This is a genomic window from Prevotella sp. P4-98 (assembly GCF_002251405.1).
Classification (GTDB): domain Bacteria; phylum Bacteroidota; class Bacteroidia; order Bacteroidales; family Bacteroidaceae; genus Prevotella.
Genome location: NZ_NPJC01000058.1, coordinates 1 through 115,343 on the forward strand (window position 1 = coordinate 1; position 115,343 = coordinate 115,343).

Genomic DNA, 115,343 nt, shown 5'->3' on the forward strand with positions numbered 1-115,343 from the left:
CATGTACGAAGGGTAGGATGATACGAGAGATGGCGCATCAGTTGTGACGTTACATCTTCCACGCATGAGCCGCCACAGAAATAAACGCTCATCAGCGAACGGACTATCTCGCTGAACTGATATCCGAAGATACTGCTGCATCTCTGACCCAGTGTTGAGTCGATAACGGGTGAAAGCATGGAGTCAAATTTCTCCATGATTGAAAAAATTCCTCCAAAAGGTGTGAGTTTCTCAGATTTAATTTGTATTTTTGCCATGTCATATTAGAGTTTTGCTTGTTTTCTTTTTGCAACACTAAGATAAGTGAAAATTCTGACATGGCAAAATCCTGGGCAACTTTTTGTTGCTCAGGAACTTATAAATAAAGTTAAATTATAGTGTTGCGGAATTAAGGGGGAAATGGAATATTCTGCGATTTTTTAGTGTTAGGATGAATACTATCAAGGCTACGCCCCATGAAACCAATACGGCAGTAAGTGTCTTGTCCAATTCATTATCCCAGAACTGGCTACCCACAACATAGACCACAGGAATCATGGCTATCCACAAGAGTTTACGCGATTCCTTGAAAAGGCGCACCACAACAATAGCTGCAGCCAAAAACACCATGACAGGAAGCAATGCCTGAACAGTAGCACCTACTACTGGATAATAATAGAACTGCATCAGCCAGGCTCCAACAACCTTCAACACGTCTCCTGGCATTACCGCACCAAGGAATATCATGTCAGACGAAGAACTATAGAAAGTATAATTCTCCATCCATTTCAGGACATAATAAAAATTATTATACCATACGAGCCAAAGGCTTACAAAGAGAGCAAGGGCAGACAAAGCCATTGCCACAGATGTTGATATCTTGGGAATTTTCATCATTGTATCAGTTTATCGGGACAACGAAATAGTTCTACTACCTCTTGGGGCATTTCCACCCTGCCATCCACAAAGTCAGGAATATTATATGATTTCAATCGCAGCGTATTGCTGCGCGGATCTTTCTGTGGCAACAAGAAAGGCTTGTGTGCCTTGCCATTAGCATCGAGGTAACCGAAATATACACGAGTATAACGACCATCAAGACGCCGGCTGGCAATCATTGCCCATCTGCCATTGGCAGACCACGCATGATAGCTATCTGTCTGATCCTTTGCATTCCACGCATCCACATCCACAGGTTTACCCGTCGTTAAATCTATCATTTTCAGGTCAGCCTCGTTGTGCCAAATAGGAAATGTGCCATAGTCCGCCAAAGTAAACAACAGGTATCGACCATCGGGAGAGATTCGTGGGAACGAAGCACTTCCTCCTTCCATACGTGCATTATATAAGGTATCGACCTGTTCTCCCAACAGTCCTGTTTGACTGTCGAAAGCCACGCGCAGGATAGAATAATGCATCTCCTTACGCTCATCAGGAAGTTTCTTGGCAGGTGCCGAACAGAAATAGAGCCACTTACCATCGGGTGACCAAGCAGGGAAGGTCTCCATTCTTTCTTCATTGAGAAAACGATTGTCTGCAGTCACCTGATACTCTTTAGTATCATACAATATCAAGTCTGAGGCACGGTCATAGACTTCCAGTGGCTGACGCCCCTGACCGAAGAAGGTTTGGTTGGTGGTGTTCGATGAAAAAGCGATGTATCTGCCTTCGGGATGCCATGCAGGATAGACAGCACCTTTCTGTGGTCCCATTTTCTTTGGATCCACCTTTTTCAGTTGCCCCTGATCAAGAATTATTGTGCCACCATTCTCTCCACGGGCATGAAACATCATGCGCTTCGCTGAGCGTCGGTCGAAATGATGACAGTTGATGCAAGCACTTGTTGTAGTTTTATTAGATACGATCTCGCGCTCACAAAAACTACCAAGCTCACGTTGGTAGATGCCCATGAATTGCCATGCTTCATACCCCGGTTCTATCAGTCGATAGGCAATCCAAGGATCAATACTATCCTTTGCCACAGAAATATTAAATGGACGATAACCGACACCATCTGGATGCTTTTCATCCCAGACAGCCACCTCTACCTGCATTTTCTTTCCAACAGTCTGTTGTAACAGGTGTTGCCAGTCGTCTTCGGGAATATCAATAACTTCGTCGCCATACACAGCCAATAATTCCTTTTCCGCCACAAGGAAACGCGCCTGAATATGTTCAGCTCCTTCTATCATGAAGTTGAGTGGTGCGATATTTGATGGAATAGTCACATCAGTATAATCGGGAAAAATGCTGGGCAGCGCTTGGCTTTGTTTTGCAGGTTTACGCATACCGCCACACCCCATTAGGAATAGCAGGAAGCAACAAGCCCCCACCCCAATAATCATTTGTTTTAAATCATTCATCTATCCATAGTTTTAGACATGCAAAGATACTCATTTTTTGTCAGATAAGAGCATCTTTACACCATAAAAATAGATAAACAAACGAGGACCGTGCCAGAGACACAGTCCTCGTGCCGGATAAACACGTTATCCTTGAAGTATTAATAAAAACTAGTTTCTTATTCTACGGTGCCTTTGCCAGCCAGACCGTCAGCATAACCAGCATAGCAATGTTTGCGGTTGTAGTTGCTGTCCCAAAGTCCAACAGGCTCGCCTGGACGCCATCCACTGTTGGCAGGAGCATCGGTAATACACCAGTTGGTGATACCGTATTGCTGTGCTTCAGGCACATACTTGAAGTATGCTGCAATAACATTCTTGTAGTATTCAGACATCTCTCTGTGTTGCTCATCAGTAAGATCCTGTGTCTTCAGCGTGTTACCGTCTGCATCCACATAACCCAGATCAAGTTCAGAGATCTTCACGAGTTTACCTGAAGCTGCAAGGATTTCGAACATCTTCACAATGTGCTGGAACTTCGAGTTGCGTGTAGCCTCGTTAGCATAGTAAGAGATGTGCATCTGCGTACCGATACCATCAATCTTAGTACCGTCCTTCTCCCATTCCTCAATCCACTTCACGAGCGACTTAGCCTTCATATTATCATCCCAATCAGACTCGAGATTGTAGTCGTTGATGAAGAGTTTCAGTTCACCTTCACCACCATTCTCAGCGAAGCGCTGACGAGCCAGTTTCACAGCGGTGCGCACATAGTCAACATCACCGAGGTAATCCTGCCAATAGAAGTTGTTGGCAGCATCTTTCTCGCTCACTGTACCACGAGTAGCCGACTGCAAGTCATACTTGCCATCACCATCAAGGTCATCACCAGCAAGAGGCTCATTGACAACGTCCCATGATGTAACATAGCCGTTGGTTGCCTTCATCATACCAGTAATCCACTGATCCATAGCCCAAGTCAAGGTATCCTTCTTCTCTTCATCGGTGAGTTCAATCTTGTTGGTTTTCTCCATTACGCCCCAATGTACGTCAGCGAAATAGTAGTCAACAGCGTGATCAACCTTACCTATGTTGAGATTGAAGGCAATGGAGTGCATGGGGTTAGCATCTGTAACCTGTGAGGGGATGGTTCCTGTCATCTCATACTTCTGCCACTTGGTAGTAAAGTTGGGATTGGCAGGGAGACAAGCCCAGTGGATATAACCGCCAGGAGCACCGTGACACTGAGTAGCAGAACCGATGTTCTCGGAAGCCTTGTAGTAGAACGAAATCTTATATTCTTCACCTGCAGTCCATGCCTTATTAGGAGTTGTGATAAAGAACTGGGTATCCCATTCATTTACAGCATTAGCATTACCATGGATTACGATGCAGTTCTTACCTTCTGGACCTCCGGCAACAGCTGTTGGAGTGAATTGCCCTTTACCAGCCTCAGCAACAGTAAAGTTCGCCATTGATTTGCCACTTTCCATCTCTCCATTTGTAATGAAGTCTTTAAACACTTCCATTACAGGAGATTCAGAGTGAGTAATCTGAACGTTCTTGATATAGATGGAACCTACAAACTGACCAGTCTGACAGAGAACAAATCCACCATCGGCAATGGCCACAAACTCTTTCTCAAACTCTTTCCATTCTGTATCGAAACCGAAAGAGCCTTGTGCTTGACCACTCCAGCCGCCAACGCCCCAACTCATGGTACCTTGACCAGTAGCCTTGATAGTCATCTTCAACTTATAGGTATTACCAGCAACAGTGGGCAGACCATTAGCCACATGATACTGAACCTTCCAGTTGTCAATAGCTTTAGCGTTGTCAATCTGAAGAGCACCTTCTACGGTGTTAACCTTGATATTGGCCTTTACCTCATCTGGAGCCCAGAAATAATAGCCAGGGGCAGTACTCCAATCTTGCTCATAGTCAATCTTATCAACCTTAGCATCTGGATCCACCTCAATTTCCTTGGCAGCTATAATACCTTTGAGATAGTTATTGTTCTGCTGTGCATGCCAAGCCAGCGTATGACCATAGATGGTAATACCATTTTCTTTAGCGTTGTTGACAAAGGCTTCAACGGTACCGAAGTCCATCTTGCCATCATCTTTCACACATGAAGCGTACTTCATAGCGTTGCCCGCAGTCATCTCGTCATAGTTAGAGTTGGCCAAACGGGTCACCAGACCGTCAGCATTATAGTCAGAGGCAGCCAAAGCCACACCCAACTTGAAGTTGGGGTGCTCTGAACGGTTGACGTATGTTTTTAATGCGTCGTAGTCTGCAAGATATTCCATGCCTGCAATAGAGGCTGGTTTTTCGAAAGCATAGCCCAGCTTGTCGTCATCGACACACGAAGTGGCGAGAGCGGCAGTAGCCAGCAGCATTGCTCCTAAAATCTTGTTTGAATGTTTCATACTTTTGTTATTGTTTAAATCAGAAACCTAATTACTTTTCGAAGGCGAACCAATCGGATTTCACACCACGGTCGCGAACAACTAATGTATCCTTGGTAGCACACTTGATGCCGCTATACTCAACGGTGTAGTCAAGATAGAGCACATCGCGGTCTTTACCACCCCAACTGTTCTTATCACCTTTATCAGCATACTGACCTGTACCAGTAGCAGTTACACCTTCTACATTCGACGATACGGTACAAGTACCGTTGCCATCGAAGTCGAGTTTCAACAAGCAATCAATATTGTTGCCGGCATTATCCTTTGCAGGACGATCCCACTGTACGCTATTGATACCAAGAGTCTTAAACTGGTTGAGCACTACTTCGTCCTTCTCTACGAATCCAGCATGACGTACAACTGTTCTACCGTCAGCGTAGTTATCAACACCACGACGCAGATAGTTTGACTGGTACTTGCTGATATATTTCACAGCATAGAGCACGTAGTTCTTTGGAGCCACATCCCAGTCACCAAGGTTGGTTATTGAAGGATTCTCAATACCTTCTTTGGGTTTACCAGAGAGGATACTGTCAACACCCACAGCGCTAACCATCTTCACTGGAATCACGTAGTTGAGTTCAGTAGCTTTAGGATCGTTGAAGAAATCATCGGTCAACTGTACAGTCACACCACCGATCACCTTACCTTTAGGGATAACGATCTGATTGGCAGCAAGTTTATAATAGTTGGAAGGCATAGCCACTACAGACTGATCTGTGCCTTTAAACTTCATACCGTCGCAAAGCGAGTTGTCAACAGCAATCTGGATAATCACATCGTTTTTGTTGTCATACACACCACCCATTGTGGCAATGATCTGACACTGGTGGTTATTGTCCAGTTTGGTATCATACTCAGGATCTTCACCCAGAGTAATGGTACGGATAGGGTTCTGTTCCCCCTGATAAGCGAAATAAGTTGTCGAATATTCGAAATCGGGGAAATCCCAATCGCCATTCTCACAAGAAGTAGAGGCAAGAGCCAGAACCCCAAGGGCAACCATCGCTTTGATATTATTCATTTTCATTGTTTTTCAGTTTTTATTAATAATGTCATTGATTACCAGCCCTTATTCTGTTGGAGCTGATCATATTTCAGGGTCTCACTGTATGGGATAGGACCCCAGTACATATAGTCTTTGTATGAACGTGTTTCTACGTCAACCACCTCATAGTGTGCGGGGTCGCCAGTAATCTTCATACCTTTGACAGTCTCATTCAAGTCTGCCTTCCAACGACGGAGATCCCAGAAACGGAATCCTTCGAAGCAGAGTTCTATACGACGCTCGTTGTGAATCAGTTCACGCATCTTATCTTTATCGGCAGCACATTCGTTCAGATAGGGGTCGTCAACGTTGGCACAGATGCCAGCACGTTCACGGATAGCCTTCATCACATCGTATGCTGAGAAGCCCATACGACTGTCTCTTGGTCCCCATGCCTCATTAGCAGCCTCAGCAAATCCGAGGAAGAATTCTGTGAAGCGCATGAGTGGTTTGATGTGGTGTTTACCCTGCTTTGAAGTAGGATTACAGTTTACATCACCATTGAGAAGTTTACGCATGTAGTATCCAGTACGTGTTGACTCACCATCCTTCTTGTCCATAGCATTGTTGTCAGTACCATCGAAAGCAGTAACGATTTCCTTGCCACCAAACTTAGACTTGTTCAGCACAATGAACTTAGCCAAACGTGGGTCGCGGTCTGCGTATGGATTCTGAGCATCATAGTTTGCTGCAGCAGCGCTGATGGGATAACCGTTTGCCATGGGGAAAGCATCGACGAGGTTCTGTGAAGGATTGATACGACCTTTACCAAACATAGTTGGTGGGAAGTTATTCTCCTCCATGCCAGAGCTTTCGCCAGCATTAGTACGCCAGAGCCATTCATTAGTATTCTGACCATTAGCGAGGTTCTTCAGAGCGTCGGCATTGGTAAACCAGTCATCACCCTTAGGATCGAGTTGTGAGACAGGATTAGAACCTAAATATTTGCAAACGTCAGCCATAGCCTTGGCAGCTTGTTCCCAGGTCACACCAGAACCTTCTGCAAAAGCAGGACTGGCTGCCAAGAGGTAAGCCTGTGCACGTACAGCTTTAGCAATGCGTGCGCTCATACGGTTCTTTGCAGTCACACCAAACACACGGTTGTACTGCGAAGCAGCAGCACCGAGTTGCTGGTATTTGGCAGGCACATCACCATCAGCATTGACGTCACCATATTCTTCAGGCAGCAATTCCACAGCTTTATTCACGTCGGCATCAATCTGAGCGATACACTCTTGGAATGTGTTACGTGGATAGTTGAACTGTGAATTCACATTCTCAGGCTCAGTCAGAATGGGCACACCCAGCAGTTTGCCATCTTCTGTCCATCCAGCGTGAGCACGGAGCAGGTGATAGATATAGAGGGCGCGCATACCATAGGCATCACCTTGGAAACGCATCTTATAGAGTTTTGACGAAACTTCGTCAGCAGCCCAAGTCACGTCCTCAGAAGTTTTGAGGAACAGGTTGATATACTGCATAGAGGCACGCAGATGCTGCCACTGGTCGAGAGGATTATTGTCCTTGCGCCATGCACCGCCTGCAATTTTACGGAATCCGTTGTTCACATCGTTTGAAACAGCATCGTCCGTAGCGGTTTCCGACCAAGGATAGCTCTCACCACCGTTACCCAAAGGATTGCTGATATAGGCATGTGCCAACAGTCCGGCAGCCCATGAAGGCATTTCCTTCAGGTCTTCCTCGCCTTTAAAGTTCTCTGGAGCTGGATTGAACAAGTCATCACAGCTGGTCAACGAGAGCATCAAAGGAGCTATCATTGTTGAAAGTATTGCTACTTTTTTGAATGTTTTCATTTTTCTTTGATTTATGAGTTACTAATTAGAACGAAGCTCTGAAACCAATGTTGTAAGAGCGCATCTGAGGTGCACCACCGATTTTGGTCTCCAGAATCTTACGCTCCTTGGCAATGGTCAGCAGGTTGCTTCCACCCACATAAACGTCGATACCACGTACGAACGAACCTTCGAAGAGGTTGCTTGGAAGTGCGTATGTAATCTGTACGCGCGAGAGGTTGAAGCGATCAGTGCTGTACATCCAGAAGTCTGAATAGCGGAAGTTGTTGTCACCATTGGTAGTGGTCAGACGTGGATAAGTGGCAGTAGCAGCAGTCTCGGGAGTCCAAGCGTTGCGAACTACCTCAGAGTACTTACCTGTACCACGAACCCACCAGTAAGAGTCGCTCTTCATGGCATGGCCACCCAACCAGAGGTTACCCATTGCAAAGAAGGTGAAGTTCTTCCACTTAGCAGTAAGGTTCAGACCCATGCGGAATGGAGTGTCCCAACGTCCGAGGAATACGCGGTCGTTATCATCAATCTTACCGTCGTTGTTCATATCAACATACTTGATATCACCAGGTTTTACCTCACCGAAGGTCTGCTCAGGAGCTGCATCGATTTCTTCCTGTGAGTTGAAGAAACCATCGCTCTTCAAGCCCCAAAGTCCGTTGAGCGGACGACCGATAGCTGAGAGATAATCAAACTCTATGTTCTCGTCGCGCTTGTCGGCAGTACTCTTATACCATGTACCGCTTACACCGAGGCTCAAATCCACTTCACCGATCTTCTTGTTTCCATATACACTGAAGTCAACACCAATACGTTTGTCAATGTTGTAGTTCACATAAGGAATAATAGAAGAGGTAGGATAACCAGTCTGTGTGAAGTAGTTCGGGAAGAGCGAAGTGGCACGTGTCAACATACCATCCATCTTGCTGGTGAAGAAGTTCACGTCAAAAGTGATAAGTTTGTCGAGCAACGAACCGCGGAGACCTACAGAGAACTCCTTACGCTTTACGAAGCCCATGTCATAGTTGTCACCACGCTGGAACTCAGTAGCAGCACCGCCTTCGAGGTCACCCCATGAATACCATCCACCAGTCTGTAAGATGGTCTTATACATGAAGTATCCGTCTTCGTTATCGCTGGCAGTGATGTCGATATCCTGGTTGATGATACCACCAGATACGTTCACCATCAAATCATCTACGAAAGTATCTTTCAGCACATCCTTAGTAGGACGCCATCCCAAAGTCACTGTGGGAGAGATTGCAGCACGGTTGCCTGCAGGCAACTTGGTTGAATATGGCATAGCAGCGCTGAAGTCAAAATAGTAAGTATGGTCGTAGTTATACGACAACTGCAAGCCGAGGTTGGCATTGGTAGTGCGATGGTAGTGACCATTGCGCTGAGTCTGCCAAGCATTGGCGAGTGCCATAGCGAACACGTTGTGTACGCCATCAAATGTACGAGCCCAATCAAACTGTCCGCTTACATTATAAGTATAGCGGTAAGAAGAATCGCTGATATACTGCTGACCGGTCTTCTTGTCTTCACCATACTGGGTGATGCTACCAATCATGTCAGGACCGTTATAGTTAGTCCAAGTTGGTGAGAAGGTAGCATAGCTGTTGCTATAACCCTGGTTGTAGGTTGAAGCATAGTCGATACCGTATTTAGCACGGAACATCAGACCCTGTGTCAGTGCAGCGAGATTTATGTCAAACTCAGTATTGAACTGGAACTGACGACTTACAAACTTGTTGTCACCTGCTGCGAAAGCATCAGCATAAGGGTTGGTGGGGTTCGACTGTGTACCACCGAAGAAGAATCCATTTTGCAGGTAGTTACTGTTCATCACCGAACCGAGCGATATTTTGTCGGTTGACTCGATGAAACTGATAGGAATCAATGGAGAAACGAGATGTGGACGCAATGTAGCGGCCTGTCCCCACCAATCAGTCTTTGCAGCGAATGCATCGTAGAAAGTCACATTAGCATCGGCCTTAGCAGACAACCAGTCGTTGAATTTCACGTCCATGTTACCACGCACGAAGAAACGGCTGGTAAAGTTGTCCTTGGTATTACCCACCTTCAACAGTTCGTTGTTGCGATAGTAACCTAAAGTAGTGTAGTACTTCACACGCTCTGTACCACCGGTAACTTCGACGATTCCCTCATAGCGAGTGGTGAAGTCACGACGATACTGGCTGTCGTACATATCAAAGTTAGGATAACGGTATGGATTCTTTCCAGACGCGAAGTTATAGATTTCCTCGTCTGAATAGTTCTTATCATAACCGTCATTGATACGAGCTTGGTTATAGTAACTCATATATTCAGCAGATCCCAGATACTTGGGGAACGAGATGGGAGTACCAATACTCATGTCAGCATGTGCGTTGATACGGAGGTCGCCCATCTGTCCGCGCTTGGTAGTAATCTGCAACACACCCTTAGCAGCACGTGGACCGTAGAGCACTACGGCAGCCGAACCTTTAAGCAGGGTAACTTGGTCTATTTCCTGTGGAAGCACGTTGTTGGCATCGCGAACCATTCCATCTACCACAACGAGATAGTCGCCATATCCCCAGAGACCGCCATTGACACCGCCGACCACGTTTTCGATATACTCGATACTGCTGGTGGCATAGTTCTTTTTGGCCATCTCCTTCATGTCTATTACCGACACACCGCCCATAAGGTCTTGTTTATCGACAGCGCGGAATGCCACTTGCACCTTGTCGAGCGTATCGGTCTCGGCTTCTTGGGCATAAACACCTGTTGAGCCTGCAACCAAAGATGCACACAACGCAAGTCCTTTATATATATGTCTCATTTGTTATTCTGTTTAATCATTAATATTACCATTACCAACCAGGATTCTGGCCGAATTCAGGATACATCGTAACATCATCGATACGGAATGGCAACCAATAGTGCTTAGCCGAAAGCTTACGTGTCACGAGAACTTCCTGTTCAAAGTTGACCACAGCATTGTCCTTTGGTGCATTACCATCGAAGGGCACACTTGGATCACGGTCAAATGTCTGCTTGGTCTTGATAGTGTAAGGATAAACGGTGAGGAGTTTCCAACGACGGAGGTCATTGAAGCGATGGCCTTCGAAAGCCAACTCTACAGCACGCTCACGGCGTACTTCACTCATGAACTTATCTACACTTGCGGTAAAGTTTGGTGCTACATGATCAACACCTGCACGGTCACGGATCACATTGATAGCATCCTCGGCAGAGAGATTGCATCCACTGGCTTTCGCTGTGGCACTTCCATAACCCTCTGCAGTAGCCTCTGCATAGAGCAGATAAACCTCTGCCAAACGCAGCCATGAGAGGTGCATGTGGAATCCCCAACCATAATCGTTATCAGCCAAGTTAGCACCGATGGGTATAAACTTATAGTTCAGATAACCAGTACGTGAGGTTGACTTCGGGTCGTTCACGCCATTACCACCATTATAGAAGTTGGCAAACTCGTAAGGACCATACTTGGCAACATCGGCAGCCACGTTTTTGATCATCTTCACACCATCATAGACAATGTCGTGATAGAAACGTGGGTCGCGGCCTTTCCAAGGATGATGCTCATCGAAACCAGAAGCAGCGTTGACAGTTCCGTCTTCGTTATAGAGAGGTTGTCCGTTAGCCATACCATAGTAGTTTACATAGTTAGCAGTAGGACAGAGAATGATACCGTCACCGTTACAGATAGCAGAGATCTGGTATGAGTTCATCTGGCGCCAGTATGAGTCAGCACCGAATGAAGGGCTACGCATGATAGCTTCGGTAGAACCAGGCATCAAGAAGTCCTTACGCTCATAGAACAGTTTGCTGTAGTCAGCAAAGTCAACAAGTTTATACTGGCACTGGCCTTTATCCACCATAGAGATCACTTCACCGAGCGCATCGGCAGCAATCTTACAGTAGTTGGCATCATAAGTGCGCAAATCGTTGTCTGTTCCATTGACCATCAGTGGGCTACCGGCATAGAGGGCAGCTTTACCAAGATATGAGAGTGCCCAGATCTTGTTAGGACGGAAGATGTTGTTACCCTTGGTAGGACGACCAGTATCGGTATCATCCCAATTGACAGGCAACAGTTTAGCGGCTTCACGGAAGTCTGCAATCATGTGGTCTGCACACTCCTGATAGCTCATACGTGGAAGTCTGAACTGCTCCTGTGGATTGAGAGGTTCAGTCATGTAAGGCAGACCTCCCCAATAGGTAGTCAGTTCGAAATAGAACCATGCACGGAAGAAGAGCAACTGACCTTTGATAAAATTGCGTTGTTCCTGAGTAGCATCAGTGAGCATACCATCTTCAAGGGCCTTCAGACCGATGTTTGCCTGACGGATGGCATACCATCCACCACCCCAGAGTGACTTCTTGAAACGGTCGTCTTGGTTGGAACCCTGATCAATAGACCAGTCACGGTCCAAGAAAGTACTACCGTTTTTACCCGAACCGTAAAGGAAGTCGCGGTATGAACCTTTATCAACTGAGTAGCCAGCCAGATATTCGCCGGCACCGGTAGTGATGATTTCATCTTCTCCCCAGTTGAATGAGCTTACCCAGTAGTGCTTGGCAACATCGGGGATGACGTTATACATCACCTCGACATATCCCTGGAAATTCTTGAAGTTCTTGAAGGCGTCTTCTTTCGACAACACGGTCTGCTCATCACGATCCAGATAATCGGTACATGAGCTGAGTCCGAGTGTCATGCAGAAAAGTGCACCAAGAACATATATAAATGTTTTCTTCATTTTTTTTGCGTTTAAAGTGTGATTTTGAAACCTAAGTTGAAACGCTTCTGAGTAGGATAAGCACTCCATCCACCGGTATTTGACTCACGGTCGTCTGGCATATCAGTCCAGAGGGCGAGGTTGTTACCGTTGACGAAAAGCTTCAGACTCTGAAGTCCAAGTGAGTGGAGCCATTTCTCCTTAGAGAAGGTGTAGGCGATTTCTGCATATTTCAGACGGAGATATGAACCGTCGAACATGAAGCGTGTACCATCTGTATATGGGCTCTTCTTAGTCAGCCATCGTGGCAGGGGCACATCACCGGTCTGGTTTTCCTTAGTCCAATAGCTACCTTCGTGGTAAGCGGTGTTACGTGTACCGCCGAGACTGCTCAAGCCCACCGAACGTGATACGTTGTTGGTGCCATAGAACTGTACGAAAGCAGAGAATCCCTTGAAGTCAACACCAATCTGGAAGTTGCAGGTATTCTGAGGGATACTGGTGAATCCGTAAGGAATATAGTCGTTAGAGGTAATCTTACCGTCACCATCATAGTCAAGGATGATATAGTTACCGGGCATACGCTCGTCGTCGTTTTGGTCGTGAGCGGTACTACCATAGAGTTCGTCCCAGTTGTTATAGTAGCCCTTGTCAACATAGCAGTAGGTCTGACCGATACCCTTGCCAGCGTTCTTCTGGTAGATAGGTTTCAGTTCTGGGTCATCGCGGTCGATGATTTCACTCTTAGCGTGGGTGAACGATACGTTACCCCAGAGACGCCAGTCCTTATTGAGTTGTTTATTGAAGCGGATGTCAACTTCATAACCTTCACTGTTCACTTTACCCTTATTGACTGCAGGAGCACCACCGCCGAAGTATGAAGGAACGGCACGGTTGTTACCTGTAATCAAAATATCGGAACGCTTCTCCTTGAAGTAGTCGAACGATCCAGTGATCAGGCCACCGAAGAATCCGAAGTCGGCAGCAATGTCGAGCTTCTTAGCTTTCTCCCAGTGGAGGTCGGGGTTACCAAACTGTGTCTGTTGCCACCAAGTATAGGGGCTCTTTGCAGGATCCACACCTGTACTGTTCTGACGGAAGGCACCTGAGTTAGCCCAGAGATCCATATAGAGCCAGCGCTGGTTTGACACCTGGTCGTCACCGATTTCACCGTAAGAAGCACGGAACTTCAACATATCAATAATGTGCTTATCGCGAAGCACCTTCATGAACTTCTCTTCACTGATAGTCCATCCGATAGCACCTGAGTTGAAGAATGCGAAACGGTTGTCGGGTGAGAAGAGTTCAGATCCGTTGTACGCACCGTTATACTCAATCATATATTTATGAGCATAGTCGTATGTTGCACGGAATACCCAGTTCTCACGATAGTAAGGCTGCTGGCTACCGGTAGCATACTGTTCACGGTTGAAGTTACCCATGGCACCTACGTTGTGCTGACCGAACTGACGCTGCCAGTTAACCTGTGCAGAATAGTTCAAGCGACGATATGACATCCAGTCGTTCACCTTACCAGCACCTGTTTTCCAAGCCTTGTTGTTCTTAAAGTCAAACTTGTAGTTCTTGTCGGTAGTAACATTGGTTACAATCTTACCGGTCTCAGGGTCAATCCACTGTGTGAAGTCATCCTCCCAGTCGGTGGTATCATCAATACCGCGGCCTGTTTCATTGAAGGCGTTGTCGAATGCCAAACGTACCTGTGCACGCAATCCCTTGGTGATGAAGCCGAGGTCTTGTTCCAAGGTGAAGTCGGTGTTCAAACGGTCGTTAGTAGTATAACCGATACCGTTCACGATCAAGTCCATCATAGAGTTGGTAGCAGCCTGGTCGGGGTTCGGAGCATAGTAACCGAAAGCACCATTGCTGTAGATAGGACGGAAGGCATCAGGTGAGATACCATAGAAAGCAGACCAAACGAGATTTTCATACTGACCCTGTGTAGCTTTCTTCACTGCGTGTGAACCAGAGAGGTTTACGTGCAATTTAGTTGTCTTGGTAAGATTGAAGTCCAAGTTGCTGCGCACGTTGACACGGTCGTAAGAAAATCCTGGGTCATAACCACGAAGTGAAGGCATCTTCTTATAGATGTCACCTTCATGAGCGTAATCGACACTTGCGAAATACTTGGCAAATTTAGTACCGCCAGAGATATTCACGTTAGCCTGATACGAAACTGCGACGTCCTTCAGCAACTCATCGACCCAGTTTACGTTAGGATAACGTTCAAACTCCTCCTGGTTGGCAGGATGGCGATACTTATTAATACGGTCACGAGTCAGATAGTAAGCCCAAGCCTCAGGACGGTAGGGCAACTCAGCCTCGATGACATCATTACGCAGACTGAGCGCATCGTAAGCATCCATCATATCAGGAAGCTTCGAATAACTCTTCAGCGTAGTGCTTGCACTAACATTGACCGTAGCCTTGCCCTCTTCACCACGTTTGGTGGTAATCAAGATTACACCGTTGGCACCACGTACACCGAATACTGCTGTGGCTGATGCGTCCTTCAGCACGGAGATGGTAGCAACGGAGTTGATATCAACGCTCGACATGGGGCGCTCGATACCATCGACAAGGATAAGAGGTGCACTGTTGTTCCACGACGTCACACCACGAATGGTGATGGTTGGATCTTCATCACCAGGCTGACCAGTAGTCTGCATGGTAACAACACCAGGCAGGTTACCCGCCAAGGCCTGTCCCAAACTGGTCACACCACCGGTGCGCTCCAACACTTTCGCCGTGGTTTGCGTAATGGCACCGACCACAGACTCTTTCTTCTGTTGACCGAAACCAACAACAATTACCTCTTGCAGAGCGTTATCGTCAGAAAGTTCAATACGCAGATTGCGCTGCTTACCAACCTTCACGCTCTTGGTAACCATGCCGACGTATGAGAATTCCAGAACGGAAGCCTCAGAAGGCACGTTGATAGAGAAATTACCGTCGAAGTCGGAAACCGTACCCGAACTGGCATCTCCCTTAATTCTCACTGTAGCTCCGATGAGACTTTCACCAGAACCATCCACGATCGTACCCTTGACCGTGATTCCCTTCTGGGCAAATGCGCCCAAAGTGAAGAGCATCAGCATCGCGATCAAAGAGAGCGAACGCTTCATTGTTAACACTTGTTTAACCATGTTTTTTCATTTTTGATTTGATATTTTGTTTTAGGTTGCTGAATTCACAAGCTTATTTCTGCGTACAAAGTTACGTATTTACTATAGTTTTCACTTTTCACAGAGTAACAAATACTTTATTTAGACGATAACACCTTGCGATTGCGCACAGTTCCGTCCTTTAACACTTGTTTAATGATATAAACACCCTTTTGCGGTTTTTCCACCTGTTCACCTCTTATATTATAATAATAGGTGTGAGCCACTTCTTGCGAAGAAGCCACCGAACCGATGCCCGAAGCGTTTTGTTGCTTCTCCCACCACTCTTTATACCATTGGAAACAGGCATAGGCACAGCACTCCTCAAAGAGATTATACTTTTTCGCGTTTTGGAACGCTGGTCGCACAGTGCCATTGGCGAGATATTCGTCAATATCGAGATAGTCATGGGTATGGGTGAGTGTCATACCGATATTACCGAAGTGGTCATGCACGGCTTTCCAAGCTGCGCCCCATTTCGACGTCGAACCAGTTGCCCAACTGCCAAAGTTGGGAACGACCCATTGGTTCCACTCATTATAGTGTCCCTCCGATGTACGTCCGGGATCTTCTGGCGACCAATCAATCTCGGTCACCATGACGGGTTTGAAATCCACTACAGGCACATCATTATGAAAATTGGTAATGAAAGTCTGTGGATTGCAGTTATTATCGGTAATGTTGCCATACCATCCAGAATAGACATGAACGGCATAACCAAAGTTATTATCACTGATAGGATACTCCTTATAGCCCACATAGTTCGACTGATAACCTGCACCCGGCACCCAGATTATTCCGGTGAATCCTGCTTGACGAATAACATCTACTACGGGTTGGAAGAAATCGTGCAAGGCATTGGGAGCGAGGAATTGTCCTTTACCATAGTCATAACCATACTTTACGCCATTAGCCGAATATACATTGACGGGTTCGTTGGCGAGTTCGATAGACACTTTACCTGCCAACGCTTTAATCTCTTCATGTTGTGCAAATTCCCGCCAAACGGTCTTCAGATAATTCTGATAACCATCACCCACCTTGATATTCTGCGGACAAACTCCTGGAGGACGCACAATGACATAAAGTCCGTGGGCAAGCGCTTTCTTTATAAGAGGTATATAAAGCTGATTGAGGAAAGTCTTATAGCGAGCGAGCGAGAATTTAGAAATATCCGCCTCGTTGGTTGCATTTCCGCTATTGGTCCAACAAGGATCCATGTGCAGACGGAACACATTGCAATAAGACCCTTGCGACTTGTCGGTAATAGCCGTGAAGATTTTCTCAAAGAAATTCAGACATGGTGGAATGTCGGCTGTGTCGTAACCGGGCTTCCACGATTGCCATCGCCATCCGTTGAAATAGCGGTTGGGCGTGTCCATCACACCGTGCAGCTGAATAGCCTTACCAGTGGGATCAACCAACTGTTTGCCGCTAACCTTCAGAGCAGGCAATTCGGTTGTGGTCTGTGCCCCTGCTCTTGCAACATTTGCAAAAAGCAGGAGTATCAGCCACAGCCGAATTGATTTTGAATAGTTGAATAGTTGCATTGCTTCTTTTTTAGTTTTAGGAAACCATGTACCATGGTTTTTCCTGTTTTACATAACCCAGACTGCATTGGAGTCTAAATGGTTTGTTTAGTTTGATTGCAAAGTTACGAAGTATTTCGCACGAGTAGTTTACAGTGTGTAACATACACTTTATATAACCTATATCATGTATCAAAACCTTTTCATCATGTACCAAACAACACATTTTCCCCATATAAAGGATGGTTTTGGGCCATTTTGTGTCGTTTTATAGAGGTTTTAACACTTTCATATAAAAATACATGTAACATAGAAAAAAACACCGCCAATGATGGTTTATTGCGGAAAAAGCAGTAATTTTGGACCAGAAACAAATATCTAACCCAAACATCTCCTAATGGTCTAACGACCCTTGGGGGCTAAAACAAGAAAAAGACAATGAAACAAATCCATTCAGAACAGGCTCCAGCTGCCATCGGCCCTTACAGTCAGGCCATCGAAGTAAACGGTTTCGTATTCGCATCTGGACAGATTCCTGTAGATCCTGCCACCGGCAACTTTGTAGAAGGCGGTGTTAAGGAACAGACTCGCCAGTGCCTCACCAATGCCAAACATGTACTCGAAGCCGCAGGCACCGATTTGAGTCATGTGGTAAAAACCACTGTCTATCTCGACTCTATGGACGATTTTGCTGCTATGAACGAGGTTTATGCCGAGTTTTTTGCTCAGCCCTACCCTGCCCGTTCGGCTGTTGCCGTTGACCGTCTGCCCAAAGGGGCTTTGGTCGAAGTAGAGGTTCTGGCTGCCAAATAAGCATTGCCATGGTATATAGCGACCGCCGGGTCATTATCTCGTTGCTCATCGTGGGTATCGCCATGATGGGAATCCTTTTTGTGCTGACCGACGACAACCATACAGAATCGGTACGCGCACGTAAAGAAGCTCCAGAAAAGTCCAAGCATCGCTATTATCACACCCAAGGACAGCGGGTGGAGTCGTTTGTGTTTGATCCGAACACAGCCGACTCTACCCAACTGCTCCGTTTGGGACTGCGCCCATGGCAGGTGCGCAACATTTATAAATACAGGTCGAAAGGTGGCATCTATCGCACTAAAGCCGATTTTGCTCGCCTTTACGGACTGACCGTCAAGGATTACCGCCGACTGGAACCCTATATCCGCATCTCGGCAGACTATCAGTCGGCAGCATCACTGGTTGCCGACGACCGTCACCCACGCGACACCTCTCGTATGCGACGTGACTCGCTCTACCAGCATCGCGACACTACAAAATGGATTAAGAAGATTACCAACACCCAACGCATCGTGCTCAACACTGCCAACGAGGAAACGCTGCGTCAAGTGCCAGGCATCGGCACGTTCTATGCCAAGGAGATTATTCGCCATGGTAAATGGATTGGTGGCTATGTGGATGTCAACCAACTCGACGAGATTGAGAATTTTCCCAAACAGGCCAAACAGTATTTCGTCATCAGCAAGCCCAATCCTGCCAAACTGAAAATCAACGAGTTGTCGTTCTCTGCTTTGCGGCGTCACCCCTACATCAATTTTTATCAGGCTAAAGACATCATAGACTATCGCCGGCTCTATGGTCGTATCCACTCGCTGGCAGACTTAGAGTTTTCTGCCGCATTCAGCGAACATGATTTGAAACGCTTGGAACCCTACGTGGAGTTTTGATTTCACACCGCACGGATATGTTTTTCCTACATTCTATTGTGCGATTCATTTTTTTATAGTACCTTTGCCAGTGCGGAACATCCGCCTAACCTATACATAAAAGAAATGAAAAAACTAACATTACTATTGTTTATGGCTATACAGACCATGACTCTACTCGCTCAGGAAAAACTGGTGGCCCTCAGTTTTGACGATGGTCCCAACACCACCACTACAGTCCACATGCTCGATGTATTGAAGAAACATGGTGTCAAGGCATCTTTCTTCGTCATTGGCAACAATATCACCGAAGAGAGTGCCGTAGTGATGAAACGTGCCCACGACGAGGGCCACGAGATTGAGAACCATAGTCTTACCCACAGTCCAATGTCGCAACTCACGCCCGACTCTATCCGCAAAGAAATCAAGACAACTTCGGCTTTGGTTGAGAAATATGTGGGTGAGGCGCCTGTGTTCTTCCGTCCACCATATATCAATGTCAACCAGACACTGTATGATAATGTCGATTTGGGATTCATCTGTGGTGAAGGTTGTGAAGACTGGCTCGACCATGTCACTGCCGAACAGCGTGTAGAGCGCCTGACAGCTTGTGCACGTGACGGTATCATCTTCTTGCTCCACGATTTCAAGGGCAACGAACAGACTGTTGCTGCTGTTGATCAGCTCATTCCCATACTGCAAGCCAAAGGTTTCCGCTTTGTCACAGTCAGAGAACTCTTCAAGGCAAAAGGTGTTAAAGCACAGAAGAATCTGATTTACAGCGATGTTATGCATCCAGAGCATCGCATCCAGTAGCAGCACATTATTCTTCTAACCGCACCATCTATGTAGTTTCTACACTTCGTGGAAAGCCGCCATAGACGAAAAGAGTTGAAAAGATTTGCATAATTGAGGATAAATCTTTAATTTTGCCCACATAACGTGCAAAATCGATGACATTCGAACAAGAAATAGCCGAATACGAGAAGTTGCGACAACAATATCAAAACATTGTCGTCAACAAGATGGACAGAGCAGAATACCTCAATTACAATGAGATACTCTACTCTACCCATTCATGTGCCATAGAAGGCAACACTTTCTCTGTAGATGACACACGCGAACTGAAAGAAAAAGGACTGGGCATGATTCCAGCAGGCAAGAGTTTGCTTGAAGCATTCGAAATGCTTGACCATTTCGATGCATTCGAATACATCGTCCAGCATATCCAAACACCACTCAACGAGGAACTTCTGAAAGAAACCAATAGGCGAGTGACTTGCCACACCCTATCCTATAAGTCACCAGATGCTACACCTGGTGAATATACCACAACAGATATGGCAGCAGGCGACACTGTCTTTGGCAGTCACGAAAAACTTGTGGCAAAGGTTCCCGAACTTCTCGCTTCTACCGAAAAAGCTATTCTTGCTGCGCAGACTTCACAGTCTGCTGCAACATCGTCGATAGCAATACCACACCCTATGGTCATTGCTGCACGCTTTCATGGTTTCTACGAATACCTCCACCCCTTCCGCGATGGCAACGGACGAACAGGTCGCCTCATCAGCAACTACATCTTGCTACGTTTAGGCCATCCACTACTGATCATCCCAGCAGAACAGCGACAAGAGTATATCTCTGCACTACGTATGATTCGCACCGAAGCCACTGATGAGCACCTTATACTTTTCTTCTTCAAGATGGCAACGGAAAGAATGCGCAACGAACTGAAACAGAAAGAGATCAACACCAATCTATTCAGCACATTTCTCTTCTAACCGTTGCTATCAGCAAAGATGTTTCGCGTGGTCAAAGCCCTGACCGGCGTACATAAATTTAGTTTTCAAGAAATATTTGAACACCGAACACCACATTTTGCTAATACATTGACATACAACAAACTACATGGTGTTCGATGGTGTTTATAACGCATTTATCGAACACCCATCGAACACCATAGATTGATTAGTTCCTCACAGGCGTTTCACAAGATAGTCTGTACCATATCTGGTGACACGTCTTTCCAAACCAGCAATCTGTTTCAAGTGACGACCAAGTGTTTGTATATTCGCCACACTCAAGCCACTGCCGAACCGAGTTTTCAGTTCGGCATAGATTTTTGCTACTGACAGATACTCACCCTCTATCTCATTGGCTGCCGGTGAGAAACATGCTGCGAAACACTGTTCAACAGGGATGATGGTGGTAAACCGCTCGTTGTTTTCCATGACAAGTCTCGTTTGTTCCTCGTCAAACCATGTTTTCTCACCATTTTCTATTGCCTCAACTGCCTGTGCATAAAGTTGTTCGTGGTTGGGACGACAATCCACACGTATAGGAGCAGTCAACTCGATAGCCATAAAACGGCGATTGCCTGACGGATCTGCCAAGATATCGTCCATATTGCTGGTGGCAATAAACGAGGCGAGACGCGGAAATTCCTCAACATGAGTGCCATAAGCGCGTTTGATCTTGATATTAGACAACTGGATGAGGTTTTTCAGAAAACCCTGTTGCACCTTGGGCGATATCTGGTTGAACTCGTCGAGATTGATCAGCAGAAACTGCGACATAGCCTGCAATACCTGACGTTTCTCGTTGAGTAAAAGATTGTCATTATAGCCCCATTGCAGTTCGGGCGGTAGCAAACTGCGACAAAACGTACTCTTATGGTAACCCTGTGGCGAAATGAGCAGAGGCACCATACTGTTGCCATACCATCGGTTATACTGTCCTCGCCATTGGTTGACCATGGCGAGAAACCAGATGCGAAACCATGTTTCCCAGTGTGGATTGGCGGTTGGCACGGTTCGTGCCAATGCTCCGATATGGTCTTGTCCGTCCCATTTTCCATGCAGTCGGTAGAGATAATGGTCCATAGGATTGTATTTGCGTATGATATCCGACTCAAGATAATTTCTCACATCTTTATAGGAGACATTGATTCCTGCCAGAAGGAGTTCGACCGCCATGCGTTTTTTCACGCGTTCATCGAGTGGTTGAAAGTCATAATACGCTTTCTGCCGATTCAGATACTCGGTATATTTCATCAGATCATTATAGCGAAAGTCGTAGTGACTGTCAAAATAGGCAATCATACGCTTAATCTCCGAATGCGGATTTTCCGTTGCATCATCGACTTTCACAGGCGATGGCATATCCAACATATCAGATTGACAATCTACCCCATAGCGATTCACACGAAGCGGTATCGCCTGAGGATTGTAATATGGATGAGCATCGAGAGTGTTGAGGAAATTATCATACAAAGTAGATACTTCCTTCGCCCCTTTTCCTTCAATCTGTGAGAGATAGAGCGGTCGGATGCGTGCTGCTGCCTGACGGTAGAGGTGTTTTGCCACTTCTTCATCAGTAGGCAACATGCCATTTTCATCGGCATAGCGCACCAACACCACGATGCCCTTAGCATCTGCAGCGGTCACCACAAGGTAGGTAGAGGGCAGAAAAGCGGCATTTGTCTTGGCTTTTTCGAGTGATTCTTTCCCTATAATGTCATCAAAATACAACATAAGAATACCATTGTTACGGGTCATCATAAGGTTGCCGTTGCTGTCTTTTGTAAATTCAGCAGCAGGGAACACATGGCGCCAAGTGGGGATGGCATGATGAAAGTCGTAGCCCAAAATACTGTCGGCAACCTCTTCTCGAAATTTTCCCACAGTCTGTTGCGCATCATCATGTGCAATTTGCTCCATCCATTTCACGATGTCAACGGTTCTCAAGGTCTGTCTGTTTTTTGTGTTTCGTCTTGTAATTGTGAATTTCATAGTATTTATATTTATTTGTTGTTCAATAACTTATGTTTATTTCTCCATACAGGCGTCCGTATCTTTCATGGCTATCCAACATTTTCAGTCCTTTGCCACATACCTGACAAAAGTATTATCAAACGTTGGATAAAGGTATTATCAAACGTTAGATAAAAGTATTGTCAAACGTTGGATAAAGGTATTGTCAAACGTTGGATAAAAGTATTGTCAAACGTTAGAAAGATGTTCTTTCAACGTTGGAAAGATGTTTTTTCAACGTTGGAAACGACTCATATCAAACGTTGGGCAAAGACTTATACGCCTGCATGGTTGACACTTATTCAATAGGCTGATCTGTCAGCATGTATTCATCTTCATAATGGTCGAATGTCACATAAGTACACCCATTGTCATTAAGCATACCAGCAATCGCTTGCTGTTGTTCGGAAGACAGATGTTTTTCTCCTCGGTTATAACGGTAGAAGGTGGAAATACTGCCCAAATAATTGATCAACTGTTGGCGCACTTCGCCAATTTTACCATACTCCACTTGCTTCAACATATTGTTCATTCCCCATGCTGTTTTCACCATTTTCAAGCGCACGAAATAATGACAATCTCCATTGTTGACAGCATCGGGATAGATGGCAAGTCCTTGGTGGAGATCAGCATCTTTGTACTGCATAGAGATTTGTCGAAAACATTGTGAGGCAAGCGGGCATTGGGTATTGAAACAAAAAGCCCATTGGTCAGTAATCAATCGTTTGACAGTCTGTGTTTCGATAGGTTGTGTTTTCATAAGCTGTTAATTATTAAGTTATTAAATTTAAAAATGTATTTCTCGTTATCTGGTTCATGCCCGTTAGGCTGATAGGGCGTGGTGTGTTTTTCCGCCTACAAAGATAATAAATTTGATAAGCGAATGCAAGAGTTTTCCAATATTTTTTTTCGGCTTTGTTTTTTCGCCATCGTCCAAATCCATCATTTTTTTCAAACAAAACAGGACGTTGAGGATCTCTCCCTAAATCTGATTTTGGTGGTCGATGTGTGGTCGAAAATCACAGTTTCCGCCATTCGACCACACAGGGCATTTCATTCTCCTTCAATGTTTTAGCCCAGTCTGGTGGTCGAGTGGTAACAAAAGTGCAATATCGCGTGTGCGCATGCACGCGACGTCTCCTATTTCATAGAAAACGCATCCTTTGCTTTTTTCTCCAAATATATAGCTTTTGCAGCATACTAAGAAAACAAGCAGCTATTACGCATCAGGCTGTATGGCAGAAACATGCTTAGGAATTTTGTGATTTTATAGTCTAAAAACTACGGAATTTTGTGATTTTACAGCCTAAAAACCACGGAATTTTGTGATTTTATAGCCTAAAAACCATGGAATTTTGTGATTTTATAGCCAAAACGCTTGGGAATTTTGTGAAAAACAAGTATCTTTGCAAACAAAATAGAACCAAAAAGTATTGATTATGAAGCTTTTGCAAAGAAAGATTGACAGCATTCTAAAAGAATGGAAGAAAAACGAGAACAGACTTCCTCTTATCGTCAAAGGTGCACGACAAGTGGGAAAGACAGCTTCTATCTTGCAATTTGCCCATAGCAACTACAAAAATGTGGTAGCCATCAACTTCGTATTGCAACCCAAATACAAAGCAATATTCGAAGAAGGTTACGAGGTGGATGACATCATCAGAAATCTAACACTTATCGATCCTGCTCTGAAGATTGAACCTACAAACACTCTTATCTTCTTCGATGAAATGCAAGACTGCCCAGCCTGCGCCACCAGTCTGAAAGCCTTTAAGATAGACGGCAGATATGATGTTATCTGCTCTGGCTCGCTGATGGGCATCAACTATCAGGAAATAGAATCAAATAGTGTAGGATATAAAGAAGATTACACCATGCATTCCATGGATTTCGAAGAGTTTTTGTGGGCAAAAGGTTATGACTCCTCTTTCATAAATAGTCTATACGACAAAATGACTACCGTCACTCCACTTACTCGTATAGAGATGGATATTCTGGAGAAGATATTCCGTGAATACATGACCATTGGCGGCATGCCTGCTGTGGTCAACCAGTTTGTCTCTAACAAAAACTTCAGTGGTACACTCAAAATGCAGCAACAACTTCTGCTCGACTACGAAGAAGACATTACCAAATATGCACACGGACTCGACAAAGGCAGAATCAAGAATGTCTATGACCACATCACCGTATTCCTTGGACAAGACAATAAGAAATTCCAAATAAGTAAAATTGCCCGTGGAGCGAGAAACAGAGAATATGTGGGAACCATTGAATGGTTGCGCAATGCCGGTATCATCAACGTATGCTATTGTTTGTCACAACTTACCCTTCCATTGAAAGGCAATTATGATCCCAAAACCTATAAACTCTATTATAAAGACACAGGATTGTTGGTTGCATCACTCGACGAAGAATCACAAGAAGACCTAAGGACAAACAAAAACTATGGCACATACAAAGGTGCTATTTATGAAAACATCGTGAGCGATATGCTTGTCAAACAAGGATACAACCTGTATTTCTATCGCAATGAGAAATCCACTATTGAGATGGACTTCTTTATCCGCGATGCCAAATCACTCATCCCCGTAGAGGTTAAAGCCACTGACAATGCCACTAAATCACTGTCAAAACTGACAGCGCAAGATGGAAAATATCCCGACATCCGTTACGGCATCAAACTCTGCAACAAGAACATAGGATTCAATGGGAAATACTATACGTTTCCCTACTTTCTCACCTTCTTGCTCAAAAGATTGCTGAGCACAAACTCCCTCACACGCTGAGTATATTCCTGATGATGGTCACGATAGGCATGCGCATGGTCTGACCCTGTTGCCACATAGATGGCTTTGCGACCGTGTGTCTTTGCCTCGTAAAGGGGTTTCAGCATGCGATAAGGCACGAAGTCATCGCAGTCGCCATGGATAAAGAGCATCGGTTTCACACTCTTGCGCACCTGGTCGATCTGTCGGGCTTCGTCAAACGACCAGCCATAACGTGCCTTGCAGAGCCACGACGTGGTAGTCATCAACGGAAAGGCGGGCAGTCCAAACTGGTCTTTCAACTGTGCAGCAAACTCATCCTTCACCGAGCTGTAGCCACAGTCTTCCACGAAACACTCCACTCTATCGGGTGTTTGCTCTCCAGATAGCGCCATCACCGTGGCGGCCCCCATCGAAATGCCATGAATCACCTGACGCGTTGACTGCCCGTCAGCAAAGATGCCATCAGCCACTTCCGACCAACGCAACACATCCCAACGGTCGTTCCACCCCATCTGTATATGGTCGCCCTCACTTTCGCCGTGGGCATAGAGGTCGGGCAATAGTACATTGAATCCCATATCATGATTGTAGAGATAGGCAATATGGAGCATACCCTCTGCCCTCACCTTATAGCCATGCACCACCACTGCCGTGCGGTTGGTGTGTTTCGGCGCATAGAGGTAGATGGCATGGGCACGATAGCCCGATGGCATCGTGACAAAGGTATCTTTCACACAGTGGTTCTGATAGACAGAGTCCATCCAGTGTGTCGTCCACGGACATTCGTCTTTGATGCGGTCTTGCCAATGTTCGGCACTGTTACGCTCTTGTTGTGGATAGCCCAACGAATAGTCGATCATATAACTGCTGGCTCCTGCCAGTATCAATGCCACCAGTATCAAAACAATGGCAACCGAGACTTGGAAGCGTCTTTTCTTTCTCTTTATCATTGCGTTACAATCTTTATTATCTTTGCTATTTCATTGGCGAAGATACAACATTTCATGCAAACCTGTATCATCCTCACTCATATTTTATAATATCTTCACAACCGCAAGAGTCTTTCCACCATCTCTTGTCATCGGAATTATTCGTTTCTATCATCAATAACCAAAAACACCTAAACGATAAAGAAACAAACACGAATGCTTGGTATTCACAGACAAATAGTGTAACTTTGCATAAGACTATTACTATTCCCAACAATAACATACCACACTAACATGAAAAAAGTATTATTCCTCTTGTTTCTGATTGGAACAACTTTCACTGTATCTATATCAGCTTCTGTCAATATACCATTAAACGATGGATGGCTTTTCAACCGTGGCTTTCAAGCTTCTTCTGGAATGACAAAAGTAAACCTGCCACATACATGGAATGCAGAGGACGGAATGTTTGGCAACACCGATTACTATCGCGGACTGTGTAACTACACCCGTAAACTGCAACTCCCTATCCAATACCAAGGGAAACGCATATTTCTGAAAGTCGGTGCTGCACAAACAGTGGCTGATGTCTTTGTGGATCATCATTTTGTAACACAACACAAAGGCGGATATACGGCATTTGTGGCTGAGTTGACCGACTTTATCAAACCAGGAAAGGAGAGTACATTGGAGATTCGTGTCAATAATGCGCCAACTATGGATATTGCACCTATATGTGGTGACTTCAATATCTTTGGCGGTCTATACCGTGGTGTAGAACTGATAGTGACCGATGATGTTTGTATTGCACCTGACTATTATGCAAGTTCTGGCGTGTTTTTCACTCAAACAGAGGTAACAGAAAAGAAAGCCGCATTGAAGATAGAAACGCTACTTTCTTCAAAAGAAACATCACTGGATGGTTGCGAAGTGGAATTTCAGTTATACGACAGGGGGAAACAACTTCGTCGCTTGGTCTGCAACGAAATATCAGAAGGGAACAAGGTGGTAATGACCACTACAATAGACAATCCTCACTTGTGGAATGGAGTGAAAGATCCGTTTCTGTATCAGGCTGTTGCCATATTGCGAAAGAATGGACGAGAAATAGACAGGAGGCAGGAGGCAATAGGATTCCGCTATTATCACGCAGATGCAGATAAAGGATTCTTTCTGAATGGAAAGCCATATCGACTCAATGGGGTTAATATGCATCAAGACAGGGCAGAAATTGCCACAGCACTCCATCAGTACAACCATGACGAGGACTTGGATATCGTTCAGGAGATGGGATGCAATGCTATCAGACTCAGTCATTACCCCCAATCCAAATACCTACACCAACAAATGGATCGTCGCGGATTGGTAGCATGGGCTGAAATTCCTTTCGTCAATGTATATGTCACAAACCCCAACTATGACGAGAACCTACGTCAGCAGTTAAAAGAACTGATACTACAAAACTACAATCACCCATGTATCTTGTTTTGGGGACTCTTCAACGAAATCAACTCTGGATGGTTAGACCGCCCTTCTAAAATGGCAAAAGACCTCCATGACTTGGCACATCAATTAGACCCTTCACGCCCAACAATGGGGGCAAGCAATCAAGATGATGATTTCAACGGCACACCCGATTTGATTGCATTCAACAAATATTTCGGATGGTATGACGACAAAATGGGAGAAATTGGCAACTGGGCTGACAACGAGCACCGCAAACACCCAGAAAGGAAAATGGGTATCAGCGAATATGGAGCAGGCGCATGCGTATTCCAACAAACAGATTCATTAATTCACCCAGACCCATTAGGACAATGGCATCCTGAAAACTGGCAAACCTATTACCACATCAGGAATTGGACTGAACTACAGAAACGCCCATACCTCTGGTGCAACTTTATTTGGTGTATGTTCGACTTTGCTTCTGCTGGTCGTAGAGAAGGCACCATTCCTGGTCGCAACGACAAGGGACTGGTAACTTACGACAGGCGCACAAAGAAGGACGCTTATTATTTCTACAAAGCCAACTGGAACAAAGACGATCAATTTGTGTACATCGCAGGAAAGAGAAATACACTAAGAAGCTGTAAAACCACTACTATACAGGCATTTAGCAATAGCGGCCCTGCCAGTTTGTATATCAATGGAAAGTCTTACGGACAGGCATTTCCTGACAACGTTAATGTGTTACAATGGAAGGATGTTACACTGGACACTGGTGTAAACACTATCGAAGTAAAAAACAAACACAGTAAAGACACATGTACATGGGTATTGTCTGACACCATTGACTAATATCACTTCACAACGAAAACGATGAAACACCTACTGATTACTACAGTGGCACTGATGACATTGGGAACTAACGCAATGGCACAAACTGAAAACGAATGCCTTGACTTCCTCTATCAGCACATGCCCACACCCGACAGCGTGGATTACCCCAAATCTTATTGGCGCAACCAAGTGCGACTCGCACTGAAAGCCAGAAAGACCATGCCCTGGGGACAAACCGTACCCCTATGGGAATTTCAAAACTTCGTACTGCCCGTGCGTGTCAACAACGAAGCACTCGATGAAGCACGTGCCATCATTTATAAAGAACTGATGCCACGACTGAAAGGAATGACTATGGAGGAGGCGGCACTCGAAGTCAACCACTGGTGTCACGAGAAAGTAAGCTACCGACCAAGCGACGGCAGAACCGCTGCACCACTGGCTACCATGCGCAACAGCATAGGGCGCTGTGGCGAAGAGAGCACCTTCACTGTGTCTGCCATGCGTAGCGTGGGCATCCCTGCACGACAAGTATATTGCCCACGATGGGCACACACCGACGACAACCATGCATGGGTTGAGGTGTGGATTGACGGTAAATGGCGATTCTTGGGAGCATGCGAACCTGAAGCCACGCTCGACAAAGGATGGTTCAACTGGGCGGCAAGTCGTGCCATGCTGGTAAGGGCATTCGACTATGAAGGCAACAGCATCTCTACCACCACGACATACGCTCCAGTCAAGACACTCAACGTGAAAGTGGTGGACGAGAACGGAACGCCCATCAAGAATGCCACCGTAGATTTCAGGCTCTACAACTATTCGGAGTTTTATCCCTTGCATACTGCAAAAACAGATGCAGAAGGATGCGCTGCGTTTCAAACCGGATACGGCGATCTGCAGGTATGGGTGAGCACTGGCGATAGATACGGAGCTATGAAGGCTGATGCCTACACCACAACCATGACCATCACCCCCAATCGCAAAACAGGATGCGAATGGACTGAGCAATACGACTGGCATGTGCCGACAACTGTACTTCAAGAACCTGACCGCAGCATTGTAGATACAGTCAGCGCAAATGGAAGACGACTGATGCGCGAAGACAGCATACGCGCTGCCTATCAGCAACATACTTTCTACAAAGGACAAGACGAGACGCTTCGCAAAGCGCGTAGCAACTGGAAGGTAATAGAACGATTCATCAAGGAGAACCACCCCCATACGGCTCTCGTGCTGAAAGGCCTCAACGAGAAAGATCTAAGCGACGTGACGATTGATGTGTTACACGATGCCTGCCTCATGAACGAAGAGGCTTTAAAATGTGGCGGTGTGCGCATCTCTACCGAACACCTCCGTCCCTTTGTGGCTTTCCTGCAAAAACAACTGCCGAAGATGACCGCTAAGGAATGGATCAACTGGGTGGAACAAAACATTGCTGTAGATAACAGCAAAAATCCAAAACAGCTCTATACCTCAGTGGTGGGTATCTATAACAGCAGACGATGCAACGACCGAAGCCGCGAACTCTTTACCGTTGCGGGCGCACGGGCATTGGGCATGAAAGCGGAACTCGACCCACTGGGCAAAGCAATGGTGGCTGACAACAACGCTACAGCAACAAGCGGATGGCTCAGACTTGCTAACAAAGAAGAGAAAGTAGAACAGGTTGCAATGGGCACACTACAACTGGATGTGCCGAAAGACATCATGTACTACCATGGCTACACCATTTCGAAAATGGTCAACGGACGACCCACACCACTCGACTATGCAGACGATGACCCTACCGTAACAGGCAAATTCCGCGAAGGATTGATGTTGCCTGAAGGCGACTATCTACTCACCACGGGCACTCGACTGAAAGGCGGCGATGTGCTTACCCATAGCACCATGTTCTCGTTGAAGGCAGGAGAGACCAAGAAGGTGAACGTACTCTTCCGCACCAGTCAACACAGTGTGAAGGGCGACTTACAACTCGACGACAGCGAAATCAACTCAAATGCCACTTCCCATCAGAGTGCACAATAACGCTGGGGTCTATTCATGAGCATTCACTATTCATTCAATAAAAATATGATATTAGAACTTTGCTGTGAAAACATCGAGAGCGTAGAGGCTGCTGTCCTTGGCGGTGGCAATCGTATAGAACTGTGTCGCAATTTGGAAGTAGGCGGACTGACTCCCGATCGCGAACTGACCCGTCAGGCGGTGAAACGCTGTCATGAAGGCGGTTTGAGTGTGCAGGTATTGATTCGTTCACGTGGCGGTGATTTCGTCTATACCGATGACGAAGTGGAACAGATGGCTGAAGACATACGCATGGCTATCATCGACGAAAAAGCTGACGGTATCGTGATTGGAGCACTCACCAAAGAGGGTGACATCGACTTGGAGGCTTGTCGCAAATGGATGGACATGGTGCGCCAACCAGACGGCACCTTCTCTTGCGAAGTGACCTTCCATCGTGCTTTCGACAGATGCCGTAACCCGATGGAGGCTATCGAACAGATTGCTGCCATGGGATGCGTTCGTATGCTCACATCGGGTCAGCAACCCACAGCGGAAGAAGGTATTCCCCTACTCCGTCAACTCGTAGAGAAAGCCAAAGAACTGTCTGTGAAATATGGTCATCCGTTCAACATCCTATGTGGTTCAGGTGTTACAGAAGTGAGTGCACCCATCATCCTGCAAGCCACAGGAGCTACAGAGATTCATGGTTCACTGCGCACTGGACGTGCAACAGATGTAGAAAAGGTTAAAAAGGTGATGGCATTTATGGCTGAGCAAGGCTAACCGCTCATCACTTCCCATCATCCTGATAATAAATAGGAGGGAATCTCACATACGAATTTATCATGACTTTATGGTTGTTTGTCAAATATATACACTATATTTGCAACATCTCTGTGGGTTCTGCATGGTAACCACAATCCTTCATCATCATACTATTATAGTGGCAGACCAACAGGGTCTGCCACTATTTGTCTAATCCTAATCGGTCATTAGAGTTTGGTACGCGTAATGGCGAAACATCATTCGACTTTACGCTATTCTTGTTCTAAAAGGATGTTTTTAGAAAAGAAAAGCAGAGGATTGTGACAGATATGAAAAGAAAACGCTATATTTGCAGTCAGCTTTCTGCCGATTGCACAAAGGATCTGCAATACGGCAAAATGATATAAGACATACTGATGAAAAGAACAAAAAGACATAGTTTCCAACAGCTATTTGTTTTCCTGTTGACGCTCTGCATGGCGATGACTACAATGCAAACGACAGCACAAAACACAGATACTGACGCTGCCACCGTCCTACAAAACGACAGCAACACAATACGGAAGAAAGGACTGGTGGGCAAACTGATGCAATATCTGGCAGAGAGCGACAAACCAGACCCTAACAAGAAGATTGACTTCGGCATCCTCGGCGGACCACACTACAATAACGAGACAGGACTGGGACTTGGCATTGTAGCTTCTGCCACCTATAGTGCCGACCGCAGCGACTCACTGTTGGAACGGTCCAACGCTTCACTCTACGGCGACATCACTACCAAAGCCTTTATGATGGTGGGACTTTCCGGCAACCACTTCTTCCCCAAACGCCACTTCCGACTGGACTACACCTTATATGCCTATACCTTCCCGTCGTATCTCTGGGGATTGAGTTATCCACAGAGCGACAACGATGACAACAAAAGCAAATACAGTCACGACAAACTGGAAGTGATGACACGACTGTTGGCACGCCTGAACCGATATTCGTATGTAGGTCCTATCGTGCGCTACCAATTGGTGCATGCCTATAAACTGAAAGACCGCGCACCACAACTGCTTGAAGGTCAACCCATGACGGTCAACGACATCGGTGTGGGATTGAGCTATACTTTAGACTCTCGAGACTTTATTCTCAACGCCTCCAAAGGTTGGTTCTTACAACTCGACCTCATGACATCGCCCACTATGTTGGGCAATAAGCACACCTACTATTCGGCAGAACTGCAACTTGCCACCTACCGCAAAGCATGGCGTGGCGCCATCATAGCAGCAGAAATACACACCCGACAGACAACAGGTGAGGTGCCTTGGTCATCGCTCTCTGAAGTAGGATCAGGCAGAAGAATGCGTGGCTACTACGAAGGACGCTATCGCGACAAAAACGTGATAGACGCACAGATAGAACTGCGACAACATGTATGGCATCGCAACGGCATCGTCGTATGGTTGGGTGCCGCAGAGGTATTCCCTCGTTACAGTGAGATGCGCCTGAACCGCATCTTACCCAATGCAGGTATAGGCTACCGCTGGCAGTTCAAGAAGGGAGTCAACGTGCGACTGGACTATGGCTTCAGTCGTAACGGCACAGGATTCATATTCAATATCAACGAGGCATTCTGATGATGAAACAAAAGACTATCAACAAACTGTTTTACTTCTTCCTCACAGTACTCATCCTGCCTAACATCATACAGATCTATACCGAAGGACTTGGACTGTGGGGCAACATGGTGAATATCATCGCACCAATAGCCTTCTATATACTGGCACTAACCGTGGGACGACGTATAGGTCGCACGGTCATAATCCTCTTTCCCATCCTATTCCTGGGTGCCTTCCAACTGGTACTGACCTATCTTTATGGTCGTGGTCCTATTGCTGTGGATATGTGGCTCAACCTCGTCACTACCAATGGAGACGAGGTGGGCGAACTTCTCTCACAACTTTTGCCTGCCGTCGGTTGGGTGGTCATCATCTATGTACCTACCATCATCCTCGCCATCACGCTATGGACGAAGAAAAGGGATTTAGACCATACATTCGTGAAACACTGGAGAAAGAGTGGATTCATCATGGCTGTGGCGGCTATTCTACTGACCACAACGGTGACAATCTCCACAGACTTTATACCTACCAACAGCATTTTCCCACTGAATGCCTGCTACAATTGCACCTTAGCATTCGGTCGAGAGAAGGCATCGGCAGAATACCATAAGACTTCTGACCATTTCACTTTCAATGCCAAGAGTACGATAGACCCGACAGATACTACACGCCAAACGATTGTCTGTGTGGTGGGTGAAACAAGCAGATCCGACAACTGGCAACTCTATGGCTACCACCGCCCCACCAACCCATTGCTGACAAAACAGCAAGGACTGACGGTGTTTTCCAACTATATGAGTCAAAGCAACACGACCCATAAGAGTGTGCCGATACTGCTGTCGTTGGCGTCGGCAGAGGATTTCAATATCCTGTTTCGTACCAAAGGCATCATGCAGGCTTTCCGAGAAGCAGGATGGCACACCGCATACATCTCCAACCAACAGCGCAACCACTCGTTTATTGACTTCCTCGGCGAACAGGCTGACGACTGCATCTTCCTGCACGATACAGCCAATGGAGGCAGTAAAGCCATGACAACAGATAGCGATGTGCTGACTCCACTCCGAAAACAACTGGCGAAAGACTATCACAAACTCTTTGTCGTGGTACATACTTATGGTTCACACTTCGACTATACCGACCGCTATCCGAAGTTGATGGCACACTTTCTGCCCGATTCTTACAATGGAGCAAAACCACAATACCGACAGATGATGGTAAACGCCTACGACAATTCCATACGTTTCACCGACTGGCTATTACACCGTATCATCAGATTGGCTCAACAGCGAGGAGGCGCTACTGCCATGCTCTTTACCTCAGACCACGGAGAAGACATCTTCGACGATAGCCGCAAACTATTCCTCCATGCCTCACCCTATCCGTCATTCTACCAACTGCATGTGCCGATGGTGATATGGATTTCTGAGGTTTACACCAAACAGTTTCCCAACGAGGCTGATGCGCTGCATCGCAACAGCCAGTTGCCAGCATCCAGCAACTGTGTGTTTCACACGCTGCTGACCTTGGGCCACGTGGCAACAACCTACCGCAACGATACGCTGTCGCTGGCAAGCCGGCGGTTTATGCCCCAACAGAAACGCTTCTTCCTCGACGACCACAACACGCCAAAAACCTACGAGGAATGTATGCAGGAAACGGATATAAGACTCTTGAAACTTAAACACATCATAAAATGACAAAGGCCATACTCATGAAAGCGGGCGCCATATTGGCGCTGACTTTGACCGCTACGACAAATGCTAACGGCCAGAACATTCAACCTATTAAATATGGTGATATGAACCAATGGGTGACACGCCATGTGAAAGAGAGTGCTATCATTGGTGGAAACACCAAAACCCTCTACGAGATAGCGCCTGCCAAAACGTGGAAACAGAATGCACCATACACCAACTGGGGCGGTTCGCCTTGGGGTACGTCAAACGTGATGGCGAAGGTGTCGGGCATTACAAAAACCAACGTATCGGTCTATAGAGACAGTCATCCGGGACATGGCTTTTGTGCCAAACTGGTGACACACATCGAGACGTGTAAGGTGTTGGGCATAGTCAACATCAAAGTATTAGCTGCTGGAAGCATCTTCCTCGGCGAAACTCTCGAACCCATTACTTCGACCTCAAACCCTATGGCAAAACTCGATGCGGGTATGAAATTCACCGGAAAACCCAAAGCACTGGTGTTCGACTATCGGGTGCAACTATCGGGACACCCCAACCGCATCAAGGAAACGGGATTCAGCAAAGTGAAAACCGTGGCAGGCTTCGACATGGCAGACTGCGTCTGTTTGCTACAAAAGCGATGGGAGGATGCCAAAGGCAACATCTGGGCTAAACGTGTAGGCACTATGGTGGTGCGCTTTGCCAAAACTACCAACGGATGGGTGGAGAATGCATCTTTTCCCATCCACTACGGTGACATCACCCGACAGCATTTCTACAAACCCTATATGGGACTATTAACAGGAAATGACATAAAATGGGCAAAAAACTCGAAAGGCAAGATGATGCCTGTGAAGGAAATAGGATGGGCTACTGCCAACGAAGCACCTACCCACATGATTCTGCAGTTTGACTCCAGCCACGGTGGTGCCTATATCGGTTCGGTGGGCAACACCCTTTGGGTGGACAACGTAAGAGTGGAGTATTAAGAATACAGAAAGAAAACATAATTTTCTTTCTGTATTCTGCTCACTTAATCGTACCTTTGACCTGTCGGTCTTAGGTACTCGCGTTCGATAATACAAAAGAAAAACTTAATTTTCTTTTTGTATTCTACTCACTTAATCGTACCTTTGACCTGTCGGTCTTAGGTACTCGCGTTCGATAATACAAAAAGAAAAACATAATTTTCTTTTTGTATTCTGCTCACTTAATCGTACCTTTGCAATAGAAAACTACTAAAAAGACAAATCAACAACATGAAACAACAACTGACAAGGGTGGCAGTCTGCATCATCGCCATCCTCTTGGGATGCAACATTCAGGCTGCCAAGAAAGTATTCACACTGGGCGATTCCACTATGGCCCCCTACGACGTCAACACGACAAAAATGCGTGGATGGGGTATGTATTTCGGCAATTTCCTTACCCATGGATGGGTGAGCCTCAACTATGCAAAAGGCGGAAGAGACTCGCGTGCCGGATATAACGAGCTATGGCAGAATGCCAAGGATAGCGTGGGCTCTGGCGACTATGTGCTCATACAGTTTGGACACAACGATGAGAAGTTCAACGGCATGGACAACCAAGAACTTCAGACCTTCTATGCTGCACAGGGAAACGATGCACAGTTGGCTACTGTAAGAAAGGACAAACGAGGCACCATCCCCCACTCCACCTATAAAGAATGGTTGAGAAAAATCATCAGAGAGGTAAAGGCAAAAGGTGCAACTCCTGTGCTTATCTCACCCGTATGCAGATGTTATTTCGGTGCTGACCACAAGATAACACGTGCCGGACAACACGATTTGGGCGATAAGTTTGATGCTTTGCACCAAGATACTATCATGACACAGCAACACATTGATAGCGACAACCATGACATGGACTATCCCTACCACATGAGACAGTTGGCTAAAGAGGAACATATCAGTTTTGTGGATATGACCACAGCCACCAAAAACCTCTACGAGCAATACGGCAGTTTTGACGCATGCTATGCGGCACTCTTCGACAAAGGTACTACCACCGACAAGACGCACTATAACAAAAAAGGTGCTATGGCTGCTGCACAACTCTGCGCACAACTGCTGAAAGAGCAGGGTATTTTGGCTAAACACATCACGATTCCTACAGAAACCAAACATGCCTATGATGCTGTGGTGTCAACAACTGCCGAACTCTGCCATGCTATTGCTGCTGCCAACAGCCGCAAAGACCAACAGACGCGTTACCGCATCTTGGTAAAAAAAGGCACTTACAAAATGCCGACAGGAGCAATGAAGCACTATAAGCATACGGGAAAAGACCGCACCACCGTATTGTGGGAAGGCGATCTGCCCGACCCTATCACCTATATCACCGCTGCCAACCTCTCGCTGATTGGTGAAGACCGCGATGCCACCATCATCACACAAGACATCTCCAACGATTCGAACATGCTCTTCAAAGGTCCGTTTGGCACTGCCCACAAATACGAAACCATACGCTATAGTCCTGTTTTCCAACTGACAGACGCTGCCGTTGGCACCTATTTCCAAGACATCACCATCAAAAGTGGCATCGACGACAGACTCGGACGCAACCTCGCTGTCTATGACTGTGCCACCAACACCATCTATAAGAACACCCTGCTCTATGGCTACCAAGACACATGGACCAGTAGCAACGAACAAGGACTCTACTACTTTGAGGGCGGTCAGGTGCGCGGACGTACAGACTATCTCTGCGGTAAAGGAGATGCCTATTTCAACCAGTTGGAACTGCTACAGATTGCCGGTGGATATACTGCAGTACCGTCGAAACCGAGAAACGTAGGTTGGGTGTTCAAAAACTGCACCATCAGCGCATCAGGCAACGACGTCGATGGCACCTACACCTTGGGGCGCCCATGGGGCAAGGCAACACCTGTTGCCGTGTTTATCGACACACGAATGAATGTGAAACCTACCACTCTGGGATGGAACGAGATGCATGACGGATGGCCTGCACGCTTTGCAGAATGGAACTCAAGAGACTGCAACGGAGTGACCATCGAAACCGCTGGACGCAAGACCATCTTTGCCAATAGCCATGAAAACAATCCCACACTGACAGAAAAAGAAGCTGATACCTACAGCAACATGAACCGTATGTTTGGCGACTGGCAACCTACCGATGATACCAAACAGGCTGCTATTCCTGTTGACATCCGCGTCAACGCCGGTGTACTGACATGGAGCAAGAGTTACGACACATGGTTGTGGGCAATCTGTAAAGATGGCAACGTGATCGATTTCACCGAACAACCCACCTATACTGCAAAGCAAGCTGGAATCTACAGCGTGCGCGCAGCCAACCCAATGGGCGGACTGAGTGCACCTTCGGCAACAGTGACCGTCACCTTGTAAGCCACAGAAACTAGCGCATTATGCTATAGTGGTGGTCGAGTGGTCGAATATTTTAAAAAACTAAATTTTTAGTGCTTCCGCATGGCGCCCTATGGAGTTGGGCGCCACCTATATCGGTCAAAATATCCGATGGCGTTTGTACCTACTGCAAGTAACAAATAAATCTCAATATGCAAAATTTCCGTGGATTTATTCTGCTGATTTCATATAAAAGTTTTATCTTTGCAGTCAATTATATGCAGATGAGAAATGAATGACACAAAGTGGACATTGATACGGCTAATGAGAATGGCTGTGGGCTGCGAACCTTATGAGCCAATGACACTCCCGGAAAGGGAGTGGAAGGAGGTTTATATACAGATATGCCAACAAACGCTCACTGGGGTGATATATTGTGTGGTAAATCGGATGAGTGGCGAAGTTGGCATACCCAAACCGCTACTGATGGAATGGACCCTGAAAGCCGAAGCTATACGCAGATTCAACGCTAAGATGAACGCAGAGGCTGCAAGGCTAACGCGATGGTTTGGCGAAAGAGGACGGAAGACGGCAATACTGAAAGGACAAGCCAACGCACGACTGTATCCTCACCCCGACGAACGGCAACCCGGAGACATCGATATATGGGTGGAAGGCGGCAGGGACAGCGTCGTGAAACTGCTGGGCGACGAGGGCGTTCTGGACACAAAGGACACCGTGTCGTATCATCATGTGCACCTGAATAAAAACGCAAGCGGTATCGCGGTGGAGGTGCACTTCCGACCGTCGTCGGGTAATTACAACCCCATCACCAACCGCCGACTGCAACGGTTTCTCGAAAAGGAAATCCTGCTGTCGGAGAGATGTCCCGAAGGCTTTGACGTGCCCACCTGCAGATTCGCCCTGATCATGCAGATGGCGCATATACAAAGGCATTTCCTCTCGGGAGGCATCGGACTGAGGCATATCGTGGATTACTATATGCTGATGAAGATTTCATCTGAGGAAGACCGGCGATTTATAGCCTCCCAACTGTCAAGGTTCGGACTGCGGAAAACGGCAGGAGCGGTGATGTGGATGATGAGCGAACTGTTCTCAATGGAGAGCGACAGGATGATATGCCCGAAGGATGAAAGGCGTGGCAGATGTATGCTCGACGAGGCATTTAAGAGCGGAAACTTTGGGTGGTATCACGAAAACCGCCGAAAGGGATACTGGCAAACCGTAATCAGTGGCATACTGATACCGATAAGGCTGATGGGATTCTCATTCCAGGAATGTCTGTGGATTAATGTCAAGTTTGTGATCTATATCATACGCACAATACCCAAGAGGATTAAGTACAGAAGTTTATCACTAAGATATGTTCACGAAGAATGACAACAAGATATTATAGTGTGGCACGACATGTGATGGCATTGACTGCCGGGGACGACATCTTCGCATTGCTCGACAACTGCCGTCCGTTTGAGGTGACTCCGTCGGAGCCGCTGATAAGTGTCGTGATACGCGAGAATGCTCTCCTACCCGAGGCTTGGACAGAGGAATGGCGACAGGAGGAAGAGGGCGACGAGATAGCATGCGGACATTCGGGAGGAAATCCGTTGTTTGTGTTCCGCTCGCACGGGAAGATGGCCGGCTGGATGGAATGTGGCAGCGACTATCGCAGGGCGACGGTATATACTGGCGAACTGCCCAAGTTGGCTATCGACAACGCGATGATGATTGCATTTGCCCTTGCCACGGCGGAAATGGACACATTGCTGTTTCATGCGTCAGTGGTATGTCGCGGGGGAAAGGCGTATATGTTCCTCGGACCGAGCGGAACGGGCAAGAGCACTCACACCCGCTTGTGGCTCAAATATATAGAAGGCAGCCGACTGCTAAACGACGATAATCCCGTGGTGAGGATAGAGGCTGACGGGGAAGCGGAGGTGTATGGATCGCCATGGAGCGGAAAGACTCCGTGTTATGTCAACGAGCATTATCCCTTGGGTGCAATAGTGAGGCTACGTCAGGCACCTCATAACGCCATCCGACGGATGTCGCCCATCGAGGCATACGCCACCATGGCATCAAGTGTGTCGGGAAAGAGGTGGGAGAAGAACATCGCCGACGGACTGCATCGTGCACTCAACTCACTGACTGCAACGGCAAGGATGTGGCACATGGACTGTCTGCCCGATGAGGCGGCAGCGAAAATGACAAGCTCAACGATATGAACGACAACAAGATAATTGACGAGGCTGTGGCACTGATGAACGAAGGATATAGTGTGACTCTGCCTGTTTCGGGGCGCAGCATGCTGCCGTTTATCATCGGCGGCAAGGAGAGTGTCATACTCGCTCCTCCTGCCGGGCTCAAGCGCGGCATCGTGGCATTGGCATGGGTGGAGAACAGGCGATATGTGCTCCACCGCATAGAGAAAATTGAGGGCGAGAGTGTGACGCTGATGGGCGACGGAAATCTTGTCGGACGAGAACACTGCTCCATAGGCGACGTCAAGGCTATTGCCACTCATGTGGTGGACAGAAATCAAAAGCGTCATTATCTATACACCCGTTGGCGCAAGGCGGCATCCGAAATATGGTGGGCGCTATTGCCCTTAAGACGATATATATTGAAATTAAACATTTAGAAGATATGAAAAAGAAAGACGGAATGGTGCTCCGCGAAGTATGCGGAGAGAAAGTGCTGGTGGGCGAAGGACTTGGAGCCGTGGATTTCGGCAGGTTGATAAGTCTCAACGACACTGCGGCATACCTTTGGGAACAGCTCGAAGAGGATTCGGACATCGACTCCTTGACACTGGCATTGTGCAAGGAATACGACGTGGAACAAGAGGTGGCACGACATGACGTGGAGGACATCCTGGAAGAATGGATAAAGACCGGAGTGGTGGATAGATGAAGTATGCAAGGTGGTTTATAGACAACTCGCGCGGCATAAGACTGAATATCCTTGTGCGCATAATGGCAGGACTGCTGCAGACGGTGCTTGCATTGTGCGTAGTATGGCTGAGCAAGAGGCTCATCGACGACGTAGCCATGAGGGGCACCATGAGCGAGATGGCTGTGCAGGCATTGCTGATAGCTGCTGCCGTAGTGGCGGGGGGGGGGATACGCCAACTAAACCAATACCTTGCCAATAAGGCATTTATCAAGAAGGTGGCGGAACTGCGTCTCGCTATCTTCTCGCAACTCTTCAACCGACGATTGTTTGAGGCCAATGACATACACTCGGGGGACGTCACCTCGAGGATGGCCAAGGACATAGATGCAGTGAGCGAGACATTGGCTGTGCAACTGCCGCAGGTGGTGGTGATGACTATACAACTGGTTGGAGCGTTCCTCCTGATGAGATGGTTTGACAGCCGACTGGCATGGGCGCTCATTCTCATCACTCCACTCACAATAATCATCGGCAAGTATATCTCCCACCGACTGAAACGCATCACTCTCTCGATACGCGAGGATGAGAGCAGAATAATGGCGAGGATACAGGAGAGTGTGGAATTGAATGTAGTGCTGAGGGCATTACAGGGCGAGAGATGGATGCAGGACAGGGTGGAAGAACTGCAGGACAGGCAGACCGCCAACTATATCCGTCGTTCACGGTTTATGGTGTTCAGCCGGTTTGCACTTGGTTGCACATTCGGCTTGGGATATATGCTCGCCTTTGTGTGGGGAGCCTACGGACTGCGCACGGGGGCAATCACCTTCGGAGTGATGACATCCTTCCTTCAACTCGTAGGACAGATACAACAACCTATCCTGTCATTGCTCGGCGCATTTCCGTCAATCATATACAGCACTGCCAGTATCGACCGGCTGAAGGAGATGGAACATGGCGAGGAGAAGCAATCATGCGACGGCGAAGACATCACTACCCGCCCATTGCTTGGCATACGCATGGACAACGTGACATTCCGATATGCCAAGGGCGACAGGGAGGTGATGAGTAATTTCTCACATGACTTCCGTCCGGGCACCAAGACCGCAATACTCGGAACAACAGGTGCTGGAAAGACAACGCTCTTCCGACTCATACTCAATTTCATACAACCCGACAGTGGAGAGGTGACATTCTACGGGAATGGATTCTCTCATGCTGCCGACAAGAGCATGAGGAAGAATGTGGTGTTTGTGCCACAGGGAAACACTCTGATAAGTGGCACGATACGCAATAACCTGCTGATGGCAAAACCGGATGCATCCGACGAGGAACTGCATACTGCACTTCACACATCGTGTGCCGACTTCGTCTTCGACTTGCCGCAAGGCATAGACACGGTATTGTCGGAACATGGCGGAGGATTGAGTGAGGGACAGGCGCAACGCATAGCCATAGCACGCGGACTTCTCCGACCCGGTGCCGTCTTCTTGCTCGACGAGATCAGTTCGGCTCTCGACGAGGACACGGAGCGAGAATTGTTCAGTCGCCTTTTCGCCGCCCGTCCATCCACCACCATCCTACTAATCACCCACAGAAAGAAAGTGGCGGCACTATGTGATGAACGCCTTGAGATTTAAATCATCGGGGACAGGTTCATCGACCCTAAAGAGTGAACCAATGTACCTGTCCCCATGACCCTTGGTATAAAAATAAAACGACCCGCCGATTTAAGCATCGTAGAGAGGCTTGGCGGGTTCTTGTGGTGCAAAGGTAAAGCATTTATTTGGATTGTGCAAGGCTTTTGGAAGAAAAGTGCGGAATTGGAGGTGATTTTTAACAGTTGTTGGGTGTTGGAAATACAAAATGAGGTATCTGCAAACCAAATAGGGTCATCTACAAACCATATTGGGCGGTTCGGAGGATTGGATGTAATTTCGGGAATCATCGGGGACAGGTACTTGAACCATCTATACACAATTGAGAAATGGCACGTACAGCAATAAAGCATTCAGATAGCGGAGTCTATCACGTTATATTGAGAGGGGTTAAAAGAATCATCGGGGACAGGTTCATCGACCCTAAAGAGTGAACCAATGTACCTGTCCCCATGACCCTTGCCTCTGTGTTAAAAAAAATATTCTTTAATCGCCGTAGTATTCGCCGTTTAATCCGCCATAATCCACATCCGACGCTTTTTCTAATGACGACCCAGCGAGGATGACACTGGGAGTGATGTTATACACTGTTATTGCGGGACGGATATACTTTTTCTTTTCCATAGTTATTAATGTATTAATGAGTTATTTAATGATTAATTTGATAGTCTTGTTGCCACGGCGCACGATGTTCACACCTTTTGCGGGAGCGTTGATTCGGCGGCCGTTGATGTCATAGTATTCGGCATCGTCGGTGGCCACAGAGTTAAGAAGGTCGATGGCAGTCGTTCCTTCATTTCCCTCGCCACCACGACCGATAGAGAATGCCCTGGCACTCGCTGGCGCTGATGTCGCCCCAGCAGAAGCAGTCAAAGTCATATATGCGCGGAAGGGCTTGACTCCAACCTTCGTCACTCCTTTATCGAGCATCTTTGCGGGATTCATCAGTTTGTTGTTCAGCAGGATGAAGGCATTGCCGTCTTCCGTAGAGAAAGTCTTCGTCTGATATGTGCCGCAGAGCTGCAGAGGGCCTTCAGGGCCATTGACTGCCGTGCCAACAACAGGCGCTTTCAATATCTGAGCATCTGTCTCTGAGATATTGATCTTCTTTTCCTCGCCATCCTTAAACTTGAAGAGCACAGGCGTTCCAGCAGCAATCTCTCCCGTCATTTCCTCAATCTCCACAGCATCAGCAGATGCGCCCTTAAGCTGATATGCAGTAAAATTAAAATTATCCGGGGTATATGCAAATGGCAGGCAAAGTGAGAACCATGTTGACTCTGACTCCGAGAGGTCACGGGAATAAGTAGCCGATTTTGCCTTAAACTCATATTTTGGAGAGAAGTCATAGTCTCCTGTCAGGTCAAGACTTTCAGTCGTCAAAGGATTTCCGCATAATTCCACCTTACTGTCGCCCAATGTGAAATATGTCTTGAAATAGCCAGTGTTATAGTTGGCCATGTCTTTGTCTGTTTTATCTTCGGAGTATGAAGCAGCTCCTACGAGTTTTTTGCAATCCGTAAACATACCATCACTATTGCTGACATTGGCAGTATTAAAATCATCGCTGACATAAATTGTCGTGAGGCCTGAGCAGCCATTGAACATGCCGTTCATATACGTCACATTGACTGTTTTGAAGCTTGAAAGGTCAAGAGATGTGAGACCTGAGCAGTTCCTGAAAATATCACTCATATTCGTCACATTGGCTGTCTTGAAGTTTGAAAGGTCAAGAGATGTAGATGTGAGTTTTTTGCAGTTCCTGAACATATTACTCATATCCGTCACATTGGAGGTATCGAAGTTTGAAAGGTCAAGAGATTCGAGTTTTAAGCAGCCCATGAACATATAACTCATATTCTTCACATTGGCTGTATTGAAGCTTGAAAGATTGAGAGATGTGAGACTTGGGCAGTTATTGAACATCTCAGACATAGTCGTCACCTTGGCTGTCTTGAAACTTGAAAGAGTGAGAGATGTGAGACCTGAGCAGCCACTGAACATATCACTCATATCCGTCACATTGGAGGTATCGAAGTTTGAAAGGTCAAGAGATTCGAGTTTTGAGCAGCTACTGAACATCCATCTCATATCCTTCACCTTGGCTGTCTTGAAACTTGAAAGGTAAAGAGATGTGAGGCCTGAGCAGCCATTGAACATAGAACTCATATCCGTCACATTGGAGGTATCGAAGTTTGAAAGGTTAAGAGATGTGAGACCTGAGCAGCCACTGAACATGTTGCTCATATCAGTCACTTCCTCGGTGTTGAGATTCTCTATGCCTTGTATTGTTGTAAGTTGCGAAAAACCACAGAACCACTGATAACAAGAAGTTGGCTTGGCTTGTTTAAAAGACGGAGTAAAGACTACTTTTTCGCAATCAGAAAACACATCACTTAACCATCCCTGGGCATTATGGCCTTCATTTAATATATATTCGCCATTTGTTCCTTCTGTATAGTTCGCCACTTTGAATGTCAATACTTTAGTATCCCCATTCCATTTAACGTATGGCGTTAAGTTACTCTTGGTGAAATAGCCGTCAAAATTGGCCATGGATTTGTCTGTATTAGATTTTTGGAATGGAACAGCTCCTTTAAGGCTTGTGCAATTCTTAAACATATATTGACTATTGCTGACCTTGCTTGTTGAAAAAACATCACTGACATAGATTGTCAAGAGACTTGAGCAGTCCTTGAACATAGAACCCATAGACGTCACAATGGCTGTATTGAAACTTGAAAGGTCAAGAGATGTGAGCTTTGAGCATTTATTGAACATAGAACCCATAGTCGTCACATTGGCTGTATTGAAACTTGAAAGGTCAAGAGATGTGAGATGTGAGCAGTCATAGAACATCTGATACATAGTCGTCACATTGGCTGTATTGAAACTTGACAGGTCAAGATATGTGAGACTTAAGCAGCCCCAGAACATAGAATACATATCCGTCACATTGGAGGTATCGAAGTTTGAAAGGTCAAGAGATATGAGATTTTTGCAGGCAAAGAACATCTGATTCATAGTCGTCACATTGGATGTATTGAGATTTTCGATGTTATCAATAGATGTCAAATTGCTACAATTATCGAACCAATGAGCGCATGAAGTCGGCCGTGCATCTTTGAATGATGCATCAAAGACAACTTTCGTAATGTCTGCTTTATGGTCGCTTATCCAGCCTGGAGAAGTTTTAGTATCGGTAGGATCGGTAGGAACATCATATACATCTCCACTCCCTGGTTTATCGCCATACATGAACGTCAGCGTTTTTGTTTCGGTATTGAACACTGTGTACATTTCTTGTGCCCACGTTGATGTAGGCATCACCATAGTCATCGCGAGCATCAGTCTCGTGACGAGCCTTCTTAATTGTTTATTTTTTCTTTTGCTTGTCATAATATTTTGTTTTGTTTGTAATAAACATTTCCAGTTATGGATGATATAAACGCACAGAGTCTTCCGCCGGTGCCCTTGTCTGACACCTGCGGAAGGCTCTGTATGTGATGTTATATGTCGCTGACGATGATATGTCATAGCAAATACCCCCCCCCTAAATCATTATGATTCAGGCGGTCATATATGGTAATGTATATGGTTGGCAATGCTGTCATACGATGCTAATATTAACTAATTTAATCATGCTTTTTCTTTGCAGAAGTGTATCAGATACAACATCTAAGTTCCAAAATTACACAATTTCTTTCATATAAGCATCAAAATCATCAGAAAATTATTCATATTTACAACAATTTGACAATTGCACACACCATTCCGCACTATTTTGGGTGCAAAACTAAGGAACGCTGCAGAATCATCGGGGACAGGTTCATCGACCCTAAAGAGTGAACCAATGTACCTGTCCCCATGACCCTTCCATGACCCTTAATTGCTGAAGTTTCAATCCACTGCAACCAAGCGCACCGGGCGCACCGGAACACCCATATAGTGAAAGTGATTGTAATGATCATATACATGACTGCCATCGCATTGCAGGATATACGCGCGATTGTTATCGTAGGCTGTGCCTGACCAGTAGTAGCCTATAGAGCCGACTTCCTTGAACTCAGTCCTATAGACGTAGCCAGCTGCAGGCAAGAAGAGATAATTACCAGATCTGTCATTCCTGATTATCTGAATTCCGTTGATTCCTTTTCCTTGAACTTGGGTAAAGGTCCAATTTCCCTCGGGTCCCCAATAGACCTGTTCAAGATTGGCATATTCCAAAGCCATCCAAATCTCTTTTGTTGGTATCTGCCAGTCACCTTTAAGTATCTGACGAGCGGCATCGTCTGCTGCTTCAAGGGTATTTCCTGACGTGTATTTGCCATTAGAGTAATATGGGGCATTGTCTTTAATGTATCCACCTGGTTTGTTACCCAAAGGTGTAATTGACCATGGATTGGTATTTTGGTTTATTGCAGAATACCATACCGATGTTGCTCCCCAAGCAAAGTAATCACCATAATCATATTCATTTGTGGCAAGACCATCTTTTGTGAGGTTGGATTTGGCGAATATTAATCTATATTTTTTTTCATTAATTACAAACTCTCCCATATCAAGTTCTTGACTTTTATCTACTATGCCACGCGAATTATATGTCCATTCCCCCAATTTTTTATCTGTTGTATCAAATATGCCTGTTGTCTTAAATGTGCCGATGTGTTTAAACTTACTACGATTAAACGTATTGCTTTTGGTGCTTGTTCGAGTGTAAACACAATATTCATCAGAGGCATGGAAACTAATGCTGAAACCTTTTGTCAAGGTTATAGGAGGAACTACAATAAAATACTGATCACCTTTTTTAAGATATTTTCCTGTAGCAGGTTTCAAAGTAATGGTCTTCGATTGGTTTGACGTAAAAGAGATTGAAGGTTCACCATTATTATAAGTTAGAGTTCCTGTACCTGCAATATCCTCGTTTGCAGTCAGCACTATCTTCTTGCAAGGAAACTCTATCTGTAACTTTATAAGACTTACGGCATTCTTGAAATCCAAATTATACTTTTTGTCTTTTGTCGATACAGCCATCATCAATGCTGCCTTTGGGTCGAAACTCCAAATAGTTGCAGTTTGTTCTGCAGGAAGAGTTATACCACTTACACTACCATCTTTTTCAAGTGTAGCTCCTTCTGTGTATGGATAAACAGCAGTGAAAGATGTTGCTTGTGACGAAGCTGTGCCAGAAAATTTACCGTCTTCAACATCTTCTGTTAATGTAAACGTCCGGTTACCTTGACCATCAAATACACTAATCTTATCACCTGTCTCCCAATCGACACCAGTGCCAGCATTAAGAGCCGTACGAGTACCAACATTTGATTCTTGTGTGGCAGTGAAAGTCATTGGAACCAACTTGCTTTCTTCTTTGATTTCTGCCACTTCATCGTCTGACGATGAGCAACTTGCCATTGCCATCAGCATGGCAATGGACATAAAAGGTAGAATATATTTCTTCATTGTTCTAATATAATTATTATTCCCATTTAAAATCGTCTTCATAATCATATCTCTCTGTAGTAGCAACAGGATCCGCCAAAGATTCCACAACCAAGCGCACCGGGCGCACCGAATAACCGTAGTAGCGATATTTTGTGGAGATCTGCGTATAGCCCCCATCGTAAGAATAATATAAGTACAGGGAATATGCGGCATCATTCGAGTTGGCTGTGCCTGACCAGTAGGAGCCGTAAGTACCGTCACAGCTGGGCCAAGATTTATAGAATTCGCCAGTTACAGGCAAGAAGATAGTTCCTGTTTCACTTTTTTTGCTGTTCACTTTGTAGCCATTGTAGCCATTGTATTCTGCTTTGGAAGACTTAGTCCATTCGTAATTTGAAGTCTCACACAATTTATCCCAAATCTCTTTTGTAGGTATCTGCCAGTCACCTTCAAGTATCTGACGAGCGGCATCGTGCTCCATAGCAAGTTTTTCGCCATCATTAATGTATTGGTTGCAAGACCAGTTTTTACCATCTCTAAATGGAACAGTTTCCCAATCGTAAACTGTGGCATTTTTGGTGTTCTCCCAAGCCGTTGGTGAAACTTTAACGTCATATCCTGTGCCAGTACGAGAATATTGCGTACACCAAGGCTCAGTAGCTCCCCAAGCAAAATAATCACCAAAATCATATTCATTTTCGGCAAGACCATCTTTTGTTAGGTTGGATGTGGCGAAGATTAATCGATAATTCTTATCACCAATTGTAAACACTCCCATATCAACCTGTTTGTCCGCTGGCACTTCACCATTTTGTGATAACGTCAATTTCAACTTATTATCTGTTCTTGAAAACTCACCGAGATTAATAATAGTATTTCTCTTAAATGTAATACTCTTAGAACCTGTGCGAGTGTAAACATCACCGGTGGTGTCAGTGAACGAAATACTCCAACCTGTGGAGAGTGTTACGGCAGGAACAGCTATGTAATAAGCCGTGTTCGCAGTAATGTTTCCCGATAGTGTAATGGAAGTTGATTGTTCTGAGGTAAATGTTATCGACGGTATATTGCTATTAGTATCGTATAAAAGTGTACACTTTCCTGCAAGATATTCAGATGCTCCAGCTGCCTTCAACACAATCTTGCTGCAAGCAAACCTTGGTTTCACCTTCACATAACCAACGGCATTTTTGAAATTCAACGTGTTTCCATCGCCGCCCTCTGCAATCATCAAGGCTGCTTCCTTGTCGAAACTGTTGTCTCTGGCATATTGAGTGGCAGGAAGGGTTACGTTTGTAACATCATCGCCCGAAAGAGAGGCATTTTCCTGATACGGATAAACGGCTGTATAAGAAGTTGATTGTCCTGCCTTACCTGAAAACTTACCAAATGTTCTTCCATCACCATCAGTTAGCGTAAACTGATTATTATTCGTCCCATCGAAGATGCTTATTTCGTCTTCTGATTCCCAGTGAATATTGGTACCGCTTAGTATAGCCCTAGTGCTTGCCTCATTACCTTCTTGCGTTGCAGTAAAGGTCATTACCTTTACCGCACTCTCATTTTCAATTGTAGTGTTGTTGTCCTCCGACGAACATGACGCAAAGGACACGATGGCTGCAAAAGCCATCATAGATTGAATATATTTCTTCATTTTCATTCTTTTTACCATGTATACTCTTCTTCACCAAGTGATTCTGTTTCTCCATTAGTACTTCCCGCCAAAATCTGTGTCCTGCTGATTTCATAAACCGTCATAATAGGAGATTGATAGATTTTCTTTTCTTTTTTTTCCATTTTTGTGTTTCTTGATTCATTTTTGCCTATAGGTTCTCGGAGTCGGCTGGTTAATGATTAATTAATATAAGGTGATCCTATTAATGAAAAAGCGTGGAACCTGACACTTGCCTGTCCCACTTCTCGAGGTTCTGGTTTACCTGATTTCGAGAAGTCAGAAACAAAGCGCATGAAGACGCTCTCCCATAAATAGAGACAAATGCGGAGCCAAACTCTATTGGCTCAGAAGTCCAAGCGAGTTGGGCAACTTGCAAATGTCGGTGCAAAATTAGTGATGAAACTGCCAAACTTTTCGGCAACTTTTTATTGTTTAACAACTTTTTTGCTTGGTTTCCCATCCTACCCTCCTCGCGCGACGACGGCGCGAGGAGGGAGGAGGAATGGGGTGATTCATATACACAGGGCTCACGCCCTGTGCTGAGTTTTCTTTATTTTGCAACCAAGCACCGTAAGCCCGTGTTGCTATAGTTGTAGTTCCTCTACTTTGTAGAAGTCAAGGCCAGCAACGCGATGGTTGCTTTACTCCTATTGGTTGTTGTATTCAATTGTAGCTTGGCCTAATTGCCATTGCTCTGGAAGGTATCCTTTATTCATTAATCCATTATAAACAGTTTGACTTGCAAGTTTCAATGTCCTACTTTGTGCACTTGTTCCTGCATTATCCAACCAATTATCCAAGCACCAATTAGTGGAATACTTTGTTGCAAGCATTGTAACTTTCGAAAGATTACTGCAGTCGTAGAACATTTTATCATAACAACCCATGGCAAGTGTGGTTGCAGGAAGCTCTGGAGCTGTTGTCAAACTTGTGCAGCCATAGAACATTTCTCTATAACAAAATGTGTCAAGTGTGGTTGCAGGAAGCTTTGGAGCTGTTGTCAAACCTGTGCAGCCGTTGAACATTTCATAATAACAACTGTTGGCAAGTGTGGTTGCAGGAAGCTCTGGAGCTGTTGTCAAACCTGTGCAGCCTTTGAACATTGCATAATAACATTGACTGGCAAGTTCCATACTGGGCAGATCTGGAGCAGATTTCAAGTTCGTCATAGAGTTGAAAAAATTCATAAACATGGCTTTGGATGTGTTTGCACAATAATAGTTTTCATAATCTATTAATGTACGTATGTCACCTGTGCAATTGACTTTAACAGTTTCGTTCCCGAATTTGAACATTGGACCAGCATCTGACACGACATACTTTCCTTGATCTACTTTAGCCCTCAAACGGAGATCACCATTGCCACCGCCAAAGGATACAGATAGTACATCATTAAAATTCTTCCACTCGCCGCCATTTACTGAATATTCAAGGTATTTATTCGCATCCGAAGCTACACCCGTATTTACTTGATAAGAATAATTATAATACTTGAATGTCTGTTCTTCATCAGCAGTAAAAGTGATGTAAGGAATTGTGCTTTCACTTACTTCTGTTGCGCCCTCCATTTTTCCAAGATTCCACAAGTCGTTTCTATTCAATGTGAATGAAGAGTTTTTCTGCTTAAAATATTTTTTTGTATTGTCGTCTTTGGGTTTCAGAGTTACACTAAAGCCATTCTCAAATGTTCCGGGAAGGAGCAGGATGTAGTAATCTTTGTTAGCTGTAATAGTACCTGTAAGTTTCACCTCACGACTCCCGTTAGTAATACTGATTGAAGGAGTGCCTTCGCCATCTATAGCCACATCGAATGTTCCTGCCAGCGCATCTGTTGACTTGTGAGCTGTGACAACAATCTCTGAGCAGTCGAAAGTTGGTGTCACCTTAAAGTAGGCAACAACATTTTTGAATGGCAAATTGGTGCCATTGCTCTTTGCAACCATTATTGCTGCCTTTGGGTCGAAACTACCTTCTTTGGCTTCTTGAGTTGCTTTAAGTTGGACACCAGAAAACTTGTTGCCAGAGAAACTGACGCCGTCTTGGTTTGGATAGATGGCATAATAAGTCGCACTTTCAGAAATTTCTCCATTGAAAGTGGCTTTTGTTGTTCCTTGTCCAGCCGTTAATGTAAAATCATTGGTTTCAGTTCCATTAGTTACCTTAATTACATCACTCTCTGACCAATGTATTTTTGTTTTCCCGCCTTCAGTACCAATGGCAGTACGAGTAGCACTGCCATTCTCTTGCGAGGCAGTGAATGTCATTTTCACGCTTTTATTATTGTCACCGAGATTCTCTGTGAAGAAATCTTCTGACGACGAGCACGATGCCAACGCAAGAATACCTGCGATGGCTAATACTGATTTCATAATCTTTTTCATTTTTCCTATTGTTTAATAGTTGTTGCTGAATGGATCGCCCTGATCTTCTGGGGTTTCCGTTTCACCACTTCCCGCCAAAATCTGTGTCCTGCTGATTTCATAAACCGTCATAGTAGGAGATTGATAGATTTTCTTTTCTTTTTTTTCCATTTTTGTGTTTCTTGATTCTCGGTTGCCTATAGGTTCTCGGAGTCGGCTGGTTGTTATAATATGGATAAGGTTAACCTATAAATAAAAAAGCGTGGAACCTGACACTTGCCTGTTCCACTTCTCGAGGTTCTGGTTTACCAGATTTCGAGAAGTCAGAAACAAAGCGCATGAAGACGCTTTCCCATAAATAGAGACAAATGCGGAGCCAAATTCTATTGGCTCAGAAGCCCAAGCGAGTTGGGCAACTTGCAAATGTCGGTGCAAAATTGATAAATAAAAATGAAACTGCCAAACTTTTCGGCAACTTTTTATCGTTTAACAACTTTTTTGCTTGGTTTGAAGGGTGTTCACAGAATCATCGGGTACAGGTTCACAGTGATTAACCCGTCCAACTTTGTGGGTTCACTTCAAACCTGTCCCCTGACCCTAATTGATTGAAATTTTATTTGTTCATCCGTCTTTAGCATCGAGTGCTCCAGAGTGGTTCGTCCTGCCAGTTGCCTAATGGGAAGCCCATCGAACGAGTTTGTATATCGGGGTTATCTTTTACCAGTTTAACCAATGCTTCTGTAAAATCGGAATTGGGCACGATGCTTTGCTCCATATATGCGAGATAACACAACTGATGATACAGCTTGTTTGGACGAAAACTATTTGTTGACACCCATGACTCAGGCAATCTCTGTGGCATAGTAGGCATAGTCGGAAAACGTTTGTTCCATATTCTTGCATGATGTGCGCATGCATTTCGTAGCACAACAGCGCATTTTATCCAGCTCTCCAAATACGTGTATTGGGGCAAATTGAAATCTCTTGCCACTTGCTTCTTCACCTTTACATTCTTGAAGTTGCAGAAGAGCTTCGATAATGTTCCGAACGATACGACCTCCAAGGTCTTCCAAGCAGGAGGGAACTCAGGTGATGTATAGTTACGTCGATACTCCGAAATAAACTCTTCCTTGGAACGGTTCACCTCGGAGGCAATGTTGTTGATGCACGTCTGATGAATACTATCGTTAATGAAGAGATCATTTCTCATAAACCAGAAAGGTCCATGAGCTAATGAGAAATAATGAATAATCCGAGTACGAAGAGCCACCTCTATATCTTGAATTGAAGTAAAAACCAACGAGCGCAACTTTCGGTCAAAGTTGTATAAAGCGATTGCCGTATGCAGATGACTGTTTGGTCTGAAGGCGTGTGTGTCAGAGTCTGACTCCATTGGAACAAGATAATTTGTCAATCTAAAATAACTTATGGAGCGAAGACAGCGTAAAGCCTTGTCTTCATCATCAATTATCAGCCCTCGTTGTTTTAACAGACTAAGTTGGTCTGAAAAGTCAATAGCCTGTTTGGTGTACTGCATACTGCCATTGTTTGATGTTACATATACTCTATAAAAACACGAAGTCCTGCCGTGGTACGCATTCAAGGAAGAGGCGTGGCAGGAACTGTTGTTGCAAATGTAAGGCATTTATTTGGATTGTGCAAGGCTTTTGGAAGAAATGTGCGGAATTGGAGGTGATTTTTAACAGTTGTTGGGTGTTGGGACGTGCAAAATGAGGCGTTTACAAACCAAAGTGGGTAGATTACAAACCAAGGGTCAGGGGATAGGTAAATTGGTTCTCTCTTTAGGGGCGATGAACCTGTCCCCGATGATTCCTGACCCTAACAGCCACCCTCGCCATTATCTTTGCCCTTTGTTTGTAAATATCATCTGGCTATATTGATGAGCTTGCAGCCTAATGCCGTTTCAATCTTCGCAATGGTCTGCATGGTGAAGTTGTGTCTGCCAGTCAACCATTTGGATATTTCTGACTCCCTCTTGTGGAGTTTCTGGGCAAAATCCTTTTGGGTGAGGTTCTTTGCTTTTAGAACTTCACTGATGCGCTCGGCTATCTCAAACGAAAGCTCAAACTCGGCTTTCTGCTCTTCTGGTATAGCGGCAAGGCACTGTCTGAACAAAGCATTCTGTATCATAGGCATTTCTTTTAGATTTCAAATGTTGCACTCTGAATATCAGTAATCATATTCTTCTCTATGGTTACTTTCCCAGATTTCTGTGCTTTGAGCAGTACTTTGTCAAAGCTCTGCAAATCCATCACATAACCACTCAACTTGCTATCTTCTTGATAAGTACGAGTAGCCTTCACGCCACCGTTCCCGAGAATGAGAATCTGGTCTGATATTCGCAAGCAATACAAGCGCAGTTTGCGCGAATCGATGGCAAGAGCCTTGACATTGTCATTCATCCTGCCTTCGTTTCGGAAAAAACGTTCAAGAGCCCCCTTGTCTATAATCTTGGACAAAGCTAAAAGGATAACATTGAAATCCCTATTGTATGTCGCATTGTCCTTGAATTCGTTCAAGAACTTCTCAAACTCGCTTTCCTCACTTCCATCAAAACAGATGGAGAACATTCCTACATTGTCGTTCTGTTCTATTGTCTTTAATGTTGCTGTTGCCATAGTTGTAATACCCTTAATTCACTGCAAAGTTAAGTATAATCCTTCAAACATGTTCACTTTTGAGTGAATATTTAAGGGACTTTCACCAATAAGGTCAGGAAATGGCGAGTTTAATAGCATTCTGAATGCAAAATGCGGCATTTACAAACCAAAGTTGGGCATCTACACACCAAGTGTCATCGGGGACAGGTTCATCGACCCTAAAGAGTGAACCAATGTACCTGTCCCCATGACCCTTCGCTATTGCTGAAGTTTCAATCCACTGCAACCAAGCGCACCGGGCGCACCGAACAACCGTATTGGCGAACGATGTTACTCACATTGAGTTTACTGTCAGAGAAGGACAGGCGATATGCGTCATAGATCGAGGAGGCTGTGCCTGACCAGTAGCGGGCGCCAGAGCCGTATTCGTGAAAATTTTTTCCACGGACGTAGCCAGCTGCAGGCAAGAAGAGAGTTTGACTATTATTTGTAAATTTATATCCTTTTTTATTACTATCCCAATTTTTTGACTTTATACCCACTAAAGCCTCCCATATCGCTTTGGTCGGTATCTGCCAGTCACCACCGAGAATCTTGCGAGCAGGGTCATCTGACATTTCAAAATCTTTTTCAGACGTATATTCGGGGGAGAAGGCTGGGGCTGTTCCACTTGCATATCCGCTACTATGGTCAGGTTTCCAAGTAAAAGTGTCTCCTGAAATTGATAAATACCAAGGCTTAGTAGCTCCCCAAGCAAAGTAATCGCCGTAGGCGGATTCACTTGCGGCAAGACCTGTGGTTGTTAGGTTGGATTTGGCGAATATTAATCTATATTTAGTTCCACCAATATTAAACACTCCCATATCAACCTGTTTGTCCGCTGGCACTTTACCATTCTGTGTTAACGTCAATTTCAAGTTATTGTCAGTTCTTGAAAACTCACCGAGATTAATGATAGTATTTCTCTTAAACTCAATTTCTTTACTGCCAGTGCGAGTGTAAACATCACCGGTGTTGTCAGTGAACGAAATGCTCCAACCTGCGGTGAGTGTTACGGCAGGAACAGCTATGTAATAAACCGTGTTCGCAGTAATGGTTCCCAATAGTGTAATGGATGTTGATTGTTCTGAGGTAAATGCTATCGACGGCATACCATCGCCGTATGAGAGAGTACACCTTCCTGCAAGATATTCAGATTCTTCTGCTGCCTGCAACACAATCTTGCTGCAAGCAAACTTTGGTTTCACCTTCACATAACCAACGGCATTTTTGAATTCCAAAGTTGTGTTGGTGCTCTTTGCCATCATTAATGCAGCATTCTTATCGAAGCTGTTATCGGTAGCGGTTTGAGTGGGTTTAAGGGTGATGCCTGTTACATTGCCATTCGATGTGTCATAACTAGCCTCTGACTGGTAAGGATATACAGCAGTATATTTAGCTGCTGTTGCAGCGTTACCTTGGAAGGTCGCACTCTTTGTCCCTGCACCATTCTTCAAAGTAAACTGATTATTCGTTTTACCATCGAAGATGCTTATTTGGTCTTCTTCTTGCCAATTGATGACTTTACTATCAGTGCTTGAAATAGCTGCCCTTGTTGATTGTTCGTCACCTTCTTGCGTTGCAGTAAAGGTCATTACCTTTGTCGCACTCTCATTTTCAATTGTAGTGTTGTTGTCCTCCGACGAACATGACGCAAAGGACACGATGGCTGCAAAAGCCATCATAGATTGAATATATTTCTTCATTTTCATTTTTTTTACCATCTATATTCTTCTTCACCAAGTGGTTCTGTTTCTCCATTAGTACTTCCCGCTAAAATCTGTGTCCTGCTGATTTCATAAACCGTCATAATAGGAGATTGATAGATTTTCTTTTCTTTTTTTTCCATTTTTTTGTTTCTTGATTCTCGGTTGCCTATAGGTTCTCGGAGTCGGCTGGTTGTTATAATATGGATAAGGTTAACGTATTAATGAAAAAGCGTGGAACCTGACACTTGCCTGTTCCACTTCTCGAGGTTCTGGTTTACCTGATTTCAAGCTGTCAGAAACAAAGCGCATGAAGACGCTTTCCCATAAATAGAGACAAATGCGGAGCCAAACTCTATTGGCTCAGAAGCCCAAGCGAGTTGGGCAACTTGCAAATGTCGGTGCAAAATTGATAAATAAAAATGAAACTGCCAAACTTTTCGGCAACTTTTTATTGTTTAACAACTTTATATACTTTTTCATAGGGGTTATACCCCATTTATCATTCGGTCTGTTCTATCGCAGCGTCAGGCATTGTCTATCTGCCATACACATCATCCATCAGTCCATCGGGTAATGCACGCCCCACTCTTTCCTCAGCGCGTCCATCTGTCGCATAATGGCAAGTGTCTCTGCGTGAGGCATCATAGGCGATTCAAGGAGTCCTGCCTCTAAACAGCGTTGACATTCGATGACTTGATACTCATAGCCATTAACCATATCTGCTGGTTTATGGTAAGAGGCGACAAGTTGATAGTTGCGATAAACCTCTATCAGTTCTGGACAGTTGATATTATCCACACGAATGTAACCCTCCGTGCCACTGATAATGCCTTGGCGGTCGTTCAGACACAGAGCTCCCGACTGGAGATTGGCCATACGACCATCACGGTATGAGAGCGAGATACTCTCGTGCATGTCAACTCCTGTGTCACTCTTATGCACATTGCTTAGCATGCGACAAATATCTGTACCGAAATACATACGTGCAAAATTCAAGCAATAGACTCCGAGGTCGAGCAACGCACCGCCACACAGTTCAGGGCGCACGATACGCTCTTTCTGTTCCATCATATAACATAAGGTGGCTGTCAGAACACGCGGTTCACCTATCACGCCAGAATCCATAATCTCCTTCACCCGATGCGACAATGGCATATAACGGGTCCATATCGCCTCAGTAATGAAGAGTCCCTTCCCATGAGCCAAAGCCAACAGCTGTTCTGCCTCGCGGGCATTGGCAGTAAAGGCTTTCTCCACCAAACAGGGTTTTCCGTGTTCAAGAGCCAAACGGGCATGAGGATAATGATGAGAGTGAGGGGTGGCGATATAAACGATATCCACCGCAGGATCGCTGACCAGTTCTTCGTAAGATCCATACACCTTATTTATATAGAACTGTTTGGCAAAAGCTTCAGCCTTTTCCAGTGAGCGTGAAGCCACAGCATAACACTCACATCCATGTGGTTTGTTGGCAAGTGCCTCTGCCATCTTTTGAGCTATCCACCCTGCTCCAATGATTCCTAATCGCATAGTAACTTTTAAAGTTTTAATCCAAATGGGGAGTTTCCCTCACCTCATTTCTCATGCAAATATACTCAATCTTTTCGTAATACCATCTTTTTCCCTTCTAAAAAAAGCATAATTCTCCCTAATGACAGATTGGTGTCATGCACAAACCAAGCCATGAATCTCGCAAGACAGTATCAGCTCATCAGTTCAACGATGGTGGGTGTCAGTATGGCGGTCAGTATGCCATTGAGCGTGAGGCCAAGGCTGGCATAAGCCCCCACAAACTCGTCGCGTTCCATAGCTACCGAGGTGCCCACAGCATGCGATGCCGCACCCATAGACAGGCCCTTAGCCATAGGATTGTATATATGTCCTACCGCCATGAGTTTAAATCCCACCACACCGCCTATCAGACCGGTTATCACGACGATGGCTGCCGTAAGCGATGGTATTCCGCCCAACGCCTGAGTCACCTCCATCGCTATCGGCGTGGTCACCGACTTACTGGCGAGCGATGCCACTACTTCACGTGAGGCACCAAGCATTCGTGCGGTCACTACTACACTGATAATACCGACTACACAGCCCATCATCTGCGAGGCCAGTATTGGCACAATCTGCTTTTTGATCTGCGAGAGTTGCAGATACAGCGGCACACCAAGTGCCACCACTGCGGGTTTGAGCCAGAAGTCTATCATCTTGGCGCTTTCGTGATAGGTGTCATAAGGAATGTCGCAGACTTTGAGAAACACAATTACTAAACCGATTGTTATGAGTATCGGGTTGAGCAGGATGGATTGCGTGCGGTGTTGCACCATTTTTGCACCTTGGTAGATGCCGAAAGTCAGCGCCAGAAGAAAATACTGGTTGGTTACTATCTGTTCAATCATGTTTGCTCCTTTCCTCCATTTTGTCCTTGATCACGTTAGTTATCTTCTTCTCGCCCTTGGCCACCATCTGATGTGTGTGTCCCGTAACGAGTAGTACCAAAGCTGTGCTTACCAGTGTTGCTCCGATGATGGGCACAAGCTCAGCCCTAATCAGATCGAAGTGTAACATCAGCGCGACGCCAGGTGGCACAAAGAAGAATCCCAGATTGGCAATGAGAAAGTCGGTAAGCCCTCTTACCCATTCCAGTTTAATCACTTTTACCTTCAACAGCAGCGTGAGCAACAGCATACCGATGATGCTGGAAGGTAGTTTCACTCCAGTGAGCGTAGTTATCAACTCACCCAAAGCCATACATCCAAAGAGGATGAAGCATTGTCTAACCATAAATTTACTTAGCGAAAAGTTATCCTAAAACATTATAAAACTGTAATCGAGTGCAAAGGTATATAAAATTTCTGATATGACACACATCCATCCCCACTAATTTTCAAACCATCTCCTGACCATCTGCTGGTGTAAAATGACAAGGACAGATTATTGGCATCAAATGAAAGCAAAGACAATAATGTCGATCTCCTTTGTAGAGAACGCCAATCGCCGGCAGAGAGAACGCCAATCGCCGGCCGAGAGAACGCCAATCGCCGGCCGAGAGAACGTCACTCTCTAAGGACATGGGACGTCACTCCCATTTTACATCGGACATTTTATTTACATAAGACATTTAATTTTCTATCATATCACATCCTATTATCCTTGTAATACTCGACTTCATTTATAAGACTTTTTATCTCTTCTTAAAATCATGGAGTTGTTCTTAAGGTACATGATTTATGTGAATATATCTATATTTTAGTTAAACTAAATTAAAAATTAACTGAAAGAGTGACAAAGAGTGACAAAGATGGACATCTGGGTTTTGTGATGTTGTATCTTTGCAACCCTACCTGAGGATGATTTTCAAAACAAGAAGGCACCTTAGCACCAAACCAAATATCGCACAACTAAAAACAACACAATTATGTTTACAGACATCACGCTCAACAATCCAAACTGGTCGCAACAGAAGAACCACGGCTTTTTGATTGACACCCGACATGTTCTCGATAGCTTGTCGTTCGGTTCTCGATCACTTCTCGTTAGTTCCTCGTTCGTCTCTCGTTCGTCTCTCGTTGCTTATTCGTTAGTCTATCGAAGACCGAACGAGGACCGAACGAGGAACAAGCAAAAAACGAACGAAAGAGCAACGAAACTGGGACGAGAAAGCAACGAGAAACTATCGAAAACTCGACGACAAACGATTAGTTTGGCGACGAGGAATCCCCAAACTGGCCTGACGCCAGATGGCACAACAATGCACCTACTGCATGTTGAAGTCGGGGGTGAAGTTTGTTTAGACATGATTACAGACCTTTAACAGGCATTTTGCGTAATATAAACTTTGCTGTCTTAGAAAAAATGAGTAGTTTTGCATCCTGATTTCACATAAACATTTATGACTCAACAGAAAGATAAATATACCAAATGGGTGGCATGCTGGGGTAATGCCACGTCCATCACAGACAGAAAAGAGTGTGTTTACGCCAAAGATATCACCCTGAGATACCCCGTAAGAGTTGTTTTCTCAGGATCTAAGATGCGCTTCCGTTTCTCAAATCTTACGGGTACGGAAGACGTTGCAATGACCAAAGCATACGTAGCAAAGCAAAATGAGAACTACGGCGCTGTACCTATAACATTCGAAGGAAATGCTTCGGTGGTAATAAAACCAGGAAAAGAGGTGGAGAGCGATGAAATAGCTTTCGACATCGAGGCTGGAGAGACGGTCGATGTGAGCATGTATTTCGCAGGCTTCACACAGATGAATGCAGGCACTCTAATTACCGGACCGCTCTCCAAGGGAAAGTATTCCTATGGAGATTTCGCCTCAGAGAAGGAACTTCCTATCGACTTGACGCGTAATACCAACTGGTTTTATTTCCTCAATACGATAGATGTGCTGACGGAAGAGAAAAATCATGCTCTCGTTTGCTTCGGTGATTCCATCACGGCACAGAGCTGGCCCGACTGGCTTGCTATCCGTGCATGGGAAAATGGTTTCCATAATGTGGCTATCATACGTCGTGCTGTAAGCGGAACAAGAATCCTCCGACAGTATGACTGCATCACATATCAGGCTTACGGACTGAAAGGTGAGACGCGTTTTCCTATTGAGATGAATGTAGCAGGTGCCAGTGCAGTAATCATTCAGCACGGTATCAATGACATCATACACCCTGTTGGTGTGGAGGTTAATCCATTCCGACCTTGGAGCGATATGCCTACTTGCGAAGAATTGGAATGTGGCATGGAGAACATCTATGTGAAACATGCTCGCAAACTGGGACTGAAAGTATGGAGTGGAACGCTTCTTCCTATCTTCGGATGGCGCACTTACAATGAGAAGCGTGATGAGATGAGGACTCGATTTAATGATTGGCTTCGCTCTTCCGACCTCTTTGACGGTTGTGTAGATTTCGATTTAGCTGTCCGCGACCGCAGTAATCCTGCATCTTTCGCTCCTGGCTTCGATTCTGGAGACCATCTGCATCCAAGCGAAACTGCTTACGCTGCTATGGCAGACTGTGTGCCTGAGGAGCTATTGTAAAATGGCAAAAAACGTGTACTGATGCAGTCACACGAATCTCGCAGATGATTTTTTATTTTTATTGTGAACTGAATTTAGTATTCTATCTGGACATAGCCCTCTTATCAACAAAACTGATAACAACAACAAAAGAATGACTATAACTTTGTGAATAGTGTATGTCACTCTTACGGAGTGCAGATGTAAAAATCAATGTCCAGGTCATATTCCTTTCTGGGCAGTATGCATATTGTATTTCATCTTCAATTTAATCTTCCCTCTTCATTTTTTCTCCTCCTATGTCAGATTTTGACGCATCCTGATAGTACTTTTGCCACAGAATTGACAATCATTCTATCTATAATAAGGTATGGATGCAGGAAGAAGGAGGGAGTGGAGTCCCTGAGATGTGAAATATAAGAGGAATCCATAAGATTTCTTGTTAAAAATTTGGTGGCTCATCAGATTTTTAATACATTTGCCATTGGTTAGTGACAGGGCAGGTGAAAGTCCTCGCTTGAAGTCGCTACGATGCAGAGAAACAAGATAATCTTGTGGACACGAGCAAACTATTCAGTTCTGTAAGTTGAAATCTGGTAAATTGAAACGTAGAAAGAACGCGAATCTGTTTGAGCGAGTTTACGCCATTTTTTTTCATTATGGACCATTATGGACTTGTTTGGTTCGCAGATTTTCCTTATCTTTGCCCCTAAAAGTAAATGATTCGCTGTTTCGGCAGAAAAGCAGGAACAGTTATATATAATGAACCTAAAACTGAATGCTTATGAGTAAGGTATTTCAAGTAAAGCCTAAGCGCCTCAAACGCTCTAACGGTACCGTCCTCACTCCCGATATGGTAGTGACCGTAACAACCATGCAGCACACCGCCACCCCTTTTTACAATGGAGCCAAGGAGGTGCAAGAAGCCTACATGCGCATCTATGCTTTCGACTATAAGAAAGCATGCTGCAATCCGAATGATTTCGAATTTAAGAAGTTGGACTAAAAACTATATAGTGCTTTTCTGAACAATAAAAAGTGTCATGGAAGATAATCACATATATACAGAATTCATGTCTAACAAACTGCTGTTTAAGCCGTTTGTCTCATGGCCTGATTGTGTACACTTAGGACTGAATAAAGTAGATGCGATTTCGAATAAACTTCTTAATGAGATTACATTGAGAAGAGATGAGCATCTGTTATGGGTATCGCGTCATAAAGCTAGTTCCCAACAGAGATGAGCGAGTCATTCAGAATAACGAGGAACCAAAAGAGAATAAAGTAGTTAGAAGAACTTTTTTATAATATAAAAATGGAACATATTGAATTTTTAAAAGAAGTGGCTCAGGAACTTGGCCAGCAAAATATCTTGAATGGTTTAAATGCTATTCAGAAACGAGTTTCTCAACAAAATGCAAATTTGTTGATACCATTGGTTGGTGAGTTTAGTTCAGGTAAAACAACGTTATTGAACGCTCTTACAGATAGCAAAAAACTTGAAACAGCAACCAAACCGACAACTGCAACAATTTATGAAATCCATTTTGGATGTAATAAGTGTGAGGCAAATGTTGTCCTGTCAGATGGACAAGTCGCTCATTTTGATGATTTGGGAGAACTTAAAAATGACCAGCTCTCAGATGCACAAATTGTGACAGTATTCGATACATCAACGAAAGTTCCATCATCAACCATTTTGGTTGATACTCCGGGATTGTCTTCTCCTGTTATTAAACATCGTCAGGTGTTGGTTGATTTTTTGCCGTCTGCCGATGCCATCTTGTTGGTAGTTGATATTAATCAGCAGGTTACCCGTTCGTTGACAGACTTCATAGATATGATAAAACTGTCAAAGCGTCCTGTTTATATTGTATTGACAAAGTCTGATACAAAATCAGCATCAGAGATAGAGGCTGCAAAGCAGTATATTGCTGATAACTGTAAGTTGCCTGTACAACAAGTAGTTGTTGTCAGTGCTGCCAAAGACAATATGTCGGAATTGTATGCTCTTTTAGAGACAATACAAAAGTCTAAGAATGAGATTTTAGCAAAAGTTGACGGTCAGCGTATCAAGGATTTAGCTCAAATACTTGTAAATCGCGTAGATGAGATGTTAACGGCATCTTCTTCGGACGAGAATCTTGACATGGAGATTAGACGTCTGCAACTTGATTTGGATAAAATCAAGAGAAATATCAATAGATTAATAGACTCTATGGCGAGTGATATTAGTAAGGATGGATCTAAGATATCACGCAGGTTTGAAGATTCTATGTATGAAAAGTTAGGTGCTCTTGTTGCTGGTGGTAGTGCAAATATGGACAATGATGCTCTTTCTGTTATAAATAATACCGCTTCATTGCTGTTGTCGGAATATAAGAATAACATTATGGGTATTTTGAAGTCAAAGGTACAAAGCGCACAAGGATCTGACAGCGAAATCCCCGTTGAGTCATTGATGTCTATAGATCTGTCTGGAGTCCAAATTTCAGGGCTGAGTTATGATCTTGATTTGAATTCAATGGGACATGAGTATGACGGCATGATTAAAACAGGTGTCATTGCTGTTGCTGCTGTTGCTGCTGTTGCTGCAACTGTTGCTACAGCAGGAGCAGCGAGTGCGGCAACAGCAGCAGGTGCAGAAGGAGCAGCGGGTACGGCAGGAGCAGCAAGTGCTGCAGGTACGGCAGGAGCAGCAAGTGCTGCAGGTACTGCAGCAACAACAGTTGCCGCATCTAAGGCTGTAGATATTGTAGATACTGCAACCGATGTTGGTAGTATCATATATACAAGCAAGATGATGAAACGTATTGCCAAGACAGAGGAGTTTGCTGGTAAAGCTGTAGATAAGTACAATAAGATAGAGAAGGCAGATAAGAAAGGCTTTCTTTCTTCTATGGTTGGCTTTACCACGGAGAGATTGCTTTCTAAGCCACAACGTGTAAGAGCTGTCAGAAATTATGTTGACGGTACTTTGGCGCCTGAATTCAAGTCTCAAATGGAGAACTTGAGTCAGAGTGTTGTAAACATGGTTAGAGGTAGTTTGCAGAATGATGCATCCGAAATGATAGCACAGAAGACTGCAATGTTGAATGAACTTAAAGAACAAAGTTCGGAGCATAAGGCTGAGTTTGCTCGTAGAAAAGAAACCTTGAAACAATATAAGGAAAAATTATCAACAATTTAACAACATGGATATGATAGAAATTTTAGGTGCATTGGTTGTCGGTGGCGTTACTGGCGCTATTGCAAAGGACAAACTTATAGGTAATCCACAGTTGCAAGCTAAGATTCGTGAGCTTGAGGGTATTTACAAAGAAAACAATAACCTACGTGAAGACAAAAAGAAACTCTCACGACAGGTTGAAGACTTACTCTCTGAACTAAAAAAAATACATCAGGCTTCACAGGATAATGAGGACGACAAGGACGATATGGAAGACGACTTGATGAAGGCTCGCATGGAACTTAAAAAGTTGAAGAGAGAGAATGAAGAGTTGTCGCGTTCTCTTAAGGAGCATAAGCAAGCTTGTGATTCCTATGAGATTGAAATCAAAAACTTGAAAGAAAAATTAGGTTGATTATGACAGAGTGGATAGTCTTATTGGTGGGCGCCATTATAGCTCTCGCTATTGGTTTCTTTTTGGGACGACAGAAAGGAACTACTGCCACAGTGGAGGATGATACCAAAAATCTTGAAGAGGAGAACAAACAGCTGAAGGACAAATATTCGGCTGTTTGTTCTAAGTTGAAGGATGCGGAAGCTGGTCTTGAAAATGTTCAAAAGGCTAAGGATATAGAGTCAAAGTACAAGGAACTTTTGAGCGAAGCAAAAGCAGAATGCAAGAAACTTGATGAACAGCTTAAGAATGCAATAAGTGGCAATTGCGATGAAACTGTTAAAGCCCAACTTGATGAGGTCGTAAAACTAAAGAAACGTATTACAGACCTTGAGGATGAGATTGAAGACAATGAGGATGATATTGACAACTACAAGAAAAAGTTGAAGAAGAAAGATTCTGAATTGTCTGAATTGCAGGAAAACTATGACAAGGAATGCAAGGCTTCAAAGCAGATGAGCGAGGAGCTTGGGCTGGTCAAGAGAGAATTGGATGAGAAAACCGAAGAACTTAAATTAAAGATGGGGTCTTTGGAATTTATTCAAGAGATTCTTTCGGCTCAACAGACAAAGGCGGATAATTCTGTACAGCTGTATAAGAATATAAACTTCTTAGAATCAGTTATACGTGGTCAGGTACTTGATTGTTATGAGATGGCATGGGCGGAAAATGGTATACAAATTGGAACTTCCATTTACAATGAAAAGAAAGATGCTTTAATGTCAGGTTTCTTCCATTGGGCTGCTATGAAGAAAAAACATTGGCTTGATGGTAAGACTACTATTGCTTTTGTTGGTGAGTTCTCTGCAGGTAAAACTTCTATTGTGAATAGAATTCTTTCGCAAGATGACAAGACAATTCCGCTATTGCCCGTTAGCACAAAAGCAACGACTGCTATTCCTACATATATTGCAGGTGGTGTATCAACAGCTTATCGATTTGTTACTCCTGATAATGTTGAGAAGAACTTGTCAGAATCCACATTCAAAAAAGTGTCAAAGGAGGTGCTTGATCAAGTAAAGGGAGTATCTTCGCTGATAAAGTACTTTGTGATGACTTATAAGAATCCTAACCTTGATGGCTTGAGCATATTGGATACTCCTGGCTTTAATTCTAACGATAGTGAGGATAAGGAGCGTACCATTGAGGTTATAAATGAATGTGATGCTTTGTTCTGGGTTTTCGATGTTAATGCAGGAACTGTGAATCGCAGCTCTATATTACTAATCAAGAAAAAGCTGAACAAGCCTTTGTATGTAGTAATTAATAAGGTGGATACTAAGCCAAAGTCGGAGGTTGATAAAGTAGAAGCTCTGATAAGCAAGACATTGAAGGATGCTGGCTTAAAAGTGGAACAATATATCCGCTTCTCGGCAAAAGCTCCTTTGGAGGATATAATGGCACCAATCAAGTCTGTTGGTTCTACATCTGAAAGTGACACTTTTGTAGAGGATGTTCAAACCTATTTGGAAGGTTTGTCAAAAAAATACGAAAGTACAGTTCAAGATGCTTCTCGCAAATATGACGGGCATACAAAAGCTTACAATAAGCAGATTGAAAACGTGAATAGGTGTCTCTCTGCTATATGCGACAATTGTGTTGAAGCTGCAGATATTCCGCAATGGACAGAGCATCTTTTCTCTAAAGATCGATATGAAATGTCTGGAGACGAAGGCGAACGACTTATTGGTATTTTGTCGGATATTGCAGATGAACAAACGGACAATTTGATCTCGGCTTTTCAGGCTTTGCAGGAAATGCAAAGCGAAATGGATAAAGCGCATGCTTGCTTAATTGAATGCAAGAAGCAGTTTGTTCAAGTACAAAAATGTCTTGAATCTTATAATAACGAAACTAAAAAATTTAAGTAAACATGGAACAAAATCTTTTTGAAGAATTTCAAAACAAGAAGAAAAAATTAATATCCTTGGCATTGAAAGCCAAGGAGTTTGGTTGGATTGATGAGAATCGTTGTAAAGAACTCATCGACAAATTGGAGAAAGACATCTTGACGATCGGTGTTATCGGTCAGATGAAGTGTGGTAAATCTACGTTCCTCAATTCTTTTGTTTTTGAGGATACGGTATTGCCTGCTGCAACAACTCCTATGACTGCAGCTCTTTCTGTTATAACTTACGGGGAACAGAAGAAGGTGGTTGCTGAGTTCTATACCAATGATGAGTGGGAAGAGCAGAAGGCTCAAGCTGCTCGTTCGTTGGATGATGTAGCTGGGGATACTATGGCTGAATCCAAAATAAAGGCAGCAAAAGAACTTGTATCTAAAGCTTCAAGACTTGGCTCTAATCTTAGAGATTATTTGGGTAAGACAAAAGAGGATTCTTTCGAAAATATAATTGAGTATGTAGGAGCAGACGGTAAATATGTTTCTATCACTAAATCAGTAAAGATTTACTATCCTAAAGAATACCTCAAGGGTGTTGAAATTGTGGATACTCCGGGATTCAATGACCCTATTGTTTCTCGTGAAGAGCGTACTAAAGAATTCCTCAAAAAGGCAGATGTTGTATTGATGATGCTTTATGCCGGTCGTCCGTTTGATGCAACCGACAGAGATATTATCTTCAAGAATGTTAGTCAATGTGGCATTGGTAAGGTGCTCATTGGTATAAACAAGTATGATATACCGTATTGTAGCGATGTAAACCCTGAGGATGAAGAGCAAATCAAGGATTATGTAAAGTCTGAGATTGCTAAGGCATGTCGTGAGTCAAATGACAATACGTTGTCTGATATTCTGAGTGAGGCAGAACCTATTCCTTTGTCGGCAGAAATGGCTTTGTTGTCAGAGTTGCCAATGTCAAAAGTGAACTCAGAAGAAGCTTTGAGTTTTGCATGGAATCGTCATTGTTCGAATTTCGGTATAGGTTCACAACCGGAAATGCGTAAGTGGAGCCAAATCGATAATTTGGTCAATGCGATTCGCAATTTGATAGATAAGGAAAAGAGTCAAATTCTGTTTGCTAAGCCATTGAATGCTATATATGCAGCAGGCGGAAAGCTTAAGATGGATAACGAGAATGCTCTCAATCAGAAAAAGGCAGAAATAACAATGCTGCAAAGTCCTGATGATGATTTGGAGGAAAGAGAATACAATCTGTCAAAGGCATGTAGACGTTTGGAGAAAAAACTGGGCTTTCTTGAAGATTCTTTGAATGATGACGTAAGAACTCTGGTGAATAATGGTGAAGACATTCTTGAGGACTTAGTGGATTCAGCTTGCAACAAAATGGAAAATGTTGTAGAGACAGATTTTGGACGTTTCACTAAAGTAGAAGCGTTAAACCCTAAATTCGATAAAATAACTTCGAATTTGGTTAATCGTGACATGAAGAGAAAGATGAAGAATCTCCAAGATGAAGGACGTCGTAAGTTTTTGTCGTCAATTCAAGACTTCTTTACTGACGCTGAAGATATCTTGTTAAAGTATCTTCCTGACATTGATACCCGAGATTTCATTAAAGATTTACAAGGAAAGATGAAACTTGATCTGGATAATGTTTCTTTGTTCAGTAAAGAAGGTGAGGAGGTGACAGATGATGGCTGGTTGGATTTTATCGGTGATCTTCTTGGTAACTTCATTAATGGAATGAGCTTTGGTCTTGCTGGTGTGATAGGAAGAGCACTTACACATAACTCAACCAAGATAGACTTGTTGAATTTAATTAATAGCAAACGTGACAGTTTTGATTGTAGAGATTCATTGCAAGGTGCTTTTGCTAATAAGGATAAAGTCATCAATACTATAAGGCAAAAACTAATTGAAGGCATGTTAAATCCTCTCCAAGAAAAGGTTGAGGAAATCCGAAATGGTAAGGTAAACAAGGAGCTTAAATTGGAGGAAGCCAAGGCTGCCTTAGATGGTTTGCTTGAGAAGAAGACAATACTGGAAGCACAGTTGGAAGAGGTAACCTCTTTAAAGAATGCGATCTAATGTTCTTGTGTAAAGTGGGTATGGCGTGAAAGCCATACCCACCTATAATCTATTGATTTATCAAGCACACAATTTTCCTAACAAATCATATCGCTTATGCTTAGAGGAGTATGTACTTTTGTCTGCGATGATTGCGGACATAGATTCAAGGGGATGGATTGCGAGTGGATGGCAACAGCCTATACTGCTCCTGTAAAATGCCCAAAGTGTGACAGTATGCACACTTATCCATCAAGTTATAATATAGCTTTTCCACTTGGCGGATTGTTTGGCTTGAAAAAGACTTTTTATCGAAAGATATGGAAAAGCATCGATGAGAGGAATAAAACTGACAAATAGCCTATGAATAGTAACATTTTCTTTCAGCCTTTCGTTGGCAAGGATTATGCCAACGGAGGCATCTTTGGCAAGCGAATCATGATATTGGGCGAGAGTCATTATTGTGAAGAGGAATGTGTGGATTGTGGAGATTGCCGTCTGCATCGGGAGTGTATGGACTTTACGCAGCACGTGCTTGATGATTATCTCAATGAGAATAAGGAACGACAGAACTGGATGCGGACTTTCTTGAAGTTTGAGCGTTCGTTAGTGGGAGAGGAGACCAATCAAGCGATGAGGCTGAAGATTTGGAACTCGGTGGTATTCTTCAACTATCTGCAAGTGGCGATGGGTGGTCCTCGCGAGGCTGGTACTGCCGAACAATATCAACAGGCAGGCAAGGAATTCTTTGAGGTCATCGAAAAGTATCAGCCTGAGTACATCATCGTATGGGGCAAGAGGCTTTGGAACAATCTTCCTAATGTGCGCTGGCACGATGGTGACGACATCGTAGTGGATGGTTATCCTGTTGCTACAGGTGCTTATCTTCTGAGTAATGGCAAGCAGGTGAAAGTGATGGCGGTGAATCATCCTTCCGTAGGTTACTCTTGGGACTATTGGTATCGGGTGATACAAAGATTTTTGGAGTAATAAGCAAAGAACGTGCTATGGACAATCGTGTGAAATTCTATAGTTGGCTGATAGGCCTCTTGGATAGTGCGCATCTTACCTTTGAGGAGATTGCTGATGAATGGAAGGAAGCCCATGCTAATCAGGATAACAATGTGCTGGACAAGCGTACCTTTCATCGTTATCGTGAAAATATCCAGTCGCAGTTTGGCATTACTGTGGAATGTAACAAGAGCAACGGCTATCGGTATTATCTGAAGCGTGATCCCGTGGATGACGATGATGTAACGGAATGGATGCTGAGTTCCCTACGGCTGGCTTCGTTAGGTGATATGCTGAAGTATCACAATAAGGTGATGCTCGATACGCCGCCATACAACACGGAATATCTGGATGAAATTCTTTCTGCGATAGATAAGCAATATCTGCTGAAGTTTAAATACGTTTCGGGGTTCGGAGCAGAGAGCGATATCGTGCTACAACCGGCTTTCGTGAGATATTTCAAACGACGGTGGTACGTTGTGGGGGTTAAGAAACAACGTTCGGCGTCCGAAGGGAAAGCCAATTCAAGTGCAGAGGTAGATGTGAGAAAACTCGTTCGCTGTCTTCCTTTCGACCGCATCAGTTTCCTGAAGCTTATTTGCGAGAAGCATCCGTTGCCGGCAAAGATGAAGAAGTTCCTGACTCCAGAGAATTATTATGAAGATTGCTTTGGCATCTATCGGATGGAAAATGTGCCCGTGGAGAAAATCCGTATCCGTGCCTTCTATCCGGAATACAATTATATCGAGGAGGTTCCACTGCACGAGAGCCAGCAGAAAGTAAAGGAGTCGAAAGATGGAATGTATCGGGAATATACCCTCACCCTTCGTCCCAGCCGTGATTTCCTTCAGGAACTGTTGTGGCATGGCAGAAATATCATCGTACAGGAACCCGAGAGTCTGAGGCAGGAGATGATTGGTATCTTAAAGGATATGACGAAGAGTTATGAGACGGGCGAATGCCTGAATGGGGAGGAATAAGGGCTTAATGTTTCTCTCCTGGAAAATGGAAAATTCAAGGGGCTAAGCTATATTACTAACCTATATAAGGTAAAGGGTGTCCCAAAACTCAAGGCCCCCCTTAAAATTATCATAAATTAAGAATCCTGTGGTTATTGGTAACTACTCATCACCTCTAGACATGAGTAGTTACCGGATTCCAGAAACAAGTTAAAGATATATAAAAACAGCACAGTTTGTTCCTGTCCTTGCCAAGAAATGCATAATTTTGAATGAAATAAAGAAAACGAACGAAGACTTTTTTGTATAAGAAAAGCTACCGTTTGATAAACCAATCACTCATCATCATCATTTAGAAATGAAGCGAACTATATTCCCACAAGATTTTTCTCAATACTATCCTATTGGGATTCAGCCATGTCGCATGTATGTGGATGTTGCCAATCGTATTTATGATAAAATTAGAGACGTGGACATCAATTTGCCTGATGCTAATAAACTAAAGAAAGAGATTGCCATCAATGCAGCAATATACTTTGAGGACAAGATGTCTGACATCGGCCTGTGGAATGCGTTTGTAAATAAACACATGCTCACATACCAACGCCCATTGCCCTTCTTTGACGATTTTAAGGTTCTTGATAAGAACGAAGTAAATGCCAAAGAGGTGGAACTATTGATATGGCTTGCACTGTCTCGAAACTTCAGCAACCGTTTTCTCAATCCTTTAGCAATGGGAGAGTACACAGCAAATATCATTATGGAAGTGCTGAACGAGGATGACGATGTAGATATAAACGATTCTTTGTATGATTATATATACAACACAGACAAAGCCAATGATTATTTCAAGTTGAAGCCTGTACTGATATGGCTTCGCCAATCCTATCTTCTTTATTCTCCTTTGTCAGAAGAAAGGTTTGAGGAGTGTTTATTCAGATATTCAACAATAACTAAGAAAAGTGATGCTGTATATTATGCTGAAACATTTTTCTCCATGGACTCCGAGATTGGCCCAATGGCAGTATTGCCCCATCTATGGCTGGCAGATATGTATTTCGACCATAACATGCAGAAGGAAGCTAAGAATCTAACGAACCTTGAATATTGTCTGCCAGATATGTTTGAGGTAATTGAGGCAGATGCTACATATACTTTATTGAAGAACTCAAAAGACGAAGAGTATAGACTGAAGAATGAATATTCAGATATTTTCCGTAAAGGCGCTTATCTTTATTCAGCACTTGTAAAATATGCTAATAATGACTGGGAGATTAATGGTGGAGTATTGAGCTCAACAAAAGAAAACTATGACAAAATGCGTATGCGTCAGGCAGAATTAAAGAAATCTTACGAGCTTGTCTATCCTTTATACATGAAACGAACAGGAGGCAAACGCCTTGCATTCTTAGAGAACATACAACAATTGCAAGAATGGTTGAAGAAGATTTCACCTGAAATGGATATGACAGAGGTTTGTGATCATTTGCCAAGCGGTCCGCAGGTCGCTTTTATCTCAAAAAAGGCAGGAATAATTCTTGCCCCCAATATTATTCATGCAATAAAATGTAGCGACATTCCTATTATAGGAAATGTGATGCACAGACATTGCAGCAAGAATCGATAGTGGCTATAATCAATACAGAAGCAGTACACCCAGAATTGCTACATTATCTGCTTGATAACGACATGTTGCAAGATGCTGATTTAAGTAAAAATTTTCCAAGTGAGTTGGACAAGAATATCTTTAAACGCAATATCGATTTCGTTGCACGCCAACATCGCAGACACCTTTATCATGACAATGATTTTTGATTAGTAATAACAAGCCTTAATAATTACTTGACTAATTCAAAATTTCATGTACCTTTGCAAGAAAGGACATTATCGGAATAAATGAGCCCGTCTTTAGACGTCCCAACGTTGGTATCCGACAATGTCTTTTCTTCGTTCACGGCTTGATTATAGTAAAACATTTCGTCATTATAATGTTGGATAAGCACATTTGATGATTACTGAGTCGAGCCATTATCTTTGGCACAACTTTATTCGTAGATATAATCTTTATCTGGATAAAGTGACTACGGTTTCTGTTGACTTTGAGAAAATCTCCATATGGTTTGATAGCAGAAACTCGTAAAAACATGGTTTTAGAGAAAAACCTAAGATATTTGGCAGGAAATGAAAATTTCTCATTATCTTTGTAGCATAAAAACACAATTGTATGGAAGATGTAAACAGAATTAAATTGGTTCTCGTAGAGAAAAAACGTACCAGCAAATGGCTGGCAGAGTAGCTCGGTGTTAACCCCTCGACTGTCAGCAAGTGGTGTACGAACTCTTCCCAACCAGACCTTGCGTGTATATTAAAGATTGCAGATCTACTGGAAGTTGACTTAAAAGAACTCTTTGTGAGAGAGTACAAACAATATCTCCTTTCTCAGAAGTAAAATATACTTCGGTAGAACTATCGTAGCAAAGGACAAATAAGGGCGTACACGTAGATGTAGGACAGGCCTTCGACATCCTTTTAGGAGAGGCTAAACCAAAGGCAAAAAGAGACCAATAACACCCAAGAAGAGAGTAAGATAAAAGTAAAACAATAAAAAAGTGAAGATATGATAGCATTCATTGATACGGAGGTGAATCCGCAGACGAAGAAGGTGGCGGATTACGGGGCAGTGAGGGAGGATGGTGCGGTGTTGCACTCTCACTCCAAGGCTGACTTCGATGCCTTTGTGTCAAGATGCGATACAATATGTGGACACAATATCATCAATCATGACCTGAAATATACCGCGTTAAGGGGAAATCCGACGATTGTGGATACGCTATTCCTGTCGCCGTTGCTGTTCCCTAAGCGACCTTATCACCACTTGGTAAAGGACGATAAGTTGCAGGTGGATGAACTGAACAATCCCGTGAATGATGCGATAAAGGCTCGTAACTTGCTGAATGACGAAGTGGCGGCTTGGAATCAGTTATCACCCTATAGACAGAAAATCTACTATTACCTGTTGAATGAAACTAAAGAGTTCGGAGGTTTCTTTAAGCATATCGGATATTCGCCAAATGTAAGTTGGATATCATCAATATTTGCATCTAAACCGGATTGGATACAATTAATTCTGAAGGAATACGATGGGAAGATATGCAAACATGCAGACTTCTACACCTTGGTCAAGCAGTATCCCATAGAGTTGGCCTATTGTTTGGCTGTGATTGGCGCTGACGACATCTTTTCGATAACTCCAGCATGGGTGATACGCAACTATCCACAGGTGGTGAATGTGATGAACATACTGTGCAATACGTCTTGCGGAGATTGTGAGTATTGTCATCAACGGTTGAATGCGCACTACGGACTGAAAGAGTTTTTTGGTTATGGTGAGTTTCGTATTTTTGATGGCGTTCCTATGCAGCAACAAGCTGTGGAGGCGGCCATCCGTGGCGAGTCGTTACTGACGATTTTCCCAACGGGAGGCGGCAAGTCGCTGACTTTCCAGTTACCCGCTTTGATGGCTGGAAGGAATACACATGGGTTGACCGTAGTTATTTCACCATTACAGTCGCTGATGAAAGACCAAGTGGACAACCTCGCGGAACGTGGTATTAGCGACGCGGTGACCATCAACGGATTATTAGACCCTATCGAACGGGCAACTGCTATCGAACAGGTGGCTGACGGAACAGCCAATCTGCTCTATATTGCTCCAGAAATGTTGCGTAGCAAGACCATTGAGCGTCTGTTGATGGGACGCCATGTTGTTCGCTTTGTGATAGATGAGGCCCACTGCTTCTCTGCATGGGGGCACGATTTCCGTGTGGACTACTTGTATATCGGTGATTTCATTCGCCAGTTGCAAGAAAAAAAACAATTGAAACGGCCTATTGCGGTATCGTGTTTTACAGCAACAGCCAAACAAAAGGTTATTAGCGACATTTGTGACTACTTCAGGGCAAAGTTGGGCTTGGAACTGAAAGTGTTTGCCGCTAATGCTGAGCGTAAAAACCTGCGCTATTCTGTGCTTCACGCTGATACGGCTGATGAGAAATATAACCTATTGCGCTCATTGATTCTTGATCATAACTGCCCCTCGATAGTGTATGTTTCTCGTACTCGACGAACCCGTGAATTGGCACAGCATTTGGTCAACGACGGCATACGTGCCTTGCCTTTCAACGGAAAGATGGAGGCTGCGGAGAAGATTAAGAACCAGAATGCTTTTATGAGTGGCGATGCACAGGTGATTATAGCCACGTCTGCCTTTGGAATGGGGGTTGACAAGAAAGACGTAGGGTTGGTGGTTCACTATAACATCAGCGACTCTTTGGAAAATTATGTGCAGGAAGCTGGACGTGCTGGACGAGACCCGCAGATGCAGGCTGAATGCTTTGTATTGTATGCAGACAGCGACCTCGACAAGCACTTTATTCTCCTTAACCAAACCAAACTTAGTATCAGCGAGATTCAGCAGGTTTGGAAAGCCATCAAGGATCTTACAACAAAGCGAGATAAGGTAAGTTGTTCGCCATTGGACATTGCACGCCAGGCTGGATGGGGAGACGAAATAGATGACATAGAAACCCGAGTGAAAGCTGCCATTGCGGCCCTTGAAGATGCTGGATTCATACAACGTGGCAGTAATTCACCGCATGTGTTTGCTACGGGCATTGCTGTGAAGAATATGGATGAAGCCCGCCGCAAGCTAACCATCTCACCTCTCTTTGATGAGCAGTCACGCGAGGAAGCAGCTCGTATTATCAAGTCGTTAATAAGTGCTCGTGCAACAGCTGAAGGAAGAGGTGCTGAGGCTGAAAGTCGGGTTGACTATCTGGCAGACATCCTTGGTATGAACAAGGCGACTGTCATTCGCAATATCAATCTGATGCGGCAGAATGGTATTCTAGCTGACAGCCGCGATATGCAGGCATGGATTACCAAGAGTACGACGGTGAGGAACCTTGATACCATACTACGATTGGAGCAGTTTATGTTACAACAATTTTCAGAAGAATCACGTCGGTTTAGCTACAAGGAATTAAATGAGGAGGCTCAGAAGGCCGGAATGACTTACTCCAATGTCAAACGACTGAGGATGTTACTGCACTTCATGACGCTGAAAGGGTACATTTACAAACAGGAGCACAGCATTACTGGTTATGTCAACATAAGACTTCAGTCATCAATGGAGGTAAAAAAAGCTCGATTTGAACGACGGATGGATATTTGCAGGTTTGTCGTGGATCGTTTGAGTACACAAAAAGACAGCAACAAGGATATGATACTTATCAACTTTTCTGTTATAGAACTACTCCAGCAGTTCATTGCCAGTCGCCGGGAAACGATGTTTTCGGACAATGATAAGCCCACAATTGCAGACATCGAAGAAGCACTGCTATATCTTACCAAAACGGAACTGATGAAGATTGAAGGCGGATTTATCGTTCTCTATAATACCATGCAAATTGGACGTCTCGTAGCAACACGTACCAGATATGGCAAAGAGCAGTATCGTTTGTTGGATGAATTCTATAAACAACGCATTCGCCAGATTCATATCGTAGGCGAATATGCCAATCTGATGGTTCGTGACTACAATGCAGCGTTGCGTTTCGTCAACGACTACTTTACAATGGACTTCCGCAAGTTCATCAAACAGTATTTCAAAGAAGAGCGCAGGGCGCAGATTGACCAGAACATCACTCCAGCCAAATACAACAAACTCTTTGGCGAACTCTCTAACCGCCAATGCGAGATTATCGACGACAAGGAGTCGAAATATATCGTTGTCGCAGCAGGTCCGGGAAGCGGAAAGACGCGGGTACTGGTGCACAAGTTGGCCTCGCTGTTGCTGCTGGAGGATGTGAAGCACGAGCAACTGTTGATGCTCACTTTCTCAAGAGCTGCGGCAACTGAATTCAAGAAACGACTCATAGAATTGGTGGGTAATGCCGCACATTATGTGGACATCAAGACCTTCCATTCCTATAGTTTCGACCTTGTTGGCAAGCAGGGCAGTCTGGATGAGGCGAAAGATGTGGTACGCCTTGCGGCAGAGATGATTGAAAATGGTGAGGTAGAAGCATCGAAGATTGCCAAGAGCGTGCTTGTCATTGACGAGGCGCAGGATATGGGACAGGATGACTTCCGATTGGTGCAGGCTCTGATGCGCCAGAACGAGGAGATGCGAGTCGTTGTTGTGGGTGATGACGACCAGAACATCTATGGTTTCCGCGGTTCCGACTCACGATACATGTTGTCGCTCGTCGAGCAAGAAGGTACTAAGACTACGATTGGGCGAACACAGAGTGAGCAGACTCGACCGAAGATCAAGTTGTATGAGATGACAGACAATTATCGTTCTGCAAAAGCGGTAGTTGATTGTGCCAACCGCTATGTACTACGGATACCTGGCCGTTTGAAGCATACTTCCATACAATCAGCGACAGGGGAAGATGGCAAGGTGATGACTTTGAAGTCACTTTTAGATGCAGAAATAAAGGTAGAGGGAAGTACCGCGATACTAACCCGTACCAACGAGGAAACAATGCAGGTTGCCTACGAGTTGGGGCAGCGAGGATTGCATGCCACAATTGCGCAGTCGATGGGAGGTTTCCGTTTTGGAAATCTTGCAGAAGTGCGTTACTTCCTTAAACAGTTGGGCGGGAAAGGTGATGTGATTCTTTCAAAGGAGAGGTGGCAAGAAGCCAAACAGCGTACACTGGAAACCTATGCGGCAAGTTCTTGTCTCAGTATTATGCGGCATTTCTTTTCAGACTTCGAGATAACGCACAAATTCTATTATCGTAGTGATTTGCGTGAATACATCTTTGAGTCGAATATTGAAGATTTCATTGCAGCTGATGATAAGTCTGTATTTGTGAGCACTATCCACAAAGCAAAGGGTCGTGAGTTTGATACTGTGTATCTCTTGTCGCCAATACCTGATGGGAGGGATATCAATGATATGCGGACTTATTACGTGGGGCTCACTCGTGCAAAACGAAACCTGTATCTTGTTACGAATCCTCCCAAGGAGTATTCATCAATATCCATTGCATTGAATATGCATGATGTCTGGCTTGACTTCTTCAAGGAGCGCAAGAATGTTGTGCTTCGTCTCAGAAGCGGTGACAGTTTGCAATACAAGGATGGCTATTTATTAAATGAAGATGGCATCAATGTCGCGGCGCTCTCTGTCTCTGGCAAGGATAAATTGAAAGCCTGGACGGATAAAGGCTATGAGGTGACAAGTGCGAATGTGATTTATACGTTGGCTTGGAAGCCCCAAAACTATAATACGGAATATGCAGTTTGTTTGGCAAATGTGGTCTTATCTAAAAAATAAAAATTCCCCAGGAAGAAACACTTCTCATCTACTCTTCTTGGGATGGTTATTACAAGGATCCAGAGCAGGTGAAAGCCAACCCAAAGTACAAGGAGTTCCGTGGTATGTTCCACAATGTAGTGGACATACACACCTCTGGTCATGCTGACCGCCAGACAATCGAGAAAGTAATCAAAACAGTTAATCCAAAAGAAGTTATCTGCATACACAAGGAAGCAAATGCAAAAATATAAGTAAGTGTACAGAATTAAATTGATATGGAAAGACAGTTGTTAAAAGACACGTGTGTTCGAGAAAATGGAGGAAGTCGCTATGCCGAATTATTTTGCAGTCTCTCTAAACTACACGAGGATGAACTTGATGATGGGAGTGGTAATGCATTAGAAGAATTCAAGTACATTGATTCCTCTACTGCATTGGGAGTCAACTTCTTTCTTCTGTATGAACAAATTCATCCTAAAGCCAATATAATTTTCGAGTGGGATAAAAGTTCTCCGTTGAAGGTCGGTGGCAAATCAAATATAGACATTAGAATACAAGAAGACAAGATAATCACTTTTTACGAGTCAAAATTTCTTGAACCATATTATATGTGCAATTCACGGTTCACAGAATCTTACTCCCTAAAAGAGAACTACTATGACCACTGGAAGTTTACTGACGAAGAACTGGTAAGTATATTAAGGGATTTTCAGTCTTTCACTTATTATAATGCATCACAGTTATTCCGTCATCTGCTTGCAATAGTAAATCATATTGTACATAATAAGGATCTTTATAAGGACATTACATCAGTTGTCCTAAATAGCATCTCATGGAAAATGGAAGATGAATACCTTAACCTGCTTAATCTGTCACGCAGGTCAAGAAGTTATGCAATCAAACGGATGAACATCCTTAAACAAGAAGAAACGGATGTTAAAGATATGATTCAAAGATTTATAGATCATTATGTCACAGATATTATTCCAAAGGATATAACATTGTCATTTGAGACAAGCACGTACAATAACAATGTTAGTTTGATTAATAACCATAAAGAGTTCAAAAACCGTTATTTCATACGATGAAAATTCTTCAAATCTCAGACACCCACAACAGACATAATGAACTGACCAATCTTCCAGAAGCTGATGTTATCATCCATTGTGGCGACTTCACAGAACAAGGCACAGAGGAAGAGGTTCTTGACTTCTTGAACTGGTTTATAGAATTGCCTTACAAGCACAAGATATTCGTCACCGGAAATCATGATTTGTGTCTATGGGATGCTGAAGGTATAGAAGACCTTCCCGACAATGTTCATTTCCTTCAAGACAGAAGTTGTGAAATAGAGGGTATTCGCTTCTTTGGATTGGCATACAATCATCCGGAAAGGCACATTCCCAATGATGAAATAGATGTCCTTGTGACCCATGAACCGCCCGTAATGATCCTTGATGAATCATCGGGAACCCATTGGGGCAATGCACCTCTAAGGAACAGAGTGTTTGAGATTAAGCCCAAGTATCACTTGTTTGGTCATGCACACGATGCTTTTGGCACAGAAAAGCAAGAAGGAATTGTCTTTTCGAATGCTGCCATGCTCGATGACAATTATAAATCTCGACGAAAAGGCAAACTTTTTATTTTATAACGAAGAAGCAGACATCTGGTAATACAATCAGCCAAATGTCTGCTTCCTTGCTTTAGTATAACAATCCAAAGCTCCACAAAGGTAGGAACTGTCCGCTTGCATATTCCGTATCATCACGGACGATGTAAGCGTTCTCCACGTCCTTTACCTGCTTCAGTCCTTTCTTCTTGCCACCCACCTCAAAGGTGTATTCACCAATCTGGAAGTCTGACACTTTGGAAGAGATCACTTCCTGGTTCAGTCTTGTCTGATTGAAGAAGAAGGTCTCGCGGACATTACCGATGTTGGCGTTCTCACCGGTCATGGTATATATCATATTGGTATTGTCAAGATATACCTTCTCGGTCTTGCCCAATCCACGCATACCACCTGTGCAATCACGGAGCTGTCCGATCATTCCTGCTTTCTCCATATACAGCAGGTAATTCGGAATATCGTTGCGACTAACCTTTATCTCATTGGCAAGGGATGATGCCTCTGGCTTGTAAGGAACATTGCTTGCGATGATGCCAAGCATACGGCGAAGTTTTCTGCCTGTTGCAGGTGTCATGTTGGCATACTGCGGTATGTCAACCTCCATGGTCAGACGGATTACCTGCTGAAGGCGCTGCTGGAAGTAGCCTTCGAGTGAGAAAGGATAATATCCCTCGCGAAGATACTGCTCGAACAAAGGAAGAGGATGCTCTACTCCTTCTATCTGTACCTTGCCCTCCAGGACTTCCTTTAAGGAACGTACTGGAGTCTTTATGCCATGGAACAGTTCAAGGAACTCACGGAACGAAAGACCCTGCATGTCGTTGAGAAGAACACGACGGCTAAGGTCGGCTTCACCTTCCAGAATATCCAGAACGGAGGAACCTGTGAAGAACACATGAAGTTTTGGATGGGAGTCGTAGATCTGCTTCAGTTCTGTCGACCATCCCTCGTACTTGTGAACCTCGTCGATGTAAAGCCATTCTCCACCCTCACGGACAAACTGGGCTGCAGTGTCTATGAGCGTGTGGGTTGAGAAATAACTGTGGTCAGCCGAAACATACAGGCTTTTATCCTGGATGTCCTCGGATTGCTCCTTGATGTGCTGGAGAACCATCGTGGACTTTCCTACACCACGAGGTCCCATCAGACCGACAAGTCTTGCCTCCCATGGCAGCTTGTCATACATATAACGCTTGAAGTCAGTTGAAACGAGGTTCAGCTGTTCCTTCATAAATTCAGTCAATGTCAAATCCATAGTAGAATGTATTTAGATGCACCTTGAAAAGTGCAAGTTTAACCTCAATATGCACGATGGGAAGTGCAGATTAAAACACAATATGCACTCTCCAAGGTGCAAATTTAGCACTTTTGAGTTAAATAACCAAGAAAAATCATGTCAAAACACTTTGTTTTATAGAAAATTAGCATAGAAACTGTCAATACAGATTGACAACAGGTACTACCCCCTATAAATGATACTTTATAAGGCTTGATGATACCCTAATTTTTGGATTTAAAATTGGGTGTAAAAAAAAACTCGCTGAAAACCAGCGAGTTTAGCGGAGAGAGAGGGATTCGAACCCCCGGTACCTCTCAGTACGCCGGTTTTCAAGACCGGTGCATTCGACCACTCTGCCATCTCTCCTTGGTCGAAAAGCGAGTGCAAAGGTACGGGTAATTTTTGAATTATGCAAATTTTTCAAGAACTTTTTTGCAAAATAGGGCAAAAATGAGTAATTTTGTGGCATGATTTACCCGAAGAACTTTGAAACCAAGATAGGTTTCGACGAAATACGCACACTGTTGAAAGGCCATTGTCTGAGTACTCTGGGCAAGGAGAAAGCCGATGAAATCGACTTCACTGATGATGCTGACACCATTAATGAATGGATGGAACAGGTGAGAGAATTCCGCCGATTGCAGCAGGAAACGGATTCGTTTCCCCTGAACTATTTCTTTGATGTCAGACAGTCGATAACCCGCATCCGATTGGAAAATACCCATCTGGAGGAGAACGAACTGTTTGATCTGCGCCGGTCATTGGAAACCATCTCGCTGATTGTGACATTCCTCAACAAGAATGAAGGTGACGAAGATAATCCGGAATATCCCTACCCTGCCCTTCATCGATTGGCGGAAGGCGTGCTGACTTTCCCCGCTATGATTCGTCGCATAGACTCTATCCTCGACAAATTCGGGAAAATCAAAGATTCTGCTTCTATGACATTGGCAGGAATACGCCATGAGTTGGCTCAGACCGAAGGTGGAATATCGCGTACCTTATATACTATATTACATGCAGCACAACGCGATGGCCTGGTAGATAAGGACGTGGCACCTACCATGCGCGACGGACGATTGGTGATTCCCGTAGCACCAGGACTGAAGCGTCGCATCAAAGGCATCGTGCACGATGAGAGTGCTACTGGTAAGACGGTGTTTATAGAACCGACAGAGGTGGTGGAAGCCAATAACAAGGTGCGCGAACTGGAAGCAGCCGAACGACGTGAGATTATCCGCATCCTTACGGTATTTACTGCTGAGGTAAGACCTCACGTGCAGGAGATTCTCGACTCATACCAATTCCTGGCGCAGATAGACCTGATACGTGCGAAAGCCGAACTCGCCCAAGAGATGAATGCCTTTGAACCTCAGGTACAGTCGGAGCCTCATCTCGACTGGATCCGTGCCGTTCATCCGTTGTTACAACGCTCTTTAGCCCGACAAGACAAGAAGGTTGTTCCGCTCGACATCATTCTGACACGCGACAAGCGACTGTTGATCATCTCCGGTCCTAATGCCGGTGGTAAGTCTGTATGTCTGAAAACTGTAGGACTGTTGCAGTATATGCTGCAATGCGGTCTGTCAGTTCCGTTGAGTGAACGTTCCACGGTGGGTGTATTCCAAGACATCATGATTGATATTGGTGACGAACAAAGCATTGCCGACGACCTCTCAACCTACTCCAGCCATTTGCTCAATATGAAGAATATGATGCGTCAATCAAACGAACGCACCCTACTGCTCATTGACGAGTTTGGCGGTGGAACCGAACCAGCCATCGGTGGAGCCATTGCCGAAGCCGTACTGAAACAGTTCTGGAAGAAGCAGGCATTCGGTGTGATTACCACTCACTATCAGAACTTGAAGCATTTTGATGAAGACCATGAAGGAGTGATCAATGGCGCCATGCTCTACGATCGCCATCAGATGCAGGCGCTGTTTCAGTTGTCAATCGGTCAGCCTGGTTCTTCGTTTGCCATCGAGATTGCTCGCAAAACGGGTATTCCAGAAGAAGTTATCAGCGATGCCAGCGATATCGTTGGTTCGGAATACATCCAGAGCGATAAATACCTACAGGATATTGTGCGCGACAAACGCTATTGGGAGGGCAAGCGCCAGACCATCCACCAGCATGAGAAATCGTTGGAAGGTCGCATTGCCAAATACGAAAGCCACATTGAAGAGATTGAACAAGAGCGCAAAGCCATTCTGCGTCGCGCCAAGGAGCAAGCCGAAGAACTATTGCGCGAAAGCAATAAGAAGATAGAGAATGCTATCCGAGAAATCAAGGAGGCACAAGCTGAAAAGGAGCGCACCAGACTGGTTCGTGAGGAGTTGAACGAATTCAAGCAACAGGTATTGGAGATTGACACTCGCGAGAAGGATGAGTTGATAGAGCGCAAAATGCGACAGATTCTGGAACGTCGCGAACGCAAGGCTAAGCGCAAACAGGAAAAGAAAGAACAGGCCGCCAATCCCACAGCAACGCCATCGCCTGTATTTACATCAGCAGGAAAACCGAAACAGGAAGCTCCCATCACCGTGGGAAGCAATGTCCGTATCAAAGGACTGAATACGGTAGGTAAGGTGGAGAGCCTGTCAGGCAAGAATGCCGTTGTCATCTTTGGCGACATGAAGACCAAGATGAAGCTGGAACAATTGGAACTTACTGGCAAACAGAAAGAAGCGCCCAAGGCCGAAACTCCCCACGCTGCCTTAGTTGTGCAAACCTCGAAGATGACTCGTAGCACCATAGAAGACCGCAAACACAATTTTCATCAAGATATTGACGTAAGAGGTATGCGTGGTGACGAAGCCGTTGATGCCGTAATGCACTTCATCGACGATGCCATACTGGTGGGAATGTCGCGTGTGAGAATCCTACATGGTACAGGAACGGGAGTTCTTCGCCAACTGATTCGTCAGTATCTAAATACCGTGCCCAACGTGAAGAGTGCGAAAGACGAGCATGTGCAGTTTGGCGGTTCAGGCATTACTGTTGTGGATATAGATTAGACAAGCTATTTTTCCGCTTTTTCTCTTTAACGGTAATGACAATCGCGACAACTTAAACGGCAAAAATATAGTTTTCAAAAAAAATCGACCACTCGACCACCACTATAGCATAATACACTATCATTCAATGTTTTAAGTGGTGGTCGATGACTTTTTATTTACGTGTTTCGACCACACTTCGACCACCAGAGAATATCTTGCCCATGTTTATCAGGACTATTGCCGATGCCTGATAAAATTTTTATCCAACGTTTGATAAAGGTATTATCCAATATTTGATAAAAGTATTATCCAACGTTTGATAAAGGTATTATCCAACGTTTGATAAAAGTCTTATCCAACGTTGACAAAAGTATTATCCAACGTTGACAAGGGCGTTTTCAAACGTTTAGAAAGGGTGTTTTCAAACGTTTAGAAAGGATGTTTTCAAACGTTTGGCAATAAATCTTTGGAACATTGCAGAGAATTGCCGCAAAACGCCACGTACATTCTTAGCCAAATACACACGACAAAAACCTCGTTGTTACTTGGATTTCCCACAGAGATTGCACCATGTGCAACGAGTATTTAACAGATGTTCGATGCACGTAAAGATATAGTCATCTAACACCACTTAAGTCCGTGATCGTATGTCAATTACGACATCATGGTGTTCGATGTTAGCATTTGCAGACTCTCGCGTGTGCGCGTAAAAATATGGTAATCATAAAACGAGAACCCGTTGTGGCTTGAACACTTCAATATAAGAAAAGCAAAACGGACCTCCTGGCATGGAAGTCCGTTCATCATTTGAGCCTCTTGTCGGATTCGAACCAACGACCCCGAGATTACAAATCACGTGCTCTGGCCAACTGAGCTAAAGAGGCGGGTGGGCAAGCTGTCTGTATCGCGCCGCTACAACCAAGTACCTTTGCTACGTTCCCGTCCTGGAGGATTCCGAGGGAGCTGGCCGTACAGGACTTGCCCATTTTTATTGTTTGATTTTTGCCCTAATGGGCGAAATCGGGTGCAAAGGTACTAAAAAGTTTCCAAATAACAGGCATTAGTCGTGATGTTTTTTCGTTTTTAACACTTTTCTAAGCGTTTTTCTAAGTTTCTCCCCCATTTATCTTCAACTTACGACTCTACAGTTGCCCGTATAGCAGAAATAAACAGAGACCGGTTGCCCCTCCTGTATTTCGCATGATTCACCACGACCACAAACCTACAGTCTTAGACTAACGGCACCTAACCTAAAGGTTTTCTTCCTCCTTGAAAGGCAGAGTTCAAGAGAACTTGACTCTGCTCTTTCTTCGTTCGTCAGCTCGGAAATAAAAGAAAAACGAGCTTTTTCTTTGTATTTCGCTCGGTTTGCACTACTCTGGGCTTGACTGCCCCAAGGTAGGCGGCACCTCGGAAATAAAAGAAAAACGAGCTTTTTCTTTGTATTTCGCTCGGTTTGCACTACTTTGGACTTGACAGCCCCAAGGTAGGCGGCACCTCGGAAATAAAAGAAAAACGAGGTTTTTCTTTGTATTTCGCTCGGTTTGCACTACCTTTGCAAACGATATTCGAATATTGATGACACCACAGGAATACGTACAACTGAAAGCGTTTGCTCGCCAAGATGGCGCATTGCTTTCGCTCGTTATGATTGGGGCGTTCGCTTGCTATATAATAGGAATGACGCAACCGCTCCTCACGTTTGTCGCTTTGATGACCATTGCGGCTACACCTTTTTTCGTAGCCAGCCGTCTGCGCCACTATCGCGACTACGGCCGTCAAGGAAGGCTATCGTTTGGACTGGGCTACGCCTATAGCATCCTCACCTTTTTCTATGGCGGTTTGCTACTGACGGCTGCTACTTTCATATACTTTGCCTATCTTGACAATGGCTATCTGATAAGCCAGTTTACAGACATCCTGCAATCTCCTGAAAGCCAACAAGCCATGAAGCTCTACGGCGTTGACCAAGAGATGAACGACAGTTTGCGCATATTGAGCGAACTGCGACCTATCGACTATGCCCTCAACGTGCTGTCGTCGGTCATTCTCTCAGGTTTCTTCTGGGGACTGCCCATTGCTCTGTTTATGCGCAAAAAACAATAGAACACTATATAGATACCAACATAAAAGAATAGAAAAAATGGATATTTCCGTAGTTATACCCTTATATAATGAAGACGAGTCGCTACCTGAACTCCACGCATGGATAGACCGCGTGATGGTGGCCAACAATTTCAGTTACGAGATTATCTTCGTCAACGACGGTTCTACAGACCGCAGTTGGGACGTAATCCGCGAACTGGCTTCTAAATCACAACACGTGAAAGGCATCAAATTCCGCCGCAACTACGGTAAGAGTCCCGCACTCTATTGCGGTTTCAAGGCTGCCCAAGGCGATGTTGTCATTACGATGGATGCTGACTTGCAAGACTCGCCCGACGAGATTCCAGGACTCTACCATATGATAAAGGACGAGCACTATGATCTGGTGAGCGGTTACAAACAGAAGCGCCACGACCCACTTTCAAAAACTATCCCCACCAAACTCTTCAATGCCACGGCACGCAAGGTGAGCGGCATTAAGAACCTTCACGATTTCAACTGCGGGCTGAAAGCCTACCGCCGTGATGTGGTAAAGAACATAGAGGTGTTCGGCGAGATGCACCGTTTCATTCCCTATCTGGCAAAAAATGCCGGTTTCGACAAGATAGGTGAGAAAGTAGTACACCACCAGAAACGCCAGTACGGCAAATCGAAGTTTATGGGATGGAATCGTTTCGTCAACGGTTACCTTGACTTGATGACCCTTTGGTTTCTTGGAACATTCGGCAAAAAGCCGATGCACGTATTCGGTTTCTTGGGCACACTCGTCTTCATGATAGGATTCATATCAGCCTTCATTATCGGAGCCGAGAAACTCTGGGCACTCTATTGCCACATTCCCATGCGATTGGTTACCGACTCACCATTCTTCTACATCGCTCTGACGATGATGATGATTGGTACACAACTGTTCTTGGCTGGATTCCTGGGCGACCTCATCAGCCGTAACAGTGCTGGAAGAAACGACTATCAGATAGAAGAAGAAATAAAAATTGAGCAAGCGTAAAACCATGCAACAGAAGCAACACAATATTCTGAAATACTGTAAGCAAGGCAGCCTCTACTGGCTACCCTGTCTGTTGGTCGCTACTCTACTGGCTATCGCAGGTTGCTCGTCTATCGACTGTCCGGTACAGAACCGTGTATATACGGTCTATAGTCTGAAGAAAGCCAACGGAACAGCCGACACTCTGAAGGTAGATACCCTATCCATCTGCAGCCGACGCGCCGACGGACGCGACACAATACTACAGAACCGCATCACCGGAGTAACTACGTTCGACCTCGACATCAGTTACATCAACCCCGTCGATACACTCCACATGACACTCCTCGACACGATGGGCAATACCTATCGCGACACGATCTGGGTGGAAAAGAGCAACCAACCACATTTCGAATCGGTAGATTGCCAGATTTCCTACTTTCATACTATCCTGTCGGTGAAGTCAACACACCACATCATCGACTCGTTATCCATCAACAATTCCCAAGTCAACTATGACGCATCGAAAGAACATTTCCACTTATATCTCAAGGATCGCTATTAGTCTTCTGCTGATTGTGGCAGCCACCGGCAACGGTAGGGCTCAACAGAAAAACATCATCATACCGGAAGACTCGATACCGATGTTCAGGGGATTTGCCGTTTCCTTCGACCTCGTTGGCCCTGCCATGTTGGCACTCAGCGACCATGGCGAATACGAAGGAGCATTCCGACTGAATCTCCACGACCAATGGTTTCCCATCGTAGAGGTGGGTTACGGTAAAGCCAACCACGAGAACGATGAGGTGACGGGCATTACCTACAAGACCGGAGCGCCCTACTTCCGCATCGGTATGGACTGGAATCTGCTGAAGAAGAAACATGGCCCCAATCGTCTGTATGGCGGTTTCCGCTATGCTTTCACCTCTTATAAAGTAGATATAATGCGAGGCGAAATGGACGACCCCGTATGGCAAGGAAGTAATATCGTTGACATCCAAGACATGCAATGTTCGCAACATTGGCTGGAAGCAGTATTCGGCATTGATGCTAAAATCAGCGGTCCCATCCATCTGGGATGGAATGTGCGCTACAAACGACGCATAGCCCACAACGACGGAACAGCAGGACAAACCTGGTATATTCCTGGTTTCGGTACCTATGGCGACACTCGAATTGCCGCTAATTTCAACGTGATTATCGACATTTAAAACAATACAAACTATCCCTGAAACCATGTCTGCAAAAAACAAGAAACGCCTGATTTGGCAAATACCATTCCTCGCCGTACTCATCATCGGCACCGTGCTGATTATCCGGCAACAGCAAAACATGCCCTACCTCACCAACAAAGGTTTTATATTCGGCACTACTTACAGCATCACCTACCAGTCGGATCAAGACTACGAAAAGGAAATACTTGCAGAACTCAACAAGGTTGACGCAGCCCTGTCGATGTTCAACAAAAGCTCCATCATTTCCAATGTCAACAACAACAAGGACATGAAGGTCAACAACATGTTTCTTGAAGTATTCAATCTGGCACAAACCATATCAGAAAACACCGAAGGAGCATTCGACATCACCGTAGCGCCACTGGTCAACGCATGGGGGTTCGGCTTCAAAAGTGGAAACATGCCCACCCGCCATCAAGTAGATTCCATCCTGCAATTCATAGGCTACAGAAAGGTTTCTATCGACCACATGAAAGTGAAAAAAGCCGACCCTCGACTGATGCTCGACTGCTCTGCCATTGCCAAAGGCTACGGAGTGGATGCCGTGGCAAGACTGTTGAAGAAAAAAGGCGTGAACAACTTCACGGTAGAGATAGGTGGCGAGATTGCCACACGTGGTGTCAGCGCACGAAGAGCACCATGGCGCATCGGGGTGGTAAAACCAACGGAAGACTCTTTGCTCTACAACAACGAATACCAAACAATCCTCAACTTGAGCGATATTGCCATGGCCACCAGCGGCAACTACCGCAACTTCTATTACAAAGGCGGCAGAAAATATGCACACACCATCGACCCAAAGACGGGATATCCCGTACAGCATAGTCTGTTGTCGGCTACCGTCCTTGCCAACACCTGTGCTGAAGCGGATGCCTATGCCACAGCATTTATGGTGATGGGGATGGAAGGGGCCAAGCAGATACTGGAAAAGGAAAAACAGCTGATGGCCTACTTCATCTATACAGACGAAAAGGGAAAAATTGCTGTATGGTACTCACCTGAGATGAAAAACAAAATAGAGCAACTACCCTAAGCAACATGCCCGCCATACACCTCTACGATAAGCTGTTACAATTTCCCCTATTCCAAGGCATGAGCCATTCGGAACTCATGGAGGTTGTGGCACACACACGTATCGGATTCCATAAATATCCCGCAGAGAAAACACTATGGACTGCTGGAAGCCGATGCGAACAATTGGTGTTTCTCATCAACGGGCAATTGAAGTCAGAACACTTTTCCGGTCCACGACCCTGTCGGGTTGTCGAACAACTATCTGCACCCTATGTGCTTGAACCCGAACGACTCTATGGTGTGGAACAACACTACCAACACACCTACTCCACGCTGACCGACACCAATATCCTTACCATCGACAAAGCAGAAGTGCGTCTGCTGATGGAAACACAACTGGTGTTCCGCCTCAACTATGTCAATCTGCTTGCCACCACCTGCCAGCGGTACGACAACCGAACACGTCAATCGGCGCCAAAAGATCTTCGTGAACGACTCATTCGCTATTTCTTCTCGCAATGTCAATACCCCGCAGGCCCCAAAACGTTCCATATCCTCATGCGACAGTTGGCAGAAATGATTGACGCCAGAGTGCGCGACATTTCACAAACGCTCAACCAAATGCAAACGGAAAACCTACTCTCCCTTCATCGCGGCCGCATCGTCATTCCCTTGATAGAAAGACTTCTGATGTGGAACACGACCGCTACAGAAGGGAATGACCTTTGAAACAAAAATACATCATCACAACGACAGTTTACAACTGAAGGTTGGTAAGAAGCCTAACGGCATCATGATAACATAAAAACGTTTTATCAAGGAAATGTCTCCCAACAAGTTCCCATAATCAAGCAAAATATTGAGACTTACATGGGACTCACATGGGACTCACATGGGAAATACTATATAGGCAGAAAGCTGATTATAAACAGAAAGCATCCCGAACACATCCCGAAGGAAAAATACTGTATTTGATATTGGAAAAACGCCAATAGATTTCTACATGGATAAGTCTTGTGAAGGGCATTTTGAAGCGTATGATACTCCCGCTTATCACCCACAAAAAATTGTCAAGACAGCCAGACACGATAATTTGTAGTATATTTTAATTTCAATTAACGCGTTTTCTTTCGTTGTATGCTACATATTTCGTATCTTTGCACCTTGATAAATTAACGTTAGTATGAGTGAACATCAGAATCCATTTTTAGTACCCTACAATACTCCACACGATACTGTGCCCTTCGATAAAATCAGACTTGAAGACTACGAAGAGGCATTCATGGAAGGAATACGCCGTGACAACGAGCAGATTGACAAAATCATCAATAATCCAGAGAAGCCCACTTTCGACAACACCATCGTCACCAGCGATGAAGACAAAGAGGGCTACTACGACCTGTTGGGACGTGTCTCTGCTGTATTTTTCAATCTGATGTCGGCTGAAACCAACGACGAGATGGATGCGTTGGCACAAAAGTTGCAACCTATTCTGACACAACACTCCAACGACGTGCGACTCAACCCACGCCTCTTTGAGCGCATCCGTCAAGTGCATCTGCACCACAGACGTCTCACCGATGAGGAGCAGCGTTTGCTTGACGACTGTTATGACGGGTTTGTACGGAGTGGTGCACTACTCGACGAACAAGGCAAGGAACGTCTGCGCAAACTCACAGAAGAGGCTTCTATGCTCTCTTTGCAGTTTTCACAAAACCTGCTGAAAGAGAATAAAGCCTTCACACTCCATATCACCGATGAGCAACAGCTCGACGGACTACCCGATACCGCACGGGAGGCTGCCGCACAAACGGCCAAGGAAATGGGAAAAGAGGGATGGGTATTTACCCTCGACTTTCCATCCTACTCACCGTTCATGACCTATTCCACACAACGCGACCTGCGCAAACAGATGTATATGGAGCGTAATACCGTGTGCACCCACAACAACAGCGAAAACAATATAGACATTTGCAAACGCCTTGTTAACCTGCGTCGCGAAATAGCCCAACTGCTGGGATTCAAAACCTATGCAGACTATGTATTGAAACATCGCATGGCATCCAACGTGAGAAACGTATATCGACTGCTTGACGACTTGATTGACGCTTACCGCCCAACAGCCATCAAAGAGCGCGACGAACTCATCAAAATGGCACATAAGGATGTAGAAAAAATGATGCCATGGGATTCCGGATTCTATTCACATAAGTTGCAAATGAAGCGCTACAACCTCGACGCCGAGATGTTGCGCCCCTATTTTGAACTCTCAAAGGTGATAGAAGGTGTATTCGGACTCGCCAATAAACTCTACGGCATCACTTTCCGCGAAAACAAAGACATTCCCGTCTATCATCCAGACGTAAAAGCCTACGAGGTGTTTGATAACGACGGAAGCTATCTCGCCGTATTCTATGCAGATTTCCATCCCCGCAAAGGCAAGCAGGGTGGCGCATGGATGACCGAATACCAAGGACAATGGATCACACGAAAGGGCGAGAACGTACGTCCACATGTCAGTGTGGTGATGAACCTCACCAAGCCCACAGATGAGAAACCAGCCTTGCTCACCCTGGGCGAGGTAGAAACCTTCCTCCACGAATTTGGACATTCACTCCACGGCATGTTTGCCAACACTCGCTTCGAAAGCCTGTCTGGTACCAATGTGTGGTGGGACTTTGTAGAACTGCCTTCACAGTTCATGGAGAATTATGCAGTAGAGAAAGACTTCCTCAGCACCTTCGCATTCCACTACAAGACCGGCGAACCAATGCCCGACGAACTCATCCGACGCATCAAGAAAAGCCGGAACTTCATGGCAGCATCGGGATGTCTGCGACAAGTATCGTTCGGATTGCTCGACATGGCATACTACACACAGCGCAAGCCCTTTGACGACGATATTCTGACGTTCGAGAAAAAAGCATGGAAGAAAGCCATTATCGGCACCCAACTGCCAGACACCTGCATGACAGTACAGTTCTCACACATCATGGCAGGAGGTTATGCAGCCGGATACTATAGTTATAAATGGGCAGAAGTACTCGATGCAGACGCCTTCGCCGTATTCAAAAAGCATGGCATTTTCGATAAGCAGACCGCACAAAGCTTCCGAGATAATATTCTGTCAAAAGGTGGAACAGAACACCCCATGACACTCTATAAACGCTTCCGTAAGGGAGAACCCACCATCGACGCATTACTGAAAAGAAATGGAATCAAACGAGAAACAAAGAAAGCTTGACCTCCGCTATCTGAGGATGGCAGGCATCTGGGCCGAGAACTCCTACTGCCAACGCAGGCAGGTAGGCGCACTCGTGGTGAAAGAAGGTATGATCATCAGCGACGGCTATAATGGAACGCCAAGCGGATTTGAGAATGTCTGCGAAGATGACAACAACGTCACCAAGCCTTATGTGCTCCATGCCGAAGCCAATGCCATTACCAAACTGGCACGTTCGTCAAACAATTCCGACGGTGCCACCATCTATATCACAGCCTCACCATGTATCGAGTGTGCTAAACTCATCATCCAGGCAGGCATACGCCGCGTGGTCTATGGTGAAAAATACCGCCTGACAGACGGTATAGACCTATTGGAACGCGCCGGAATAGAAACAACATACCTCAATCCCAACGAATAAGATGAAAGAGAAAAAGACTAACCGATTCCTACCGCTTCTCATGGCGCTCAGCGTCATTGTCGGTATTCTCATAGGCACATTCTATGCCAACCACTTCTCAGGCAACCGTCTGAGCATCATCAACTCCAGCAGCAACAAGCTCAACAACCTGTTGCGAATCATCGACGCACAATATGTAGATTCCGTTGACGTCAACGATTTGGTGGAGAAAGCCTTGCCTCAGATTCTGGCAGAACTCGACCCCCACTCCATCTATATCTCAGCAAAAGACATGCAGATAACCAACGATGACCTAAAAGGCTCATTCTCTGGTATCGGTGTAGAGTTCACCATCCGACAGGACACCCTGCATGTTCAACAAGTCATTGGCAACGGACCGGCAGAAAGAGCAGGCGTCATTGCAGGCGACAAGATTGTGATGGTAGATGGCAAACCCTTCACAGGGAAAACCCTGACCAACGAAGAAGCCATGCACAGACTGAAAGGCCCAAAAGATACGAAAGTAAAACTCGGTATCCTGCGCTATGGCGAAAAGAAGATACGCAACATCGTTGTCACACGAGGAGAGATTCCTACCAAGAGCGTGACTGCCACCTATATGCTCAACGACAAGACAGGCTACATACGTATCAAGAACTTCGGCGAGAACACCTATGCAGAACTGCTCATCGCACTGGCACAGCTCTCCCAACAGGGATTTGAGAACCTGACCATTGACCTGCGTGGAAATACTGGCGGCTATCTGGAATCTGCCGTACAGATTGCCAACGAATTTATGCCCAAGGGCCGACTCATCACCTATATGGAAGGACGCAAATCACCACGCAAGGAGTTCAGAAGCGATGGCCGCGGTAGTTATCAGCACATTCCACTCGTAATACTCATCGACGAAGGATCGGCCTCTGCCAGCGAGATTCTTGCCGGTGCCATACAAGATAATGACCGTGGTACAATCATAGGCAGACGCTCATTCGGTAAGGGACTGGTACAACAACCTATCCCATTCTCAGACGGTTCCATGGTCCGACTTACCATTGCTCGCTATTACACCCCGTCAGGTCGTTGCATCCAGAAGCCATACGTGGCAGGCGACAATAGCGACTACGAAGATGACATGCTGGCAAGATACAAACACGGTGAGTTCTTCTCACAAGACAGCATCAAACATTCAGGACGTGCCTATACTACACGCATCGGTCGAGTGGTTTACGGTGGTGGTGGAATCACCCCCGACATCTTTATTGCAGAAGATACTACCGCATACACCTCTTATTATAAGGCAGCATCCATGACAGGACTCATCCTGCAGTTTGCCTATAACTACACAGACAACAACCGCCAAAAGCTCAACGAGTTTACCACATCAGAAGAATTGGCAAAATATCTCGTCAAGCAGAATACCGTAGAACAGTTTGCTGCCTTTGCCGACAAGAGCGGACTGAAACGTCGCAACCTGATGATTAAACGCTCTCACAAACTTCTGGAACGCTATATCAATAGCCGCATCATCTATAACATGATGAACGAAGAAGCATGGCTGAAATATCTCAATGCAGACGACCCTGCCATCATCGAGACGCTACGGGTGTTCCATGCCAACAAGGCTTTCCCCAAAGCTCCCGCAAAGGCTGCCAAGAAGAAGACAGCAGTACTGCTGGGTAGAGGATATGGCTTAGCACGAGGAAAACGTCTATTGGCATAGTACTTATGATGACCAAACAAGACATACGGAAAATGCTTCGTCGCGGTGGACAACAAGGTTCACCCGACGAAGCATTTGCTTTACAGCAAGCATTAGACGGTAATAAACTTCTCCGCAATGCGCAAATTGTAATGGCCTATTGTGCGCTCCCCGACGAAGTGCCCTTAGAACCACTCTTCCAGAAATGGATTGACGAAGGAAAAAGTATCCTATTGCCTCGTGTAGTCAGCGGCACTACATTGCAGATACACCACTACACAGCCCCCAATCAACTGGAAGTCGGGGCTTTCGGCATTATGGAACCAACTGGTGAAATTTTCACGGACTATGCTAAAATTGACGTCGTAATAGTACCAGGAATGGCATTCGACAAACAAGGGCATCGGTTAGGACGCGGTAAAGGCTACTACGACCGATTCCTTTCACTTTGTCCACAAACTTATAAAATAGGAATCTGCTATCCACATCGACTTCTTGACCAAGTGCCAGTGGATGCCCACGACATCCTGATGGATGCAATTATGACAATATAGTCAACTAAAACGAATATCAATTATCACACGCTCGCCTACTGCATCATTCAATCGTTGCACCAACACCTGCCGTTGCATCGACAAATCTGCACGCAAGGCAGGATTTGACAAACGAACAAACAACGTCTGGTTGTATATATATGTTTCAGTAGTATAACGCGCAACAACAGGTCCTGCCACCGTAGGCCAAGCCTCTACCAAGCGTTTCTGAAGGATGGGAGTCTCTAATCCTTGTTTGTGCAACACCTTCAGCAATACATCATGCAAAGTTTCTGTCTGTCTTCTAAACATGGGCTGTCAATAGTTTGATATTACCATTATCCACTTCAAACATACGGTAGTCACTTGCTGTTGATCCAACGATGGCATCCAAATGTGTGCGGTTTGTATCTGTAACAAATATCTGACCGAAAGCATCCCCAGACACCAATCGCACAATCTGTTCCACACGTCCTGCATCTAATTTATCAAAGATATCATCAAGCAAGAGTAAGGGTGTTGTATGAGATGCTGTACGCTTGAGCAGTTCAAACTGAGCCAGCTTTAGGGCAATGACATACGTTTTGTGTTGCCCTTGCGACCCCTCACGTTTCATGGGTCTGCCTCCAAGCGTAAAGATCAAATCATCACGATGCACACCATGCAAAGAATAGCCCACGGCAAGATCTTTTGCACGATCACGAGAGATGACATCCAACAAGGGACCACGCTGTCCATGTGAGAGATATTCCAATCCAACATTTTCACAACCTGAGGAAATCTGTGTATAAAACTGTTGAAACAGCGGTTGTATCTCTGTCACAAAAGCCGACCGTCGGCGATAAATCTCTTCTCCTGCTTCAGCCATCTGTTCCTCCCAGATTTGCAATAACGTCGCATCCGGCCCTGGATTTTCCTGTTTCAACAATATGTTGCGTTGCTGTAATGCATTATTGTAGTTTGTCAATAGTGTCATATACTGCCGGTCATACTGCGAAATAACAAGATCCATCAACTTACGTCGTTCCTCCCCTCCTCCATCAATCAACAAGGTATCGGAAGGCGAAACGACAACAATGGGAATCAATCCAATATGTTCAGAGAGTCTCTTATATTCCTTTTTATTTCGTTTGAAATGTTTCTTCACACCACGTTTCAAACCGCAGTAAATATGTTCTTCGTTTTCATGTTCATCATCATACGTACCCTCAACAACACAAAAAGGTTCGTCGTGACAGATGACCTGCGAGTCAATAGGGTTATTAAGTGAACGGCAAAAAGAAAGATAATATACCGCATCGAGCACATTCGTCTTACCAGCGCCATTGTGTCCGATGAAGCAATTCATCTTCGGAGAGAGATCAATAGAAGTCTCCCGAATGTTCTTATAATTGATGATGGAAAGTTTTCTGAGTATCATTTATGGTGCAAAGTTACACCTTTTATCAGTCAAAAACGAAAAAAGTCTATAAGAAATTTCAGTATCTGCAATAAAATGAGTAATTTTGCCACGCAAAACTTGGCTCTATGGAGCTATAAAGAAACGCAAATAAAAAACTAACAACAATAATGGCAAACAAAAACCAAACAGTTGCTGTCGAGACCGAGCAGCAGTTAAACAAGACAGAGGCATTCTTTGATAAGTACAAGAAAGCCATCATCATCGGTGTAGTAGCAGTTGTCGTTCTCATCGTAGGCGGCATCCTCATCAACAACTATTATCTTGCTCCACGTGAAGACGCTGCCAGCACAGAATTGGCAAAGAGTCAGGAGCTCTTCAACAACGAACAATTCGAACAGGCTCTGACGGGTTTCAAAAAAGTAGCCAGCGACTATTCTTCGACAAAGGCAGGTAATTTGGCTCAGCTGTACATCGGTCTCTGCCAAGCTAACCTCGGTAAATGGCAGGAAGCTGCCGATGCCCTCGAAAATTTCAGCACCAAGGGTGACCAAATGATCAGTCCCGCTGCTGAAGGCGCTCTAGGCAATGCTTATGCAAACCTCAAGCAGTATGACAAGGCCGTTGACCACTTGAAGAAGGCTGCCAAGATGGCTGACAACAACTCACTCTCTCCCACCTTCCTCATTCAGGCCGGTGAGATTCTGGAGAGCCAGGGCAAGAAAGACGAGGCTTTGAAACTCTACCAAGAGATCAAGAAGAAGTATTTCCAGTCAATGCAGTACCAGAACATCGACGCTTATATCGAACGTGCTTCTGCTAAATAAAAAAAGATGGCAACAGCACTTCATAACCTGAGCGACTACGATTTTGATGCAGTCCCTGACGCATCGAACATGATATTCGGCATTGTTGTAGCCGAGTGGAATCCAGAAATAACAGGAGCACTGTTGCAGGGATGTGTTAGCACACTGGAGAAACACGGAGCATTGCCCGAAAACATCCATGTAAAAACCGTTCCCGGTTCGTTCGAACTCATCTACGGTGCACACCAGATGACTCTCAACGACGGCTATGATGCCATCATCATCCTCGGTAGTGTAATACGTGGTGAGACACCACATTTTGATTATATCTGCCAAGGTGTGACCCAAGGCATTGCACGCCTTAACGCCACCAACAACATTCCCGTCATTTACGGACTGCTCACCACCAATGACCTACAGCAGGCCAAGGATCGAGCAGGCGGACGATTGGGCAACAAAGGTGACGAATGTGCAGTAGTAGCCATCAAGATGGCAAAATTCTAACCGATAGACTCACCTATCAAATAACTACATGGCGGACTTCTCACAACGAGAAGTCCGTCTTGTTTACAAAATGCTTATGAAACTTATTTCATGGAATGTCAATGGTCTGAGGGCTTGCGAGGGCAAGGGCTTCAGCGATGTTTTCAAACAGTTGGATGCAGATTTCTTCTGTTTACAAGAGACAAAAATGCAAGCAGGCCAACTCGATTTGCAGTATGACGGATACCAGTCATACTGGAACTATGCCGACAAGAAGGGATATTCTGGTACTGCCATCTTCACTCGCCATCAACCCATTGTCGTAAGTTATGGTATCGGCATTGATGAACACGATCATGAAGGACGTGTTATCACCTTGGAGATGGACCGCTATTTTGTAGTGACATGCTACACTCCAAATTCACAAGACGGACTCCGCCGATTGGACTACCGCATGAGATGGGAGGATGACTTTCGGCAGTATCTATTAGAACTGGATAGTCGGAAGCCCGTCATCCTCTGCGGTGACCTTAATGTGGCACACGAAGAGATTGATCTCAAAAATCCCAAGACTAACCGTCGCAATGCTGGTTTTACCGATGAGGAACGCGAGAAGATGACAACGCTCCTTGAATCAGGCTTTACAGATACATTCCGTACACTACATCCCGACGATTCCACCTATTCATGGTGGTCGTATCGTTTCCAAGCTCGCCAAAAGAACGCAGGATGGCGTATTGATTATTTCCTTGTCAGCAAACGACTGATGGAAGATGTGAAAGGCGCTGCCATCCACACCGAAATATATGGTTCAGACCATTGTCCAGTAGAACTTACTTTGAAATGACATAACTATGAAAAGACTTTTCCTTATTATTATAGGTATGATCTGCCTTGTGTCTGCACAAGCCCAACTGGCCGATCCTGTACACGTTTACACACAATTGAAAGAAACCGGCAACCAAGAAGCCGATATCATCTTTACCCTCAAGATTGACAACGGATGGCATGTGTATTCCACTAATCTCGGCAATGGAGGTCCTATCTCCGCTACTTTCAATACTGTAAAAATTCAGGGAGCCACACTTGTAGGAAAACTTAAGGCAAAGGGTAAGGAACTTAGCAAGTTTGATCACCTCTTTGACCAACAGGTTCGCTATTTCGAACATACCGCCACCTTTGTGCAGAAGATTCGCTTCACCCAAGCCAACTACAGCATCGACTGTTATCTTGAATACGGAGCATGCAACGATGAAATGTGTATGCCGCCGTCAAGTGCAAACTTCAAGACAAGTGGTAAAGCCACAATCGTTGACAACGCGAATAAAGAAGAACAGACACAAAAGTCCATTGACAATGCCAGTACGCTGAGCGATCAAAGCACAGCTAAGGACGACAGTATAGCCATTGACAGTACTGCTAATACATCCGCAGCAACAGACACTGCAGCAGTAGCAGGCAATGCCCTTTGGACTCCTATCACCCAAGAATTACAATCGTTCGACAATACCACTCCCGATGATTCACTGCTATACATCTTCCTAGCAGGACTGCTTGGAGGGTTCCTCGCACTACTTACACCTTGTGTATGGCCCATCATCCCAATGACAGTGTCCTTCTTCCTCAAACGCAATAAAGAACGTACGAAAGCCATCCGCGAAGCATTGACTTATGCACTGAGCATCATCATCATCTATGTAGCATTGGGACTGCTCGTCACCGCCCTCTTCGGTGCTAATGCCCTCAATGCCTTAAGCACCAATGCATGGTTCAATATCTTCTTCGCCCTATTGCTCATCGTCTTTGCAGCATCTTTCTTTGGCGCTTTCGAATTGACCTTGCCCTCGTCATGGTCCACCAAGATTGACGAAAAAGCCGACCAACTTTCCATGCGCAAATCATTCTTCACAGCGCATCTCTCCATCTTCCTGATGGCATTCACCCTGGTACTGGTATCATTTTCTTGCACTGGTCCTATCATAGGTTTCCTATTGGTAGCTGTTTCTACCCAAGGCAATATACTTGGTCCCACGCTCGGTATGTTGGGATTTAGCATCGGACTCGCCATTCCCTTTGGTGTGTTCGCCCTATTCCCCTCATTGCTTAAATCAGTACCTAAGTCAGGCGGATGGATGACCACCATTAAGGTTGTATTGGGATTCATCGAATTGGCATTTGCTATGAAGTTTCTCAGTGTAGCCGATCTGGCATACGGTTGGCGCTTGCTCGACCGTGAGGTATTCCTATCAATATGGATTGCCCTCTTCGCTCTGCTTGGTGCTTATCTTATGGGATGGCTCCATTTTTCCGGTCATGGCCCTGCCGACAAGTCAGAAGGAACTCCCATCCCACAATTCTTCCTTGGTCTGATCAGTTTTGCCTTCACCATCTATATGATACCTGGATTGTGGGGAGCTCCACTGAAAGCCATTAGCGCCTTTGCGCCACCCATGTTCACACAAGACTTCAATATGCAATCAGGCAAAACCGTTGAAGCTGTTTATAAGGACTACGAACAAGGAATGGAAGCAGCACGGGCACAAGGTAAGCCTGTCATTATCGACTTCACAGGTTTCGGTTGTGTCAACTGCCGTAAGATGGAAGCGGCAGTATGGAGCGATGCCAATGTAGCAAAACGATTAACAGACGACTACATTCTCATCTCGCTGTATGTTGACGACAAGACACCATTGGCACGACCCATTGAAGTGAACGACGGCAAACGCATGCGTACATTACGTACTGTAGGCGACAAATGGAGTTTCCTACAAGCAAGCAAGTTCGGCGCCAATACCCAGCCGTTCTATGTTTTGCTGACCCCCGACGGTCATGCACTTGCTCCAAGTCGCTCCTATAACGAAGATGTGAAACAATACACCGATTGGCTCGACAACGGATTGTCACGCTTTCGTGCGGAATAATTGTCCTCTTTAGGATATATTAGGAAAATACCTAAGCTTTTTAGGACTTTCCCCCTCCGTAATCCAATAAATATATGTATCTTTGCATCACATAACAGACAAAAACAACAACGACTATGAGAAAATTTATCCTAATATTGTTGGCTACCGTCATGGCTATGCCGACATTTGCACAGTACCAATCCAATCGCAGCCGTAGCCGCTACAACCACAACGACACCGAGAGTTACTACGGTATTCGTTTGGGACTGAACTCAGCCAGCACGAGTTGTGACGATGCACCCTTTGACCTTGACGCACGCACCGGTTTAAACATTGGTGCCGTCTATGGTTTGCAGCTCGCCAACAATACTCCAATATGGCTCGAAGCCGGCGCTTACTATGCAGAAAAGGGTGGTAAGAGTCTGTCAGATGGAATCAAAAAAACCTATCGTCTGCGTTATATAGAAATTCCCTGTGTAGTAAAATACAACATCAATGCTGACGATGACTTCTTCCTCCAACCTTTCTTAGGTGGTTATATCGCACTCGGTGTGGGCGGAAAGATAAAAAACTATGCAGACCGCACAACATCAAGTGCATTCGACAGCGACCGTTTCCAACGTTTCGATGGTGGTCTCCGCTTAGGTTGCGGTGCCGAATACAACATGATCTATGCTGAAGTCGGTTTCGATTTGGGTATTGCCAATGTGCGCCACGATGATTTTGAGGCAGCTCACACCCGTAGCCTCTTTGTCAACTTTGGAGTAAACTTCTAATTTTCACGGTGATGACATACCGATATAGCAGTGTTACCATCAGCTTTTTTATATATTACAAACAATTAAAATGACACTATATCCCCAAATGATTATGGATGCACTGCAGACTGTGACGTATGCAGGCACCAAGAAAAACCTTATTGAAAGCGGTATGGTGGCCGATCAACCTGCCGTTGCCGCACCGTCTGCAGACAATGAACCCTGGCGCGTTCATGTAGTGCTTGAATTTCCACGTGACACCGACCCATTTCTTAAATCAACTGTCAAGGCAGCCGAGGCAGCCATTAAATACCATTGTGGCAAAGACGTTGTGGTAGAGATTACCACCGAATTCAAATCAAAGCCACGTCCTGAGGTTGGCAAACTATTACCACAAGTTAAGAATGTGGTAGCAGTAAGTAGCGGTAAAGGCGGTGTGGGTAAAAGTACTGTTTCAGCAAACCTCGCTATCGCCTTGGCACGTCTGGGCTATAAGGTAGGTCTGCTCGATGCAGATATTTTCGGACCTTCTATGCCAAAGATGTTTAATGTAGAGGATGCACGTCCATATGCAGTAAATGTGGATGGTCGCGACCTCATTGAACCTATTGAAGCCTACGGTGTAAAACTTCTGTCTATCGGATTCTTTGTTTCACCCGAAACAGCCACATTGTGGCGTGGTGGCATGGCAAGCAATGCCCTGAAGCAACTTATTGCCGATGCCGATTGGGGAGAGCTCGACTATCTCATTCTCGATACCCCACCGGGTACAAGCGATATCCATCTTACTCTATTGCAGACACTCGCTATCACTGGTGCTGTAATCGTTTCGACCCCCCAGCAGGTAGCTTTAGCAGATGCTCGTAAGGGAATCGACATGTATCGCAACGAGAAAGTCAATGTCCCCATTCTTGGTCTGGTAGAGAACATGGCATGGTTTACTCCTGCAGAATTGCCCACTAACCGATATTATATTTTCGGTAAAGAAGGTTGCAAACAGTTGGCAGAAGAGATGCAGGTTCCGCTCTTGGCACAGATACCCCTTGTACAAGGCATCTGCGACAGTGGCGACCAAGGCACTCCGGCAGCTCTCAATAGTGACAGCGCAACAGGCATTGCATTCATCAATCTAGCACAGGCTGTTGTAACTGTAGTGAACCGCCGCAACAAGGAACTACCCAAAACCGAAATCGTTGGTGTCAAAAAATCATAATCTACACACTTATACCGACGTAATCTATCATTAGATACAGCTAAATCTATAACAATCTCCCCATCATACCCCACATTAACGTGGAAGATGATGGGGATCAAGTCTTTCGGGATAGAACCTTGCATTGCGCCTTATGGCATTGCCCTCCTCATCCACAAATGGACTATCGTTCTCCTGCAGCTGGCGCATCATCAGACGGTGCTCTTCCCTAGCATGGGCATCAAGTGTCATCTGCTCACGCCTATACTCTCTGCGTAACTCTTGCAAGGCTTCAAGACAAAACTGCTGATGATGGAACAGGTCGAGCGTACGCATTGCCTTCGCAAAGCATGTCTCTACTATGTTGTGCAGACTCTCAGAGAAGTCGAGAGTAACCTATTCCACGCTCATTCTCAACGCTTCTGGTATCTTCATCAATGCCTTTATGACATCCTTTGCCTTAGTGACCTTGACTACAGCAATAAGGCATCCCTTGCGACCATGTGCATCCTTGTTAGAGGCTATTGTGTATACCTCTCCCGTGGACAAGCATGTCTCATCTATGCTGACGTGAGGACTTATGTTCTCTGGGAAGATGAGCCACTCGTCAGCATGGCCTAGTTCAGACCATTCACGATAGCCGCTTAGGTGGTCCTTGTAGGCTCTGCCATACTCATCACCGTCTATGTGATAGTCATCCTCAAACGAACGGGCCGTTATAGGGTGCGTCTCCAAACGCTTCTTTTAAAAAATCCGCCAACTCGGTTGAGCAGCGGGTGGACTCCTGAATGAGATTGCATTCGGTCATCACGTTGTGACCATCTGCATCAAGCCATCTGAGACGGCGCACGTGAAGCAGTACTTCCTGACCTCTAATCGGAAAGTCGTGAAACACACTTTCGCGTGTAAATCCATTGGGGCGCAGGTCTTCTCCGTCGTCAGCTTTCTGCTCGTTCTCATCGAGATAAAGGTGAATCACCTGTGTGTCACCTTTCTGCTCGACACGTTCAGTCTTCAAGTCAAACCAGTCAAGCATGCGGGCTGGCAACAGGCATTCCGCTAAGAGTCTATACTGTTCCATTTTGTGCTAACGTTTACTCTATAAACGTACACCTGCTTGCTTTTATTGTGCTATGCTATCCACACGCTTTTGCAAGTAACCCATAATATATGGAAATACTGCATCCGTTGATCAACGGATGCAGTATTTGGTAGATCATATATGCAGGACATTTGATTCGTTAATCGGATACCACACTATGATTATCCTTTTATCCCAAATCAGCTATTTTCCATTTTTCTCTTCCTCATATCTTGTAGTCTGTCAAAGATATGGCGACGCATCAAGAGTATCTGATAGCGATAGACAAGGCATGCCAACACAAAATATACCAGTACTTGCAGCCACAGCACACGGTATTCGGTCAATACATCGCTGAGGGTAGCCCCCATTGAGTTCATGCGAACATAGGCACGAATGCCAAAGGTAGAGGGGAATATCCATGAAATACCCTGCAAAAAGCCAGGAATATTAGACTGAGGCCACGAAACTCCACTGAGGAACAGAAGGGGAACACTGGCAAATACCACCAAGAGCATAACATTCTCACGATAACGCACTATGCATGATATGGTGATGCCAAAGAAAATACATGCTAAAATATAGGGTATCAGCATGGCAAGAAGATCCTGCCAATGGGCCAAACATGGGAAATCAAATATTCTCGGCACTACAACGGTGAGGTATGTGCCCATAATGGCATAAATCATGAAATAAGCCAATCCTTTGCCCATAACAATACGGAAAGTACCATGATAGTGTTTCTGTATAGGTACTAAGTCTTCAAAACGGTTTGTTTCGCGTGCAGAACCGGCAGACAAGCCAATACCCAATGCCAATGTCTGCTGTAGTATGAGGATCAGCACTGCTGGTAATATAAAGGATCCATAACCTCCCGATGGATTATAAATCGGTTGGGCATCATAGTCAAGCGGTTGGGTCAGTATTTCTTCTTCCCGTTGGGTATATTTACCCGACAATCTGACTTGAATTTCACCATTCATCTGTTGGGTCACACTGATAGCTGTCATATATGCAGCCTTATAGGTCAACATTGTACTCATATCGCAGAATACAGCCACGGCTGTCTGTTCCATGCGATTCAAACGCGACTGGAAATCTGCAGGTATATGATAGATGGCACGTGCAACTTGTCGCCCCACAAGATTCTTGGCCTCATCCATATTTGAGGCATAGCACACCACCTTTACATCCGGTGTAGCATTGCAGGAACGTATAAATTGACGGCTGGCAGAAGAATGTGAATCATCTACAACTACAACAGGCACTTCACGTACTACCTCATTGTTATAGATCCAAGAATAGAGCAGCGGATAGCCTAAGGGCACAAGGATAAAGAAAATGAGCACACCCTCGTCTTTAAAGGTCTGGCGCATCTCATCCTTCCATATGAGACAAGCGTCGTATATACCACTGATTATGGTTTTGAATAGTTTTTTCATCATAGCACGTCAGGGAATATAGACATAGTTCAACATGGCATTGCGAATCTTTGGTGCCACCAATATGGGCAACAAGGCGAAAGCAACGAGAGCTGCAATATGCGACCATGCATCTGCCAACGGATAGTCGTTGAAGATACATGTCTGATAAATCATAAAATAATGGCGCAATGGAAAGAGCCATGCCAGCGACTGCAAAGCACCATCCATAGCCATGGCAGGAAATGCAGATCCTACCATTGAGAAACTTAGCACTGCCCACAGCGAACAGGTACTCATCGACATACGCAGAGATGGCACAAGGCCGAACATAAAGATACCGAAACCTAAAGAAGAAAATACTTGCAACAGTGTGAGCATGATAATGCGCAGTGTTCCACCCGGATGTGGGAAACCAAGTATGCCATAGACATAGTAGGCATAAGTCATGGTGAGTATCAGAAATACAAGGGCATGTGGTGTGAATTTACCAATGAGAGCCACCCATGCCTTATTGTCAGCCATCTCCATCCATTGTTTGGAGCGTCCAAACTTGAGTTCCGTGCCAATAGAATATGGAGTGATAAGAAACATGAAGAGCATCATCAATCCTGGCACAAGCATAGTGGAGAGATAGACATTATAGTCTGTTGTCGGATTGTTGAGCGGATGCAAATCGACCTTTATGGGTTGCAGAAAGGTTTGTGCTTGTTCGTCAGTAAATCCCTTGGCAAGCAGTGTGGCCTGACCGACAGCAGCCGATGCCAATGTGGAAATAGTTTTGAGATCACTGAACAACAGCGAGCCTGCCACCAAAGAAGTTTGCGTATAATAGAACGACATCTTCGGCTGCCGGCTTGCCATCAGATCATCTGTTGTGCCTTCGGGTATATAAAGAAAGGCATAGATTTGATTTTCCTGTATTGCTTTTCGTGCCTCAGCCACACTGGGATAACGCGCCACAACATGTGATGTCTGGAAGGCATCGAGCCGACGAATAATGCTACGCGTAGTAGAAGAATTATCGAGATCTACCACTCCAACAGGCATTTTGAGCGGTTTCCCCTCATACAGCATTGCTGTGAAAAAAAACATCACCAGCAGAGGAAATACCACCATACAGAGCCAATAGATGTGGTTGTGGCAGATAATGCCACACTCACGCACCGCAATTCCGTATATTTGTCGAAGCTGTTTCAAAATATCATTTAAAAAGTATGTTATTTTCCGTTAGTCCTGAATGACAAGTGACATGCCCGGACGTAATCCTTCAAGTGGCTGTGTGGGACGTGCCTTTACCTCAAAGGTTTTCAAGTCATACTGACCGTTGGCTTTAGTTGCCTTCCATACAGCATAGGACCCCTGGTCTTTCATATAATAAACCTTCATAGGAATAGTTTTGTTGAAAGCTGGTACATAGGCATTGAAGGTCTTGCCAACAGCAAGTCCACCCAACTGGTCCTCACGCACGTTGAAGGTGCCCCATAGATCGCTCATAATAGAAATGGTCATGATGGGGGATCCTGTGCCAACGAGTTCGCCGACTTTTGGATAAATATTGCTGACCTCACCCTCCATTTGGGCAATCTGAACAGTTTCATTAATATAATAGGTAACTTCCTGAACAGCACCCTTGGCTCTGCCAACAAGTGCTTGTGCTGCCTGTTTTTCTTCACGACGTGCACCATTTCGAGCCATATTATACTGACTCTCTGCAGCTTTAGCCTGAGCCTCCATGGCTTTATAGTTGGCAAATGCTTCATCGCGCTTTTGGGCGCTCATCACACCTTCATCAAAAAGGCGTTGCACACGTTGATATGACTTCTGTGCAATATCAAGTCCTGCCTTGGCCTGTTGCCATACTTGGTAGGCACCTTGTATCTGTTCCTGTCGCGCCCCGTTACGTGCCATTTCCTCTTGGGCGGCGGCAGCATTCTCTGCACTCTGGGCCTGTTCCATCTTGGCACGTACTTCTGGGGCATCTAAAATAGCGAGTGTATCACCCACTTTGACATAATCCCCCTCTTTGACACGAATTTCAAGAATACGTCCAGGAACCTTGCTTGACACTCGGTATTCACTAACTTCCACCTGTCCTTGGATATTTTCCTTTTCATGGCTGAAAGCGAAGAAGCCGATAATTCCCACAACCACCACAACTGTAGTGAATCCCAGGATGGCTAATAGTACGTTGTTATGTTGTGATTTTGCTGACATAATATCTTTCTCCTATTTTCTATCTTTATTGTATCGTTTATTCTCTCTTAATTTTCCAATGTACCAAGTGCTTTCTGCATATTGGTTTGACTGAGGCGCACATCAATCTCTGCATCAATCTTCTGAGACTGCGCCTGAAGCCAAGCAGTCTGTGCCTCCATCACTGTAGTGGATTGGATGACACCTTCACGAAATCCGAGATTTGCAGTACGAAGGTTTTCTTCCGCCTTGCGCGTACTTGCCATAGCCAGTTGAAGTTTCTTGCTTGCCTCATTGAGTCGGAATGAACTTTGGCTAACCTGCAGTTCGATTTTCTCTTTCACTTCTTCGAGTTCGAGCGAGGCAATAGCAGATGCGCCCTTAGCAGCACGCACCTTATAGGTCACATCTCCCCAATTCCATACAGGAACTCGTACCAACACACCAACATTCCACACTCCCCCAAATTTGCGTTCGAAACCATTGAAGAGATTAGGGTTGCTAACAGCATATCCACCAACTATAGCCACCTGAGGCAGGTTGCCAGCCTTTAGGAGTTTGACAGATTGTTGTGTCATATCAAGGGTATTGCGCAACATGCGAATTTCCGGACGCTGTTCAAAAGCGACAGCAACATCGGCTTTTGCACAAGAGGTGTTCTGAGCAATATTCTCACTTTCCTCATCAGCGAGTGTAACACTTCCATTCATCGGCAGTCCACACAACTGGGAAAGATACATCTTTGCCAGTGTCAATCCGTCATTGACTTTCGAAAGGGTCATCTCTGCTTCATTGACTTTCACACTAACGCTAAGTCCTTCGGAGCGAGTAGCCACACCTTCTTCTATCATCTTCTGTACATCACCATCAAGCTTTTTGACGAGGTCGAGATAGCTCTGGGCCAATTTCTGCTTATGGCGGAGCGAAACAACCTGCCAGTAGGCTTGATCAATGCTATAGAGTGTGAGTTGTCGTTGAGCATGCGCACTATTGGCAGCCAACTGCTCACCAATATCAGCCATACGGTTCATAGCGGTAATAGCACCACCCATATAAACAGGTTGTGTCACCATGATGGCTCCAGCCCACATGCTCCGAGTATCGGTATGGAAAGCATCTACAATACCAGCGCCCACTTGGTTGAGCGATCCTGCCAAACTTCCTATACCTGCAGTAAGTTGTTGTTGGATTCCCTCAGGAGTGAATCCCAACTGTCCAAGTTGTTGCCATACACCTTGTGGTACAGCCTGCAACAACTCGTTAGCCTTTCCGCCAATTCCTGCTGTCGCATTGGTACCCATATTACCAAGAGTTTTCTTCTGATCATCACTGAGAAGTGATATTTCGCGGCTTGTGTATTCATAACCTGCCAAGGCACTGACACGTGGCAGATATTTCGTACGGGCAGACTTGCGCATATTGGCAGCTATGTCTTGTTTGACATGTGCCACAGCCAACTGTTTATTGTTGCTGAGTGCCAAAGCTCTGCAACTGTCTAAGGTGAGCGTCGTTTGTGCTCCGACAGGCAAAGCCACGCAAGTAGCTAATAGATATCCTGTAATACGTTTCATAAATAATATAAAAAGGTCTATCTGCTATTATTTCTCAAGTTCGATGGTACGTGTACCAATCTCATGTCCATCAGCAATAACCTGCACACGATAAGAACCAGGTGTGAGTGTAGTTTTCGGAGCATATACTTCTATAAGCTTTTCTTCACCAGTATATTCCACATCTTTTCTTGCAGTGCATGCAATCTGCTGTCCTTCAAAGTTGCAGCGTTCACCAGCTCCCAATACATTACCCGCAGGTGTCAGTACTCTGACATAAATAGTACGCATGCCATTCTGAGCGGTCACATTGCGTGTCAAGACAAAACGCACCTTCATTTGGGTAGATCCACCAATTTTATGAGGATGTTTAACACGATCCCGAGAACTTGATGAAAATGCTTTCTTATAAAGCATCACAATATCTATATTAGCTGCATTCAGTTGGGCAGCAACGGCAACCTTTTCAGAGAGCGACATATTATCAGAAGCCAATGCCATATTCTGCTGATTAGACTGTGCAAGTTCTCCACGCACGCGATTATTTTCATTCATCAGCTCTGCATTGAGTTGGTTGAGTGAGTCAATCTGTAGCACATAGCTACGCAAAATGCTACGCACCTGCGCGAGTTCCTTTTTCAAGCGTGTAATCTCTGCGGCATCATCAGATTTTGTCTTCTTCAGTTCAGCAAGAAGTTGTTGGGTGCGTTCCTGTTCGCGAGTCAATTGTTCTACGATAGAGTCATTATTGATACGCGTTTTCATTTCATTATATTGGTCGGCGAACTGCTGATATTCGTTTTCCATTTCCTTTTTGTCGAGAGCCGCCAATTCCTGCATATCCTTGTTGGCTTGTTTCTCTTGATTCAAACTGATGGCGAGATATGCCACGCCACCGATAAGCAATAAGATGACGATGACCACCACAGTATTTACAACTTTCTTGTTCATGTTATGCTATTTAAATGATAAAATTCTTCTGTATGACATGCAAAATTAAGGATTTTCTACGAAACGACAAAGGAAAATCGGCCTATCCACAATGCAATCCGTTTATTTTTAATAATATTACGGAAAAAAAGAACAATTTTAGCATTTCTTTGAACTCTGTATCGTCAATCTATTAAATTCAAGTATATAGTCAGAAGAAAAATCGGGATTTCTTTTGTTTTCCGACTAGTTAATTGTAACTTTGTCGCCGAAAAAGAGAAACAAGAAAGATGTATCAACGTAACATAAGACGTAAATGGACGATAGTGCTGGCTGTATTTGCCTTCACTTTCGTCATGCAACAGGCATTTGCCCAGCATACTACCCACAACGATTCTGTTGCCACTACCGTGAGCGACACCATCGATAACGATTCTGCAATGGCTGTCATCGATGCCGACTTAAACGCTATGGACCCTACCGCTCAAGGAGGTGGTGGTCTCCACAAGATGCTAAAACAGAAATTTATTGAGGGCTCAGCAGGTTTCATGTCTCTCGTAGCATTAGCGCTCATTGCAGGACTGGCTTTCTGCATCGAGCGCATACTCTACCTCACCCTATCAGAAATCAATGCGAAAAAGCTATTGAAAGACATTGACGAGCGGTTAACAGCCAATGATGTAGAAGGTGCCAAGACTCTCTGTCGCGAGACACGTGGTCCTGTGGCAAGCATCTGCTATCAAGGATTACTCCATCAGAAAGAACCACTCGACCAGATAGACCGTCAGCTCACCAATTACGGTTCTGTACAGATTAGCAATATGGAAAAGGGGTGTTCGTGGATTAAGTTCTTTATCGCCGCCGCACCGTCTTTGGGATTTCTCGGAACCGTAATAGGCATGGTAATAGCATTCGACCGCATCCAAACGGCAGGCGACATCAGTCCAACCATTGTTGCAGAAGGCATGAAAGTGGCACTTATCACCACCATCTTCGGTATTATAGTAGCACTCATTCTGCAATTCTTCTACAACTATATACTCTCCAAGATAGAACATCTCACTTCGCAGATGGAGGAAAGTGCCATCAGCTTGATAGATGCTTTATCTAAATACAAGCAGCAGCATGACTAATATTGGTGATTACCTACTGGCAGAAGTCATATTGTGGTTCATTTATGCCACAATAATCATCGTGGCAATAGTCATGGTATTGTCAGTAGTGCGCTCGTTGCGCAACCGCACAGATAGCATTGCTGAAAGCAACCGAGTACCCAGCCGAAAAATTGCTTATGGAGTTGCTATCACCACCCTGCTCTTTCTGACCATTGCCTGTCTTGCTGGATCTTCTACTCCCATAATCATCAACGGCATTAGCTACACAGACCGTTTTTGGCTAAAGACCACCGATGGTCTCATCACAGTATCCTTGATCATGATGGTTGTGGCAGCATGTTTCGTTGCCTATGGTCTGTCTGGCATAAACCGTCGTATCCATCAGAAAAAATAATTTGCCGTCTATGTTCATCCGTCGTCATCACCATGAAGTTCCACCACTGAACACCACGTCCACCGCCGATATTTCTTTCATGTTGCTGGTGTTCTTTCTCATGACATCATCGATGAACAGCGACAAAGGTCTCTCGCGCCAACTGCCACCAACTAAGTCAGAGCAATCAGCCACCACCGACATCAATCGCAGTAATGTACTCCAAATTCATCTTGATGCAAACGATGCACTGTGGATTGACGGACAAACAGTAGCTGACGAACAACTGCAACACGAAGTAGAATCCTTTTTGGCAAGCAGACAGAGCCAACGTTTCATGATAGAGGTAACCACAGATCGTCGCACATCATACGATGCCTATTTCAACATGCAGAACACCATTGTGGCAGCATTCCATACCTTACGTGAAACAATGGCACAAAAGCAATTCGGTATACATTTCACTCAGTGCAACGACCAACAGCGTAATATCATCACCCAGCGTTATCCCCTGCGCATCAGTGAAGCAGTAACCGATAATATCACGATACCTACTTCACCAAAAGCAACGTCAGCAACAGAGAAAGGAGGTCGCCCATGAGTCGTTTCCGCCGTCATAAACGCGAGATGCCAGGTCTCAACCTTGCATCCATGCCCGATTTGGTTTTCACCGTATTGTTCTTTTTCATGATAGTCACCCACATGCGTGAGGACAATATCAGAGTTCGCTTCACTGTGCCTCAAGGCACCGAACTGGAAAAAACTGAGCATCGAGGCAGTGTCATCCACGTATATATCGGCCATCCCACCGATAGTCAAGGAAACAGCAACAATAATGAGACCCGCATACAGGTTAATAGCAAGAGTGTAACCATAGATCAACTGCCGAAAGCCATTGCCACAGAGCGCGACCACATGTCGTCAGAGGACCGCCAACACATGGTGGTCAGTATTCTTGCAGATAGCCAAACCGACATGGGACTTATCAGCGATGTTAAGCAAGCATTGCGCCAAGCTGGTGCACTCAGAATCAACTATGCAGCCACAAGTCGCACCGACGAAACAGGCAATGAGTAATAATCTAAAGGAAAAACGCACAAAAATACTATAAATTATTGCAACTGTCGCTATTTTTTCATAACTTTGCATACAAATAGTAAAAAGTAGAAAAATGGCAATACAAAAACTCGACAATTTGGATAAACAGATATTGCGAATGATCGCAGAAGACGCACGTGTACCATTCCTTGAAGTGGCCCGAGCCTGTGATGTGAGTGGCGCTGCCATTCACCAGCGCATTCAGAAGCTCACCAGCATGGGGGTACTCAAAGGTTCACAGTTTATCATCAATCCAGAAAAGATAGGATATGAAACTTGCGCCTATATCGGACTCAACCTGAGAAATCCTGAGAAATTTGACGATGTAATGGTCGAACTTCAGAAGATTCCAGAAGTAACAGAATGTCACTACACCACGGGTAATTTTGATATGTTCATCAAGATTTACGCCAAGAACAACCATCATCTGCTCAACATCATCCATGACAAACTGCAGCCGTTGGGATTGGCCTCATCAGAAACTCTGATTTCTTTCAACACAGTCTTTGACAGACAACTTCCTGTAGTTGATTTCACCGAGGAGCAAGATTAAAAACAAATCATTCCGATAGTAGCCGATACATTCGGTCTATCGGAACGATATATCAATAAACTCGGATTACGACCGAACATAATCCACAAAAGCGTACGCAAAGGCATGTTTATCATCCTTTGCGTGCGCTTCTTTCGTTTCTACTTTCCAATCACTATAGTCAGGAAAGAAGGCATCGGCTTGTTGTGGCGTGTCATCAATCTCTGTCAGACACAACCGGTCAGCTTTGTCAAGTGCCTGCTCATAAACACTTGCACCTCCAATAATATAAACCTGTTCATCTGGTTGACAACTGGCCAGTGCCTCATCAAGCGTTGCATAAACATCACAACCAGGAATCTCCTTAACCGTACGACTCAACACAACATTGCGGCGATTAGGCAGTGCCCCTTTCGGCAAACTAAGGAATGTGTTACGTCCCATGATAATGGTATGTCCTGTTGTCAATGCCTTAAAACGTTTCAAGTCATTGGGCAACCAATAGAGCAATTTGTTTTCAAGACCTATGGCCCGATTACGCGCCACAGCAGCTATAATATGCAATGTCATACGCTAACCTCCGCTTTAATATGTGGATATGGATCGTAGCCTTCCAGTTGAAAATCCTCATACTGGAAATCGAATATACTCTTCACATCAGGGTTTATCTTCATCACAGGCAATGGGCGCGGTGTACGTGTCAGTTGCAAACGCGCCTGATCCAAATGATTAAGATATAGATGTGTATCACCTGTGGTATGGATGAAATCACCAGGTTTGAGTCCTGTCACCTGTGCCATCATCTGCAACAGCAGGGCATACGATGCGATATTGAAAGGTACACCGAGGAAAGTATCTGCCGAACGCTGATATAATTGAAGTGACAAACGACCATCTGCCACATAAAATTGGAATATCGTATGACAAGGAGGCAATGCCATCTCATTAACTTCCGCCACATTCCATGCCGATACTATCATTCTACGAGAATCCGGATTGTGTTTGAGTTGATCTACCACTTGACTGATTTGGTCAATCACTCCACCATTATAATCGGGCCATGAGCGCCACTGATGTCCATAAACAGGTCCGAGTTCACCGTTTTCGTCAGCCCACTCGTTCCAAATGCGCACACCATTATCTTGTAGATATTTCACATTGGTGTCCCCTTTAAGAAACCAAAGCAGTTCGTAGATGATACTCTTCAGATGTAGTTTTTTTGTTGTCAGCAGTGGGAATCCATCCTCCAGATTATAGCGCGATTGTGTTCCAAAGATGCTGATAGTACCCGTTCCTGTGCGGTCTCCTTTTTGGGTTCCTTCGCGCAGTATGCGGTCAAGTATGTCTAAGTATTGTTTCATATTCGTTAGGTATGTAGGTTGTTCTTATTTTCCATTCTTTAGGATATAGATTGTTGGCACGATTACCTATATTTTTGGCGAGTCCGAGCAGATGTCCCTCAAAGCAGATACCAACCATACCGCGTGGTACATCTGCACCGAGGGTAATGGCCTCGTGGCGCAGATAAGCCATAGCCTGTTGATAGTTCACCTCCACCTTTACCATATCAGGTTGTGCTTTGGGGCAATAGATGATATTGAGATTCTGTTGCGACTTGCGCAAAGACTTCAACGAGTGTCCTTGTTGCCATGCCCCGCCCTTACGCAACACACAAAGGAACAGTCCTTCGCCTTTGCTGATTCCGGGAATGAAGCGATATACAGGCTGTGAGAATCCATCAAGTAGCGAACCGGTGATATTCCATGCAGCATCCACCTTTACGGGTAGCACCTCAGCTCCCAGTTCATCCAACATCCATTGTATATTCTCCTCATCTTCATGAGTATTAAATGTACAGGTACTATATATAAACAGTCCACCATCTGCCAGACAACTCCAAGCATCTGCAACTATTTCACGTTGCAAACGGGCACACTTCTCAACATTCTGCATACTCCATTCGCGTATGGTGGCCTCATCCTTACGAAACATGCCTTCGCCAGAACAGGGCACATCACACAATACCACATCTGCTATCATCTTCGCCCGACGGTAGTCGCGTGGAAAATTGTTGGTCACGAAATGGTCAGCAT

The 115,343-nt window shown here is 44.9% G+C and carries 92 protein-coding genes, 2 tRNA genes and 3 pseudogenes (1 of these 97 running past the window's edge); 54 read left to right on the forward strand and 43 right to left on the reverse strand.

All coding sequences use genetic code 11. The annotated features are described in order from the left end of the window. The 10 genes and pseudogenes from CIK96_RS08535 to CIK96_RS08580 form a co-directional block, all read right to left on the reverse strand. Positions 1 to 257: pseudogene (locus tag CIK96_RS08535) on the reverse strand (IS1380 family transposase); the annotation flags it as partial. Between the two features lie 115 nt (positions 258 to 372). Continuing rightward, on the reverse strand, positions 373 to 876 hold the full coding sequence (locus CIK96_RS08540) for a DUF6057 family protein (protein ID WP_094440340.1): 504 nt from the start codon (positions 874 to 876) through the stop codon (positions 373 to 375). Next, the gene (locus CIK96_RS08545) at positions 873 to 2,342 is read right to left on the reverse strand and encodes a PD40 domain-containing protein (protein WP_094440341.1); all 1,470 of its coding nucleotides are present in this window, start codon (positions 2,340 to 2,342) and stop codon (positions 873 to 875) included. Before CIK96_RS08545 ends, CIK96_RS08540 begins: the two co-directional genes overlap by 4 nt. A gap of 158 nt (positions 2,343 to 2,500) precedes the next feature. Continuing rightward, positions 2,501 to 4,753, reverse strand: a complete 2,253-nt coding sequence (locus tag CIK96_RS08550; RefSeq protein WP_094440342.1) for an endo-1,4-beta-xylanase — start codon at positions 4,751 to 4,753, stop codon at positions 2,501 to 2,503. Between the two features lie 31 nt (positions 4,754 to 4,784). Beyond that, a complete protein-coding gene (locus CIK96_RS08555; protein ID WP_094440343.1) occupies positions 4,785 to 5,825 on the reverse strand; it encodes a DUF5627 domain-containing protein in 1,041 nt (346 codons plus the stop codon). A gap of 32 nt (positions 5,826 to 5,857) precedes the next feature. Further along, the gene (locus CIK96_RS08560; protein WP_094440344.1) at positions 5,858 to 7,657 is read right to left on the reverse strand and encodes a RagB/SusD family nutrient uptake outer membrane protein; all 1,800 of its coding nucleotides are present in this window, start codon (positions 7,655 to 7,657) and stop codon (positions 5,858 to 5,860) included. A gap of 25 nt (positions 7,658 to 7,682) precedes the next feature. Beyond that, the gene (locus tag CIK96_RS08565; RefSeq protein WP_094440345.1) at positions 7,683 to 10,481 is read right to left on the reverse strand and encodes a SusC/RagA family TonB-linked outer membrane protein; all 2,799 of its coding nucleotides are present in this window, start codon (positions 10,479 to 10,481) and stop codon (positions 7,683 to 7,685) included. A gap of 31 nt (positions 10,482 to 10,512) precedes the next feature. Beyond that, positions 10,513 to 12,426, reverse strand: a complete 1,914-nt coding sequence (locus CIK96_RS08570; RefSeq protein ID WP_094440346.1) for a RagB/SusD family nutrient uptake outer membrane protein — start codon at positions 12,424 to 12,426, stop codon at positions 10,513 to 10,515. Positions 12,427 to 12,437: 11 nt separating this feature from the next. Next, complete coding sequence (locus CIK96_RS08575) at positions 12,438 to 15,548, reverse strand: SusC/RagA family TonB-linked outer membrane protein (RefSeq protein ID WP_371592563.1); 3,111 nt, start codon at positions 15,546 to 15,548, stop codon at positions 12,438 to 12,440. 137 nt (positions 15,549 to 15,685) lie between these two features. Further along, entirely contained in the window at positions 15,686 to 17,137 is a 1,452-nt protein-coding gene (locus CIK96_RS08580) for a cellulase family glycosylhydrolase (RefSeq protein ID WP_094440348.1), read from the reverse strand. A gap of 417 nt (positions 17,138 to 17,554) precedes the next feature. Here CIK96_RS08580 and CIK96_RS08585 point away from each other — a divergent pair, with 417 nt between their 5' ends. From CIK96_RS08585 to CIK96_RS08600, 4 genes are all read left to right on the forward strand, one after another. Continuing rightward, complete coding sequence (locus tag CIK96_RS08585; RefSeq protein WP_094390588.1) at positions 17,555 to 17,929, forward strand: RidA family protein; 375 nt, start codon at positions 17,555 to 17,557, stop codon at positions 17,927 to 17,929. Positions 17,930 to 17,937: 8 nt separating this feature from the next. Beyond that, a complete protein-coding gene (locus CIK96_RS08590; RefSeq protein ID WP_094435589.1) occupies positions 17,938 to 18,816 on the forward strand; it encodes a helix-hairpin-helix domain-containing protein in 879 nt (292 codons plus the stop codon). A 105-nt stretch (positions 18,817 to 18,921) separates the two neighbouring features. After that, positions 18,922 to 19,611 (forward strand): polysaccharide deacetylase family protein, encoded by a 690-nt coding sequence (locus tag CIK96_RS08595; protein WP_094435591.1) that lies wholly within the window; start codon positions 18,922 to 18,924, stop codon positions 19,609 to 19,611. Between the two features lie 137 nt (positions 19,612 to 19,748). Further along, positions 19,749 to 20,576, forward strand: coding sequence for a Fic family protein (locus CIK96_RS08600; protein ID WP_094435593.1), 828 nt, complete (start codon positions 19,749 to 19,751; stop codon positions 20,574 to 20,576). A gap of 195 nt (positions 20,577 to 20,771) precedes the next feature. Here the strand turns inward: CIK96_RS08600 and CIK96_RS08605 are convergent, their stop codons facing one another. Together CIK96_RS08605 and CIK96_RS08610 are read right to left on the reverse strand one after the other, a co-directional pair. Continuing rightward, on the reverse strand, positions 20,772 to 22,586 hold the full coding sequence (locus CIK96_RS08605) for a VapE domain-containing protein (protein WP_173839802.1): 1,815 nt from the start codon (positions 22,584 to 22,586) through the stop codon (positions 20,772 to 20,774). Between the two features lie 319 nt (positions 22,587 to 22,905). Then, positions 22,906 to 23,367 carry a DUF6078 family protein gene (locus CIK96_RS08610; RefSeq protein ID WP_094440349.1) on the reverse strand — a complete coding sequence of 154 codons (462 nt, stop codon included), beginning with the start codon at positions 23,365 to 23,367 and terminating at the stop codon, positions 22,906 to 22,908. A gap of 679 nt (positions 23,368 to 24,046) precedes the next feature. Between CIK96_RS08610 and CIK96_RS08615 the strand changes: the two genes are divergently transcribed. Next, a complete protein-coding gene (locus tag CIK96_RS08615; protein ID WP_094440350.1) occupies positions 24,047 to 25,396 on the forward strand; it encodes an ATP-binding protein in 1,350 nt (449 codons plus the stop codon). On the opposite strand, the gene CIK96_RS08620 is transcribed toward CIK96_RS08615, so the two are convergent. After that, the gene (locus CIK96_RS08620; protein WP_094440351.1) at positions 25,339 to 26,328 is read right to left on the reverse strand and encodes an alpha/beta hydrolase; all 990 of its coding nucleotides are present in this window, start codon (positions 26,326 to 26,328) and stop codon (positions 25,339 to 25,341) included. The two genes, CIK96_RS08615 and CIK96_RS08620, sit on opposite strands and share 58 nt — an antisense overlap. 273 nt (positions 26,329 to 26,601) lie before the next feature. Between CIK96_RS08620 and CIK96_RS08625 the strand changes: the two genes are divergently transcribed. From CIK96_RS08625 to CIK96_RS08680, 12 genes are all read left to right on the forward strand, one after another. Further along, on the forward strand, positions 26,602 to 28,605 hold the full coding sequence (locus CIK96_RS08625; protein ID WP_094440352.1) for a glycoside hydrolase family 2 protein: 2,004 nt from the start codon (positions 26,602 to 26,604) through the stop codon (positions 28,603 to 28,605). A gap of 21 nt (positions 28,606 to 28,626) precedes the next feature. Beyond that, positions 28,627 to 30,618, forward strand: a complete 1,992-nt coding sequence (locus CIK96_RS08630) for a transglutaminase domain-containing protein (RefSeq protein WP_094440353.1) — start codon at positions 28,627 to 28,629, stop codon at positions 30,616 to 30,618. Positions 30,619 to 30,663: 45 nt separating this feature from the next. Next, positions 30,664 to 31,383, forward strand: a complete 720-nt coding sequence (locus CIK96_RS08635) for a copper homeostasis protein CutC (protein WP_158214851.1) — start codon at positions 30,664 to 30,666, stop codon at positions 31,381 to 31,383. A 398-nt stretch (positions 31,384 to 31,781) separates the two neighbouring features. Further along, positions 31,782 to 32,987 carry a BamA/TamA family outer membrane protein gene (locus CIK96_RS08640; protein WP_094440355.1) on the forward strand — a complete coding sequence of 402 codons (1,206 nt, stop codon included), beginning with the start codon at positions 31,782 to 31,784 and terminating at the stop codon, positions 32,985 to 32,987. Then, positions 32,987 to 34,672: a phosphoethanolamine transferase gene (locus tag CIK96_RS08645; RefSeq protein ID WP_094440356.1), complete on the forward strand. Its 1,686-nt coding sequence runs from the start codon at positions 32,987 to 32,989 to the stop codon at positions 34,670 to 34,672. Before CIK96_RS08640 ends, CIK96_RS08645 begins: the two co-directional genes overlap by 1 nt. 14 nt (positions 34,673 to 34,686) lie before the next feature. Beyond that, positions 34,687 to 35,643, forward strand: coding sequence for a PCMD domain-containing protein (locus CIK96_RS08650; RefSeq protein ID WP_254047121.1), 957 nt, complete (start codon positions 34,687 to 34,689; stop codon positions 35,641 to 35,643). 270 nt (positions 35,644 to 35,913) lie between these two features. Beyond that, positions 35,914 to 38,043 (forward strand): pectinesterase family protein, encoded by a 2,130-nt coding sequence (locus CIK96_RS08655; protein WP_094440358.1) that lies wholly within the window; start codon positions 35,914 to 35,916, stop codon positions 38,041 to 38,043. 249 nt (positions 38,044 to 38,292) lie between these two features. Beyond that, positions 38,293 to 39,402 carry a nucleotidyltransferase family protein gene (locus CIK96_RS08660; RefSeq protein ID WP_094440359.1) on the forward strand — a complete coding sequence of 370 codons (1,110 nt, stop codon included), beginning with the start codon at positions 38,293 to 38,295 and terminating at the stop codon, positions 39,400 to 39,402. After that, the gene (locus CIK96_RS08665) at positions 39,399 to 40,244 is read left to right on the forward strand and encodes a hypothetical protein (RefSeq protein WP_094390602.1); all 846 of its coding nucleotides are present in this window, start codon (positions 39,399 to 39,401) and stop codon (positions 40,242 to 40,244) included. The genes CIK96_RS08660 and CIK96_RS08665 overlap by 4 nt, the downstream gene beginning before the upstream one ends. After that, positions 40,241 to 40,660 (forward strand): S24/S26 family peptidase, encoded by a 420-nt coding sequence (locus CIK96_RS08670; protein ID WP_094440360.1) that lies wholly within the window; start codon positions 40,241 to 40,243, stop codon positions 40,658 to 40,660. Before CIK96_RS08665 ends, CIK96_RS08670 begins: the two co-directional genes overlap by 4 nt. Positions 40,661 to 40,665: 5 nt before the next feature. Beyond that, positions 40,666 to 40,932: a PqqD family protein gene (locus CIK96_RS08675; RefSeq protein WP_094440361.1), complete on the forward strand. Its 267-nt coding sequence runs from the start codon at positions 40,666 to 40,668 to the stop codon at positions 40,930 to 40,932. After that, a complete protein-coding gene (locus tag CIK96_RS08680; protein ID WP_094440362.1) occupies positions 40,929 to 42,554 on the forward strand; it encodes an ABC transporter ATP-binding protein in 1,626 nt (541 codons plus the stop codon). The genes CIK96_RS08675 and CIK96_RS08680 overlap by 4 nt, the downstream gene beginning before the upstream one ends. A gap of 504 nt (positions 42,555 to 43,058) precedes the next feature. Here the strand turns inward: CIK96_RS08680 and CIK96_RS13255 are convergent. The 15 genes from CIK96_RS13255 to CIK96_RS08740 all read right to left on the reverse strand — a co-directional run bounded on the left by CIK96_RS13255 (position 43,059) and on the right by CIK96_RS08740 (position 59,208). Beyond that, positions 43,059 to 43,196 carry a hypothetical protein gene (locus CIK96_RS13255; RefSeq protein WP_158214852.1) on the reverse strand — a complete coding sequence of 46 codons (138 nt, stop codon included), beginning with the start codon at positions 43,194 to 43,196 and terminating at the stop codon, positions 43,059 to 43,061. Positions 43,197 to 43,217: 21 nt separating this feature from the next. Beyond that, on the reverse strand, positions 43,218 to 45,971 hold the full coding sequence (locus CIK96_RS08690; protein WP_158214853.1) for a BspA family leucine-rich repeat surface protein: 2,754 nt from the start codon (positions 45,969 to 45,971) through the stop codon (positions 43,218 to 43,220). 501 nt (positions 45,972 to 46,472) lie between these two features. Further along, a complete protein-coding gene (locus CIK96_RS08695; protein WP_094440365.1) occupies positions 46,473 to 48,038 on the reverse strand; it encodes a hypothetical protein in 1,566 nt (521 codons plus the stop codon). Positions 48,039 to 48,054: 16 nt separating this feature from the next. Continuing rightward, entirely contained in the window at positions 48,055 to 49,680 is a 1,626-nt protein-coding gene (locus CIK96_RS08700) for a fimbrillin family protein (protein ID WP_094440366.1), read from the reverse strand. Positions 49,681 to 49,685: 5 nt separating this feature from the next. Then, a complete protein-coding gene (locus CIK96_RS13610) occupies positions 49,686 to 49,817 on the reverse strand; it encodes a hypothetical protein (protein ID WP_256387359.1) in 132 nt (43 codons plus the stop codon). 525 nt (positions 49,818 to 50,342) lie between these two features. Further along, entirely contained in the window at positions 50,343 to 52,064 is a 1,722-nt protein-coding gene (locus CIK96_RS08705) for a fimbrillin family protein (protein WP_144007510.1), read from the reverse strand. 24 nt (positions 52,065 to 52,088) lie between these two features. Next, positions 52,089 to 52,226 carry a hypothetical protein gene (locus tag CIK96_RS13260; protein WP_158214854.1) on the reverse strand — a complete coding sequence of 46 codons (138 nt, stop codon included), beginning with the start codon at positions 52,224 to 52,226 and terminating at the stop codon, positions 52,089 to 52,091. A gap of 460 nt (positions 52,227 to 52,686) precedes the next feature. After that, entirely contained in the window at positions 52,687 to 53,700 is a 1,014-nt protein-coding gene (locus CIK96_RS08710; RefSeq protein WP_371592569.1) for an Abi family protein, read from the reverse strand. 239 nt (positions 53,701 to 53,939) lie between these two features. Continuing rightward, positions 53,940 to 54,206, reverse strand: a complete 267-nt coding sequence (locus CIK96_RS08715) for a helix-turn-helix transcriptional regulator (RefSeq protein WP_094435798.1) — start codon at positions 54,204 to 54,206, stop codon at positions 53,940 to 53,942. A gap of 11 nt (positions 54,207 to 54,217) precedes the next feature. Continuing rightward, positions 54,218 to 54,694 (reverse strand): hypothetical protein, encoded by a 477-nt coding sequence (locus tag CIK96_RS08720; RefSeq protein ID WP_094440369.1) that lies wholly within the window; start codon positions 54,692 to 54,694, stop codon positions 54,218 to 54,220. Positions 54,695 to 54,948: 254 nt separating this feature from the next. After that, the gene (locus tag CIK96_RS08725; RefSeq protein WP_158214855.1) at positions 54,949 to 56,427 is read right to left on the reverse strand and encodes a hypothetical protein; all 1,479 of its coding nucleotides are present in this window, start codon (positions 56,425 to 56,427) and stop codon (positions 54,949 to 54,951) included. A 5-nt stretch (positions 56,428 to 56,432) separates the two neighbouring features. Further along, on the reverse strand, positions 56,433 to 56,564 hold the full coding sequence (locus CIK96_RS13615) for a hypothetical protein (RefSeq protein WP_256387598.1): 132 nt from the start codon (positions 56,562 to 56,564) through the stop codon (positions 56,433 to 56,435). Positions 56,565 to 56,982: 418 nt separating this feature from the next. After that, on the reverse strand, positions 56,983 to 57,954 hold the full coding sequence (locus CIK96_RS08730) for a Gfo/Idh/MocA family protein (protein ID WP_094440371.1): 972 nt from the start codon (positions 57,952 to 57,954) through the stop codon (positions 56,983 to 56,985). A 173-nt stretch (positions 57,955 to 58,127) separates the two neighbouring features. Beyond that, positions 58,128 to 58,823, reverse strand: coding sequence for an LrgB family protein (locus CIK96_RS08735; RefSeq protein ID WP_094435634.1), 696 nt, complete (start codon positions 58,821 to 58,823; stop codon positions 58,128 to 58,130). Beyond that, positions 58,816 to 59,208, reverse strand: coding sequence for a CidA/LrgA family protein (locus CIK96_RS08740; protein ID WP_094390613.1), 393 nt, complete (start codon positions 59,206 to 59,208; stop codon positions 58,816 to 58,818). The genes CIK96_RS08735 and CIK96_RS08740 overlap by 8 nt, the downstream gene beginning before the upstream one ends. A 1,108-nt stretch (positions 59,209 to 60,316) precedes the next feature. Here CIK96_RS08740 and CIK96_RS08745 point away from each other — a divergent pair. From CIK96_RS08745 to CIK96_RS08810, 15 genes and pseudogenes are all read left to right on the forward strand, one after another. Next, positions 60,317 to 61,468, forward strand: a complete 1,152-nt coding sequence (locus tag CIK96_RS08745) for an SGNH/GDSL hydrolase family protein (protein ID WP_094440372.1) — start codon at positions 60,317 to 60,319, stop codon at positions 61,466 to 61,468. A gap of 763 nt (positions 61,469 to 62,231) precedes the next feature. Beyond that, on the forward strand, positions 62,232 to 62,453 hold the full coding sequence (locus tag CIK96_RS08750; protein WP_040552952.1) for a DUF6140 family protein: 222 nt from the start codon (positions 62,232 to 62,234) through the stop codon (positions 62,451 to 62,453). A 309-nt stretch (positions 62,454 to 62,762) separates the two neighbouring features. Beyond that, positions 62,763 to 64,637: a dynamin family protein gene (locus tag CIK96_RS08755; RefSeq protein WP_094440373.1), complete on the forward strand. Its 1,875-nt coding sequence runs from the start codon at positions 62,763 to 62,765 to the stop codon at positions 64,635 to 64,637. Between the two features lie 4 nt (positions 64,638 to 64,641). Then, the gene (locus tag CIK96_RS08760; protein WP_094440374.1) at positions 64,642 to 65,031 is read left to right on the forward strand and encodes a hypothetical protein; all 390 of its coding nucleotides are present in this window, start codon (positions 64,642 to 64,644) and stop codon (positions 65,029 to 65,031) included. A 2-nt stretch (positions 65,032 to 65,033) separates the two neighbouring features. Beyond that, positions 65,034 to 66,941, forward strand: coding sequence for a dynamin family protein (locus tag CIK96_RS08765; RefSeq protein WP_094440375.1), 1,908 nt, complete (start codon positions 65,034 to 65,036; stop codon positions 66,939 to 66,941). Between the two features lie 2 nt (positions 66,942 to 66,943). Next, positions 66,944 to 69,022, forward strand: coding sequence for a dynamin family protein (locus CIK96_RS08770; protein ID WP_094440376.1), 2,079 nt, complete (start codon positions 66,944 to 66,946; stop codon positions 69,020 to 69,022). A gap of 342 nt (positions 69,023 to 69,364) precedes the next feature. Beyond that, positions 69,365 to 69,991 (forward strand): hypothetical protein, encoded by a 627-nt coding sequence (locus tag CIK96_RS08775; RefSeq protein ID WP_094440377.1) that lies wholly within the window; start codon positions 69,365 to 69,367, stop codon positions 69,989 to 69,991. Positions 69,992 to 70,008: 17 nt separating this feature from the next. Further along, positions 70,009 to 70,992 carry a WYL domain-containing protein gene (locus CIK96_RS08780; RefSeq protein ID WP_094440378.1) on the forward strand — a complete coding sequence of 328 codons (984 nt, stop codon included), beginning with the start codon at positions 70,009 to 70,011 and terminating at the stop codon, positions 70,990 to 70,992. Between the two features lie 337 nt (positions 70,993 to 71,329). Continuing rightward, positions 71,330 to 72,598, forward strand: a complete 1,269-nt coding sequence (locus CIK96_RS08785; RefSeq protein WP_254047109.1) for a DUF3843 family protein — start codon at positions 71,330 to 71,332, stop codon at positions 72,596 to 72,598. Continuing rightward, on the forward strand, positions 72,598 to 72,786 hold the full coding sequence (locus CIK96_RS13515; RefSeq protein ID WP_254047110.1) for a DUF3843 family protein: 189 nt from the start codon (positions 72,598 to 72,600) through the stop codon (positions 72,784 to 72,786). Before CIK96_RS08785 ends, CIK96_RS13515 begins: the two co-directional genes overlap by 1 nt. Positions 72,787 to 73,195: 409 nt before the next feature. Further along, positions 73,196 to 73,420: pseudogene (locus CIK96_RS08790) on the forward strand (helix-turn-helix transcriptional regulator). A 168-nt stretch (positions 73,421 to 73,588) separates the two neighbouring features. Next, positions 73,589 to 78,322, forward strand: coding sequence for a RecQ family ATP-dependent DNA helicase (locus CIK96_RS08795; RefSeq protein WP_094440379.1), 4,734 nt, complete (start codon positions 73,589 to 73,591; stop codon positions 78,320 to 78,322). Positions 78,323 to 78,426: 104 nt separating this feature from the next. Further along, on the forward strand, positions 78,427 to 78,555 hold the full coding sequence (locus CIK96_RS13520; protein WP_254047122.1) for an MBL fold metallo-hydrolase RNA specificity domain-containing protein: 129 nt from the start codon (positions 78,427 to 78,429) through the stop codon (positions 78,553 to 78,555). A 24-nt stretch (positions 78,556 to 78,579) separates the two neighbouring features. Continuing rightward, positions 78,580 to 79,392 (forward strand): hypothetical protein, encoded by an 813-nt coding sequence (locus tag CIK96_RS08805; RefSeq protein WP_094440381.1) that lies wholly within the window; start codon positions 78,580 to 78,582, stop codon positions 79,390 to 79,392. Next, a complete protein-coding gene (locus CIK96_RS08810) occupies positions 79,389 to 79,958 on the forward strand; it encodes a metallophosphatase domain-containing protein (protein ID WP_094440382.1) in 570 nt (189 codons plus the stop codon). Before CIK96_RS08805 ends, CIK96_RS08810 begins: the two co-directional genes overlap by 4 nt. A gap of 52 nt (positions 79,959 to 80,010) precedes the next feature. Here the strand turns inward: CIK96_RS08810 and CIK96_RS08815 are convergent, their stop codons facing one another. After that, positions 80,011 to 81,189 (reverse strand): ATP-binding protein, encoded by a 1,179-nt coding sequence (locus tag CIK96_RS08815; RefSeq protein WP_094440383.1) that lies wholly within the window; start codon positions 81,187 to 81,189, stop codon positions 80,011 to 80,013. Positions 81,190 to 81,494: 305 nt separating this feature from the next. Continuing rightward, positions 81,495 to 81,579: transfer RNA gene (locus CIK96_RS08820), tRNA-Ser, on the reverse strand. Positions 81,580 to 81,680: 101 nt separating this feature from the next. Between CIK96_RS08820 and CIK96_RS08825 the strand changes: the two genes are divergently transcribed. Then, the gene (locus tag CIK96_RS08825; RefSeq protein ID WP_094440384.1) at positions 81,681 to 84,233 is read left to right on the forward strand and encodes an endonuclease MutS2; all 2,553 of its coding nucleotides are present in this window, start codon (positions 81,681 to 81,683) and stop codon (positions 84,231 to 84,233) included. A 792-nt stretch (positions 84,234 to 85,025) separates the two neighbouring features. Here the strand turns inward: CIK96_RS08825 and CIK96_RS08830 are convergent. Continuing rightward, positions 85,026 to 85,099 (reverse strand) — tRNA-Thr (locus CIK96_RS08830). A gap of 694 nt (positions 85,100 to 85,793) precedes the next feature. Between CIK96_RS08830 and CIK96_RS08840 the strand changes: the two genes are divergently transcribed. From CIK96_RS08840 to CIK96_RS08885, 10 genes are all read left to right on the forward strand, one after another. Next, positions 85,794 to 86,321 carry a DUF4199 domain-containing protein gene (locus CIK96_RS08840; RefSeq protein WP_094440385.1) on the forward strand — a complete coding sequence of 176 codons (528 nt, stop codon included), beginning with the start codon at positions 85,794 to 85,796 and terminating at the stop codon, positions 86,319 to 86,321. A gap of 37 nt (positions 86,322 to 86,358) precedes the next feature. After that, a complete protein-coding gene (locus tag CIK96_RS08845) occupies positions 86,359 to 87,327 on the forward strand; it encodes a glycosyltransferase family 2 protein (RefSeq protein ID WP_094440386.1) in 969 nt (322 codons plus the stop codon). A gap of 4 nt (positions 87,328 to 87,331) precedes the next feature. Further along, complete coding sequence (locus CIK96_RS08850) at positions 87,332 to 87,871, forward strand: DUF6452 family protein (protein ID WP_254046793.1); 540 nt, start codon at positions 87,332 to 87,334, stop codon at positions 87,869 to 87,871. Further along, entirely contained in the window at positions 87,822 to 88,517 is a 696-nt protein-coding gene (locus CIK96_RS08855; protein ID WP_094435677.1) for a DUF6048 family protein, read from the forward strand. The genes CIK96_RS08850 and CIK96_RS08855 overlap by 50 nt, the downstream gene beginning before the upstream one ends. Before the next feature lie 25 nt (positions 88,518 to 88,542). Continuing rightward, positions 88,543 to 89,574 (forward strand): FAD:protein FMN transferase, encoded by a 1,032-nt coding sequence (locus CIK96_RS08860; protein WP_094440387.1) that lies wholly within the window; start codon positions 88,543 to 88,545, stop codon positions 89,572 to 89,574. Positions 89,575 to 89,579: 5 nt separating this feature from the next. Continuing rightward, entirely contained in the window at positions 89,580 to 90,284 is a 705-nt protein-coding gene (locus CIK96_RS08865; protein ID WP_094440388.1) for a Crp/Fnr family transcriptional regulator, read from the forward strand. A 454-nt stretch (positions 90,285 to 90,738) separates the two neighbouring features. Beyond that, the gene (locus CIK96_RS08870; protein WP_094440389.1) at positions 90,739 to 92,799 is read left to right on the forward strand and encodes a M3 family metallopeptidase; all 2,061 of its coding nucleotides are present in this window, start codon (positions 90,739 to 90,741) and stop codon (positions 92,797 to 92,799) included. After that, positions 92,768 to 93,199 carry a dCMP deaminase family protein gene (locus tag CIK96_RS08875; protein ID WP_094390628.1) on the forward strand — a complete coding sequence of 144 codons (432 nt, stop codon included), beginning with the start codon at positions 92,768 to 92,770 and terminating at the stop codon, positions 93,197 to 93,199. The genes CIK96_RS08870 and CIK96_RS08875 overlap by 32 nt, the downstream gene beginning before the upstream one ends. 1 nt (position 93,200) lies before the next feature. Continuing rightward, on the forward strand, positions 93,201 to 94,901 hold the full coding sequence (locus tag CIK96_RS08880; protein WP_094390629.1) for a S41 family peptidase: 1,701 nt from the start codon (positions 93,201 to 93,203) through the stop codon (positions 94,899 to 94,901). A gap of 5 nt (positions 94,902 to 94,906) precedes the next feature. Further along, positions 94,907 to 95,434, forward strand: a complete 528-nt coding sequence (locus tag CIK96_RS08885; RefSeq protein ID WP_094390630.1) for a 5-formyltetrahydrofolate cyclo-ligase — start codon at positions 94,907 to 94,909, stop codon at positions 95,432 to 95,434. On the opposite strand, the gene CIK96_RS08890 is transcribed toward CIK96_RS08885, so the two are convergent. Beyond that, positions 95,435 to 95,725 (reverse strand): DciA family protein, encoded by a 291-nt coding sequence (locus CIK96_RS08890; protein ID WP_094440390.1) that lies wholly within the window; start codon positions 95,723 to 95,725, stop codon positions 95,435 to 95,437. It abuts the gene before it with no gap. Then, the gene (locus tag CIK96_RS08895; protein ID WP_094435685.1) at positions 95,718 to 96,833 is read right to left on the reverse strand and encodes a DNA replication/repair protein RecF; all 1,116 of its coding nucleotides are present in this window, start codon (positions 96,831 to 96,833) and stop codon (positions 95,718 to 95,720) included. The genes CIK96_RS08890 and CIK96_RS08895 overlap by 8 nt, the downstream gene beginning before the upstream one ends. A 149-nt stretch (positions 96,834 to 96,982) precedes the next feature. Here CIK96_RS08895 and CIK96_RS08900 point away from each other — a divergent pair, with 149 nt between their 5' ends. From CIK96_RS08900 to CIK96_RS08925, 6 genes are all read left to right on the forward strand, one after another. Then, a complete protein-coding gene (locus CIK96_RS08900; protein WP_094390633.1) occupies positions 96,983 to 97,639 on the forward strand; it encodes a tol-pal system YbgF family protein in 657 nt (218 codons plus the stop codon). A gap of 6 nt (positions 97,640 to 97,645) precedes the next feature. After that, on the forward strand, positions 97,646 to 98,122 hold the full coding sequence (gene ribH / locus CIK96_RS08905; RefSeq protein WP_094390634.1) for a 6,7-dimethyl-8-ribityllumazine synthase: 477 nt from the start codon (positions 97,646 to 97,648) through the stop codon (positions 98,120 to 98,122). 76 nt (positions 98,123 to 98,198) lie between these two features. Beyond that, entirely contained in the window at positions 98,199 to 98,948 is a 750-nt protein-coding gene (locus CIK96_RS08910) for an exodeoxyribonuclease III (RefSeq protein ID WP_094390635.1), read from the forward strand. Positions 98,949 to 98,955: 7 nt separating this feature from the next. Next, the gene (locus CIK96_RS08915) at positions 98,956 to 101,022 is read left to right on the forward strand and encodes a protein-disulfide reductase DsbD (RefSeq protein ID WP_094435687.1); all 2,067 of its coding nucleotides are present in this window, start codon (positions 98,956 to 98,958) and stop codon (positions 101,020 to 101,022) included. A gap of 116 nt (positions 101,023 to 101,138) precedes the next feature. Then, on the forward strand, positions 101,139 to 101,780 hold the full coding sequence (locus tag CIK96_RS08920) for an outer membrane beta-barrel protein (RefSeq protein WP_094440391.1): 642 nt from the start codon (positions 101,139 to 101,141) through the stop codon (positions 101,778 to 101,780). Between the two features lie 70 nt (positions 101,781 to 101,850). Further along, positions 101,851 to 102,975: an Mrp/NBP35 family ATP-binding protein gene (locus CIK96_RS08925; RefSeq protein ID WP_094390638.1), complete on the forward strand. Its 1,125-nt coding sequence runs from the start codon at positions 101,851 to 101,853 to the stop codon at positions 102,973 to 102,975. Positions 102,976 to 103,050: 75 nt separating this feature from the next. On the opposite strand, the pseudogene CIK96_RS13525 reads toward CIK96_RS08925, so the two are convergent. From CIK96_RS13525 to CIK96_RS08960, 7 genes and pseudogenes are all read right to left on the reverse strand, one after another. Further along, positions 103,051 to 103,338: pseudogene (locus tag CIK96_RS13525) on the reverse strand (transposase); the annotation flags it as partial. Positions 103,339 to 103,654: 316 nt separating this feature from the next. Further along, a complete protein-coding gene (locus CIK96_RS08935; protein ID WP_094440392.1) occupies positions 103,655 to 104,035 on the reverse strand; it encodes a hypothetical protein in 381 nt (126 codons plus the stop codon). A gap of 200 nt (positions 104,036 to 104,235) precedes the next feature. Next, the gene (locus tag CIK96_RS08940) at positions 104,236 to 105,477 is read right to left on the reverse strand and encodes an ABC transporter permease (RefSeq protein WP_094390725.1); all 1,242 of its coding nucleotides are present in this window, start codon (positions 105,475 to 105,477) and stop codon (positions 104,236 to 104,238) included. A 9-nt stretch (positions 105,478 to 105,486) separates the two neighbouring features. Next, positions 105,487 to 106,656 (reverse strand): ABC transporter permease, encoded by a 1,170-nt coding sequence (locus CIK96_RS08945; protein WP_094440393.1) that lies wholly within the window; start codon positions 106,654 to 106,656, stop codon positions 105,487 to 105,489. A gap of 30 nt (positions 106,657 to 106,686) precedes the next feature. Further along, positions 106,687 to 107,673 (reverse strand): HlyD family secretion protein, encoded by a 987-nt coding sequence (locus tag CIK96_RS08950; RefSeq protein WP_094440394.1) that lies wholly within the window; start codon positions 107,671 to 107,673, stop codon positions 106,687 to 106,689. 47 nt (positions 107,674 to 107,720) lie between these two features. Next, complete coding sequence (locus tag CIK96_RS08955; protein WP_094390641.1) at positions 107,721 to 109,223, reverse strand: TolC family protein; 1,503 nt, start codon at positions 109,221 to 109,223, stop codon at positions 107,721 to 107,723. A 27-nt stretch (positions 109,224 to 109,250) separates the two neighbouring features. Beyond that, entirely contained in the window at positions 109,251 to 110,153 is a 903-nt protein-coding gene (locus CIK96_RS08960; RefSeq protein WP_094435695.1) for a hypothetical protein, read from the reverse strand. Between the two features lie 335 nt (positions 110,154 to 110,488). Between CIK96_RS08960 and CIK96_RS08965 the strand changes: the two genes are divergently transcribed. From CIK96_RS08965 to CIK96_RS08985, 5 genes are all read left to right on the forward strand, one after another. Continuing rightward, entirely contained in the window at positions 110,489 to 111,265 is a 777-nt protein-coding gene (locus tag CIK96_RS08965; protein ID WP_094390726.1) for a MotA/TolQ/ExbB proton channel family protein, read from the forward strand. After that, the gene (locus CIK96_RS08970; RefSeq protein WP_094440395.1) at positions 111,258 to 111,641 is read left to right on the forward strand and encodes a hypothetical protein; all 384 of its coding nucleotides are present in this window, start codon (positions 111,258 to 111,260) and stop codon (positions 111,639 to 111,641) included. Before CIK96_RS08965 ends, CIK96_RS08970 begins: the two co-directional genes overlap by 8 nt. Before the next feature lie 10 nt (positions 111,642 to 111,651). Beyond that, positions 111,652 to 112,221, forward strand: a complete 570-nt coding sequence (locus tag CIK96_RS08975) for a biopolymer transporter ExbD (protein WP_094440396.1) — start codon at positions 111,652 to 111,654, stop codon at positions 112,219 to 112,221. Then, positions 112,218 to 112,697 carry a biopolymer transporter ExbD gene (locus CIK96_RS08980; RefSeq protein ID WP_094440397.1) on the forward strand — a complete coding sequence of 160 codons (480 nt, stop codon included), beginning with the start codon at positions 112,218 to 112,220 and terminating at the stop codon, positions 112,695 to 112,697. The genes CIK96_RS08975 and CIK96_RS08980 overlap by 4 nt, the downstream gene beginning before the upstream one ends. A gap of 94 nt (positions 112,698 to 112,791) precedes the next feature. After that, entirely contained in the window at positions 112,792 to 113,271 is a 480-nt protein-coding gene (locus tag CIK96_RS08985; protein ID WP_094390646.1) for an Lrp/AsnC family transcriptional regulator, read from the forward strand. 66 nt (positions 113,272 to 113,337) lie between these two features. Here the strand turns inward: CIK96_RS08985 and CIK96_RS08990 are convergent, their stop codons facing one another. The 3 genes in view from CIK96_RS08990 to CIK96_RS09000 are tightly spaced (each overlapping or abutting the next) and all read right to left on the reverse strand, a layout consistent with a single transcriptional unit that may run on beyond the window. Further along, entirely contained in the window at positions 113,338 to 113,820 is a 483-nt protein-coding gene (locus CIK96_RS08990) for a dihydrofolate reductase (protein WP_094390647.1), read from the reverse strand. Beyond that, positions 113,817 to 114,611 (reverse strand): thymidylate synthase, encoded by a 795-nt coding sequence (locus CIK96_RS08995; protein WP_094390648.1) that lies wholly within the window; start codon positions 114,609 to 114,611, stop codon positions 113,817 to 113,819. The genes CIK96_RS08990 and CIK96_RS08995 overlap by 4 nt, the downstream gene beginning before the upstream one ends. Further along, positions 114,586 to 115,343: the 3' portion of a hypothetical protein gene (locus tag CIK96_RS09000; RefSeq protein WP_094440398.1), read on the reverse strand. 448 nt of this gene lie beyond the right edge of the window; 758 of the gene's 1,206 nt are visible here — the last part of the coding sequence; its start codon lies off the right edge, out of view; the stop codon is at positions 114,586 to 114,588. Before CIK96_RS09000 ends, CIK96_RS08995 begins: the two co-directional genes overlap by 26 nt.

What these genes read in the sequence shown, in the direction of transcription:
- CIK96_RS13520 (WP_254047122.1), top strand. Translation starts at nt 78,427, where the DNA reads ATGTTCCACAATGTAGTGGACATACACACCTCTGGTCATGCTGACCGC.
- CIK96_RS08585 (WP_094390588.1), top strand. Translation starts at nt 17,555, where the DNA reads ATGAAACAAATCCATTCAGAACAGGCTCCAGCTGCCATCGGCCCTTAC.
- CIK96_RS08760 (WP_094440374.1), top strand. Translation starts at nt 64,642, where the DNA reads ATGGATATGATAGAAATTTTAGGTGCATTGGTTGTCGGTGGCGTTACT.
- CIK96_RS08960 (WP_094435695.1), bottom strand. Translation starts at nt 110,153, where the DNA reads ATGAACAAGAAAGTTGTAAATACTGTGGTGGTCATCGTCATCTTATTG.
- CIK96_RS08770 (WP_094440376.1), top strand. Translation starts at nt 66,944, where the DNA reads ATGGAACAAAATCTTTTTGAAGAATTTCAAAACAAGAAGAAAAAATTA.
- CIK96_RS08680 (WP_094440362.1), top strand. Translation starts at nt 40,929, where the DNA reads ATGAAGTATGCAAGGTGGTTTATAGACAACTCGCGCGGCATAAGACTG.
- CIK96_RS08785 (WP_254047109.1), top strand. Translation starts at nt 71,330, where the DNA reads ATGAAGCGAACTATATTCCCACAAGATTTTTCTCAATACTATCCTATT.
- CIK96_RS13615 (WP_256387598.1), bottom strand. Translation starts at nt 56,564, where the DNA reads ATGGAAAAAAAAGAAAAGAAAATCTATCAATCTCCTATTATGACGGTT.
- CIK96_RS08815 (WP_094440383.1), bottom strand. Translation starts at nt 81,189, where the DNA reads ATGGATTTGACATTGACTGAATTTATGAAGGAACAGCTGAACCTCGTT.
- CIK96_RS08955 (WP_094390641.1), bottom strand. Translation starts at nt 109,223, where the DNA reads ATGAAACGTATTACAGGATATCTATTAGCTACTTGCGTGGCTTTGCCT.
- CIK96_RS08710 (WP_371592569.1), bottom strand. Translation starts at nt 53,700, where the DNA reads ATGCCTTACATTTGCAACAACAGTTCCTGCCACGCCTCTTCCTTGAAT.
- CIK96_RS08670 (WP_094440360.1), top strand. Translation starts at nt 40,241, where the DNA reads ATGAACGACAACAAGATAATTGACGAGGCTGTGGCACTGATGAACGAA.
- CIK96_RS08725 (WP_158214855.1), bottom strand. Translation starts at nt 56,427, where the DNA reads ATGAAAATGAAGAAATATATTCAATCTATGATGGCTTTTGCAGCCATC.
- CIK96_RS08620 (WP_094440351.1), bottom strand. Translation starts at nt 26,328, where the DNA reads ATGATAAAGAGAAAGAAAAGACGCTTCCAAGTCTCGGTTGCCATTGTT.
- CIK96_RS08615 (WP_094440350.1), top strand. Translation starts at nt 24,047, where the DNA reads ATGAAGCTTTTGCAAAGAAAGATTGACAGCATTCTAAAAGAATGGAAG.
- CIK96_RS08635 (WP_158214851.1), top strand. Translation starts at nt 30,664, where the DNA reads ATGATATTAGAACTTTGCTGTGAAAACATCGAGAGCGTAGAGGCTGCT.
- CIK96_RS08745 (WP_094440372.1), top strand. Translation starts at nt 60,317, where the DNA reads ATGACTCAACAGAAAGATAAATATACCAAATGGGTGGCATGCTGGGGT.
- CIK96_RS08985 (WP_094390646.1), top strand. Translation starts at nt 112,792, where the DNA reads ATGGCAATACAAAAACTCGACAATTTGGATAAACAGATATTGCGAATG.
- CIK96_RS08935 (WP_094440392.1), bottom strand. Translation starts at nt 104,035, where the DNA reads ATGGAACAGTATAGACTCTTAGCGGAATGCCTGTTGCCAGCCCGCATG.
- CIK96_RS08715 (WP_094435798.1), bottom strand. Translation starts at nt 54,206, where the DNA reads ATGATACAGAATGCTTTGTTCAGACAGTGCCTTGCCGCTATACCAGAA.
- CIK96_RS08720 (WP_094440369.1), bottom strand. Translation starts at nt 54,694, where the DNA reads ATGGCAACAGCAACATTAAAGACAATAGAACAGAACGACAATGTAGGA.
- CIK96_RS08640 (WP_094440355.1), top strand. Translation starts at nt 31,782, where the DNA reads ATGAAAAGAACAAAAAGACATAGTTTCCAACAGCTATTTGTTTTCCTG.
- CIK96_RS08580 (WP_094440348.1), bottom strand. Translation starts at nt 17,137, where the DNA reads ATGCAACTATTCAACTATTCAAAATCAATTCGGCTGTGGCTGATACTC.
- CIK96_RS08970 (WP_094440395.1), top strand. Translation starts at nt 111,258, where the DNA reads ATGACTAATATTGGTGATTACCTACTGGCAGAAGTCATATTGTGGTTC.
- CIK96_RS08940 (WP_094390725.1), bottom strand. Translation starts at nt 105,477, where the DNA reads ATGAAAAAACTATTCAAAACCATAATCAGTGGTATATACGACGCTTGT.
- CIK96_RS08875 (WP_094390628.1), top strand. Translation starts at nt 92,768, where the DNA reads ATGGAATCAAACGAGAAACAAAGAAAGCTTGACCTCCGCTATCTGAGG.
- CIK96_RS08895 (WP_094435685.1), bottom strand. Translation starts at nt 96,833, where the DNA reads ATGATACTCAGAAAACTTTCCATCATCAATTATAAGAACATTCGGGAG.
- CIK96_RS08810 (WP_094440382.1), top strand. Translation starts at nt 79,389, where the DNA reads ATGAAAATTCTTCAAATCTCAGACACCCACAACAGACATAATGAACTG.
- CIK96_RS08625 (WP_094440352.1), top strand. Translation starts at nt 26,602, where the DNA reads ATGAAAAAAGTATTATTCCTCTTGTTTCTGATTGGAACAACTTTCACT.
- CIK96_RS08780 (WP_094440378.1), top strand. Translation starts at nt 70,009, where the DNA reads ATGGACAATCGTGTGAAATTCTATAGTTGGCTGATAGGCCTCTTGGAT.
- CIK96_RS08885 (WP_094390630.1), top strand. Translation starts at nt 94,907, where the DNA reads ATGATGACCAAACAAGACATACGGAAAATGCTTCGTCGCGGTGGACAA.
- CIK96_RS08880 (WP_094390629.1), top strand. Translation starts at nt 93,201, where the DNA reads ATGAAAGAGAAAAAGACTAACCGATTCCTACCGCTTCTCATGGCGCTC.
- CIK96_RS08555 (WP_094440343.1), bottom strand. Translation starts at nt 5,825, where the DNA reads ATGAAAATGAATAATATCAAAGCGATGGTTGCCCTTGGGGTTCTGGCT.
- CIK96_RS08750 (WP_040552952.1), top strand. Translation starts at nt 62,232, where the DNA reads ATGAGTAAGGTATTTCAAGTAAAGCCTAAGCGCCTCAAACGCTCTAAC.
- CIK96_RS08595 (WP_094435591.1), top strand. Translation starts at nt 18,922, where the DNA reads ATGAAAAAACTAACATTACTATTGTTTATGGCTATACAGACCATGACT.
- CIK96_RS13610 (WP_256387359.1), bottom strand. Translation starts at nt 49,817, where the DNA reads ATGGAAAAAAAAGAAAAGAAAATCTATCAATCTCCTATTATGACGGTT.
- CIK96_RS08920 (WP_094440391.1), top strand. Translation starts at nt 101,139, where the DNA reads ATGAGAAAATTTATCCTAATATTGTTGGCTACCGTCATGGCTATGCCG.
- CIK96_RS08755 (WP_094440373.1), top strand. Translation starts at nt 62,763, where the DNA reads ATGGAACATATTGAATTTTTAAAAGAAGTGGCTCAGGAACTTGGCCAG.
- CIK96_RS08890 (WP_094440390.1), bottom strand. Translation starts at nt 95,725, where the DNA reads ATGTTTAGAAGACAGACAGAAACTTTGCATGATGTATTGCTGAAGGTG.
- CIK96_RS08870 (WP_094440389.1), top strand. Translation starts at nt 90,739, where the DNA reads ATGAGTGAACATCAGAATCCATTTTTAGTACCCTACAATACTCCACAC.
- CIK96_RS08665 (WP_094390602.1), top strand. Translation starts at nt 39,399, where the DNA reads ATGACAACAAGATATTATAGTGTGGCACGACATGTGATGGCATTGACT.
- CIK96_RS08855 (WP_094435677.1), top strand. Translation starts at nt 87,822, where the DNA reads ATGACGCATCGAAAGAACATTTCCACTTATATCTCAAGGATCGCTATT.
- CIK96_RS08695 (WP_094440365.1), bottom strand. Translation starts at nt 48,038, where the DNA reads ATGAAGAAATATATTCTACCTTTTATGTCCATTGCCATGCTGATGGCA.
- CIK96_RS08915 (WP_094435687.1), top strand. Translation starts at nt 98,956, where the DNA reads ATGAAAAGACTTTTCCTTATTATTATAGGTATGATCTGCCTTGTGTCT.
- CIK96_RS08795 (WP_094440379.1), top strand. Translation starts at nt 73,589, where the DNA reads ATGATAGCATTCATTGATACGGAGGTGAATCCGCAGACGAAGAAGGTG.
- CIK96_RS08975 (WP_094440396.1), top strand. Translation starts at nt 111,652, where the DNA reads ATGTTCATCCGTCGTCATCACCATGAAGTTCCACCACTGAACACCACG.
- CIK96_RS08565 (WP_094440345.1), bottom strand. Translation starts at nt 10,481, where the DNA reads ATGAGACATATATATAAAGGACTTGCGTTGTGTGCATCTTTGGTTGCA.
- CIK96_RS08825 (WP_094440384.1), top strand. Translation starts at nt 81,681, where the DNA reads ATGATTTACCCGAAGAACTTTGAAACCAAGATAGGTTTCGACGAAATA.
- CIK96_RS13260 (WP_158214854.1), bottom strand. Translation starts at nt 52,226, where the DNA reads ATGGAAAAAAAAGAAAAGAAAATCTATCAATCTCCTACTATGACGGTT.
- CIK96_RS08900 (WP_094390633.1), top strand. Translation starts at nt 96,983, where the DNA reads ATGGCAAACAAAAACCAAACAGTTGCTGTCGAGACCGAGCAGCAGTTA.
- CIK96_RS08575 (WP_371592563.1), bottom strand. Translation starts at nt 15,548, where the DNA reads ATGAAGCGTTCGCTCTCTTTGATCGCGATGCTGATGCTCTTCACTTTG.
- CIK96_RS08605 (WP_173839802.1), bottom strand. Translation starts at nt 22,586, where the DNA reads ATGAAATTCACAATTACAAGACGAAACACAAAAAACAGACAGACCTTG.
- CIK96_RS08990 (WP_094390647.1), bottom strand. Translation starts at nt 113,820, where the DNA reads ATGACATTGCATATTATAGCTGCTGTGGCGCGTAATCGGGCCATAGGT.
- CIK96_RS08590 (WP_094435589.1), top strand. Translation starts at nt 17,938, where the DNA reads ATGGTATATAGCGACCGCCGGGTCATTATCTCGTTGCTCATCGTGGGT.
- CIK96_RS13255 (WP_158214852.1), bottom strand. Translation starts at nt 43,196, where the DNA reads ATGGAAAAGAAAAAGTATATCCGTCCCGCAATAACAGTGTATAACATC.
- CIK96_RS08980 (WP_094440397.1), top strand. Translation starts at nt 112,218, where the DNA reads ATGAGTCGTTTCCGCCGTCATAAACGCGAGATGCCAGGTCTCAACCTT.
- CIK96_RS08925 (WP_094390638.1), top strand. Translation starts at nt 101,851, where the DNA reads ATGACACTATATCCCCAAATGATTATGGATGCACTGCAGACTGTGACG.
- CIK96_RS08775 (WP_094440377.1), top strand. Translation starts at nt 69,365, where the DNA reads ATGAATAGTAACATTTTCTTTCAGCCTTTCGTTGGCAAGGATTATGCC.
- CIK96_RS08730 (WP_094440371.1), bottom strand. Translation starts at nt 57,954, where the DNA reads ATGCGATTAGGAATCATTGGAGCAGGGTGGATAGCTCAAAAGATGGCA.
- CIK96_RS08645 (WP_094440356.1), top strand. Translation starts at nt 32,987, where the DNA reads ATGATGAAACAAAAGACTATCAACAAACTGTTTTACTTCTTCCTCACA.
- CIK96_RS08600 (WP_094435593.1), top strand. Translation starts at nt 19,749, where the DNA reads ATGACATTCGAACAAGAAATAGCCGAATACGAGAAGTTGCGACAACAA.
- CIK96_RS08655 (WP_094440358.1), top strand. Translation starts at nt 35,914, where the DNA reads ATGAAACAACAACTGACAAGGGTGGCAGTCTGCATCATCGCCATCCTC.
- CIK96_RS08995 (WP_094390648.1), bottom strand. Translation starts at nt 114,611, where the DNA reads ATGAAACAATACTTAGACATACTTGACCGCATACTGCGCGAAGGAACC.
- CIK96_RS08965 (WP_094390726.1), top strand. Translation starts at nt 110,489, where the DNA reads ATGCAACAGGCATTTGCCCAGCATACTACCCACAACGATTCTGTTGCC.
- CIK96_RS08845 (WP_094440386.1), top strand. Translation starts at nt 86,359, where the DNA reads ATGGATATTTCCGTAGTTATACCCTTATATAATGAAGACGAGTCGCTA.
- CIK96_RS08805 (WP_094440381.1), top strand. Translation starts at nt 78,580, where the DNA reads ATGGAAAGACAGTTGTTAAAAGACACGTGTGTTCGAGAAAATGGAGGA.
- CIK96_RS08650 (WP_254047121.1), top strand. Translation starts at nt 34,687, where the DNA reads ATGAAAGCGGGCGCCATATTGGCGCTGACTTTGACCGCTACGACAAAT.
- CIK96_RS08865 (WP_094440388.1), top strand. Translation starts at nt 89,580, where the DNA reads ATGCCCGCCATACACCTCTACGATAAGCTGTTACAATTTCCCCTATTC.
- CIK96_RS08850 (WP_254046793.1), top strand. Translation starts at nt 87,332, where the DNA reads ATGCAACAGAAGCAACACAATATTCTGAAATACTGTAAGCAAGGCAGC.
- CIK96_RS08860 (WP_094440387.1), top strand. Translation starts at nt 88,543, where the DNA reads ATGTCTGCAAAAAACAAGAAACGCCTGATTTGGCAAATACCATTCCTC.
- CIK96_RS08765 (WP_094440375.1), top strand. Translation starts at nt 65,034, where the DNA reads ATGACAGAGTGGATAGTCTTATTGGTGGGCGCCATTATAGCTCTCGCT.
- CIK96_RS08840 (WP_094440385.1), top strand. Translation starts at nt 85,794, where the DNA reads ATGACACCACAGGAATACGTACAACTGAAAGCGTTTGCTCGCCAAGAT.
- CIK96_RS08675 (WP_094440361.1), top strand. Translation starts at nt 40,666, where the DNA reads ATGAAAAAGAAAGACGGAATGGTGCTCCGCGAAGTATGCGGAGAGAAA.
- ribH (WP_094390634.1), top strand. Translation starts at nt 97,646, where the DNA reads ATGGCAACAGCACTTCATAACCTGAGCGACTACGATTTTGATGCAGTC.
- CIK96_RS08570 (WP_094440346.1), bottom strand. Translation starts at nt 12,426, where the DNA reads ATGAAGAAAACATTTATATATGTTCTTGGTGCACTTTTCTGCATGACA.
- CIK96_RS08540 (WP_094440340.1), bottom strand. Translation starts at nt 876, where the DNA reads ATGATGAAAATTCCCAAGATATCAACATCTGTGGCAATGGCTTTGTCT.
- CIK96_RS08630 (WP_094440353.1), top strand. Translation starts at nt 28,627, where the DNA reads ATGAAACACCTACTGATTACTACAGTGGCACTGATGACATTGGGAACT.
- CIK96_RS08660 (WP_094440359.1), top strand. Translation starts at nt 38,293, where the DNA reads ATGAATGACACAAAGTGGACATTGATACGGCTAATGAGAATGGCTGTG.
- CIK96_RS08740 (WP_094390613.1), bottom strand. Translation starts at nt 59,208, where the DNA reads ATGGTTAGACAATGCTTCATCCTCTTTGGATGTATGGCTTTGGGTGAG.
- CIK96_RS08560 (WP_094440344.1), bottom strand. Translation starts at nt 7,657, where the DNA reads ATGAAAACATTCAAAAAAGTAGCAATACTTTCAACAATGATAGCTCCT.
- CIK96_RS08700 (WP_094440366.1), bottom strand. Translation starts at nt 49,680, where the DNA reads ATGAAAATGAAGAAATATATTCAATCTATGATGGCTTTTGCAGCCATC.
- CIK96_RS08550 (WP_094440342.1), bottom strand. Translation starts at nt 4,753, where the DNA reads ATGAAACATTCAAACAAGATTTTAGGAGCAATGCTGCTGGCTACTGCC.
- CIK96_RS08690 (WP_158214853.1), bottom strand. Translation starts at nt 45,971, where the DNA reads ATGACAAGCAAAAGAAAAAATAAACAATTAAGAAGGCTCGTCACGAGA.
- CIK96_RS08910 (WP_094390635.1), top strand. Translation starts at nt 98,199, where the DNA reads ATGAAACTTATTTCATGGAATGTCAATGGTCTGAGGGCTTGCGAGGGC.
- CIK96_RS08610 (WP_094440349.1), bottom strand. Translation starts at nt 23,367, where the DNA reads ATGAAAACACAACCTATCGAAACACAGACTGTCAAACGATTGATTACT.
- CIK96_RS08705 (WP_144007510.1), bottom strand. Translation starts at nt 52,064, where the DNA reads ATGAAATCAGTATTAGCCATCGCAGGTATTCTTGCGTTGGCATCGTGC.
- CIK96_RS08735 (WP_094435634.1), bottom strand. Translation starts at nt 58,823, where the DNA reads ATGATTGAACAGATAGTAACCAACCAGTATTTTCTTCTGGCGCTGACT.
- CIK96_RS08545 (WP_094440341.1), bottom strand. Translation starts at nt 2,342, where the DNA reads ATGAATGATTTAAAACAAATGATTATTGGGGTGGGGGCTTGTTGCTTC.
- CIK96_RS08950 (WP_094440394.1), bottom strand. Translation starts at nt 107,673, where the DNA reads ATGTCAGCAAAATCACAACATAACAACGTACTATTAGCCATCCTGGGA.